General features: G+C 69.4%; 104 protein-coding genes (2 of these 104 running past the window's edge). 47 read left to right on the forward strand and 57 right to left on the reverse strand.

What is annotated here, in order from left to right; translation table 11 throughout:
• Positions 1-528, reverse strand: partial view of an AGE family epimerase/isomerase gene (locus HNR23_RS03070; protein ID WP_184073265.1) — the 5' end (the start) only. The gene continues 744 nt to the left of window position 1, outside the view; the window shows 528 of its 1,272 coding nt (coding positions 1-528); its start codon is at positions 526-528; the stop codon falls past the left edge of the window.
• Between the two features lie 60 nt (positions 529-588).
• On the reverse strand, positions 589-1,611 hold the full coding sequence (locus HNR23_RS03075) for a substrate-binding domain-containing protein (protein WP_184073267.1): 1,023 nt from the start codon (positions 1,609-1,611) through the stop codon (positions 589-591).
• Positions 1,612-1,991: 380 nt separating this feature from the next.
• On the opposite strand from HNR23_RS03075, the gene HNR23_RS03080 reads away from it, so the two are divergent.
• The 6 genes from HNR23_RS03080 (at position 1,992) to HNR23_RS03105 (ending at position 11,740) form a co-directional block, all read left to right on the forward strand.
• Complete coding sequence (locus HNR23_RS03080; RefSeq protein ID WP_184073269.1) at positions 1,992-3,293, forward strand: extracellular solute-binding protein; 1,302 nt, start codon at positions 1,992-1,994, stop codon at positions 3,291-3,293.
• 109 nt (positions 3,294-3,402) lie between these two features.
• Entirely contained in the window at positions 3,403-4,278 is an 876-nt protein-coding gene (locus tag HNR23_RS03085) for a carbohydrate ABC transporter permease (RefSeq protein WP_184073271.1), read from the forward strand.
• Positions 4,275-5,183: a carbohydrate ABC transporter permease gene (locus tag HNR23_RS03090; protein ID WP_184073273.1), complete on the forward strand. Its 909-nt coding sequence runs from the start codon at positions 4,275-4,277 to the stop codon at positions 5,181-5,183. The genes HNR23_RS03085 and HNR23_RS03090 overlap by 4 nt, the downstream gene beginning before the upstream one ends.
• Positions 5,180-6,484: a glycoside hydrolase 5 family protein gene (locus HNR23_RS03095; protein WP_246421550.1), complete on the forward strand. Its 1,305-nt coding sequence runs from the start codon at positions 5,180-5,182 to the stop codon at positions 6,482-6,484. The genes HNR23_RS03090 and HNR23_RS03095 overlap by 4 nt, the downstream gene beginning before the upstream one ends.
• A 26-nt stretch (positions 6,485-6,510) precedes the next feature.
• Positions 6,511-8,631, forward strand: a complete 2,121-nt coding sequence (locus tag HNR23_RS03100) for an endo-beta-N-acetylglucosaminidase (RefSeq protein ID WP_221308013.1) — start codon at positions 6,511-6,513, stop codon at positions 8,629-8,631.
• A 46-nt stretch (positions 8,632-8,677) separates the two neighbouring features.
• Positions 8,678-11,740, forward strand: a complete 3,063-nt coding sequence (locus HNR23_RS03105; RefSeq protein WP_184079791.1) for an alpha-mannosidase — start codon at positions 8,678-8,680, stop codon at positions 11,738-11,740.
• A gap of 99 nt (positions 11,741-11,839) precedes the next feature.
• Here the strand turns inward: HNR23_RS03105 and HNR23_RS03110 are convergent, their stop codons facing one another.
• The gene (locus HNR23_RS03110) at positions 11,840-13,459 is read right to left on the reverse strand and encodes an alpha/beta fold hydrolase (protein ID WP_246421927.1); all 1,620 of its coding nucleotides are present in this window, start codon (positions 13,457-13,459) and stop codon (positions 11,840-11,842) included.
• Positions 13,460-13,848: 389 nt separating this feature from the next.
• Here HNR23_RS03110 and HNR23_RS03115 point away from each other — a divergent pair, with 389 nt between their 5' ends.
• The 3 genes from HNR23_RS03115 (at position 13,849) to HNR23_RS03125 (ending at position 17,110) form a co-directional block, all read left to right on the forward strand.
• Complete coding sequence (locus HNR23_RS03115; protein ID WP_221308014.1) at positions 13,849-14,847, forward strand: LCP family protein; 999 nt, start codon at positions 13,849-13,851, stop codon at positions 14,845-14,847.
• Positions 14,848-15,021: 174 nt separating this feature from the next.
• Positions 15,022-16,053 (forward strand): NADP-dependent oxidoreductase, encoded by a 1,032-nt coding sequence (locus HNR23_RS03120; protein WP_184073277.1) that lies wholly within the window; start codon positions 15,022-15,024, stop codon positions 16,051-16,053.
• 175 nt (positions 16,054-16,228) lie between these two features.
• Positions 16,229-17,110 (forward strand): arylamine N-acetyltransferase family protein, encoded by an 882-nt coding sequence (locus HNR23_RS03125; RefSeq protein WP_184073279.1) that lies wholly within the window; start codon positions 16,229-16,231, stop codon positions 17,108-17,110.
• Between the two features lie 25 nt (positions 17,111-17,135).
• On the opposite strand, the gene HNR23_RS03130 is transcribed toward HNR23_RS03125, so the two are convergent.
• Genes HNR23_RS03130 through HNR23_RS03140 form a run of 3 tightly spaced genes read right to left on the reverse strand, consistent with a single transcriptional unit; the run spans position 17,136 to position 20,764 of the window.
• Positions 17,136-19,190, reverse strand: a complete 2,055-nt coding sequence (locus HNR23_RS03130) for a TRAP transporter permease (protein WP_394353737.1) — start codon at positions 19,188-19,190, stop codon at positions 17,136-17,138.
• Complete coding sequence (locus HNR23_RS03135; protein WP_184073281.1) at positions 19,084-19,731, reverse strand: DUF1850 domain-containing protein; 648 nt, start codon at positions 19,729-19,731, stop codon at positions 19,084-19,086. The genes HNR23_RS03130 and HNR23_RS03135 overlap by 107 nt, the downstream gene beginning before the upstream one ends.
• 13 nt (positions 19,732-19,744) lie before the next feature.
• Positions 19,745-20,764 carry a TAXI family TRAP transporter solute-binding subunit gene (locus tag HNR23_RS03140; RefSeq protein ID WP_343070405.1) on the reverse strand — a complete coding sequence of 340 codons (1,020 nt, stop codon included), beginning with the start codon at positions 20,762-20,764 and terminating at the stop codon, positions 19,745-19,747.
• A 168-nt stretch (positions 20,765-20,932) separates the two neighbouring features.
• Here HNR23_RS03140 and hrpA point away from each other — a divergent pair, with 168 nt between their 5' ends.
• From hrpA to HNR23_RS03195, 11 genes are all read left to right on the forward strand, one after another.
• The gene (gene hrpA, locus HNR23_RS03145; protein ID WP_184073285.1) at positions 20,933-24,916 is read left to right on the forward strand and encodes an ATP-dependent RNA helicase HrpA; all 3,984 of its coding nucleotides are present in this window, start codon (positions 20,933-20,935) and stop codon (positions 24,914-24,916) included.
• Positions 24,917-25,325: 409 nt separating this feature from the next.
• Positions 25,326-26,834 (forward strand): ATP-binding protein, encoded by a 1,509-nt coding sequence (locus HNR23_RS27360; RefSeq protein ID WP_184073287.1) that lies wholly within the window; start codon positions 25,326-25,328, stop codon positions 26,832-26,834.
• 152 nt (positions 26,835-26,986) lie between these two features.
• A complete protein-coding gene (locus tag HNR23_RS03155) occupies positions 26,987-27,412 on the forward strand; it encodes a roadblock/LC7 domain-containing protein (protein WP_184073289.1) in 426 nt (141 codons plus the stop codon).
• Positions 27,413-27,476: 64 nt separating this feature from the next.
• Positions 27,477-27,836 (forward strand): DUF742 domain-containing protein, encoded by a 360-nt coding sequence (locus HNR23_RS03160; RefSeq protein WP_184073291.1) that lies wholly within the window; start codon positions 27,477-27,479, stop codon positions 27,834-27,836.
• A 22-nt stretch (positions 27,837-27,858) separates the two neighbouring features.
• Positions 27,859-28,416, forward strand: a complete 558-nt coding sequence (locus HNR23_RS03165) for an ATP/GTP-binding protein (RefSeq protein WP_184079797.1) — start codon at positions 27,859-27,861, stop codon at positions 28,414-28,416.
• Positions 28,417-28,491: 75 nt separating this feature from the next.
• Entirely contained in the window at positions 28,492-29,232 is a 741-nt protein-coding gene (locus tag HNR23_RS03170; protein WP_184073293.1) for an alpha/beta fold hydrolase, read from the forward strand.
• 40 nt (positions 29,233-29,272) lie between these two features.
• Entirely contained in the window at positions 29,273-30,358 is a 1,086-nt protein-coding gene (locus HNR23_RS03175) for a lactonase family protein (RefSeq protein ID WP_184073295.1), read from the forward strand.
• Between the two features lie 137 nt (positions 30,359-30,495).
• Complete coding sequence (locus HNR23_RS03180) at positions 30,496-31,107, forward strand: biotin transporter BioY (protein ID WP_184073297.1); 612 nt, start codon at positions 30,496-30,498, stop codon at positions 31,105-31,107.
• A gap of 18 nt (positions 31,108-31,125) precedes the next feature.
• Positions 31,126-31,848: an energy-coupling factor ABC transporter ATP-binding protein gene (locus HNR23_RS03185; protein ID WP_184073299.1), complete on the forward strand. Its 723-nt coding sequence runs from the start codon at positions 31,126-31,128 to the stop codon at positions 31,846-31,848.
• A complete protein-coding gene (locus HNR23_RS03190) occupies positions 31,845-32,444 on the forward strand; it encodes an energy-coupling factor transporter transmembrane component T family protein (protein ID WP_184073300.1) in 600 nt (199 codons plus the stop codon). Before HNR23_RS03185 ends, HNR23_RS03190 begins: the two co-directional genes overlap by 4 nt.
• 159 nt (positions 32,445-32,603) lie before the next feature.
• The gene (locus tag HNR23_RS03195) at positions 32,604-33,017 is read left to right on the forward strand and encodes a VOC family protein (RefSeq protein ID WP_184073302.1); all 414 of its coding nucleotides are present in this window, start codon (positions 32,604-32,606) and stop codon (positions 33,015-33,017) included.
• 82 nt (positions 33,018-33,099) lie between these two features.
• Here the strand turns inward: HNR23_RS03195 and HNR23_RS03200 are convergent, their stop codons facing one another.
• The 4 genes from HNR23_RS03200 to HNR23_RS03210 form a co-directional block, all read right to left on the reverse strand.
• Positions 33,100-34,236, reverse strand: a complete 1,137-nt coding sequence (locus tag HNR23_RS03200; protein WP_343070406.1) for an acyl-CoA dehydrogenase family protein — start codon at positions 34,234-34,236, stop codon at positions 33,100-33,102.
• Positions 34,233-35,438, reverse strand: coding sequence for an acyl-CoA dehydrogenase family protein (locus HNR23_RS26505; RefSeq protein WP_246421553.1), 1,206 nt, complete (start codon positions 35,436-35,438; stop codon positions 34,233-34,235). Before HNR23_RS26505 ends, HNR23_RS03200 begins: the two co-directional genes overlap by 4 nt.
• A gap of 68 nt (positions 35,439-35,506) precedes the next feature.
• The gene (gene fabG, locus HNR23_RS03205; protein WP_184073306.1) at positions 35,507-36,265 is read right to left on the reverse strand and encodes a 3-oxoacyl-ACP reductase FabG; all 759 of its coding nucleotides are present in this window, start codon (positions 36,263-36,265) and stop codon (positions 35,507-35,509) included.
• Between the two features lie 137 nt (positions 36,266-36,402).
• Positions 36,403-36,906 carry a pyridoxamine 5'-phosphate oxidase family protein gene (locus HNR23_RS03210; RefSeq protein WP_184073308.1) on the reverse strand — a complete coding sequence of 168 codons (504 nt, stop codon included), beginning with the start codon at positions 36,904-36,906 and terminating at the stop codon, positions 36,403-36,405.
• 429 nt (positions 36,907-37,335) lie between these two features.
• On the opposite strand from HNR23_RS03210, the gene HNR23_RS03215 reads away from it, so the two are divergent.
• The 3 genes from HNR23_RS03215 (at position 37,336) to HNR23_RS03225 (ending at position 39,990) form a co-directional block, all read left to right on the forward strand.
• Complete coding sequence (locus HNR23_RS03215; protein WP_343070731.1) at positions 37,336-38,088, forward strand: glycerophosphodiester phosphodiesterase; 753 nt, start codon at positions 37,336-37,338, stop codon at positions 38,086-38,088.
• Between the two features lie 254 nt (positions 38,089-38,342).
• Entirely contained in the window at positions 38,343-38,897 is a 555-nt protein-coding gene (locus HNR23_RS27365; RefSeq protein ID WP_184073312.1) for an ATP-binding protein, read from the forward strand.
• Positions 38,898-39,168: 271 nt separating this feature from the next.
• Positions 39,169-39,990, forward strand: a complete 822-nt coding sequence (locus HNR23_RS03225) for a helix-turn-helix domain-containing protein (RefSeq protein ID WP_184079799.1) — start codon at positions 39,169-39,171, stop codon at positions 39,988-39,990.
• 137 nt (positions 39,991-40,127) lie between these two features.
• Here HNR23_RS03225 and HNR23_RS03230 read toward each other — a convergent pair whose 3' ends face one another.
• From HNR23_RS03230 to HNR23_RS03255, 6 genes are all read right to left on the reverse strand, one after another.
• Positions 40,128-40,361, reverse strand: coding sequence for a DUF397 domain-containing protein (locus HNR23_RS03230; protein ID WP_184073314.1), 234 nt, complete (start codon positions 40,359-40,361; stop codon positions 40,128-40,130).
• Between the two features lie 243 nt (positions 40,362-40,604).
• Positions 40,605-41,636 carry a metal ABC transporter substrate-binding protein gene (locus HNR23_RS03235; protein WP_184073316.1) on the reverse strand — a complete coding sequence of 344 codons (1,032 nt, stop codon included), beginning with the start codon at positions 41,634-41,636 and terminating at the stop codon, positions 40,605-40,607.
• A 117-nt stretch (positions 41,637-41,753) separates the two neighbouring features.
• Entirely contained in the window at positions 41,754-42,422 is a 669-nt protein-coding gene (locus HNR23_RS03240; RefSeq protein WP_184073318.1) for an NAD-binding protein, read from the reverse strand.
• 21 nt (positions 42,423-42,443) lie between these two features.
• Entirely contained in the window at positions 42,444-43,865 is a 1,422-nt protein-coding gene (locus HNR23_RS03245; protein WP_184073320.1) for a TrkH family potassium uptake protein, read from the reverse strand.
• Positions 43,866-43,968: 103 nt separating this feature from the next.
• The gene (nhaA, locus tag HNR23_RS03250) at positions 43,969-45,219 is read right to left on the reverse strand and encodes a Na+/H+ antiporter NhaA (protein WP_184073322.1); all 1,251 of its coding nucleotides are present in this window, start codon (positions 45,217-45,219) and stop codon (positions 43,969-43,971) included.
• A 279-nt stretch (positions 45,220-45,498) separates the two neighbouring features.
• Positions 45,499-46,416: a cation diffusion facilitator family transporter gene (locus HNR23_RS03255; RefSeq protein WP_184073324.1), complete on the reverse strand. Its 918-nt coding sequence runs from the start codon at positions 46,414-46,416 to the stop codon at positions 45,499-45,501.
• Between the two features lie 134 nt (positions 46,417-46,550).
• On the opposite strand from HNR23_RS03255, the gene cmtR reads away from it, so the two are divergent.
• The 3 genes from cmtR (at position 46,551) to HNR23_RS03270 (ending at position 50,886) form a co-directional block, all read left to right on the forward strand.
• On the forward strand, positions 46,551-46,898 hold the full coding sequence (gene cmtR, locus HNR23_RS03260; RefSeq protein ID WP_184073326.1) for a Cd(II)/Pb(II)-sensing metalloregulatory transcriptional regulator CmtR: 348 nt from the start codon (positions 46,551-46,553) through the stop codon (positions 46,896-46,898).
• 437 nt (positions 46,899-47,335) lie between these two features.
• The gene (locus tag HNR23_RS03265; protein WP_184073328.1) at positions 47,336-50,575 is read left to right on the forward strand and encodes an efflux RND transporter permease subunit; all 3,240 of its coding nucleotides are present in this window, start codon (positions 47,336-47,338) and stop codon (positions 50,573-50,575) included.
• Positions 50,576-50,724: 149 nt separating this feature from the next.
• Positions 50,725-50,886, forward strand: a complete 162-nt coding sequence (locus tag HNR23_RS03270; protein ID WP_184073330.1) for a hypothetical protein — start codon at positions 50,725-50,727, stop codon at positions 50,884-50,886.
• A gap of 220 nt (positions 50,887-51,106) precedes the next feature.
• Here HNR23_RS03270 and HNR23_RS03275 read toward each other — a convergent pair whose 3' ends face one another.
• Entirely contained in the window at positions 51,107-51,607 is a 501-nt protein-coding gene (locus HNR23_RS03275; protein WP_184079801.1) for an ATP-binding protein, read from the reverse strand.
• 773 nt (positions 51,608-52,380) lie between these two features.
• Here HNR23_RS03275 and HNR23_RS03280 point away from each other — a divergent pair.
• The 9 genes from HNR23_RS03280 (at position 52,381) to HNR23_RS03320 (ending at position 65,256) form a co-directional block, all read left to right on the forward strand.
• Positions 52,381-54,426 carry an alkaline phosphatase PhoX gene (locus HNR23_RS03280; RefSeq protein ID WP_184073331.1) on the forward strand — a complete coding sequence of 682 codons (2,046 nt, stop codon included), beginning with the start codon at positions 52,381-52,383 and terminating at the stop codon, positions 54,424-54,426.
• Positions 54,427-54,565: 139 nt separating this feature from the next.
• Positions 54,566-55,645: an L-glyceraldehyde 3-phosphate reductase gene (gene mgrA, locus HNR23_RS03285; protein ID WP_184073333.1), complete on the forward strand. Its 1,080-nt coding sequence runs from the start codon at positions 54,566-54,568 to the stop codon at positions 55,643-55,645.
• 108 nt (positions 55,646-55,753) lie between these two features.
• Positions 55,754-56,344 carry a Uma2 family endonuclease gene (locus tag HNR23_RS03290; RefSeq protein WP_184073335.1) on the forward strand — a complete coding sequence of 197 codons (591 nt, stop codon included), beginning with the start codon at positions 55,754-55,756 and terminating at the stop codon, positions 56,342-56,344.
• A gap of 231 nt (positions 56,345-56,575) precedes the next feature.
• Entirely contained in the window at positions 56,576-57,694 is a 1,119-nt protein-coding gene (locus HNR23_RS03295) for an NDMA-dependent alcohol dehydrogenase (RefSeq protein ID WP_246421559.1), read from the forward strand.
• Positions 57,695-58,138: 444 nt separating this feature from the next.
• Positions 58,139-59,122, forward strand: a complete 984-nt coding sequence (locus tag HNR23_RS03300; protein WP_184073337.1) for an ABC transporter permease — start codon at positions 58,139-58,141, stop codon at positions 59,120-59,122.
• 106 nt (positions 59,123-59,228) lie between these two features.
• Entirely contained in the window at positions 59,229-60,140 is a 912-nt protein-coding gene (locus tag HNR23_RS03305; protein ID WP_184073339.1) for an ABC transporter permease, read from the forward strand.
• A 40-nt stretch (positions 60,141-60,180) separates the two neighbouring features.
• Positions 60,181-62,319 (forward strand): dipeptide ABC transporter ATP-binding protein, encoded by a 2,139-nt coding sequence (locus HNR23_RS03310; RefSeq protein ID WP_184073341.1) that lies wholly within the window; start codon positions 60,181-60,183, stop codon positions 62,317-62,319.
• Between the two features lie 69 nt (positions 62,320-62,388).
• Positions 62,389-64,113: an ABC transporter family substrate-binding protein gene (locus HNR23_RS03315; protein WP_184073343.1), complete on the forward strand. Its 1,725-nt coding sequence runs from the start codon at positions 62,389-62,391 to the stop codon at positions 64,111-64,113.
• Positions 64,114-64,344: 231 nt separating this feature from the next.
• Positions 64,345-65,256 (forward strand): RDD family protein, encoded by a 912-nt coding sequence (locus HNR23_RS03320; RefSeq protein ID WP_184073345.1) that lies wholly within the window; start codon positions 64,345-64,347, stop codon positions 65,254-65,256.
• Between the two features lie 10 nt (positions 65,257-65,266).
• Here the strand turns inward: HNR23_RS03320 and HNR23_RS03325 are convergent, their stop codons facing one another.
• From HNR23_RS03325 to HNR23_RS03360, 8 genes are all read right to left on the reverse strand, one after another.
• Positions 65,267-65,923, reverse strand: coding sequence for a hypothetical protein (locus HNR23_RS03325; protein WP_184073347.1), 657 nt, complete (start codon positions 65,921-65,923; stop codon positions 65,267-65,269).
• Between the two features lie 191 nt (positions 65,924-66,114).
• Positions 66,115-67,638, reverse strand: a complete 1,524-nt coding sequence (locus tag HNR23_RS03330; protein WP_184073349.1) for an SDR family NAD(P)-dependent oxidoreductase — start codon at positions 67,636-67,638, stop codon at positions 66,115-66,117.
• A gap of 193 nt (positions 67,639-67,831) precedes the next feature.
• On the reverse strand, positions 67,832-68,302 hold the full coding sequence (locus HNR23_RS03335) for a hypothetical protein (protein WP_184073351.1): 471 nt from the start codon (positions 68,300-68,302) through the stop codon (positions 67,832-67,834).
• Positions 68,303-68,321: 19 nt separating this feature from the next.
• Positions 68,322-69,929 carry an alpha/beta hydrolase gene (locus tag HNR23_RS27370; RefSeq protein WP_184073353.1) on the reverse strand — a complete coding sequence of 536 codons (1,608 nt, stop codon included), beginning with the start codon at positions 69,927-69,929 and terminating at the stop codon, positions 68,322-68,324.
• Between the two features lie 34 nt (positions 69,930-69,963).
• On the reverse strand, positions 69,964-70,293 hold the full coding sequence (locus tag HNR23_RS03345) for a hypothetical protein (protein ID WP_343070407.1): 330 nt from the start codon (positions 70,291-70,293) through the stop codon (positions 69,964-69,966).
• Positions 70,294-70,546: 253 nt separating this feature from the next.
• Entirely contained in the window at positions 70,547-70,756 is a 210-nt protein-coding gene (locus HNR23_RS03350; RefSeq protein WP_343070408.1) for a hypothetical protein, read from the reverse strand.
• Positions 70,753-70,980: a hypothetical protein gene (locus HNR23_RS03355; RefSeq protein ID WP_184073355.1), complete on the reverse strand. Its 228-nt coding sequence runs from the start codon at positions 70,978-70,980 to the stop codon at positions 70,753-70,755. The genes HNR23_RS03350 and HNR23_RS03355 overlap by 4 nt, the downstream gene beginning before the upstream one ends.
• On the reverse strand, positions 70,977-71,117 hold the full coding sequence (locus HNR23_RS03360; protein WP_184073357.1) for a hypothetical protein: 141 nt from the start codon (positions 71,115-71,117) through the stop codon (positions 70,977-70,979). Before HNR23_RS03360 ends, HNR23_RS03355 begins: the two co-directional genes overlap by 4 nt.
• Before the next feature lie 157 nt (positions 71,118-71,274).
• Here HNR23_RS03360 and HNR23_RS03365 point away from each other — a divergent pair, with 157 nt between their 5' ends.
• On the forward strand, positions 71,275-71,532 hold the full coding sequence (locus HNR23_RS03365) for a GntR family transcriptional regulator (protein ID WP_184073359.1): 258 nt from the start codon (positions 71,275-71,277) through the stop codon (positions 71,530-71,532).
• 10 nt (positions 71,533-71,542) lie between these two features.
• Here the strand turns inward: HNR23_RS03365 and HNR23_RS03370 are convergent, their stop codons facing one another.
• The 7 genes from HNR23_RS03370 to HNR23_RS03395 form a co-directional block, all read right to left on the reverse strand.
• The gene (locus HNR23_RS03370) at positions 71,543-72,208 is read right to left on the reverse strand and encodes a class I SAM-dependent methyltransferase (RefSeq protein WP_184073361.1); all 666 of its coding nucleotides are present in this window, start codon (positions 72,206-72,208) and stop codon (positions 71,543-71,545) included.
• An 80-nt stretch (positions 72,209-72,288) separates the two neighbouring features.
• Positions 72,289-72,879 carry a hypothetical protein gene (locus HNR23_RS26270; RefSeq protein WP_221308018.1) on the reverse strand — a complete coding sequence of 197 codons (591 nt, stop codon included), beginning with the start codon at positions 72,877-72,879 and terminating at the stop codon, positions 72,289-72,291.
• Entirely contained in the window at positions 72,869-73,465 is a 597-nt protein-coding gene (locus tag HNR23_RS27120) for a lysophospholipid acyltransferase family protein (RefSeq protein ID WP_221308019.1), read from the reverse strand. The genes HNR23_RS26270 and HNR23_RS27120 overlap by 11 nt, the downstream gene beginning before the upstream one ends.
• A complete protein-coding gene (locus tag HNR23_RS03380) occupies positions 73,462-74,265 on the reverse strand; it encodes a phosphatidate cytidylyltransferase (protein ID WP_184073362.1) in 804 nt (267 codons plus the stop codon). Before HNR23_RS03380 ends, HNR23_RS27120 begins: the two co-directional genes overlap by 4 nt.
• The gene (locus tag HNR23_RS03385) at positions 74,262-74,891 is read right to left on the reverse strand and encodes a CDP-alcohol phosphatidyltransferase family protein (protein ID WP_184073364.1); all 630 of its coding nucleotides are present in this window, start codon (positions 74,889-74,891) and stop codon (positions 74,262-74,264) included. The genes HNR23_RS03380 and HNR23_RS03385 overlap by 4 nt, the downstream gene beginning before the upstream one ends.
• 227 nt (positions 74,892-75,118) lie before the next feature.
• On the reverse strand, positions 75,119-76,042 hold the full coding sequence (locus HNR23_RS27375; protein ID WP_184073366.1) for a DUF3592 domain-containing protein: 924 nt from the start codon (positions 76,040-76,042) through the stop codon (positions 75,119-75,121).
• A 197-nt stretch (positions 76,043-76,239) separates the two neighbouring features.
• Positions 76,240-77,541, reverse strand: a complete 1,302-nt coding sequence (locus HNR23_RS03395) for an MFS transporter (RefSeq protein ID WP_184073367.1) — start codon at positions 77,539-77,541, stop codon at positions 76,240-76,242.
• A gap of 69 nt (positions 77,542-77,610) precedes the next feature.
• Here HNR23_RS03395 and HNR23_RS03400 point away from each other — a divergent pair, with 69 nt between their 5' ends.
• A complete protein-coding gene (locus tag HNR23_RS03400) occupies positions 77,611-78,642 on the forward strand; it encodes an ArsR/SmtB family transcription factor (RefSeq protein ID WP_184073368.1) in 1,032 nt (343 codons plus the stop codon).
• Positions 78,643-78,695: 53 nt separating this feature from the next.
• Here the strand turns inward: HNR23_RS03400 and HNR23_RS03405 are convergent, their stop codons facing one another.
• A complete protein-coding gene (locus HNR23_RS03405) occupies positions 78,696-78,917 on the reverse strand; it encodes a hypothetical protein (RefSeq protein ID WP_184073369.1) in 222 nt (73 codons plus the stop codon).
• A 796-nt stretch (positions 78,918-79,713) separates the two neighbouring features.
• On the opposite strand from HNR23_RS03405, the gene HNR23_RS03410 reads away from it, so the two are divergent.
• From HNR23_RS03410 to HNR23_RS03435, 6 genes are all read left to right on the forward strand, one after another.
• Entirely contained in the window at positions 79,714-80,340 is a 627-nt protein-coding gene (locus HNR23_RS03410; protein ID WP_343070409.1) for a hypothetical protein, read from the forward strand.
• A 352-nt stretch (positions 80,341-80,692) separates the two neighbouring features.
• Positions 80,693-82,492, forward strand: a complete 1,800-nt coding sequence (locus tag HNR23_RS03415) for a serine/threonine-protein kinase (protein WP_184073370.1) — start codon at positions 80,693-80,695, stop codon at positions 82,490-82,492.
• Positions 82,493-82,556: 64 nt separating this feature from the next.
• Positions 82,557-84,251, forward strand: coding sequence for a serine/threonine-protein kinase (locus HNR23_RS03420; protein WP_184073371.1), 1,695 nt, complete (start codon positions 82,557-82,559; stop codon positions 84,249-84,251).
• Between the two features lie 93 nt (positions 84,252-84,344).
• Positions 84,345-85,394: an OmpA family protein gene (locus tag HNR23_RS26530; protein WP_246421567.1), complete on the forward strand. Its 1,050-nt coding sequence runs from the start codon at positions 84,345-84,347 to the stop codon at positions 85,392-85,394.
• 23 nt (positions 85,395-85,417) lie between these two features.
• Positions 85,418-85,939: a hypothetical protein gene (locus HNR23_RS03430; RefSeq protein WP_184073372.1), complete on the forward strand. Its 522-nt coding sequence runs from the start codon at positions 85,418-85,420 to the stop codon at positions 85,937-85,939.
• Between the two features lie 78 nt (positions 85,940-86,017).
• A complete protein-coding gene (locus HNR23_RS03435) occupies positions 86,018-86,611 on the forward strand; it encodes a hypothetical protein (RefSeq protein WP_184073374.1) in 594 nt (197 codons plus the stop codon).
• On the opposite strand, the gene HNR23_RS03440 is transcribed toward HNR23_RS03435, so the two are convergent.
• Together HNR23_RS03440 and HNR23_RS03445 are read right to left on the reverse strand one after the other, a co-directional pair.
• Positions 86,586-87,227, reverse strand: a complete 642-nt coding sequence (locus HNR23_RS03440; RefSeq protein ID WP_184073376.1) for an MBL fold metallo-hydrolase — start codon at positions 87,225-87,227, stop codon at positions 86,586-86,588. The genes HNR23_RS03435 and HNR23_RS03440 overlap by 26 nt on opposite strands.
• Positions 87,228-87,376: 149 nt before the next feature.
• Positions 87,377-88,561, reverse strand: a complete 1,185-nt coding sequence (locus HNR23_RS03445) for an alpha/beta hydrolase (RefSeq protein ID WP_221308022.1) — start codon at positions 88,559-88,561, stop codon at positions 87,377-87,379.
• A gap of 177 nt (positions 88,562-88,738) precedes the next feature.
• Here HNR23_RS03445 and HNR23_RS03450 point away from each other — a divergent pair, with 177 nt between their 5' ends.
• Entirely contained in the window at positions 88,739-89,131 is a 393-nt protein-coding gene (locus HNR23_RS03450; RefSeq protein ID WP_184073378.1) for an MmcQ/YjbR family DNA-binding protein, read from the forward strand.
• Positions 89,132-89,208: 77 nt separating this feature from the next.
• Here HNR23_RS03450 and HNR23_RS03455 read toward each other — a convergent pair whose 3' ends face one another.
• The 6 genes from HNR23_RS03455 to HNR23_RS03480 form a co-directional block, all read right to left on the reverse strand.
• Positions 89,209-91,686 carry a PEP/pyruvate-binding domain-containing protein gene (locus HNR23_RS03455; RefSeq protein ID WP_184073380.1) on the reverse strand — a complete coding sequence of 826 codons (2,478 nt, stop codon included), beginning with the start codon at positions 91,684-91,686 and terminating at the stop codon, positions 89,209-89,211.
• A complete protein-coding gene (locus tag HNR23_RS03460) occupies positions 91,592-92,134 on the reverse strand; it encodes a MarR family winged helix-turn-helix transcriptional regulator (RefSeq protein ID WP_184073382.1) in 543 nt (180 codons plus the stop codon). Before HNR23_RS03460 ends, HNR23_RS03455 begins: the two co-directional genes overlap by 95 nt.
• 121 nt (positions 92,135-92,255) lie before the next feature.
• The gene (locus HNR23_RS03465; protein WP_184073384.1) at positions 92,256-93,005 is read right to left on the reverse strand and encodes an ABC transporter; all 750 of its coding nucleotides are present in this window, start codon (positions 93,003-93,005) and stop codon (positions 92,256-92,258) included.
• Positions 93,002-93,814 (reverse strand): ABC transporter permease, encoded by an 813-nt coding sequence (locus tag HNR23_RS03470; protein WP_184073386.1) that lies wholly within the window; start codon positions 93,812-93,814, stop codon positions 93,002-93,004. Before HNR23_RS03470 ends, HNR23_RS03465 begins: the two co-directional genes overlap by 4 nt.
• Positions 93,811-94,524, reverse strand: coding sequence for an ABC transporter ATP-binding protein (locus HNR23_RS03475; RefSeq protein ID WP_184073388.1), 714 nt, complete (start codon positions 94,522-94,524; stop codon positions 93,811-93,813). The genes HNR23_RS03470 and HNR23_RS03475 overlap by 4 nt, the downstream gene beginning before the upstream one ends.
• A 192-nt stretch (positions 94,525-94,716) precedes the next feature.
• Positions 94,717-95,352 carry a response regulator transcription factor gene (locus tag HNR23_RS03480; RefSeq protein ID WP_184073390.1) on the reverse strand — a complete coding sequence of 212 codons (636 nt, stop codon included), beginning with the start codon at positions 95,350-95,352 and terminating at the stop codon, positions 94,717-94,719.
• Positions 95,353-95,615: 263 nt separating this feature from the next.
• Here HNR23_RS03480 and HNR23_RS03485 point away from each other — a divergent pair, with 263 nt between their 5' ends.
• Positions 95,616-96,749 carry a sensor histidine kinase gene (locus HNR23_RS03485; RefSeq protein WP_184073392.1) on the forward strand — a complete coding sequence of 378 codons (1,134 nt, stop codon included), beginning with the start codon at positions 95,616-95,618 and terminating at the stop codon, positions 96,747-96,749.
• Positions 96,750-97,514: 765 nt separating this feature from the next.
• Here the strand turns inward: HNR23_RS03485 and HNR23_RS03490 are convergent.
• The 12 genes from HNR23_RS03490 to HNR23_RS03545 all read right to left on the reverse strand — a co-directional run bounded on the left by HNR23_RS03490 (position 97,515) and on the right by HNR23_RS03545 (position 108,363).
• Positions 97,515-98,531, reverse strand: a complete 1,017-nt coding sequence (locus tag HNR23_RS03490) for a Yip1 family protein (protein WP_184073394.1) — start codon at positions 98,529-98,531, stop codon at positions 97,515-97,517.
• 113 nt (positions 98,532-98,644) lie between these two features.
• Entirely contained in the window at positions 98,645-99,118 is a 474-nt protein-coding gene (locus HNR23_RS03495; protein WP_184073397.1) for a hypothetical protein, read from the reverse strand.
• Between the two features lie 14 nt (positions 99,119-99,132).
• A complete protein-coding gene (locus HNR23_RS27380) occupies positions 99,133-100,764 on the reverse strand; it encodes an alpha/beta hydrolase (protein WP_184073399.1) in 1,632 nt (543 codons plus the stop codon).
• A 58-nt stretch (positions 100,765-100,822) separates the two neighbouring features.
• The gene (locus HNR23_RS03505) at positions 100,823-101,152 is read right to left on the reverse strand and encodes a hypothetical protein (protein WP_221308023.1); all 330 of its coding nucleotides are present in this window, start codon (positions 101,150-101,152) and stop codon (positions 100,823-100,825) included.
• Between the two features lie 193 nt (positions 101,153-101,345).
• Complete coding sequence (locus tag HNR23_RS27385; protein WP_184073401.1) at positions 101,346-102,269, reverse strand: DUF3592 domain-containing protein; 924 nt, start codon at positions 102,267-102,269, stop codon at positions 101,346-101,348.
• A gap of 196 nt (positions 102,270-102,465) precedes the next feature.
• Positions 102,466-102,864: a hypothetical protein gene (locus HNR23_RS03515; RefSeq protein WP_184073403.1), complete on the reverse strand. Its 399-nt coding sequence runs from the start codon at positions 102,862-102,864 to the stop codon at positions 102,466-102,468.
• Positions 102,865-102,920: 56 nt separating this feature from the next.
• Positions 102,921-103,427 (reverse strand): hypothetical protein, encoded by a 507-nt coding sequence (locus HNR23_RS03520; RefSeq protein ID WP_184073405.1) that lies wholly within the window; start codon positions 103,425-103,427, stop codon positions 102,921-102,923.
• Entirely contained in the window at positions 103,402-104,817 is a 1,416-nt protein-coding gene (locus HNR23_RS03525; protein ID WP_184073407.1) for a hypothetical protein, read from the reverse strand. Before HNR23_RS03525 ends, HNR23_RS03520 begins: the two co-directional genes overlap by 26 nt.
• 244 nt (positions 104,818-105,061) lie before the next feature.
• A complete protein-coding gene (locus HNR23_RS03530) occupies positions 105,062-105,685 on the reverse strand; it encodes a hypothetical protein (RefSeq protein WP_184073409.1) in 624 nt (207 codons plus the stop codon).
• A 74-nt stretch (positions 105,686-105,759) separates the two neighbouring features.
• Entirely contained in the window at positions 105,760-106,179 is a 420-nt protein-coding gene (locus HNR23_RS03535) for a hypothetical protein (RefSeq protein ID WP_184073411.1), read from the reverse strand.
• Positions 106,179-106,766: a hypothetical protein gene (locus HNR23_RS03540; protein ID WP_184073413.1), complete on the reverse strand. Its 588-nt coding sequence runs from the start codon at positions 106,764-106,766 to the stop codon at positions 106,179-106,181. Before HNR23_RS03540 ends, HNR23_RS03535 begins: the two co-directional genes overlap by 1 nt.
• 70 nt (positions 106,767-106,836) lie before the next feature.
• Positions 106,837-108,363 (reverse strand): hypothetical protein, encoded by a 1,527-nt coding sequence (locus tag HNR23_RS03545; protein ID WP_184073415.1) that lies wholly within the window; start codon positions 108,361-108,363, stop codon positions 106,837-106,839.
• 474 nt (positions 108,364-108,837) lie between these two features.
• Between HNR23_RS03545 and HNR23_RS03550 the strand changes: the two genes are divergently transcribed.
• Together HNR23_RS03550 and HNR23_RS03555 are read left to right on the forward strand one after the other, a co-directional pair.
• Complete coding sequence (locus HNR23_RS03550) at positions 108,838-110,511, forward strand: OmpA family protein (RefSeq protein ID WP_184073417.1); 1,674 nt, start codon at positions 108,838-108,840, stop codon at positions 110,509-110,511.
• Complete coding sequence (locus HNR23_RS03555; protein WP_184073419.1) at positions 110,508-110,666, forward strand: DUF397 domain-containing protein; 159 nt, start codon at positions 110,508-110,510, stop codon at positions 110,664-110,666. The genes HNR23_RS03550 and HNR23_RS03555 overlap by 4 nt, the downstream gene beginning before the upstream one ends.
• Before the next feature lie 75 nt (positions 110,667-110,741).
• Here HNR23_RS03555 and HNR23_RS03560 read toward each other — a convergent pair whose 3' ends face one another.
• The 4 genes from HNR23_RS03560 to HNR23_RS03575 all read right to left on the reverse strand — a co-directional run.
• Positions 110,742-111,224, reverse strand: a complete 483-nt coding sequence (locus tag HNR23_RS03560; protein WP_184073421.1) for a hypothetical protein — start codon at positions 111,222-111,224, stop codon at positions 110,742-110,744.
• A 107-nt stretch (positions 111,225-111,331) separates the two neighbouring features.
• On the reverse strand, positions 111,332-112,717 hold the full coding sequence (locus HNR23_RS03565; protein WP_246421569.1) for an OmpA family protein: 1,386 nt from the start codon (positions 112,715-112,717) through the stop codon (positions 111,332-111,334).
• 594 nt (positions 112,718-113,311) lie between these two features.
• Positions 113,312-113,611, reverse strand: coding sequence for a hypothetical protein (locus tag HNR23_RS03570; protein WP_184073425.1), 300 nt, complete (start codon positions 113,609-113,611; stop codon positions 113,312-113,314).
• On the reverse strand, positions 113,608-113,657 hold the 3' portion of the coding sequence (locus tag HNR23_RS03575; protein ID WP_184073427.1) for a hypothetical protein. It continues 403 nt past the right edge of the window; 50 of the gene's 453 nt are visible here — the last part of the coding sequence; its start codon lies off the right edge, out of view — the gene reads right to left on this strand; its stop codon occupies positions 113,608-113,610. Before HNR23_RS03575 ends, HNR23_RS03570 begins: the two co-directional genes overlap by 4 nt.

Raw genomic sequence — 113,657 nt, forward strand, 5'->3', positions numbered from 1 at the left:
GTTGGCGCCCCGGTAGTCCTCCGGGGCGGCCCAGGCGCGGTCCCAGCTCTCCTGGTAGCGGCCGGTGGAGCCGTCGCCGAACCGTTCTTCGATGACGGCGGCCGCCTCCTCCAGCAGCTCCCGACCGCCCTCGCGCCCGGCGGCGGCCGCCGATGCCGCGGAGAGCAGGACGAAGGCGTGGTCGTAGGCGGATTTGGCGGTTCCTTCGGGCCGCCCGTCGGTGCCCAGTCCGGCGTACCAGCCGCCGTGCTCGGCGTCGCGCAGCGGGCCGCGCAGCGCCCGGACGCCGTGGTCGGCGAGAGGGCCGGTGCCGGGCACCCCCATCAGGTCGGCCAGCGCGAAGACGTGCGTCATCCGGCAGGTGATCCAGGTGGGGGTGCCGTGGGCGGGCAGGAGCGCGCCGCGGTCGTCGAGCCAGCCGAAGCCGTCGGCCGGGCGCTGGGCGTGGGCGGCGAACGACAGCAGGCGCAGCGCCTCGGAACGCAGCCACTCCCGGTGGAACGGCAGGTCGGGCCAGGGATGCCGCATGGTCGGTGAACTCCTTCGTTCGGCGTGGGCCGGCAGGGCGGTGGGGTCGGCGGGTAGCGGTCAGGCGGGCGGCGGGGCGGTGCTCTCGCGGATGGTCAGCTCGGGCACGCTGAACTCGACGTCACCGGGCGGTTCACCGTCGATCAGGGCGAGCAGTCGCTCCGCGGCGGTGGCGCCGAACCCGGACGCGTCCCGGGAGAGCGTGGTGAGGGTCGGGTGGGTCACCCGGCACAGGGTGGAGTCCTCCCAGGCCACGATCGACACGTCGGTGGGCACTGCCAGCCCGGACTGGCGCGCGACCGACATCCCGGCCACGGCCATGACGTCGTTGTCGTAGACGATCGCGGTGGGGCGCTCGGGCGACGACAGCAGGGAGCGGGTGGCGCGCGCCCCCTCGGTGTCGCTGAAGTCGGTGGTGACCGCGGCCGGGCCGGTGCGGGAGCCCGCGGAGGTGCGGGTGGCCGCACGGAAGGCGGCGGATCGCCGCTCGGTGTGCAGCAGGCCGGACGGGCCGGACACGTGCCCGATGCGCTCGTGGCCCAGGCCGCGCAGGTGGGTGACGATGCGGGTCATGGCGCGCGCGTCGTCGATCCAGACCCCGGGCAGGATGCCCGCGGGGTCGGGGCCTCCGGCGAGCAGGGCGGGCATGCCCAGCGCGCGCAGGGCGGCCGGGCGGGGGTCGGCGGTGCGCGGATCGACCAGCAGTACGCCGTCGACCCGGCGCTCGGCCCACCACCGCCGGTACAGGCCGATCTCCGCCTCGACGTCTTCGACCAGGTGGAGGAGGAGCGCGTTGGCGCGCTCGGACAGCGCGGCCTGGATACCCGAGATCAGCTGCATGAAGAACGGTTCCACACCCAGGGTGCGGGCGGGGCGGGCGACGACCAGGCCGACGGCTCCGGCGCGCTGGGCCGACAGTGCGCGGGCGGCGGTGTTGGGCTGCCAGCCCAGCGCGTCGGCGGCGGCGAGGATGCGCTGCCGCGTGGGTTCGGAGACACCCGGTCGGCCGTTGAGCGCGAACGAGACGGCGGCCGAGGAGACGCCGGCGCGCCGCGCGATGTCGGCGATCGTGGGGCGTCGCACTGCTGCCGTCTCCTTCGCGGTGGTGGGGCGGTTGGCGCTTCCGGGGGCGGTGGAGGGGGCGGCGAAACGCGTTTATTAACCGGTTCAGTGGGCGGCCGCTCCCGCGCCTTCTCCGCCAGGGAAGTGTACCCCCGGTGCTCCGCGGGCGGGGGCGCGGACGGCCTTCGGACGCCTGGCCAGGCGCTCGTGGGAAATGTCGGATACCCGTATTGACGCATCGCCGACGATGGTTCATGTTCGTCGTTGAGCGTGGATACTTAAGCGGTTTACCACCCCCACCGCCGCATGCGGGAACCGCTTTTCGGGTGCACGGCGGTCCCGCGGGGGCGGCGCACCGTCCGCCGACACCGCGCTCCCTGACCGAGGAGGCTGTGCCTGCCATGCGCATCCGCGACCTTGCGAGCACCGGCGCCCTGGCCCTCGCCGCCCTCCTGGCGGCGTCCGGCTGCGGGATCGGCGGCGCCGGGGACGACACCCCCGCCCTCCAGGGCGAGGTCACCGGCGAGGCCGACGGTGAGATCACCTTCCAGACCTGGAACCTGAAGGCCGACTACGACGACTACTTCACCGCTCTCATCGCGGCGTTCGAGGAGGAGCACCCCGGGGCCGCGGTGAGGTGGCTGGACCAGCCGGCCGAGGGGTATGCGGAGAAGCTCAGCGTCGACGCGGCCGCCGGCGAGCTGCCCGACGTCGTCAACGTCGCGCCCGACCTGGTGCACCCGCTGGCCGAGGCCGGGCTGGTCCTCGACCTCGACCGGGCGCGGCCCGGTGCGGCCGGGGCCTACCTGCCCGACGCCTGGGCCGGGTTCACCATGCCGGGCGGTTCCGGCACCTACGCCTACCCGTGGTACCTCAACACCGGCCCGATCTTCTACAACCGCGCGCTGTTCGAGCGCGCCGGGCTCGACCCCGACGCCCCTCCGGCCACCTACGACGAGCTGTTCGAGCAGGCCGTCGCGATGGCGGAGGCCACCGACGGCGAGGTCGCCATGCTCGGCCAGACCCCCGGCATCGTCGACCTGGGACTGTACGGATCGGAGCCGATGAACCCCGAGGGCACCGAGTTCACCTTCAACGACGCGGCCGCGGTGGAGCTCGTCGGGCACTACAAGGACATGTACGACGCCGGGGCGCTGGTCCCCGAAGCACTCACCCAGGACTACACCGGAAGCGGTGAGCAGTTCATGAGCGGGGCCATCGCCTGGGCCCCGGGCAGCGCCTACGACCTGGCCAACTTCCGGACCAACGCGCCCACCCTCTACGAGAACGTCGGCATCACCGGCGTCCTCACCAACACCGGCCAGGCTCACATGTACCTGCAGGGCCTGGCGGTCTCCGCCCGCACGGCCGAGCCCGCGACCGCCGCCGCCTTCGCCGAGTTCGTGACCGACGCGGCCAACCAGGAGGCGTTCGCCCGCGAAGTGCAGATCTTCCCGAGCACGGCCGGTTCGCTCGACGACCCCTACTTCACCGAGGACGACGGCACCGACGAGTCCCGGGTCCGTGTGGCGGCGGCCGAGCAACTGGCCACCGCCACCAGCTACACGCCGGTGCGGTTCAGCGACCAGATGCAGAACATCCTGCGCAACGAGATCGCCCTGGCGATGCTGGGCGACAAGACGCCGCAGGAGGCGCTCGACGCGGCCGTCGAGGAGAGCAACGCCCTCCTCGGCACGGACTGAGTGGGCGGCGATGGCGGTTCTGCGCGCCTCAGCGGCAGCCCGGTCGGCTGCGGGGACCGCGGCCGGGACGTCGGGACGTCGGACGTCGGCGCGGCGCCGGGGGCCGCGGATGCAGGCGGCCCCCACGCCGTGGCTGTTCCTGCTGCCCGGGCTCGCCGCCTGCGTCGTCTTCAGCCTCTACCCGTTCCTCAACACCGTCGCCCTGGCGTTCACCGACGCCCGCACCATCAGCCCCGGCGGCTTCACCGGCCTGGACAACTTCGCCCGCATGGCCGACGACCCGCGGTTCTGGCTGGCGCTGCGCAACGGCACGCTCTATGTCATCGGCGTCGTGCCGCCGCTGGTGCTCCTTCCGCTGCTGCTGGCACTGCTGGTGCGCGACAAGGGACCGGGCATCGGGTTCTTCCGCACCGCCTTCTACACCCCGGTGATCGCCTCGGCCGTGGTGGTCGGGCTGATCTGGACCTGGCTGCTGGACAGCCGCGGCCTGGTCAACGGCACCCTGCAGGCGCTGGGTGTGCTGAGCCGCCCCATCCCCTTCCTCACCGACGAGTGGCTGCTGCTGGCCAGTGCCATGGCCGTCACCATCTGGAAGGGGCTCGGCTACTACATGATCATCTACCTGGCCACCCTCGGCCGCGTCCCCCAAGAGCTGCACGAGGCCGCCCAGGTCGACGGCGCCGGAGCCGTCCGCCGCTTCCTGGTCGTCACCCTGCCTGCGATGCGCACCACCATGACGCTCATCGCGGCGCTCAGCGCCGTCTCGGCGTTCCGCGTCTTCACCGAGATCTTCATCCTCTCCGGCGACACCGCCGGTCCCGGCGGCCGCGACATCACCCTGGTGATGCTGATCCGCGAGGTCAGCTCCGGCCTCGACGGCCACGTCGGCTACGGCGCGGCGCTCAGCCTGGTGCTGTTCGGCCTCACCCTGGGCCTGCTGCTGTCCGTGCTGCGCCTGCAGGCCGGGCGGAAGGGCCCCCGATGAGCACGACCGCAACCCGCCGCGCGGCCACCTCCCCGGCCGGGTCCGCACCGCCGCCGCGGCGCCGCGTGGCCCGGCGCCGCCTGGGGCGCCGCACCCGCGTCGCCCTGCGCTACGGGCTGCTCGTGCTCATCATGGCGATCAGCATCGGCCCCTTCCTGTGGCAGCTGTCCACCGCGCTCAAGGGCATCGGCGAGGACATCTACGCCAGCCCGCCCCGGTTCCTGCCCGACGACCCCACGCTGGGCAACTTCGTGCGCGTCGGCGAGGTCCTGCCGGTGTGGGGGTACGTGTGGAACTCCGTGCGCGTCGCGCTGGCCACCGTCGTCCTCAACGTCGTCGGCGCCTCGCTGGCCGGGTACGCGCTGGCCCGGCTGCGGTTCCGCGGCCGCAAGGCCGCCCTGGCCGTGTTCGTGCTGGCGCTGCTGGTGCCCGGCGAGGCCATCATGGTCGCGCTGTTCCTGATGATGCGGTCGGTCAGCCTCAACGACTCCCTGGTCGCGGTCGTCCTGCCCGGCATGGTGGGCGCCCTCAACGTGCTGCTGATGTACAACGCCTTCCTCGCCCAGGCCGCCCAGATCGACGAGGCCGCGATGATCGACGGCGCCAACGCCTGGCAGCGCTTCACCCTGGTGGCGCTGCCGTCGGTCAAGGGCACGATCGCGGTCGTGGCGATCTTCGCGTTCATGGGGGCCTGGGACGACTTCCTGTGGCCGCTGATCGTGCTCAGCGACCCCGCCAACTACACCCTCACCATCGGCCTCAACTACCTCAAGGGGACCTTCGTCGGCGACCAGCGGCTGATCGCCGCCGGCACCGTCATCGCCGTCGCCCCGCTGATCCTGCTCTTCCTCACCCTGCAGCGCTACTTCTTCCGCGGCGTCAACGAAGGGGCCATCAAAGGATGACGGACGCGAACGCACGCGCCACCACCGCCCGCGCTCTGCCGGGGGCCGCCTCCGGGCGGCCGCGGTTCGGGGCGAACTACACGCCCACCCGCGGCTGGTTCCACCACTGGCTGGACTTCGACGCCGGCGAGGTCCGCGCCGACCTCGAATCGATCGCCGCACTGGGCCTCGACCACGTCCGGGTCTTCCCGGTGTGGCCGGTGTTCCAGCCCCACCGCACCCTCATCCGGCCCCGCGCCGTCGAGCAGCTGCTGTGCCTGGCCGACACCGCCGCCGAGTGCGGGCTCGACGTCGCCGTCGACGGCATCCAGGGGCACCTGTCCGGGTTCGACTTCCTGCCCGCGTGGGTGCGCACCTGGCGGCGCCGCAACCTCTTCACCGACCCCGAGGCGGTCGGCGGCGCCGAGTCCTACCTGCGCACGCTGGCCGCCGCCCTGGCCGATCGGCCCAACTTCCTCGGCATGACCGTCGGCAACGAGGTCAACCAGTTCTCCGACGAGGAGCACCCCGACCCCGACCGCGTCGACGCCGCGGGCGCGGCGGTGTGGCTGGACCGCATGCTGGCGGCGTGCGAGGACGCCGCCCCCGGCCGCTTCCACGTGCACGCCGCCGACGACAAGGCCTGGTACCGCGACGGCCACCCCTTCACCCCCGGGCACGCCGCGGGGCTCGGCGCCGCCACCGCCGTGCACTCCTGGGTGTTCAACGGGACGGCGCAGCGCTACGGCCCCGACCACTCCGCCACCCTCCACCACGCCGAGTACCTGGTGGAGCTGGCCGCGGCGTGGTCACCCGAGCCGGGGCGGCCTGTGTGGCTGCAGGAAGTGGGCGCGCCCCGGCCGCACATCCCGCCCGCCGCGGCCGCCGACTTCGCCGAGGCCACCGTCGGCAACGCCGCGACGTGCGCGGACCTGTGCGCGGTGACGTGGTGGTGCTCGCACGACGTCGACCGCGCCCTCGCCGACTTCGCCGAGCTGGAGTACGACCTCGGCCTGCTCACCGTGGACCGCGAGGTCAAACCGGCCGGGCGGCGGCTCGCCCGCCTCGTCGGGGAGCTGCGCGCCCACCCGCCGGCCCCCGCCCCGCGCACGCTCGCCGTGGCGTTCGACCCCGGTGACCCGGCCACCGCGCCGCGCCGCTCCACCGGTGCACCCGGCGGTACGGCGTTCGACGCCTGGGTGCGCCTGGCCGCGTCGGGTACCCGCGCCGCACTGGTCCGCGCCGACCGCGCCGCCGATGCCGCCCACCTCACGGCCCGCGGCATCGGCGAGGTCGTCACCCCCGAGCAGGTCATGACCTGACCGAGCAGGAGAAGGAGGAACCGGACGTGGACATCCCCCGCCACCCCGCCCGCCCGACCCGTGCGCAGCCCCGGCCCACGCGCCGCGGCGTGCTCGCCGCCGGAGCACTCACCGCGCTCGCCGCCGCTTCCGGCCCGCCCCTCGGCGCCCGCCCGGCGGCGGGTGCCGAGGGCTCGCCCGCGCCGGCGGCCCGTCCCGAGGCCGCCTACTGGTTCCCCGACTCCCTGCCCGACGGGCGGCCCGGCGAGGGCGTCGTGTGGCGCAGCCTCCTCGACTACTCCCCGCCGGACGACCCCGACCTGCCCTACAACACCGCCACCGTCCCCCGGGCCGAGCGCATCACCCCGGTCGCACCGCACCCCGGCGCCCCCGCCGGGGGAGCGCGGGTGCAGTCGCTGGTCTCCTTCGCTCCGACCTCCGCCAACCCCAGCCAGGGCGGGCCGGGAGCCCGCTACTACGCCTTCACCCACTGGGCCTACCTGGAGGAGCTGGTGTTCTGGGGCGGCTCCTCCTACGAGGGGCTGATCCTGGCGCCCAACGCCCCCGTCGTCGACGCGGCGCACCGCAACGGCGTCCCGGTCCTGGGCACCGTGTTCCTCCCGCCCGTCGCCTACGGCGGCGACCTGCGCTGGACCCGCGACCTCGTGCGGTGGGACGCGGCCGCCGAGACCTATCCCGTCGCCGACAAGCTCATCGAGGTCGCCGAGGCCTACGGCTTCGACGGCTGGTTCGTCAACGCCGAGACCGGCGGCGGCGACACCGCCCTGGCCGACGCGGTGCGCGGCTTCCTGCGCCACCTGCGCGCCACCTCGGACCTGCGCATCACCTGGTACGACGCCATGACCACCAGCGGCGCCGTCGTCTGGCAGAACCGGCTCAGCGACGCCAATGAGCCCTTCTTCCACGACGCCGGGCAGCCGGTCGCCCACACCATGTTCCTCAACTTCGGCTGGACCGCCGCCGGGCTCGCCGACTCCGCCGCGCGGGCCACCGCACTCGGCCGCGACCCGCACGAGCTATGGGCCGGGATCGACGTCGAGGCGCGCGGCCACCACACCCCCGTCGACTGGGACGCGCTGTTCGGCGCCGACCCCGCCGGGGCCACGTCGATCGGGTTCTACCGGCCCGAGTGGACGCACACCTCCACACCCGAGGACGCGGGGCCGGGGGAGTTCCACCGCCGCGACGACCGCTTCTGGACCGGCCCCACCGGCGACCCGGGCGCCCCCGACCACGCCGACCCCTGGCCTGGGGTCGCCTCCCGCGTGGCCGACCGGTGCGCCGTCGTGGCCGCGCCCTTCGCCACCGCGTTCTGCACCGGCCACGGGACGTGCTACGCGGTGGAGGGCCGCGTCGCCTCGGAGCGGCCCTGGCACCACCTGGGCGTGCAGGACGTCCTTCCGCCCCGGCGCTGGAGCCGTCGCGGCGGTGGCGCCGCGGTGTCCTTCGACTTCGATACGCCCTTCCACGGCGGGAACTCCCTGCTCGTCGAGCCGGTCACCGCGACGCCGGTGGAAATCGACCTGTATCCGGTCCGGTCGGTGGTCGAGGAGGGTACGGACACTGTTGTGGAACTCGTGCACGGCGGTGATCCCGGGGTGGCCGTGGAACTGGCCGCCGCCTGGGCCGGTCCCGAGCGGCCGGGCGAACCGCCGCCCTATGAGTACCTGACGGCCCCGGCCGAGCCCATCGACGGCACCGCGTGGTTCCGCAGCGTCTTCCCCCTGGCCACGGACCCACGGCGGACGCTGCGCGCGCTCGGCGTCCGCCTCCGGGCGCAGAGCGTGGGGGAGCCCGCCGGGGGAGCGCGGCCACGGTGGCGGCTGGGGAGGCTCCGGCTCGGCCCGCGCACCGGGCACCCGCCCGGTCGGCCGCGCGCCCCGCGCGCGGAGGCGGCGCACACCGGCCCCGACGGCTCCGCCGCGCTGCGGCTCCGGTGGTCGGCCGTCGACGGAGCCCGGCACTACGAGATCTTCCAGGCAGCGCCGGACGGCCCCAGGGAGCTCCTCGGTGCCACCGCGAGCACCGCCTTCCACGTGACCGGGGTGCGCCGCCACCCGGGGGAGCGCTCGGCACGGCTGGAGATCCGCGCGGTCGGCCGCGACCACCGCCGATCCGCCCCCGCCGTCCTCCACCACCCCTGGTGACCGCGGTGCCCGGCCCGGAAGCGAGCGACGATCGAAAGAGGTGGACATGCACGACGACCGCAGGCTCGTCGAGGACCGAGTCACCCGGGTCCTCGACGAGCGCATCCGCCCCGCCGTCTACCCCGAGACGACCCCCCTGGAGATCGGCCGCTGGGACGCCCCCGGGGAGCCGGTGCCGGTGGCGACCGGGCTGTCGGCCCCCTACACGGCCGCGTCGGTCGGCGAGCTGTGGGGGCCGCCCTGGGCCACCACCTGGTTCCGGCTGCGCGGCGAAGTCCCCGCCCCGTGGGCGGGGCACACGGTCGAGGCCGTGATCGACCTCGGCTTCGACGAGCGCATGCCCGGCTTCCAGTGCGAGGGCCTGGCCTACACGGCCGACGGCGCCGCGGTGAAAGGGCTCAGCCCGCGCAACCGGTGGCTGCGGGTCGGCTCCCCGGCCCGCGCCGGGCAGTGGGTGGAGTACTACGTGGAGGCGGCGGCCAACCCCGTCGTCCTGGGAGTCCCGCCGTTCCGGCCCACCGAGCTCGGCGACCGCGGCACCGCCCACGACCGCCCGCTGTACGCGGTGCGCGGCGCCGAACTGGCGGTGTTCGACGCCACTGTGTGGGAGCTCGTCCAGGACATGGAAGTCCTCGACCAGCTCATGCGCGAGCTGCCGGTGGACTCCCCGCGCCGCTGGGAGCTGCTGCGCGCACTGGAGCGCGCGCTCGACGCGGTCGACCTGCAGGACGTCAACGCGACGGCCGCCCGCGCCCGGCAGGAGCTGGCCCCCGCCCTGGCCGCGCCCGCGCACGACAGCGCGCACCGCGTCTCGGCCGTCGGGCACGCCCACATCGACTCCGCCTGGCTGTGGCCACTGCGCGAAACCGTCCGCAAGGTCGCCCGCACCACCGCCAACGTCACCGCGCTGATGGACGACCACCCCGGGTTCCTGTTCGCGATGTCCCAGGCCCAGCAGCTGGACTGGATCAAGGAGCACCGCCCCGAGGTCTACGGGCGGGTCACCGAGCAGGTGTCACGGGGCCGCTTCCTGCCGGTCGGCGGCATGTGGGTGGAAGCCGACACCAACATGCCCGGCTCCGAGGCGCTGGCCCGGCAGTTCGTCCTGGGCAAGCGGTTCTTCGCCGACGAGTTCGGGATCGACACCCGCGAGGTGTGGCTACCCGACAGCTTCGGCTACTCCGCCGCGCTGCCGCAGATCGTGAAGCTGTCGGGGTCGGAGTTCTTCCTCACCCAGAAGATCTCGTGGAACCAGCAGAACCCCTTCCCGCACCACACCTTCTGGTGGGAGGGCATCGACGGCACCCGCGTCTTCACCCACTTCCCACCCGCCGACACCTACAACTCCGAGCTGTCGGGCCGGGAGATGGCACACGCCCAGCGCAACTACCGGGAGAAGGGAGCGGGCAGGAGCTCGCTGGTCCCCTTCGGCTGGGGCGACGGCGGGGGCGGTCCGACCCGCGAGATGCTGGCCCGCGCCGAGCGCCTGCGCGACCTGGAGGGGTCGCCGCGGGTCGAGATCGAGCGCCCGGCCGACTTCTTCGCCCGGGCGCGCGAGGAGTACCCCGACGCGCCGGTGTGGTGCGGCGAGCTCTACCTGGAGCTGCACCGCGCCACCTACACCAGCCAGGCCCTCACCAAGCAGGGCAACCGGCGCAGCGAGCACCTCCTGCGCGAGGCCGAGCTGTGGGCGTCGACGGCGGCGGTGCGCACCGGGGCGGACTACCCCTACCAGCGTCTGGAGCGGGTGTGGCGCACCGTCCTGCTGCACCAGTTCCACGACATCCTGCCGGGCACCTCGATCGCGTGGGTGCACCGGGAGGCCGCGCGGACCTACGCCGCCGTCGCCACCGAGCTCACCGAGATCATCGACGGTGCGCAGCGCGCCCTCCTCGCTCCGCCGCCGACCGGTGCGGGCGGCGACGGTGCGGAACCCGCGCCCCGCACCGTTTTCAACGCCGCTCCGCACGAGCGCAACGGGGTCCCCGCGCTCGGCGCCGGGCCTGCGGCCCCGGCCGCGGGGCGGGTGCACCACACCCGCGAGGACGGCGGCCACGTCCTGGACAACGGGCTGATCCGGGTCGCCGTCGACGCCGACGGTCTGCTGGCCTCGGTGCTGGACCTGCGGGAGGGGCGGGAGGCGCTGGCCCCGGGCACGCGCGGCAACCTGCTCCAGCTCCACCCGGACTTCCCCAACATGTGGGACGCCTGGGACGTCGACTCCTTCTACCGCAACACCGTGGTGGACCTGGTCGACGCCGAGGAGGTCGCGGTCGAGACCGCGCCGGACGGCGGTGCGGCGGTGCGCGTCCGGCGCGGCTGCGGCCGCTCCTCGGTCACCCAGACGCTCACCGTCCGGCCGGGCACGCGGCGGCTCGACATCGTCACCGAGGTGGACTGGCGGGAGACCGAGAAGTTCCTCAAGGCCGCCTTCCCGCTGGACGTGCGCGCCGCCGACGCCGCCTCGGAGATCCAGTTCGGGCACGTGCGCCGCCCGACGCACACCAACACCTCGTGGGACGCCGCGAAGTTCGAGACGTGCGCGCACCGCTGGATCCACGTGGGTGAACCCGGCTACGGGCACGCGGTGGTCAACGACTCCACCTACGGCCACGACGTGACGCGCGACGTCCGGCCCGACGGCGGGACGACCACGACCGTCCGGCTGTCCCTGCTGCGCGCACCGCGGTTCCCCGACCCCCGCACCGACCATGGGGTCCACCGCTTCGCCTACGCGCTGGTACCCGGCGCGGAGGTGGGCGACGCGGTGCGCGAGGGGTACCGGATCAACCTGCCCGAGCGGGCGCTTCCGGGGGCCGCCGAGGTTCGGCCGCTGGTCGCCGTGGACCATCCGGGTGTCGTCGTGGAGGCGGTGAAGCTGGCCGAGGACCGCTCCGGCGACGTGGTGGTCCGGATGTACGAGTCGCGGGGGAGCCGGGCCCGCGCCGAGGTCGGGTTCGGTTTCCCCGCCGGCCGCGCCACCCGCGTCGACCTCCTGGAGCGGCCTCTGCCGGACGCCCCCGAACCGGAGGACACCGGAGGCGGGGTCCGGCTCGCGCTGCGCCCCTTCGAGATCGCCACCCTGCGCATACCGCGCACCGTCCCCTGACCTCGTCCCTTCCCCTGCTCCTCCGAGATCATCGGAGGAGCAGGGCGGTCGGGGTGGGTGGAGGGGACGGGCTCCCCACCACCCGTCGGCGGTGTCGGGTCAGGAGACGGGCAGGGGAGCGGGGAGCGGAACGGGGTGTTCCTCCTCCTCGTCGATCTGCTCCTGCACCTTCTCGGTGAGGTTCTCCTCATCGGCGGTGTCCGGGGCGTCCAGGTCCGGGAAGGGCGCACCGGGGCAGGTCGTCGCGCTTCCGGGCAGGATGCCGTCGATCAGGTAGTCGTCGATCTGCTCGGTGACGCAGTCGTAGCCCGGAATGCCGTAGTAGCCGTGGTTGCTGTCGTCCTCCACGATGATGAGGCTGTCGCGCAGGCGCTGGGCCATGGCCGGCCCGCCCTCATAGGCGGTCTGGGTGTCGTAGTGGCTCTGGACCACGACACCCGTCGGGTAGCCGTCGCGCTTCAGCTCCACCGGCTTCTCGGCCGGGGTGTAGGAGCGGAACGTGCACGGGTCGGGAGCGGAGAGCATCGCCCCCATCCCGTAGGGGTGCTCGGCGGCGTACTCGCGCATGTCGGCGTAGTACGCGCCGAGCCCCGTGGGCCAGTCGGCCTCGCACCGGACGGTGGCGAAGGTGGACGGGGAGAACGCGGAGTCGTCGGCGAATCGGTCGCGGCTCGCGGCGAGGCGCAGCGCACCCGCGTCGGCCGCCTCCCGGACCTGGGCGTCGTCGCCGTCGCGCAGGCCGCCGATGAACGCGGCGAGGACGTCCCATTCCCCCTGGTCGCGGTTGAGCAGTGCCACGGCCATGTCGAAGGACGATCGGTCGAAGTCGTCGATCGGGTCGTCGTGCAACCGCTGGGCGACGTCCTCCATCGACCGGAACACCGCCTCGGAGGTGTCGCCCAGACCGAGCTTGTCGTCGTTCTCCGCGGCCCACCGGGTGAAGCGTTCCACGTTCTCCGTGTGCGCGCGGGACATGGCCAGCCAGGTGTCGCGCCAGATGCGGTCGGGGTGGATCGAGGAGTCCAGGACGCTGCGGTCGAGTTTCTCCGGGAAGAGGCTGCCGTAGACGGCGCCGAGGTAGGTGCCGTAGGAGTAGCCGAGGTAGTTGGCCTTGTCCTCGCCGAGTACGCCGCGGATCACGTCCATGTCGCGGGCGGTGTTGGCGGTGGTGATGTGCGGCCGTAGGGAACCGCCCGTGCGGTCGCAGCCCGCCTCCGTTCGGCGTGCGGCCTCGGTGAAGTTGTGCAGCTGCCCGGCGGTCGGCCGGGTGGGCAGTTCCAGGTCGTCGAGGTCGGGAACGGAGCACTGGATCCGGGTGGACTCGCCGATTCCGCGCGGGTCGAAGCCGATGAGGTCGTAGACCTCGCCGATCTTCTGCCCGCGGAGGAACGCGGCCATGCCTAGGCCGGATCCGCCCGGTCCGCCGGGGTTGGCCAGCAGGATGCCGCGTCGGCCGTCCTCATCGGTGGCGCGGTGCCGGGAGACGGCGATCCGGATCCGCTCGCCCCTGGGGTTCGCGTAGTCCATGGGGACGGTGATCCTGGCGCATTCCAGGTCGTCGAGCCCCTCGCCGGTGCACGGCTTCCAAGCGGGTTCCTGGTCGTAGAAGCGCTGCAGTTCGGGGGAGACGGTGCCGGCCGTGTCAGCGGTGCCGGCGGTGTCGGCCGCGGCGGGCGGCACGGCGACGAGGACGCCGGTCAGGGCGGCCACTCCGACCATGCTCACGGCGGTGCGCATCCGTCCGCCGGTCCATGTGTGGGGGTTCACAGCCTGCCTTTCGGAGGTGGGGGCGGCCCGGTGCCGGTGTGCGGCGGCAGCGGGCCGGAGTCGGCATGACGGCGAAGACCCTAGAAATCGGGGCGACGGTTACGGAACTGACAAAAGTCATAGATCAATCAACTGGCCAAATGTGGACAACTTTCCCTGTTGCCCCATGGGTGCCGTGGCGGGTGGGGTGCGCGGGCGTGATGGGGGGGTAGATGGGCGGGTATAGACGTTAGGTGGCGAAATGCCTACGTTGGGTAGCTGTTCGGGCTTCGGAGCGGATGTGAGAAAAGCACCGTGACCGGGAAGGGCAACCGCACGTCGCACGGATCGGGGATCGGCGGATGGAGAGGCTGCGGAAGCGCGGGCTGCGGGTCGTCGTGGCGGTCCTGGCCGCCGTGGCCGTCGTGGGCGGTGCGGTGGCGGCGGTGGGGCTCTGGCGGCTGGCCGCCTACGACGGCAATATCGACCGGATCCAGGGGGCGCTGCCCGACGGCGGGGTGGGCGGGACCGCCGACCCCGGGGACACCTGGCTGCTGGTGGGGTCCGACCTGCGCGGCGCGTCCACGCCCACCAAGTGGCGGCCCGGCGAGGCGAACGCCGACACCGTCATCGTGCTGCACGCCCCCGAGGGAGCCGAGCGCGCCCACCTGATCTCCATCCCCCGCGACGCCTGGGTGTACGTCCCCGGCCACGGGCCCGACCGGCTCTCCCGCGCTTTCCGCGAGGGCGGCCCCCGGCTGCTCGTGGAGGTCGTCCAGCGGGAGACCGGGGTGACCATCGACCACTTCGCCGCGGTGGACTTCGAGGGGTTCGAGCGGATGACCGACGCTCTCGGCGGTGTCGAGGTGAGCATCACCGACCCGGTCTACGACCCGAGCAACGGCTGGTACTGGCCTGCCGGGGCCAACCGGATGGACGGCGCGCAGGCGCTGCGCTTCGTCCGCGAGCGCAAGGGGCTGCCCGAGGGCGACCAGGACCGGATCAAGCGCCAGCAGGCCTTCCTCAAGGCGATGGCCGCCGAGGCGACCAGCGCGGACCTGCTCGCCGACCCGGTGCGCCTCGACGCCTTCCTGGACGCGGCCAGCGCTTCCCTGGCCGTGGACGAGCGCGTGGGCATGACCACGCTGCGCGCCATGGGCGCGCGCCTCGCCGGTGTCGGCCCCGAGGGGCTCGTTTTCGTCAGCCTGCCCATCGGGTCCACCGGCTGGATCGACGGAAAGAACGTCGCCTTTCTCGACCAGGAGGTGAAGCGGGGGGTGTTCGCCGCGCTGCGCGAGGGGACCCTGGAGGCTTACGTCGCCGAGTTCGGCCTGGAGAACGCCGTGGACGAGGTGCGCTGAGGCCGCTGGTGCACGGATACCGGAACAGATAGATCCGAATCACATTCGGGAATGGCCCTCCGGCCCCCGGTGTTGGTGCGGGGGTGATGCCGTCCGGTCGGTGCCGACCACGGCGCCGGCGCCCGCGCGTCCGGCGGTCCGGGTCCGCCGTCCCACCGCGAAGCTGGAGGACCCATGTCCACGAACGCCGCCTCGACCCCCTCGACCACCCGCGAGTGGCAGCTCGCCGCCCGCCCGGCAGGGTGGCCCACGGACGACGACTTCCGACTCGTCGAGCGCGAGCTTCCCGAACTCGCGCCCGGCGAGGTGCGGGTGCGCAACACCTACATGTCCGTCGACCCCTACATGCGCGGCCGGATGAACGACGTCAAGTCCTACACGCCCCCGTTCCGGCTGGACGAGGCGATGACCGGCGGCGCCGTCGGCGAGGTCGTCGCCTCACGATCCGATGACCTGGCGGTCGGCGACACCGTGCTGCACTTCCAGGGATGGCGCACGCTGGCCCAGGGCAAGGCCGCCGACTTCCACCGGGTGCCCGACGTCCCGGGCGTGCCCGAGTCGGTCTTCCTGCACGCGCTGGGAATGACCGGGCTGACCGCCTACGTCGGCCTGCTCGACATCGCCGAGTTCCGGGAAGGCGACACCGTCTTCGTCTCCGGTGCGGCCGGGGCCGTGGGCACCATGGTCGGGCAGATCGCCCGGCTCAAGGGGGCCGGGCGGGTCATCGGCTCGGCCGGGTCGCCGGCCAAGGTCGAGCTGCTCACCGAGCGCTACGGCTACGACGCCGCGTTCGACTACAAGGACGGCGATGTCGCCGAGCAGCTGGCCCAGGCCGCTCCCGAGGGCATCGACGTGTACTTCGACAACGTCGGCGGCGACCACCTGGAGGCCGCGCTGCGGTCGTTCAACAAGGGCGGGCGCGCCGCGCTGTGCGGGATGATCTCGATGTACAACGCCACCGAGCCGGAGCCGGCGCCGCACAACCTCTTCATGGCCATCGGCAAGGGCCTCACCCTGCGCGGTTTCATCGTCGGCAACCACTACGACCGCTTCGACGCGTTCGCCGCCGAGGTCGGCGCGTGGCTGGCCACGGGCGAGCTGGTCTACGACGAGACCGTCGTCGACGGCATCGAGCAGGCGCGCGACGCCTTCCTGGACATGCTGCGCGGCGCCAACGTCGGCAAGATGCTGGTCCGCGTCGGCTGACCCGGTCTCCGGTCGCGGCCCCGGCGCCCGCCCCCGGCGGGGCCGGGGCCGTCGGCTCTTGACCTCCAGCGAAGTCGAGGTTTTAGCCTCCCCATCGTCGGCACGCGCGAAGAGCCGACCCGCGGCCGCCTCCGGTGGCCGACGGAGAACAGCGGACACACGTGAGGACGGACCCATGACCGCACAGACGCCCGGGCACACCGCGGCCGGCACCACCACCGCGGACCCGGCCCGCGCCTGGCAGGGTGATGCCCTGGATCTCGACGCCTACCTGGCCCGCGTCGGATACGACGGCGACCGCGGCCCCACCCTCGATACGCTGCGCGCCCTGCACCGCGCCCACCTCGCGGCGTTCCCCTTCGAGAACCTCGACATCGTGCTGGGTCGGCCGATCCGCCTGGACATCGGCCACCTGGTGGAGAAGCTCGTGCACGGGCGGCGGGGCGGCTACTGCTACGAGCACAACCACCTGTTCGCCGCCGTTCTCGAACGCCTCGGCTTCACGTTCACCGGCGTCGCCGCGCGCGTCCAGATGGGAACGGACAAGCTGCGCCCGGCCACCCACATGGCGCTCATCGTCACCATCGACGGCACCGACCACCTCGCGGACGTCGGCTTCGGCGACGAGGGTCTGCTGGAGCCGCTGCCCTTCGCCGACGGCTCCCAGGCCCGCCAGTCCGGCGCGACCTTCCGTATCGAGCGCCGGGGCGGGGAGTGGGTGCTGCGCTCCCTGCACACCGACGGCTGGTTCGACATCTACCGGTTCACCACCGCACCCCAGCACACCCTCGACTACGAGATCTACAACCACTACCTGCAGACCCACGAGCGCTCGCCGTTCATGGGCCGGATCATCGCGCAGAAGACCTCGCCCGAGCTCCGCCACTCCCTGATCGACACCACCCTGACCACCACCCGCCACGGCGGCACCGCCCACGAGCGCCTCCTGGACCCCGAGGAGGTCCCGCCGACCCTGCGCACCGTCTTCGGCATCGGCCTGGCCCCGGAGGAGTCATCGACCGTCACCACCCGGGTCCGCGCCTTCATCGCAGAGTGAGGTGCCGCCCTGTCGACCGGCGGCCTCAGCGGCCCGGCGTCGACAGCACGGGGCGCTCCTCCCGGCGGAGGAGGAGCTGGGTGGCGAGGACGGCTGCGGCCAGGGCGGTTCCGGCCAGGTCGGTCGGCAGGCCGGGCACCAGGACCAGGACGCAGGCGGCGACCAGGGCGAGGCGTTCGGCCGGCAGGGTGCGGCGGACGCCGAAGCCCTCCAGGGCGACGGCGGCCGCGGCCAGGGCCACCGAGCCGGTCGCCACCGCCAGCGCGATCTCGGTCGGCGTTCCGTTGAGCAGCAGCGGGGAGTAGGCCATCAGCAGGGGGATGAGGTAGATCCCCTTGGCGAACTTCCACGCCGCCAGGCCGGTGCGCATCGGGTCGGACCCGGCGATGCCCGCGGCCGAGAACGCCGCCAGCGCCACCGGCGGGGTGACGTTGGAGTCCTGGCTGTACCAGTACACGATCATGTGCGCCACGATCAGCGGGAGCCCCAGCTCGATCAGGGCCGGGCCGGCCAGCACGATCAGCACGATGTAGGACGCCGTCACGGGCAGCCCCAGGCCCAGCACCAGCGACGCCACCGCCACCATCACCAGCGTCAGCAGCAGCCGACCGTCGGCCGCGCCCAGCATGAGCGCCGACAGCTTCAGCCCCAGCCCGGTCAGCCCCACGACCCCGACGATGATCCCCGCGACCGCCGTGGCCACCGACACCCCGAGGGTGTTGCGCGCCGCGATCACGAACACCTCGGCCAGGTCGCGCACCCCCAGTCGGCTGCCCGCACGCACCATCGCCACCAGGAACAGCGCGGCGGTCGCATACAGCCCCGCCCGCAGCGGGGTGACGTACATCAGCAGCAGGGTGACGAGCAGCAGTAGCGGGGCCAGGAAGTGGAAGCCGTCCACCAGCACCGCGCGCAGCCGCGGCAGGCGGTCCGGCGGCAGCCCGCCGATCCCGTGCTTGCGGGCGAGGATGTGCACGAACAGGAACAGCACCCCGAAGTACATCAGCGCGGGGATGATCGCGACCTTCAGAATCTCCACGTAGGGCACCTGGGCCAGCTCCGCCATCACGAACGCCCCGGCGCCCATGATCGGCGGCAGCAGCTGCCCGCCCGTCGACGCCGCCGCCTCCACACCCGCCGCCTCGTGCCGCCGGTAGCCGGCACGGCGCATCAGCGGGATGGTGAACGCGCCCGTCGTCACCGTGTTGGCGATCGCGCTGCCCGACACCGACCCCATCATCGCGCTGCCGACCACGGCCCCCTTGGCCGGGCCGCCCGCGTACCGGCCGGTCACACAGTAGGCCAGGCCGATGAAGAAGTCCCCGCCGCCTGTCTTCAGCAGCATCGCGCCGAACAGGATGAAGATGAACACGAACGTCGCGGCGACCCCCAGCGCCAGCCCGTAGACACCCTCCTGGAACAGGTAGGTGTGGTAGACGATGCGCTGGTAGGTGTAGCCGCGGTGGGCGACCGCCTCCGGCAGCAGCGGCCCCAGCCACGCATAGGCCAGGAACGCCACCGCCAGCACCGACATGAACAGGCCGATCACCCGGCGGCACGCCTCCAGCAGCAGCAGGATCGCCACGACCCCCATGAGCAGGTCGGTGCCGCTCGGCGCGCCGGTGCGGGACACGATGTCGTCGTAGAACAGCACCGGGTAGAGGCCGACCACCACCGCCAGCACGGCGCACAGCAGGTCGGCGGCGGCCATCGGCAGTGACCGCCCCCAGAGGCCCTTCGCCGCCGGGTACACCAGGAAGACCAGGACCAGCACGAACATCAGGTGCAGCACGCGCTGCAGGTAGGCGTCCAGGCCCGCGGCCAGCGCCGTGTAGATCTGGTAGCCGCCGAGCAGGAGCGCCAGTCCCAGCACCACCGCCCCCATGGCGCCCGCGGCCGCGCCCTGCCCCCATCGCCGCTCCGCCAGGCTGCGCCACAGCGGCGGTCCGCCGTGGGCGCGCGTCTCCGCCGGGTCACCGGCCACCGACCACAGGGGGCGGTCCGCGCCGCCCGGCGGAGCGGTGCCGCCGGTCCCGTCCGTTCTGTTCGCGGGGCCGCCCCCGGTGTGCTCGTCGTTCATGTGCGGTCTGGGCTCCTTCTGTCCGCGGGGATGGGCAGTGGGTCGGAGCGATCGCCGCCATCAGGCGTCGCACGGTCGAGATCCGGGCCGGGCGGACCACCACGGCATCCCCGGCCCAGCAGCCGGACAGGGTGAGCTCGCCGCCGGGGTGGTGCAGCCGGTGGTCGGCGGGCGGCGCGCCGACGCGGATCCGCAGTTCGCCGATGTCCCGGTCGAGCCCGCTCACCTCCCACCGCTCGCCGACCGCGCGGCCGGTTCCGTTCCCCGGAATGTGTCCCGTCCCGGCGCCGAACTGCATCAGCAGTGTCGACTCCTGCACGATGCGCCCGTCGCGGACCTGGTAGCGGTCCTCGATCGGCAGCCCGTCGACGGAGTGCACGAAGGTCAGGCCGAACCGGCCGTACCCGTCGAGCGGAAGGTCCCCGATGGGCCCGGACGGCCCGTCCAACTCCAGCACCGGCCAGGCCGGCCACAGCAGGACGGCCAGGAGTGCCGCCCCGGCGGCGGCGCCGATGCCGCGGCCGGGTCTTCGGCGGCGCATGGCGGCGGCCCCGTCAGCCGCGCAGCTTCATCGGGATCTCGACACCGATCTCGTCGGCGTAGCGCAGCGCCCCCGGGTGCAGCGGCACCGGGCTCTTGGCCAGAGTCTCGGGTACCAGGTACTCGGCGCCCGGCGCGTACACCTGGTTCACCGAGTCGGCGTTCTCGTAGACCGCCTTCACCAGGTCGTAGGCGAGCGGTTCGGGGAAGTCGGGCCCGACGATGAGGAGGTTCCACACGGCCAGGGTCCGCACGTCCTCGGGGACCGTGGCATAGGTGCCGCCCTCGATGGTGTGCTCCGTGTAGAAGGGGTGGTCGTCGATGACGGCGCCCGCCTCCTCGTCGCACAGCGGGATCAGGTGCAGCGGCTCGGTGGCCTCCAGCTCACGCAGGCTGCCGTGCCCCTCGCCGACCACCCACGACCCGGCGTCCAGCTGGTTCTCGCGCAGCGCGCGGGCCGTCTCGGCGTAGGCGTAGCGCTGCACGGCGATGTCGTCGAAGTCCATGCCGAGCTTGCCGAACACCAGGCCGGTGGTCAGCTCGTTGCCGCTGCCCGGCGCCCCGACGGAGAAGCGGTGTCCCTTCACGTCGGTGAAGCAGTCCAGGTCGAGCCGGTCGTGGATCGAGCCGAGCGACACGTTGTGGTAGACGTTCGGGTACAGGACCAGCAGGGCGCGGTTCTCCACCGGGTCGGCGGTGAACTCGCCCTCCCCGTGTTCGGCCTGGTAGGCGGAGTCGCCCTGCACGACCGCGAGTTCGCTCGCTCCGGCGTCGATGAGGCGCAGGTTCTCCACCGACGCCGCGGTGGCCTCGGCCGTGGCGCCGACACCCTCGATCTCCGAACCGACGATCTGTGAGATCGCTCCGGCGATGGGGTAGTAGACGCCGCCGGTGGTGCCGCTCGCGATGGACAGGCTGTCGAAGTCGGTGCGCTCCGCCGGCTGGGTGCAGGCGGCCGCCAGCAGCAGACTCAGGGGGAGCGCGGTCAAACCGAGCCAGGGTCGTCGCATTCTCGCTGGTCCTCTCAGGGCCATGGTCCGGGGGGTGAGTGTTCGGGGAGATGCTTACTCGGTCACATGTGCCGCGTGTGACCGTACCCAACTCAGAGTGACATGGAACACGTTGCAGGGGTCCCGATCTCCCGACCGGTAGGTCGACTCGGGCGAAAACCTGTTGCGGGCGCTCATATCCTTGGGTTCGGTATGAGAACCTCGCCCGCCAGATCCCCGCGTTCCCGGAACTCCACGGGGTCACCCGCGCCCTACCCGGAACTCCGCGCCCGCCTCGGTGGGCTGATGCCCGCCGACCGGCACCGGCTCCGCCGCCGCATCGACGGCCTGGCCAAGGTGCGCGACGAACGCAAGCGCGCCGCCATCGCCGCCGAGCTCGCCGGGGAGATCGACCTCGCCGAGCTGCGGCTGGAGCAGCGCCGGGCCGCGGCCCCGCGCGTCGACTACCCCGAGGCCCTGCCGGTCAGCCAGAAGAAGGACGACATCGCCGCGGCGATCCGCGACCACCAGGTCGTCATCGTCGCCGGCGAGACCGGCTCCGGGAAGACCACCCAGCTGCCCAAGATCTGCCTGGAGCTGGGCCGCGGCGTGCTCGGGAGCATCGGCCACACCCAGCCGCGCCGGATCGCCGCGCGCACCGTGGCCGAGCGCATCGCCGAGGAGCTCGACAGCCCCATCGGCCAGACGGTCGGTTACAAGGTCCGGTTCACCGACCACTCCAGCGAGGACACCCTCGTCAAGGTCATGACCGACGGCATCCTGCTGGCCGAGATCCAGCAGGACCGGATGCTGCGCCGGTACGACACCCTCATCATCGACGAGGCCCACGAGCGCAGCCTCAACATCGACTTCCTGCTCGGCTACGTCAAGCAGCTGCTGCCGCGTCGCCCCGACCTCAAGGTCGTCATCACCTCGGCCACCATCGACCCCGAGCGGTTCTCCCGCCACTTCGACGGGGCGCCCATCGTCGAGGTCTCCGGCCGCACCTACCCCGTCGAGGTCCGCTACCGGCCGATCGGCGAGGACACCGACGGTGCCGACGGTGCCGACGGTGCCGCCGATGCCGCCGACTCCGGCGACACCGAACGCGACCAGGTCCAGGCCATCTGCGACGCCGTCGAGGAGCTGCGCGGCGAGGCCCCCGGCGACGTGCTGGTCTTCCTCAGCGGTGAGCGGGAGATCCGCGACACCGCCGACGCCCTGGAGAAGCTCCGCCTCCGCGACACCGAGATCCTGCCGCTGTACGCGCGCCTCTCCTCGGCCGAGCAGCACCGCGTGTTCACCCCGCACCGGGGGCGGCGCATCGTGCTGGCCACCAACGTCGCCGAGACGTCGCTGACCGTGCCGGGCATCAAGTACGTGGTCGACCCGGGCACCGCCCGCATCTCCCGCTACAGCCACCGCACCAAGGTGCAGCGCCTCCCGATCGAAGCGGTCTCCCAGGCGTCGGCCAACCAGCGCAAGGGCCGCTGCGGCCGGGTGTCGGAGGGCATCTGCATCCGCCTCTACTCCGAGGAGGACTTCCTCTCCCGCCCCGAGTTCACCGACCCGGAGATCCTGCGCACCAATCTCGCCTCGGTCATCCTCCGGATGGCCGCGCTGGGGCTGGGCGACATCGCCGCGTTCCCGTTCGTCGAGGGCCCCGACCATCGGCAGATCAAGGACGGTGTCCACCTGCTGCAGGAGCTGGGCGCGCTGGACCCCGACGCGGCCGACGACCGCAAGCGCCTCACCCCGCTGGGCCGCAAGCTCGCCCAGCTCCCGGTCGACCCGCGCCTGGGCCGCATGGTGCTGGAGGCCGAGCGCAACGGGTGCGTCCGCGAGGTGATGATCATCGCGGCCGCGCTGTCCATCCAGGACCCGCGCGAGCGCCCCGCCGACAAGCAGCAGGCCGCCGACGAGTCGCACGCCCGGTTCGCCGACAAGGAGTCGGACTTCCTCGCCTACCTCAACCTGTGGGACCACCTGCAGGAGCGGCAGCGGGCGCTGTCGGGCAACCGGTTCCGCAGGCTGTGCCGCACCGAGTTCCTCAACTACCTGCGCGTCCGCGAGTGGCAGGACATCTACAGCCAGCTCAAGCAGGTCGCCAAGGGCATGGACATCACCCTCAACTCCGCCCGGCCCGACCCCAAGCAGGTGCACGTCTCCCTGCTGGCCGGACTTCTCTCCCACATCGGCCTCAAGGACCCCGAGAAGCACGAGTACCTCGGCGGGCGCGGCGCCCGCTTCGCGATCTTCCCCGGCTCCTCGCTGTTCAAGAAGCAGCCCCGCTTCGTCATGTCCGCCGAACTGGTGGAGACCTCCCGGCTGTGGGCCCGCATGAACGCCCGCATCGAACCCGAGTGGGCCGAAGAGCTCGGCGCGCACCTGGTCAAGCGCACCTACAGCGAGCCGCACTGGGAGAAGAACCGCGGCGGGGTCGTGGCCTACGAGCGCGTCACCCTCTACGGCGTGCCGATCGTCGTGCAGCGCAAGGTCGACTACGGCCGCATCGACCCGGAGCTGTCGCGCGAGCTGTTCATCCGCCACGCCCTGGTCGAGGGCGACTGGGTGACCCACCACCGCTTCTTCCACGACAACCGGAAGCTGCTGGAGGAGGTCGAGGACCTCGAACACCGCGCGCGCCGCCGCGACATCCTCGTCGACGACGAGTCGCTGTTCGCGTTCTACGACGAGCGCGTCGGCGCCGAGGCCGTCTCGGCCGCCCACTTCGACTCCTGGTGGAAGAAGGCCCGCCGCGACCGGCCCGACCTGCTCAACTTCGAGAAGTCGATGCTCATCAACGAGCAGGCCGACGAGGTGCGCGAGGAGGACTACCCCGACACCTGGCATCAGGGCGCCCTCACCTTCCCGCTGTCCTACCAGTTCGAGCCGGGGGCCGACGCCGACGGCGTCACCGTGCACATCCCGCTGAAGGTGCTCAATCAGGTCGAGGAGGACGGTTTCGACTGGCAGATCCCGGGGCTGCGCCGCGACCTGGTCACCGCGCTCATCCGCTCCCTGCCCAAGCCGATCCGGCGCAACTTCGTGCCCGTTCCCGACCACGCCGAGGCGGCGCTGGGGCGGCTGACGCCCTACACCGAGCCGCTGTGCCAGGCGCTGGGGCGCGAGCTCGCCCGCATGGGCGCGGAGCGCGTCGCCGCCGCGGACTTCCAGCTGGACAGGGTCCCCGACCACCTGCGCATCACCTTCCGCGCGGTCGACGGCAAGGGCCGCAAGCTGGCCGAGGACAAGGACCTGGCCGCGCTGCGCGCCCAACTCAAGCCGCGGCTGCAGAAGGCCATCTCCGCCGAGGCCAAGGGCATCGAGAAGACGGGCCTGACCGAGTGGGACTTCGGTCCGCTGAGCCGGACCTTCGAGCGCAAGTCGGCCGGCCCGGCGGTCCGGGGCTACCCGGCCCTGGTCGACTCCGGCGACAGCGTGGCGATCCGGATCTTCGACACCGAGGCCGAGCAGCGCGCCTCCATGTGGGCGGGCGTGCGGCGGCTGCTCCTGCTGCGGGTCCCCTCGCCGGTGGCCGTGGTCCAGCGCGGCCTGGACAATACGGCCAAGCTCGCGCTGAGCCACAACCCCGACGGGAGCGTGCCCGCGCTGTTCGACGACTGCCTGCGGTGCGCCGTCGACGCGCTGATGGCCGAGTCCGGGGGCCCGGTGTGGGACGGCGAGGCCTTCGAACGGTTGCGCGAGCACGTCCGCGCCGAACTCGCCGACACGCTCGCCGCCGTCGTCGCCGACACCGCGCGGGTGCTCGGCAAGGCGCACGAGGTGCGGCGGAAGCTGAAGGGCACCACGAGCCTGGCGGTGCTGCCGTCGCTCAACGACGTCCAGGGGCAGCTGGCCGGGCTGATCCACCCGGGCTTCGTGACCGAGACCGGCCGCGACCGCCTGTCCGACCTGCACCGCTATCTGAGGGCCATCGAGTACCGGCTGGCCAAGCTGCCCGAGAACCCCCGGCGCGACCAGGTCAACATGGCCAAGGTCGAGCAGATGCGCCAGGCACGGGAGAAGCTGCTGGCCGGGCTGGGGCCGGGCCGCGGCGACGACCCCGCGGTGCGGCACATCCGGTGGATGCTGGAGGAACTGCGGGTCAGCTTCTTCGCCCAGGAATTGGGGACCGCCTACCCCGTTTCGGAAAAACGGATTCTCAAGGCGATCGAGGCAGCAAAGGTCGAATAGGGGAGAAAAAGGGTCTGATGATCCGGTGAGTGGTTCTCGTCACATGGCGATCGCTCGCGCGGGTGTAGGCCCAGGTAGCCGGAGAATCACCGAGAGCGGCCGGCGGGATTCGTCAGAAGAACGTCAGAAGGTCGCGAAACCCTGCTGCATAAGGGGTTTGGTCGGTGCTAGCGTGGCCGACGATTCGTTGATCATGAGGAGAAATCCCGGCGGTCCACCAACCGCGGGGCCACGTGTGCGATGCGAGCGGCGCCACCCCTGTCGCGGGTGAACGGCGCCACAGGAACGATGCCGTCGGCGGCCGGGTGATACGGCCGCTCACCTGACACGGGCCACCCGAGCCACACCGGCATCCAGCGCGCGCTCCCCGCACCGCCGTTCGGTTCCCCTGCATACGAGGAGATGTGCCGTGGCACAGCCACCGTCGTCGGCCGGGCCGGGAGACCACGCCCTGCCCCCTCAGCCGTCCCGGAACGGGGACCATCCTCTCTCGCACATGATGCGGGTGGAGGCCGCCGCCCCGCCGCCCTCGGAGAACGGGTGGCGGCGCTTCCTGCGCCGTCTCGGCGTCGGCCGCGACGCGCGGGCGTCCGCTCCGCCCGCCGCAGGCGTGCGGCCGGGCTACCCCCTTCCACCGGACCCCCGACCCCTGCCGGGAGGCGGCGGCCCGCACCCCGTCCCGCCCTACGGCGCCCAGCCCCAGTGGGCCGCCCCGCCGCAACCGGTGGCGCCGCCCCCTGCGGGCCCCGCCGTCGCGACCCCGCCGCCCGCGCCCGCGGAGCCGGCGGCGGCCGCGCCGACCCCCGAACCCGGCACTCCGGCCTCGACCCCGGCCGGCGGCCCCGACCGCCACGACCTGCTGACCGGGACCCTGGCCGGGCTGGCCATGCGCGACCTCGCGCTGGTCGACTCCCTCATCGAGGTCGTGGAGGAGCTGGAGGACAGCAGCGAGGACCCCGTGCTGCTGGAGAAGCTCTTCAAGATCGACAACCTGGCCACCCGGATGCGCCGCAACGGGGAGAACCTGCTGGTCCTCGCCGGACAGGACTCCGGCGACACCTCCACCGAACCGGTCCCGCTGCTCGACGTCGCGCGCGCCGCGATCTCCGAGATCAGCGAGTACCAGCGCGTCCGCCTCGGGTACCTGCCCGACCTGTTCATCTCCGGCGCCGCGGCCGACGACATCAGCCACCTCATCGCCGAGCTGATGGACAACGCGACCGAGAAGTCGCCCGACCACGCCCAGGTCGTCATCAGCGCCCAGGCGATGGGCGACGACCGGCTGCTGATCACCGTCGAGGACGAGGGGATCGGCATCCCCCCGGAGCGCCTGAAGGCGTACAACACCCGGCTGGCCGGCGAGCCCGTTCTGGACGAGGAGGTCATCCGGCACATGGGCTTCTACGTCGTCAGCCGCATCGCGCACAGACACGGTCTGGAGGTCCAGCTCGAAGGCCGGGCCTTCCGGGGGGTCAGCGCCCACGTCGTGGTCCCCTCCGCCCTGTTCGGCACCACCGGCCCCCGCCCGGTGGAGCCGCCCGTGGGACGGAGCGGCGCGCGCTCCGCGGTCCGGCCCCATGTCCTCCCGATGCCGACGGTCGCCCCCGACGGGCGGTCGCCACGCCGCCCGGCACCATCCGTTCCCGGTTCGCAAGCGCAGGAGAAGAACCGCGCCATGGAGTCGTCGGTGACCGCGGCCGGACTGCCGCGCCGCAGCGCCCACAGGAACACCGCCCCCCTGCCGATGCCCGCCGCGGACGGCGAGGAGCACAACGGCTCCGGCGATCCGTCGGCCGGCACCGACCGCGCCGACGGCGGAGCCGAAGTGAGCAAGGCCGAGCGGATCCGCGCGGACCTTGAGGGCTTCATCGAGGGGCAGCAGGCGGCCGAGGGGTCCGACGCGGGCCCCGAGAAATAGCAGTACGTCCGCGCGACCGCCCCCGCTCCGGTGCCGCCAGGGGGACACAGGCGATGCCGGTGGTCGCCCCGGCCGTGGGAAGTCGGCCGGGCCAGCCCCCTCAACCCCCAGCAATCCCGTTTCGGAAAAACCCATCGAGGATCTGGACGCACATGGACAACCGCTTGAGCGAAAGCGCGGAGAATTTCACCTGGCTCATTTCCAACTTCGTCGACGAAATGCCCGGGGTGGAGCATGCCGTGGTCGTCTCCTCCGACGGTCTGCTACTCACCGCCTCCGAGGGTTTTCCCGAGGAACACGCCGAACAGCTCGCGGCCATCGCGAGCGGCATGCAGAGCCTCGCCGACGGCACGGCGCGGCTCTTCGGCAAGGGCACCTCGGAGCAGCTCATCCTGCGGATGGAGCACGGGCACCTGTTCGTGATGTCCATCAGCGACGGATCGACGCTGGCGGTCCTGACAGCGAGCAGCGCCGATATGAAAATCGTCGCCTATAAGATGGCGCTGCTCGTGGAGAGCGCGGGGCACGTCCTGACTCCCCAGCTGCGCTCCCAGTTGCGTGAGGTCATCACACCGTGACCGTGCCGATCCTGCCGACCTCCGACCGGACCGGGCACCGGAATACGAACAGGATGCCAGCACAATGAGCTTTCGCAGGAAGAGGGGCGCCAGGATCCGCCCCTACACCTTCACCGGCGGCAGGACGAGGTCGCGCCACCCGCTGATGGTGCAGACCCTCGTCTCGGTCTCCGACCCGGACGCTCCGGCGCCGACGAACCTGCTGCCGGAATCGCAGAACATCTACCGGCTGTGCCGTGAACCGCGGTCGGTCGCCGAGATCGGCGCCGAACTGCGCATCCCCATCGGCGTGGCCCAGGTCCTTCTCAGCGACCTGGCGGACCAGGGCCACGTCTTCATCCATCCGACCATCACCGGACACAGTCCGTCGGAAAACCAAGTTCTGGAGAGGGCGCTCCGTGGACTCGAACGTCTCTTCCAATGACATGGCGGGCTCCGGCTCGCTCGTGTCCACCAAGATCGTCATCGCCGGAGGGTTCGGCGCCGGAAAGACCACGCTGGTCGGCTCCGTCTCCGAGATTCCACCGGTGACCACCGAGGCCGTGATGACCGAGGCCAGCATGGGCCACGACGATCTGACGGCCATCCCCGGCAAGACGACCACGACCGTCGCGATGGACTTCGGCCGCCTCACCCTTGAGCGCGAGTTGATCATGTACCTGTTCGGCACGCCCGGCCAGGCCCGCTTCTGGTTCATGTGGGACGACATCGTCCGCGGCGCGGTCGGTGCCGTCGTCGTGGTCGACAGCCGCCGCCTGGCCGACTGCTTCGACGCGATCGACTACTTCGAGCGCAACCGGACCATCCCCTACATCGTCGCGCTCAACAGGTTCGACGGGCAACTCGACTACACCATCGAGCAGATCCGCGAGGCACTGGAGATCGACCAGCGGGTGCCGATCATCGACTTCGACGCGCGCGAGCGCCGTTCCGGCGGGGAGGTGCTGCGGCGCCTGCTCGAATACACGCTCTCGCGACCCAAGGAGCCCGAGCTGATCGGGTAGGACAGGTGACACGCGGGTGAGTAACACGGGGGCACCCCCGTCGCCCCACCCACACGTCCATTACGGTGGGGCGCCGTGAGTAGAAGTGTCAACCGTTCCATGTCGGCCGGATCGCTCGTCCCCATCGGCGGTGATGGGGAGGCAGGCGCCCACCTGGTCTGCTTTCCCCACGCCGGCGGGTCGGAGATGACCTACGCCCCCTGGCGGGCCGAGCTCGCCGACCGCTACCGCCTATGGACGGCAGCCCGCCGTTCGCCGGGCGGCGGCGCGGAGGGGGGATCCGGCTGGGATACTCTCGTCTCCGCCCACGCCGCAGCGGTATCCGCCCTCCCCGGGGAGATCACGCTGTACGGTCACAGCATGGGGGCACTGCTCGCCTACGAGACGGCACGGCTGCTGCGCGACGACGGGCGGGCCGTGAGCCGCCTGGTCGTCAGCGGGCGGGAGGCGCCGCACATCGTGCGCCGCCTGGTCGTGCCGGACGACCCCGTCGAACTCGCGAAGACGGCCGCCGACCTGTACGGGGGCATCCCGGACGAGCTGCTCGACGACCCCGACATGCTGCACGTCCTCGGCCAGGCACTGATGCGCGACTACCGGATCTTCACCGAGTACCGGTGGCGGCCCGGCGAACCGCTGGACATCCCCCTCACCGTGTTCGCGGGGGCCGACGACCCCGTGGTCGGCGAGGACGGGGCGCGCGAATGGAAGCGGCACACCACCGGCCCGTTCCAGGCGGTGACCATCCCCGGCGGCCACTTCCCCGGCCCCGAGGGCACCGCCGCGATCCTCGCGACCCTGCGCGAGAGCGCATGAGCGCATAGAGGTGCACGCGGCGCGACGATCGGGAGGACACATGTCGGCGGAACGGCGGGCCCTGTGGATCGGGACCTACACTCCGGGCTCCGATCCGGGCGGCGCGGGTGAGGGGATCCACCTGGTGTGGCTGGATCCGGCGACCGGGGCGCTGACCGGCGGCGGGGTCGCGGCGCGCACCGACGGGCCGTCGTTCCTCGCCCGGCATCCCGGCGGCCACCTCCTGTACGCCGTCAACGAACGCGCCGAGGGCGGCCTCACCGGTTTCGCCGTGGGCGCCGACGGGGCACTGCGGGAGCTGGGTACGGTGCCGACCGGCGGATCGTCCCCATGCCACCTCGCCGTGCACCCGGCGGGGCGCCACGTGATCGTGGCGAACTACGCCGACGGCGGCGTCGCCGTGCACCCCATCGCCGAGAACGGTGCGCCGCGGGTCGCCTGCGCACTGCTGACCCACACCGGCGGCGGCCCCGACGCCGCGCGCCAGGCCGGGCCGCACGCCCACCACGTGTCCGTCGCCCCGGGCGGTCGGCACCTGTTCGTCTGCGATCTCGGCACCGACGAGCTGCGCCGCCACCCGCTGGACGCCGCACCGACCGACTCGCGCATCGTCGGGCCAGGGGGTGGGACACCGGTCGCCGCCCGTCTGCCCGCGGGCACCGGCCCGCGCCACCTCGCCGCCCACCCCACCGGGCACCTGTACATCAGCGGCGAACTGGACTCCCGCGTCCACGTGCTCCGCTGGGACGGTGCCGCTGCCACCGCCGTCCCCCTGGTCGCGGTCCCCGCCACCACGACGCCTGACGCCGCGGCCGGGCCCAACCACCCGGCCGAACTCGCGCTGTCCCCCGACGCCACCCGCCTCTACGTCGCCAACCGGGGCGCCGACACCATCGCCGCCTTCGAGGTGGGGCCGGACGGGGCGGACCTGCGCCCGATCGCCGAGGTGGCGACCGGCGGTGCCCGGCCCCGGCACTTCGCTCTCGTCGACGGCGCCTTCCTGGTGGTCGCCAACCAGGGCTCCGGCGACCTGACCGTGCTGCGCCTCGACCCCGCCACCGGGATTCCGCAGGCCACCGGCCACCGCCTGGAGCTGCCCGACCCCGTGTGCGTCCTGCCGGTATGACCGGGATCTACAAGATCCCGGCGGGAACCCCGGCGCACCCCGACAACCTGCCCTGAAGCGGTCATAGGTGACAATCGACTACGGACGCCCCGCGTTCTGGGACCCGTGACCCGACCATGACCAGGACAGGAACAGCCATGCCCGACGCCCCCGCCCCACGCGCGCGGTACCGCGGCCTCACCGCCCGGGACATCGCCCTCATCGGCATGTTCGCCGCGCTCCTCGCCGTGCTGAGCATGCCGTTCGCCATCCCCGTCGGGCCGGTGCCCATCACCCTGCAGACGCTCGGCGTGATGCTCGCCCCGAGCCTGCTCGGCGCCAAGCGCGGCACGCTGGCCGTCCTCACTTTCCTGGCCCTCACCCTGGCCGGGCTTCCGCTGCTGCCGGGCGGCCGCGGCGGCCTGGCGCCGTTCATCGGCCCCACCGGCGGCTACCTGCTCGCCTGGGTCCTGGGCGCACTGGTCATCGGCCTGCTCGCGCAGCGGATGGTGCCCCGCTACCGCTTCTGGGCGGGGTTCGGCATCAACATCCTCGGCGGCATCGGTGTCGTCTACCTCATCGGGGTGCCATGGAGCGCGGTCGTCCTCGGCGACGACATGATCGCCACGGCGCTGGCCGCCTACGTCTTCCTCCCGGGCGACCTGGTGAAGGCCGCGCTCGCCGCCGCGATCGCCACCGCCGTCTACCGCGCCTACCCCATCCCGCCGGCAGGAACGAAGGTGCCGGCGAGCTCACCCGAGGCCGCCTGACCCGCAGGGAGCCCGAGCATGCCGCAGCTGGAGAACGTGACCCACGCCTACGACGGGCGCGTGGTCCTCCGCGATGTCTCCGTGCGGCTCACCGAGCGGCGCATCGGGCTGATCGGCGCCAACGGATCGGGCAAGTCCACCCTGGCCCGGACCCTGAACGGGCTCGTCGTTCCGGACTCCGGACGGGTCCTCGTCGACGGGCGCGACACCCGGAAGCACGCCCGGGAGATCCGGCGGCGGGTGGGGTTCGTCTTCTCGGACGCCACCACCCAGATCCTCATGCCGACGGTCGCCGAGGACGTGGCCATCGGTCTGCGGGGCAGCGGGCTCTCCGCGGCCGAGATCGACGCCCGGGTCGGGGCCGTCCTGCGCCGCCACGGTCTGGCCGACCACCGCGACCACCCCGCCCACCTGCTCTCCGGCGGCCAGAAGCAGATGCTGGCGCTGGCCTCGGTCCTGGTCACCGAGCCGGAGATCCTGGTCTGCGACGAGCCCACCACACTGCTGGACCTGCACAACGTCAAGGTCATCGAGCAGACCCTGCGCGGTCTCCCGCAGCAGGTCATCCTGCTCACCCACCACCTGGACTCACTCACCGGCTTCGACCGCGTCCTGGTGATGGACGACGGCCGGATCGTCTTCGACGGCGCGCCGGGTGCGGCGGTCGACTTCTACACCGGGCTCATGGCGCGCAGGGCCGACGGGCGGGGCGAGCCGACAGCCCTGGAGCCCGGCCGATGAACGCCATCGGACTCTACGTCCCCGGCGACTCGCCGCTGTACCGGCTCCCGGCCGGGGCGAAGCTGCTCGTGCTGATGGCGGTGGTGACGGTGGTCATCGCCGCCGGGAACGTGTGGGTGGCCGCCGGGGCGGCGGCCGCGGCGGCGTCGGCCTACCCGCTGTGCGGGCTGTCCCCGCGCTACGTGTGGCGCATGCTCCGCCCAGTGCTGCCGTTCCTGGTGGTCATCGCCGCCTTCCAGGGGCTACTCGGCGACTGGCCGACCGCGGCCCGCGTCTGCGCCCAGCTCGCCGCCGCGGTGCTGCTCGCCGCGCTGGTCACCCTCACGACGCGGGTCAGTGAGATGCTCGCCCTCTTCGAGCGCCTGGCGCACCCCCTGCGCCACGCCGGAGTCCGCCCGGACCGGGTCGCCCTGGTCCTCGCGCTCACCATCCGCTCCATCCCCATGGTCGAGGCCGCCATGCGGGCCTCCCGCGAGGCCTACCGGGCCCGCGGGCTGCGCGGCCGCCCCCACCTCATGGTGGTCCCGGTGATCGTCGGCCTGATCCGCTCCGCCGAGGCGACCGGCGAGGCCATGGCCGCCCGCGGGATCGAATGACGCTCATGCGGTCTCCTCGGCCCGCGTGTCGCTGCCACGCGTCCGGCGTCCAGGGCGTGAGGCTCGAAGTGTCACACGCCGGTGGTGTCATGGACCGACTCCCCGGTGGTCCCCGACGAACGCTTCCGGCGGGCCGGGAGGCGGACGGAAGGATAGGCCATGGAATGGAAGCTCGAAGTGATCCCGGTTCCCGTCACCGATGTCGACCGGGCCAAGCGCTTCTACACCGAGGACGTCGGCTTCGCATGCGACGCCGACGAGCGGTTGGGTGACGCCTACCGCATGGTCCAGCTGACGCCGCCCGGTTCGGGGTGTTCGATCGTGATCGGCGACGGGATGACCGAGATGAACCCCGGGACGCTGGACGGCCTCCAGCTGTGCGTGGGCGACATCGAGGCCGCGCGCGCCGAGCTGGTCTCCCGCGGCGTCGAGGTCAGCCCGGTACAGCACTACGACACGGACACCGGAGAACTCCTCGACGGGCCGGCGGAGGAGTGGAACCGCTTCGTCTTCTTCACCGACCCCGACGGCAACAAATGGGTGGTGCAGGAGAGCCCGCGCATCACGGGCTGAGCACGGGCCGGCCCCTGGAACCTCGGAGCGGCGGGTGGCCCGGTCGACATGACCACCCGCCGCTCCCGGTTCGGTGCTCCGGCTACTCCGCGCCTGCGGGCAGGTCGACCATTCCGGCCAGAGCCGACCGGTGCCGGTCGGCTGTGCCCAGGGCGATGGCGTCGCTCTTGGCCCGCTTGAGATAGAGGTGGGCCGGGTGCTCCCAGGTGAAGCCGATGCCGCCGTGCAGCTGCACCGCCTCCTCCGCGGCGGTCACCGCCACACCCGACACGAACGCCTGGGCCAGTGCCGCGGCCATCTCGGCCTCGGTGTCGTCCGCCCCGGCCCCCGCCGTGCTCGCGGCGTTCCGTACCACGGCCCTCGCCTGCGAGACCGACACCCACAGATCGGCCAACCGGTGCTTGGGCGCCTGGAAGGACCCCACCGGGCGGCCGAACTGCGTGCGCGTCTTCAGGTAGTCGACCGTCGTCCCCAGTGCCCACTCCGCCACGCCCAGCTGCTCGGCGGACAGCAGGGCGGCGCCGGTTCGCAGCGCCGTGCGCAGGGCGTGCTCGGCAGCCCGGCCCGTCACCACCGGGCGCGCCGGTGTCCGATCCAGTCCGACGTCGACGAGGGGACGGGTCAGGTCGAGCGTGACCAGCGGGGTCCGCACCGCCTCGGACGCGTCCGCCAGGTACAGGCCGGGGCCGTCCGTGCCGACCGCCGGGACCAGCAGGGCGTCGGCGGTCGTCGCGTCGGCGACCTTGGTGACCGTCCCCGATAGACCGTCGGCGGCCGCGCGGACCGTGTCCGGGAACGCCGCGCCGGGCGGGGCCGACAGCGGGACGGCGAGCGCGACGGTGGCCTCGCCCGAGGCCATCCGGCCGAGCGTCGCGGCGGCGGTGGGGGAGTCGCCGACCGCCAGCAGCGCCGCCGTGGACAGCACCGCGCTACCCAGGAACGGAACCGGGGCCACGGCCCGGCCCAGTTCCTCGGCGACCACGGCGGCCTCCCTCCACCCGGCGCCCGCACCGCCCAGCGCCTCGGGGACGGGCAGTCCGGCGACCCCGAGCCCGCACAGGTCCTGCCACAGGGCGGTGTCGGTGAGGGGTCCGGCCTCGCCGTCGACCCGGGCGAGGACGCCCGCGGGGGCGCACTTGTCGGCCAGCAGCGCGCGGACGCTCGCCCGCAGCTCCTCCTCGACCTCGCTGTAGAGCAGGTCGGCTTCGCTCGTGCTCACTTCGGCAGGTCCTTCCACGCGACGTCCTTGTCCACCCGGATGTCCCCCGGCAGGCCCAGGACCCGCTCGGCGATGATGTTGCGCAGGATCTCCGACGTCCCGCCCTCGATCGAGTTGCCCCTGCTGCGCAGGTAGCGGTAGCCCGCACCGCGCGCCTCCATGCCGACGCGCTCGGGGCGGCGCAGCGTCCAGTCGTCGTAGGTGAGCCCCTCGGCGCCCAGCAGCTCCACCTCCAACCCGGCGATCTCCTGGTTGAGCCGGGCGAAGGCGAGCTTCGCCGCGGACCCCTCCGGTCCGGGCTGGCCGATGGCGAGCTGCTGGCGCAGCCGCTCCTTGGTCAGCCGCGCCGCCTCGGCCTCCACCCACAGCCGCATGAGGGCGTCGTGCAGGCCGGGGGTGCGCGCCTCGGGGCGCGACCGCCAGATGCCGGCGGCGATGCCGATGAGCCCGCCCTCCCGGGGCTCGGCCGTACCGCCGATGGAGACCCGTTCGTTCATCAGCGTGGTCTGGGCGACCCGCCATCCCTCGCCGACCGCCCCCAGCCGCTGGGAGTCGGGGATGCGGACGTCGGTCAGGTAGACCTCGTTGAACTCCGCCTCGCCGGTGAGCTGGCGCAGCGGGCGCACTTCCACGCCCGGCGCGCGCATGTCGCAGATGAAGTAGGTCATCCCCTGGTGCTTGGGCACGTCGGGGTCGGTGCGGGTGACCAGGATCGCCCAGCGGGCGCGGTGCGCGAGGGAGGTCCACACCTTCTGCCCGTCGACGACCCACTCCTCGCCGTCGCGCACCGCGCGGGTGCCCAGCGCCGCGAGGTCGGACCCGGCACCCGGCTCGCTGAACAGCTGGCACCACACCTCCTCACCCACATACAGCGGCTTGAGGTAGCGGCGGCGCTGCTCGGGGGTGCCGAACGCGAGGATGGTCGGCGCGGCCATGCCCAGGCCGATGATGAGCTTCTCGCGCCCGGCGGGGGTGGCGCCCAGGCGCTCGAACTCCGCGTCGACGACGCTCTGGAGGGCGCGCGGGGCGCCCAGCCCGCCCTCGCCCTCGGGGAAGTGCACCCACGCCAGCCCCGCGTCGAAGCGGGCGGCGAGGAGTTCGGCGGGATCGGTGGTGGCGGGGTCATGCGCGGCGACGACGTCCGCGACGCGCTGCCGGAGCCCGGCCGCGTCGATCGTCGCCCCCGCGGGGGCCGTTGTCATGTCAACCTCCGGTGGACGGGAGAGGTGGGGCGGTGAGGGGACGGGGCGGCGGGCCGGGCGGGGACGGGTCAGTCCAGGGGGCCACCGGCGACGTAGATGACCTGGCCGGAGACGTATCCGGCGGACTCGGCGGTGAGGAAGGAGATGGTGTTGGCGATGTCCTCGGGCACGCCGACACGGCGGACCGGGATGCTTTCGGCCGCGGCCTTCTTGAAGTCGTCGTAGTCCATGCCGACGCGCGCGGCGGTGGCCTTGGTCATGTCGGTGACGATGAAGCCGGGAGCCACGGCGTTGCAGGTCACTCCGAACTTCCCGAGCTCGATGGCGAGTGTCTTGGTGAAGCCCTGCAGCCCGGCCTTGGCGGTGGAGTAGTTGGCCTGGCCCCGGTTGCCCTGCGCGGAGCTGCTGGAGAGGTTGACGATGCGCCCCCAGTTCTGCGCCACCATGTGCTGCTGAGCGGCCCGGGACATCAGGAACGCGCCGCGCAGGTGCACGTTCATGACGGTGTCCCAGTCGTCCTCGGACATCTTGAACAGCAGATTGTCGCGGAGGACGCCGGCGTTGTTGACGAGGATCGCGGGCGGGCCGAGCCGTTCGGCGACCTGGCCGACCGCGGTCGCCACCTGGTCGGCGTCGCCGACGTCGGCGCCGACGGCGATGGCGGTGCCGCCATCGGCGGTGATCTCGTCGGCGGTCCGCTGCGCGTCGGATTCCTTGAGGTCGAGGACGGCGACGGAGCGGCCGTCGGCGGCCAGTCGGCGGGCGGTGGCCGCTCCGATACCGCGGGCGGCACCGGTCACGATCGCGACGCGCGCTGCTTCTGACATGCTTCTACCTCCGATGAGTGGTCCGGTGCGGAGCCCACGGCCGTGGGCGGCGTGGTCCAGGGCACACTGCGGCCGATCCTATCCACCCCATACCGACCAGGTGGTATGTGGGGTCCTCGCCGGGGTCCGGGAGGGCATCAGTCGGTGTCGAACCGCCAGCGGGTGGGTGAGCCGTCGAAGTCGTCGACGTCGAGCGCGAACACCCGGTGCGGCCGCACCCGGACGGTCGAGCAGACGGCAGGGTCCGGGAAGTCCGCGCCGCGGCGCGTCCGGTACTTGGCGTGGAACAGTTCGGTGAGGTAGTCGAGCACGCCCTCTTCGGTGACGAACCCCGCGCGCCCCTCCAGCACGACCGGGCGGCGGGCGTCGCAGGTGGAGACGGAGATCCGCGGGTCGAGGCGCAGGTTGCGGACTTTGCGGGAGCGTCGGCCGCTGCGGAACCACAGCTCCTGGGCGTCCCAGACCGCCCACACCGGCATGGTGTGCGGGCGGCCGTCCGGCCACACGCTGCACACCCAGTAGTCGTGGGACTCGCGCAGCCGCTCCTCGGCCCATGACCAGGGCAGCAGGCCACCGCCTTCGTCCGGCCCCTGGATTCCGTATCCGGGCATGAACGGGCGCCCTGCGCGTGGCTCGGTCATCGTGACTCCCCAGGCCATCCGATGATGTCCCCAGGATCCCATTCGAGGCGGGTTCGGGCCAGGGGGCATGCGGTGGGCCCGCCGCGGTGGTGAAGGCACCACACCGGGCGGTGGGGCGGGCTGGCCACTACCCGCAGTGACGAGAATTCGGCGTTCGCGCGGGTATCGTTACGCCACGAGAGCAGCCTGCGGGCCGGACGGGTACGGGGAACCAGCGGGCGGCAGCGGTTCGATGATCTCCACAGAGTGCTCACCCGCTCGCCACCCGCCGGTGGCCGGGACCGGTGAGGATGGGCGGAGCGGTTCCGCCGGATCAGACCGAGAAAGGCCGTGGTCATGTCGGGCTTGAGCGGTTCGAGGGGCCTGGTGCGCGTCGAGGGGCGCGCTACTCGCGCGCGGGCCGTTCCACCTCGCCGGCCCGTGATCATCGTGGCGCACCGCGGTGCCTCCGCCTACGCGCCCGAGAACACGCTGCCCGCTCTTCGGCTGGCACGCATCCACCATGCCGACATGGCCGAAATCGACGTGCGCCGGACCGCCGACGGCCACTTCGTCGTCATCCACGACCTGGATCTGCGCCGCACCACCGACGTCGCCGAGCTGTTCCCCGAGCGCCGGTCCTGGCGGGTCTCCGACTTCACGCTCGCCGAGATCCGCCGCCTGGACGCCGGCTCCTGGTTCGGCGAGCGCTTCGCCGGAGAGCGGGTCCCCACGCTGGCCGAGGCGCTCGACCTGCTGCGCGCCGACGGCCTGGGTGCGCTGGTCGAGCTGAAGGTGCACCGTCGCGATTCCGAGATGTGCCGGGACCTCGCCGACTTCCTGCGCGCCGAGCGGTACTGGCGCGCGGCCGGCAGCGAGGGGCGGTTGATCCTGCAGAGCTTCGACCGGGTCACCCTGCGCCGGGTCGCCGAGGCCGTCCCCGGGCTGCACGCCGCGGTTCTGGGCAAGACGTACGGGCGATTCGGCCTGCGCCGGATCGCGCGCTACGCGCGCCAGGTCAACCCCCACCACCTGCGGGTCACCGCGCCGTACGTGCGCCGCGCGCACGCCCAGGGCCTGACCCTTTTCGGGTGGACCGTCAACAATGACCATGAGATCCGGCGGATGATCCGTGACGGTGTCGACGGGATCATCACCGATTATCCCGACCGTGTGGCCGGGTACCGGACGCTGGCGGCCTGATCGTCGCGGGGACGTATTCATCGCAGGATCCGCAGGTCGGGGCGGTGTCGGGTGTTTCGGGGCGCCTGCGGGCGGCAAGTCTCCTGAACGAACTCTCAGCTTTTCCGGCGACCTCGGCGCGCTTGTCCTAGGATTCGTGCAAGAGGAGGATGCACGTGCATCTGGGCCTTGCGCATGCGCAGTCCTTCAGGAGTGCCGGTCATTCCCCACAGGTCGGTACTGGTGGCGATCGAGACGAGTGCAAGGGGACCGCGGTGACCGGACAGCCAGCCCAGGAATCGCTGGGGAGGACCGCCGACGGTGACGCCACGTCGGAGTTCGGCGACCCGAACGGACCGTGGTGGGTGCCGATCCTGCGGAACGGCGTACGTGGACGGGTCGACGGCCGCTCCGACCGCGGCGGCCTCGACGTTCTGTGCTGGAGTCTGGTGGCACAGACGGGGGCCCCGGCCATCGGGCGCGAGATCTGCGGGGGGGTACTGCGCGAGTGGGGGATGGCGGGCCTGACCGGCGACGTCCAGCTCGTGGTGTCGGAGCTCATCACCAACGCGCTGCGGCACGGGTGCCGCTGCTCGCCCGTCCAGGCGGCCGTCGGCTGCGCCGCGGACGTCCAACTCGGCATGGTGCGCTGGGGAGGCGAGCTCATCTGCGCGGTCCGGGACGAGGCCGACCGGCTGCCGGCCCGGCGCGAGCCCGAGTTCATGCGGGAGAGCGGCCGCGGGCTGCACCTCGTGGCGTCGTTCGCCCGGCGCTGGGGCGTCTTGCCCACCTTCCCGAGTGGAAAGTACGTCTGGGCGCTGTTCGCCTGAAACGGGTTCCCGAGTGCGGCCCCGACCCGTGTCCCCCGAACAAGCGTCCGCCGCGTCCCACATATAACCTGACACCTGTGCCACCGCCGGATCGTTCAGAGGCGCGTGGTCGTCAGCGATATCGTGTAACGACGATGCGCAGGGGATTCACAGCCGCGGGTTGACGGCCCCGGCGGAAAGGGAAGGGCCTGGCTTGGCGCCGACGGGTAGGAAGACGGCGGCCGCGGACATCGCTCGCCTGAAGAAGGGCAGCGGACCGACGGTGCGGCGCATGCTGCTCGGATCGGAACTGCGGAAGTACCGGGAGGCGCGCGATATCACGCGTGCGGCCGCCGGGCACCACATCCGGGGCTCGGAGTCCAAGATCAGCCGGATGGAGCTGGGACGCGTCGGCTTCAAGGAGCGCGACGTCGAGGACCTGCTCAAGCTGTACGGCGTCACCGACAAGCACGTCATCCGTACCCTGACCGACCTGGCCCGGGACACCAAGAAGCCGGGGTGGTGGCAGGAGTACGGCGAGTCCCTGCCCAACTGGTTCCAGGTCTACGTCGGCTTGGAGGAGGCGGCCAGCCGGATCCGGGCCTATGAGTCGCAGTTCGTCCACGGCCTCCTGCAGACCGAGGAATACGCCCGCTCCGTGATCTCGTCGGGGGTGCTGACGCCCACCATCGAGGTCGAACACCGCGTCGAGGTGCGTTTGCGGCGGCAGCGGCACGTCTACGACAGCACGGACGTGCGCCTGTGGGCGATCCTGGACGAGGCCGCGCTGCGCCGCCCGATCGGTCCCGTGGACCTCATGCGAAGACAGCTCGAACACCTGCTCAAGGCGTGCGACCACCCCAACATCACGTTGCAGGTCGTGCCGTTCGCAGCGGGTGCCCTCGCAGCCGAGGCAGGGACCTTCACGATCCTGCGCTACCCCGACTTCGAGCTGTCCGACATCGTCTACCTCGAACAGCTCACCGGCTCGATCTGCCTTGACCGGCGCAGTGAGATCGACGCCTACACCATGGCGATGGAGCGGTTGAGTGTCATCGCCGAGCAGCCCTCCCAGACGCCCGACATCCTCAAGGAGATGCTCAGCGACCTCTGAGCGTGCTCCCGACCGGTCGTACACGCGAACGCGCCAATGGCGGGAGGGGCCCACCCCCGACTCATGGGGAGAAGCCCCTCCCTCGCGCCGTGACCGGTTCGGCGCGATCACCCGACCCGCTGCGACTCCGCAGGTCCTCAGCTCAGGAAGTTGTCGAAGTCCCCGTCCTTGGCGCCCAGGATCAGCGCGTCGATCTCGGGCTGCGTGTAGACCAGGGCAGGGCCCTCGGGGAAGTTGGAGTTGCGCATCGCGATCCGACCGTCGGCCAGCCGGGCCATCTCCACGCACGAGCCGCGCGAGTTGCTGCGCTGGCTCTTCTGCCAGGAGATGTTCTGGAGTTCGGACGCCTTGATGCCGTTGTAAGCAGTCACGGGGGTAAAGCTCCTTCGCTCTTCATGTGTGCGGTAGACGTGATGCCTGCGGATGCATTGGATTATGCACGTGCATTAGCACCGTACTTTGAACATGATAGCGAACGTGCACCCGCTGTGGCGGGCTCTTTCGCGGTTTGTAGGCATGATGCAAGTGGCGGCAATTGCGCAGATGGGATTGCACGAAAGAGGCCCCGCCGCGGATGCGGCGGGGCCGGGGAGCGGCCGAGTGGCCGAGGGGGCTCAGGAGCAGCCGAGCCCCTCCTGGATGGCCGCCAGGTTGGCGCGCATGACCGAGGGGTAGTCGGTTCCGGGCGACTCATCGGTGATGCCCTCGACGGGGTCGAGCACCGCCGTCTTCGCGCCGGTCTCGTCGGCGATCGTCTCGGCGACCACCGGGCTGGCCAGGGTCTCGGTGAAGACCGTGGTGATCTCCTTGTCCTTGACCAGGCGGGCGACCTCCGCGATGCGGGCCGGGGACGGCTCGGACTCGGGGTCGAGCCCGCTGATGCCGACCTGGTTCAGGTCGTAGCGGTGCGCGAGGTAGCCGAAGGCGCTGTGGTTGGTCAGCAGCTCGCGGCTCTTGCACTCCTTCAGGCCCGAGGAGAACTCGTCGTCGATGGCGTCCAGCTCGGTGCCGACCCGCTCGGCGTTGGCGGTGTAGTCGTCGGCGTGGTCGGGGTCGGCCTCGGCCAGCCGCTCGGCCAGGCCGGTGGCGGCCTCGGCCATCAGCTCGGGGTCCTGCCACATGTGCGGGTCCTCGTCGCCGTGGTCGTGGCCGTCGCCCGCCCCCTCGTCGTGGCCGTGGTCGTCGCCCTCGTCCTCGTGCGCGTGGTCATGGCCGTGGTCGTGGCCGTCGTCGGTCGCGTCGTGGTCGTGGTCGGTCGCGTCGTGGTCGTGCGCCGCCTCGTCGAAGGGGAGCAGGTCGACCAGGTCGGCGACGTCCAGCGCGCGCTCGCCGCCCTCCTTGGCGATGGCGTCGTCCACGGCCGGCTGGAGGCCCGTGATGAAGAAGTTGACGTCGGCGTTGTGGATCGTGCGGATCTGGGGCGGGCTCAGCTCCAGGTCGTGCGGCTCGGCGCCGGGCTCGGTCAGGTTGGTGACCTCGACGTGGTCGCCGCCGACCTGGACGGCCAGCCACTCCAGGGGGTAGATGCCGGTGACGACAGTGAGCTTGCCGTCGCTTCCCTCGTCGGACGCGGTGCCGCATCCGGAGGCGGCCGCACCGACCGCCACACCCGCCGCGATGAGCGCGGCCACTCTTCCAGATCGCATGTCCCTCATCATGAGGAAAATGAAAATGATTGTCAATTTATCCGGACGTAACGGACATCTCACGTATGTCCAGGTGGCCGGGTCGCCGTCCGGCGATCCGGCGGGTGCGCGGTGGGTTCAGCTGATCTCGGCGAACCGCTCCACGTCGTCGGTCTTGCCCGCGACGACGATGACATCGCCCTTCTGCGGCACGGTCTCGGCGGTCGCGTAGGTGAACTGCTCGCCGTGCCGCTTGATGCAGACCACGGTGATGCCGTGCTTCGCGCGGATGCCCGACTCGCCCAGCTTGCGCCCGATCAGCTCGCGCGGCGCGCGGGTCTTGCCGAGCGCGAAGTCCTCCTCCAGCTCCACGAAGTCCAGCATCCGGCCCGACACGAGGTGCGCCACGCGCTCACCCATGTCGTGCTCGGGCAGCACCACGTGGTGGGCGCCGATCTGCTGCAGGATCCGGCCGTGCCGGCGGCTGACCGCCTTGGCCCAGATGTGCGGCACCCCCATGTCGACCAGGAGCGAGGTGGCCAGGATGCTCTCCTCCAGGTGGGTGCCGATCGCGACCACGGCCCGGGTGAACTCCTGTGCGCCGATCTGGCGCAGCGCCTCGTCGTCGGTCGCGTCGGCGACCACCGTGTGGGTCAGCGCGTCGGCATAGGCCTGCACCAGCCGTGGGCTGGAGTCCATGCCGAGGACCTCCCAGCCGTGCGCGACCAGTTCCAGGGCCAGCGAACTGCCGAACCGGCCCAGCCCGATGACGAGCACCCGCTTGTCATTGGTCTTGCTCCGCTGCACTGCTTACTCCTCAGGGTCTTCTCAACCGATGATCGGTCGCGATTCGGCCAGGTCGAAACGGCGGGTCCGCTCGCGCAGGGCCAGCGCCGAGGCGAACGTGACGGGTCCGATCCGGCCGGCGATCATCAGCACGATCAGCAGCGACTGCGCCGCCGGATGCAGGTCGGGGGTGATTCCGGTGGACAGGCCGACCACCCCGGATGCGGACACTACCTCGAACAGGATGGCGGTGAGATCGTACGGCGTGGTCACGAGCAGAACGACGGTGGAGACGACCACCACGGTCATCGACAGGAAGGTCAGGCTCAGCGCCTCGCGGATCGCCCGGGCGGAGATACGGCGGCCGAAGACATGGACCTGGGCGTGGCCGCGGATCTCCGTCCAGACCACCAGGAAGAGCACCGCCAGTGTGGCGACCTTGATGCCGCCGGCCGTTCCGGCGCTGCCGCCGCCCACGAACATCAGCATGATGATGGCCAGCAGCGTCGACTGGTCCATCGCGCCCACGTCGGTGACGTTGAACCCGCCGCTGCGCGGCATGATCCCGTGGAAAGTGCCGTCGATGAGCTTGGCCTGCCAGTTCAGGGGGCCCAGAGTCGCGGGGTTGGTCCACTCCAGGATGATCACGGTGACGGCGCCGGCGGCGATCAGCAGCACCGTGGTGGTGACGGTGAGCTTGGCGTGCAGCGTCCAGCTGCGCGGGGTGCGGAAGTGGCGCCGCAGCTCCAGCAGGACGGGGAAGCCGATCCCGCCCAGCACGGTCGCCAGGGCGATCGGGAGCAGGATGACCGGGTCACCGGAGAAGCGGGTGAGGCTGTCGTCGTACAGCGACAGGCCGGCGTTGTTGAAGGCCGACACCGCGTGGAAGACGCCGTGGTACACCGCCCCGGCCACGGAAAGCTCCTGGGTGGCCCACATCCGCGGGATGAGGATCATCGCGACGATGCCCTCGATGATGAAGCTGGCGGCGGCGATCCGGGTGACTACGCCGCGCACGTCGCCGACGGCGAGGCTGCGGGTCTCGGCCTGTGCGCTGAGCTGCATGCGCAGCCCGAACCGGCGGATCACCACGGCACCCAGCACCGAGGCCAGCACCATGATGCCGATACCGCCGATCTGGACCAGTCCCAGGACCACGAGCTGGCCGAAGACGGAGAGCTCCGACCCGATGCCGATGACGGCGAGCCCGCAGACCGCCAGTGCCGAGGTGGCGGTGAACAGCGCCTCGACGACGGTCAGCCCCTCGCCGTCGGCGTGCGAGACGGGTAACAGGAGCAGCCCGGCACCGGTGAGGTCGACGATGATGAACAGCGTCACGAAGACCTGGGCCGGACGCCCCCAGACGGAGGCCCGGGGGATGTCCTGGGCCGGGTCCTCCCGGCGGAGCCGTGGACGCAGCCGCCGGAGCAGGCGGCTGAGAGTGTCCCGGAGGCTCATTCGCATGGTTCGTCCGCTATGTGGTCGTCGACGGTGATCAATGGCGATGCTCCCACGAGTGGGCGCATTCGGCGGCACTGCGGCGCGCCGGTGGGGGTGGTGCGGCGTGTCACGCGGTGGTGTGACTCCCGGGCTGCGGCTCGGCCACCGGCTGGGGGCCGAGCTTGCGGTAGTGCGCGTTGCGCACCGAGAGCACGACCGAGGCCAGCACGGTGGCGGTGAGCGAGGCGAAGAGCACACCGGCCTTGGCGTCGCTGAGCATCTGCGGGTCGGCGGGGAACGACAGCTCGCTGATCAGCAGCGACACCGTGAACCCGATCCCGGCGAGGTGCGACATGCCGACGATGTCGATCCAGCTCAGCGACGGGTTGAGCTCGGCGCTGGTGAGCTTGGTGGTGACCCAGGCGCCGCCGGAGATCCCCACGAGCTTGCCCACGACCAGGCCGCAGATGACGCCCAGCGCGGCGGAGTCGGCGAACATCGTGCCCAGGCCGGTGAAGTCCACCCCGGCCGACATCAGCGCGAAGACGGGCAGGACCAGGCTGGAGGACCAGGGGCGGATGAGGTGTTCCATGCGCTCGCTGGGCGAGGACGACTCGTGCGGCAGCGGGGTGGTCCGCATGAGCATGCCCATGGCGACCCCGGCGATGGTGGCGTGGACACCGCTGGCGTGGACGAGCGCCCAGATCGCGATCGCGAGGGGGACGTAGACCACCCAGTTCGGGATGGGCGATCGGTCCAGCGCCAGGGCCAGGCCTCGGCCCTTCTGCAGGTAGCCGAAGACGGCCAGCAGGGCGATCGCGCCGGCCAGCGGAACGTAGGCGATGCCGGCGGTGTAGAAGACGGCGATGACGATGATGGCGCCGAGGTCGTCGACGATCGCCAGCGTCAGCAGGAAGGTGCGCAGTGCCGGCGGCAGGTAGCGGCCGACCACGGCGAGGATCGCGACGGCGAAGGCGATGTCCGTGGCCATCGGTATGCCCCAGCCCTGCAGGGCCGGTCCCTCGCGGAAGTTGATGGCCGCGTAGATCAGCGCGGGGACCACCATGCCGCAGACGGCCGCGACGATGGGCAGCATCGCACGCCGGGGATTGCGCAGTTCGCCGTGGACGAACTCGCGCTTGAGCTCGTTGCCGACGACGAAGAAGAAGACGGCCAGCAGCCCGTCGGAGGCCCACTGCTCGACCGACAGGTCCAGGTGCAGGGACTTCGGGCCGAAGGTGAAGGCGCGGACGGCCTCGTAGGCATCGTGCAGGCCGGTGTTGGCCAGGATGAGGGCGATGACCGCTCCCGCGATGAGCAGGAAGCCGCTGACGACATCGGATCGAAGCAGATCGACGAATCGGCGGCGCTCGGTCATGCGCGTTCCCCCAGGCAGCGGTCAGGGCCGGGCGTCCCGGCCGACGTGCCGACACGCTGCGGCGCACCGGCGAGAAGTGAAGGGGGGCCACGTCGCAGGCTCGAACGAGCCCGAACCAAGACTATGCCACCCGACCGTGCGGTATGTCGACCTGCTGGCTGTTCGTGCCGGGATGTGCCGCTCCCGCCGGGTCCGTCGGGCCTGATCCGTACCTCCCGATCCGTACCGCCTGATCCGTCTCGGTGGGTCGGCGCGGGCACCGCGCCGACCCACCGGCGCTCAGGCGTGGCGCGCCCCCTCGTGCTCGAAGTGGCCCTCGGGTTCCAACTGGAGGGTCGAGTGCTCCACATCGAAGTGGCCGGACAGGCACCGGTGGAGGTCGTCGAGGATCCGCCCGGAGTCGGCGAGCCGGTCCTCCTCGACCACGACGTGGGCCGACATCACCGGGATACCGGAGGTGATGGTCCAGGCGTGCAGGTCGTGGACGTCGATCACACCGGGCTGGCGCAGCAGGTGTTCGCGGACCTCGTTGAGGTCCATGTCGCGCGGTGTGGCCTCAAGCAGGACGTGCACGGCCTCCCGCATCAGGTTCCACGCGCGGGGGATGATGACCATGGCGATCAGCAGCGACACGATCGAGTCGGTGCGCTCCCACCCGGTGAACCAGATGATGGCGCCCGCGGCGAGGACCCCGACCGACGCCATGGCGTCGCCCATGACCTCCAGGTAGGCGCCGCGGACGTTCAGGCTCTCCTTCTGCCCCGACCGCAGCATGAACAGTGCGATGATGTTCATGACCAGGCCGAACGCCGCGACAGCCATGACGCCGAGTCCGGCCACGGGGCGGGGGTTGGCCAGCCGGTCGATGGCCTCGATGATGATGAACGCGCACAGGCCCATCAGCACCAGGGCGTTGATGGCGGCGGCCAGGACTTCGGCTCGTTGGAAGCCGAAGGTGCGCTTCAGCGACGGCGGCCGTGCGGCGATCCACACCGCCACGAGCGCGAGCGCGACGCCGAAGGAGTCGGCGACGGTGTGCCCGGCATCGGCGAGCAGTGCCAGGCTTCCGGTCGCGATCGCGCCGATGACCTGGATGACGGCGACGGTCATCATCATCGCCAGCACGATGGCCAGCCGTCCGCGGTTGGCGGCGCCGGCCGTCATCTGCCCGTGGCCGTGCCCGTGCCCGTGGCCCATGCGGAACTCTCCTTATGCCTGGGTCTCATGCCTGGGGGGCCGCGCCAGCGCAATCCGGGCGGCGCGGCCATAAGGAACGATTCACTCGAAACTGTTTATACAGCCTCGACTGTCAATACAGCAAGTGCTGTAAAATGGTTTTCATGTTGACCCCTGAGCAGCGACTCGCCGCGATCCAGCGCCTGGGCCGCGCCCTCGCCGATCCCACCCGCTGCCGACTCCTCCTGGCCCTGCTGGACGGACCCGGATACCCCGCACAGCTCGCCGAGCACCTGGGTCTTACCCGGCAGAACGTCTCCAACCACCTCGCCTGCCTGCGGGAATGCGGGCTGGTGTCGACCACCGCCCGGGGCCGTCAGGTGAGCTACGAACTCGTCGACGCCTCGCTCGCGCACGCGCTCAACGACCTACTCGACGTCGTCTGGGGCGTCGCGGAAGAACACGTGCCCCCGGGCGAGGAGGTCCCCGTCAAGGTCGGCTGAGGCCGACGGCTCGACCCGCTCCACTCTCCACCCGACTCCTCGCTTCTCCAGGCTGTCCGCGGGCGCCGGGGCCCCGCAAGCCCCGCCCCGCGCCTGTGGACGACCCGCGCCCTCAGGGGTACGCCAGGGGGAACCCCTGAGCCTCCACTGACAAATCCCTGAGATGTGCCTGATGTCGTGCTTTGCGTCATGTTGCGGCCCGCCGACGCGAAGTAACGTGTGACTCGCGTGCCCGGCATGTCCCCTTTCGGTCGATCACCGTCGACGGCCGCGGGGACCCACCCACTTTCCATCGCTCGTCGCAGCGATGCCGTACGCCATGCGAGAACCCTTCGAGGAGCGTCTGCACCCATGTCACCGAAGTCCCCGCGCCGTTCCGGCGAGCGCGCGCCGACCCCGCACCCGGTCGTCGCGCGGCTGATGATCGGGGGTCGCTCATGAACCGCCTAGCGAAGCTTTCCCTCGGCAACCGGGCGCTCATCCTGCTCATCACGCTCTCGGCGATGGTGTTCGGGGCGATCGCCACGGTGTCCACCAAGCGCGAGCTGATGCCGTCCATGGAACTGCCCATGGTCGTCGTCAGCGCCCAGTACGAGGGCGCCTCGCCGCAGGTGGTGGAGAACGAGGTCGCCACCCCGCTGGAACAGGCCGTCAAGGGCGTCAGCGGCATCACCAAGTACACCTCGACCTCCAGCAACGGCTCCGCCCAGGTCGTCGCCGAGTTCGACTACGGCGACGAGACCCAGGACGTCATCCGCGCCACCCAGCAGGCCGTCGACCAGGCCAAGCCGATGCTGCCGGACGGTGTCGACCCCGCCGTCCGCTCGTTCAGCTTCGACGACTTCCCCGTCGTGATGCTGGCGGCCGGTGCGGGCGACGGCGACGAGCAGGCGCTCGCCGAACCGCTCAAGGAGCAGGTCGTCCCCGAGCTGGAGTCGATCAAGGGAGTGCGCGCCGCCACCGTCACCGGTGTGCGCGAGTCCTCGGTCACCATCACGCCGGACGAGGACGAGCTCGCCGGCGCCGGACTGTCGGCCACCGACCTCACCGGCGCCCTGCAGACCAGCGGCCTGCTCACACCCGGCGGCAACATCACCGAGGGTGACCGGACGCTGACCGTCACCACCGGCGGCAAGCTGGAGTCCCTGAAGGACGTCGAGAACATCTGGCTGATGCCGGGAAGCGGCGGCGCGGCCGCCTCGGCATCGGCCGCGGCACCCGCTGCCGCCGGAGCGGCGGGCGCCGCCGCGGCGCAGCCCGAGCCGGTACGGCTCAAGGACGTCGCCGACGTCGAGCTCGTGCCCGACGACGCCACGAGCATCACCCGCACCGACGGCAAGCCCAGCCTCGGCGTCATGATCACCAAGACGCCCGAGGGCAACACCGTCGAGATCTCCGACGCCGTCAAGGCCAAGCTCGACGACCTCAAGCCCCTGCTCGGTTCCGACGCCGACATCAGCGTCGTGTGGGACCAGGCGCCCTACATCAACGATTCGATCGTGGCGATGGCCGAGGAGGGCATGCTCGGCCTGGCCTTCGCGATCGTGATCATCCTGGCGTTCCTGCTTTCGGTCCGCTCCACCCTGGTGTCGGCGGTGTCCATCCCGGTCTCGCTGCTCATCGCGATGATCGGCATGCAGGTGTTCGGCTTCTCCCTGAACATCCTCACGCTGGGCGCGCTGACGGTGTCCATCGGCCGCGTCGTCGACGACTCCATCGTGGTGCTGGAGAACATCAAGCGGCACATCGGCTACGGGGAGGAGAAGAGCACCGCGGTGTTCAGCGGCGTGCGCGAGGTCGCCACCGCCATCACCTCCTCGACCCTCACCACCATCGCCGTGTTCCTGCCCATCGGCTTCGTCGGCGGCATGGTCGGCGAGCTGTTCCGGCCGTTCGCCGTCACCGTCAGCATCGCGCTCGCCGCGTCGCTGCTGGTGTCGCTCACGATCGTCCCGGTGCTCGCCTACTGGTTCATGAAGCCGCGCACCGTGCCTCCGGAGGACCTGGAGCGCATCAAGGCCGAGGAGCACCGGCGTGAGCTGCGCTCCCCGCTGCAGCGCGCCTACCTGCCGGTCATCCGCTGGTCGACCCGGCACCGCATCCTCACCCTGGCCGCCTCGCTGCTCATCCTCGTGGGCACGCTGGGCCTGGCCTTCAGCCCGCTGCTGAAGACCGACTTCCTCGGCGACGACGGCCAGAACACCTACAACGCCACCCAGCAGCTGCCGGAGGGCACCTCGCTGTCCGCCGCCGACAAGGAGGCGGAAAAGGTCGAGGCGAAGCTCAAGGGCCTGTCGTACGTGGAGTCCTACCAGGTGTCGGTCGGCGGCGGTGGCGCCTTCGGCCCGATGATGGGCGGCGGCGCCGGGAGCACGCAGTACACCATCACCACCGATCCGGACGGCGACCAGGCCGACTACAAGGAGAAGCTGCGCACCGCGCTGTCCGAGGTCGACACCGACTCCGACGTCGTGCTCGCCGACGGCAACGGCTCCGGATCGGCGCTGGAGGTCCAGGTCAAGGCCGAGGACACCGAGACCCTGGAGAAGGCCGCGGGAATGGTCACCGACGCCGTCCGCGACATCCCCGGCGCCGCCGACGTGGAGAACAGCATCGCCGCCGCCCAGCCCGCGCTGGAGGTGCACGTCGACGGGGAGAAGGCCGCCGACAAGGGCCTGACCGAGGGTCAGGTGGGCCAGGCCGTCTCGGATGCCTTCCGGGGCGCCAAGGTCGGCACCGCCACCATCGACGACGTGCAGCGCGACATGGTCGTGCGCGTCGAGAAGGCGCCCGACAGCGTCGGCGACCTGGAGAAGCTGGAGGTCGCCACGCCCACCGGAGGCACGGTCGAACTGGCCGATGTGGCCAAGGTCGAGGAGGTCAAGCAGGCGCCGGAGCTGTCCCGAGCCGACGGCGTGCGCAGCGCGACCATCTCCGCCTCGCCGACCGCGGACGACCTCGGCAAGGTCACCCAGGAGCTCACCACGGCCGTGAACGACCTGGACCTGCCCGACGGCGCCACCGCCACCATCGGCGGTGTCAGCGCCGACCAGGCGGAGGCGTTCGCCCAGCTGGGCATCGCCATGCTGGCCGCCATCGTGATCGTCTTCCTGATCATGGTCGCGACCTTCAAGAGCCTGATCCAGCCGGTCATCCTGCTGGTGTCGATCCCGTTCGCGGCGACCGGCTCCCTGGGCCTGCTGGTGCTCACCGGTACCCCGATGGGGCTGCCCTCGCTGATCGGGCTGCTGATGCTGATCGGTGTCGTGGTCACCAACGCGATCGTGCTCATCGACCTGATCAACCAGTACCGCACCGACGGCATGGAGCTGCGCGAGGCGGTCGTCGAGGGCTCCCGGCACCGGCTGCGCCCGATTCTGATGACGGCGCTGGCCACCATCGGTGCGCTCACCCCGATGGCCCTCGGTATCACCGGCGGCGGGGCGTTCGTCTCGCAGCCGCTGGCGATCGTGGTCATCGGCGGTCTGGTCACCTCCACGCTGCTCACGCTGATCCTCGTCCCGGTGCTCTACACCATGGCCGAGGGCCGCAAGGAGCGGCGGGCCCGGCGCAGGCAGGCCAAGCTGGAGGCGGAACTGGCCGCCCAGCGGGCCGAGGCCGCCGAGCGGGAGAAGCAGGCCGCCTCCGCGTCGGCCGACACGACCGGAAAGGGCTGAGCACGGCAGTCGGGGCGGGCGCGGGGGACACCCGTGCCCGCCCCCGATTTTTTCCGTTTCTTGGCCCCCGCGAAGACTTCCCGTTGCGCGACACGCAACGTGGTAGCGGAGATTTGTGGTCGGGGCCGCACAGGCGGCAAGCTGCCCTTATGCAGAGCCAGGACCCTGAACTCGACGACCTCTTGCGCGATGAACTCGGCGGCGAGGAGCCGTCCGACGACGCCAAGGACTACGCGCGGCAGCTGTACGAGAAGTACCGGTTGCCGGAACCGGCCCAGCCGGCCGAGCCGGCCCCGGAGGAGGAGCCGTAGTGCCAAGGCCAGGGCGCCCGCCCGGCACCACCGTCACACGACCACAGCGACGGTCGGCGCCGCAGCCGCGACCACGGCCGTCGGCAGCGCCCTGCCGAAGACGCCGGTCACCCTGAGCGGGGCCGTCCCCACCCGGGAGGCCCCGTTCCGTCCGCCCCGCGGCGGACCCCCGTCGGACCGTCCGCCCCGCCGCGCTCGCCCGCTGGCGGCGGGGCGCACCTCAGGGGACCGGCGCGTCGTCGGTCTCCCACACCAGCTCGAACCAGACCATGCGCCCCAGTCCGTCGCGGCGGGGCTCGGTCCCCCACTTCGCGGACAGCGCCTCCACCAGGTCCAGGCCGCGCCCGTTCTCACTGGTGTCATACGGGTCGCAGTGCTGCGCGCGGGGCTGTTCGGCGCTGCCGAGGTCACGCACCTCGACCCGCGCCCAGCCCGGCGCCTGGTGGACGGTGACCTCGAACTTGCCCCCGGCGGCGCCGGACGCGCTGTGCGTCAGCGCGTTGGTGGCGAGCTCGCTGGTGAGCAGGGTGGCGGTGGTGAGTTCCGGGCAGGTGTACAGCAGCCGTGCGACGAAGCGGCGGGCGTGCTTGATCTGGTTGGCCAGGCCGGGGAACCGGCGCCGAGTGAGGAAGGCCGCGCCGGTCGACGCCTCCGGAGCGGGCGTCGGGGTGCAGGCGGTGGGAGGGGCCGTGGCCTCGGGTGGAATGGGGCGCTCTTCCATGGATTTCGCCGGACGTTCGAGAACGGATGGGTGGGACGCCGCCCGTGGGAGGTGGCGGCGGTCGGGCACGTCGGGCCTGACGTCGGCCCGCCGCGCGGGAGCCGTCACGTATCCGCTCCACAGCATGCGCTGCGATGTCAGGCCGGGGACGTACCACGATCACATGTTGTCGGTGCGGTCCCCCTCCACGTGTCCGGGCCGGTTCGTCCGGTCCCGGCGACAGGGGACCGGGGAAGAGGGTCGCGGTCGAAAAGGCGGTGCGGTGGATGGGCGTGGCGGACCGATTCCGCGAGCGGCGACATCCGGTCCACGGACAGAATACGCGGGTTGGCTTCTGATGAGCCAGGTGGGGGTGGTATGTCCGGCAGGAGACTATCGGGCGCCGTTGCTCTCTGGATATGGTCGGTTGCCGAATGCCGATATACGGTCACCCCCGGCGTGGCCGAATACGGTCGACCGGCCGGATGGGTGATGATCGGCGCGGGGCGCCTCCCCCGGGAGGCGCGGGCCCCGCTTCGGCGACCCGCATCGGGAGGTGGGCGCGAGTGATCCGTCTGCGCGGGGATGCGCGGGGAATTGTCGGCGCATTCACTCCGGATTCACCGCCCCGAGCGACTTGTGCGCCAATGTCGGGATCGGCCCGCGACGGCGTGCACCCTTCGCGGCCCGGACGGCCGGGTGGCCCCCGCCTGTCCGGTGACCGGTCCGGCCGACGGCCCCGCCACCGGTGTCGGCCGGACGAGCTCTCCCCGTACACGTGTCTAGGAGGACCCGTGCCAGAATCCGCGCCCCGTCGCCCGCTGCTGCCGCTCATCGGCCAGGTCGGCGGCGGGAGATCCCGGGCGACCTGTCGATTCCGCTGTGGGGACGCGTGCTTCCACGACGCCCCCAACACCAGTGGCAACGCGTACTTCGGCGACATCTTCACCGCGGTCCTCTCCCGCCGGAACGCGCTGCGGGCGGGCGCGGTCGGCGCCGGAGCCTCGGCACTGGGACTGGGGAGCCTCGGCCCCGCGCTCGCCGAGCCGGAGAACGGCGGCCGCAACCCCCGGCTGCGCTTCAAGAGCGTGGCCCCCAACAGCGAGGACAAGGTCACCGTTCCCGAGGGCTACGACCACAACGTGGTCGTGCGGTGGGGCGATGCGGTGCTTCCCGACGCCCCGGAGTTCGACTTCGAGGACCAGACCGCGGCGGCCCAGGAGAAGCAGTTCGGGTACAACTGCGACTACGTCGACTTCATCCAGCTCGACGACGACCGCGGGCTGCTGTGGGTGAACCATGAGTACACCAACGAGAAGCTGATGTTCGCCGGCTACACCGACGGCACCGACGTCGAGGTCGAGCAGATCCTCGTCTCCATGGCCGCCCACGGCGGGTCGGTCGTCGAGATCGAGCGGATCGGCGGCACCGGCGGCTGGCGGCTCGCAACCGGCGAGCGGCGCTTCAACCGCCGTATCACCGCCACCACCCGGATGGAGCTCACCGGACCGGCCGCCGGACACGAGCTGCTGCGCACCGGCCAGGACCCCACCGGCACCGAGGTCTTCGGCATGCTCAACAACTGCGCGGGCGGCAAGACCCCGTGGGGCACCATCCTCACCTGCGAGGAGAACTTCAACCAGTACTTCGTCGGCGGCGAGGGCGTCGCCGAGGAGGACAAGCCGGCGCTCAAGCGCTACGGCATCAAGGTCGAGGGCGACACCCGCAAGGGCAACCGCCGCTTCGACCGTGCCGAGGAGCGCTTCGACCTGTCCAAGCACCCGCACGAGGCCAACCGGTTCGGCTACGTCGTGGAGGTCGACCCGACCGACCCCGGCTCCACACCGCGCAAGCGCACCATGCTCGGCCGTATCAAGCACGAGGGCGCCACCACCCGCGTCACGAGCGACGGCAGGGTCGCGGTGTACATGGGCGACGACGAGCGCTTCGACTACATGTACAAGTTCGTCACCGCCGGCAAGTACCGGAAGGGATCCCGGCGGCACAACATGACGCTGCTGGACTCCGGCACGCTGTACGTCGCCAGGCTCACCGGCAACAGCCCGCCCGAGGAGATCGACGGCTCCGGGAGGCTCCCCTCCGACGGCGAGTTCGACGGGACCGGCGAGTGGATCCCGCTGTGCAGCGCCACCGAGAGCTTCGTCGACGGGTTCACCGTCGCCGAAGTGCTCATCCACACCCGGCTGGCGGCCGACGCCGCCGGAGCGACCAAGATGGACCGGCCCGAGGACATCGAGCCGAGCCCGGTCACCGGCAAGGTGTACGCGGCGCTGACCAACAACTCCGCCCGCGAACCCGGCCAGGCCGACGAACCCAACCCCCGCGGCCCCAACAAGTTCGGGCACATCCTGGAAATCGTCGAAGACCGCAACGACGCGGGCGCCGAGACGTTCACCTGGAACGTGCCGATCGTCTGCGGCGACCCGGAGGACGAGAGCACCTATTTCGCCGGGTTCGACAAGTCCAAGGTCGCGCACATCTCGGCGCCGGACAACGTCACCTTCGACGACCGCGGCAACCTGTGGATCGCCACCGACGGCCAGCCCGGCTCGCTGGGCACCAACGACCAGCTGTGCGCCGTACCGGTGGAGGGGCGCTTCCGGGGCGAACTCAGGACGTTCGCCACCGTCCCCGTCGGCGCGGAGACCTGCGGGCCGTTCATCACCGAGGACAACCTGACGGTCTTCATGGCGCCGCAGCACCCGGGTGAGGACGGCACCGTGGAGAACCCGCAGAGCACCTGGCCCGACCACCGGGGCTACCCGCGCCCGTCGGTCGTGTCGATCTGGCACACCCGCGGCAAGAAGGTCGGCCGCTAGAACCCGCGGCACCCGCCCCTCCTCCGTCGGTCTCGGCGACGTGCACCGGATTCCGGCGATCTTTCGGTGCACGTCGCCGAGACCGACGGGGGCCGGGGTGGGGTGGGGCGCAGGAGGCCCTGGTGGGAGGATGGGGGCCATGGTGCGAGAAGCAGATGTTCCCCGTTTGGACGTGCCGAGCGCGGGCGTCCACCGGGCCGACCCCGAGCGCTACGACGGCCGGATGCCCTACCGCCGCAGCGGACGCAGCGGGCTGGACCTGCCCGCGATCTCGCTGGGGCTGTGGCAGAACTTCGGCGACAACAAGCCGCTGTCCACGCAGCGCGCCATCCTGCGGCGCGCGTTCGACCTCGGCGTCACCCACTTCGACCTGGCCAACAACTACGGCCCGCCGCCCGGCTCGGCTGAGCTCAACTTCGGCCGGATCCTGCGCGAGGACTTCCGGGCCTACCGCGACGAACTGGTCATCTCCACCAAGGCCGGGTACCAGATGTGGCCCGGCCCGTACGGCAGCGGCGGCGGGTCGCGCAAGTACCTGCTCGCCAGCCTCGACCAGTCGCTGGCCCGCATGGGGCTGGACCACGTCGACATCTTCTACAGCCACTGCGCCGACCCCACCACCCCGCTCGAAGAGACCATGTCGGCCCTGGACGCCGCGGTGAAGTCGGGCAAGGCCCTCCACGTCGGCATCTCCTCCTACTCGGCGGAGCGCACCGCGCGGGCCGCCGCGATCCTGCGCGAGATGGGCACCCCGCTGCTGATCCACCAGCCGTCCTACTCGATGGTCAACCGGTGGATCGAGGAGCAGAACCTGCTCGACGTCCTCGACCACGAGGGCGTCGGCTGCATCGTCTTCTCCCCACTGGCCCAGGGCCTGCTCACCGGCCGCTACCTCGACGGCGTCCCCGAGGACTCCCGCCTGCGCACGGGCAAGGCCTTCCAGCCCGACTGGCTGAACGAGGACACCCTCCGGCGGATCCGCGCCCTGAACGACATCGCGCGCCGCCGCGGCCAGACCCTCGCCCAACTCGCCCTCACCTGGGCCCTGCGCGACGACCGCATCACCTCGGCCCTCATCGGCGCCAGCAGCGTCGAACAGCTGGAGGACAGCCTCACCGCCCTCCGCGGCCCCGCGCTCACCGACGACGAACAGACCGAAATCGACAAGCACGCCGTCGACCTGGGCATCAACATCTGGCAGCGGTCGAGCGAGAGCTGAGAGTCTGAACTAGCGTGGCGTTACGCCGTTGGCGAGGGACTTTTCGTAAACTCCTTCGAAACGCCCCCTCCCCCCTCTAGCATCATCCTTCGTCAGGAGGGAATGCCCATGCTTGTGGAACTGCAAGAGAAGCCGGACACCGACGAATACACCATGCGTGAGGTGGCGGAGCGGCTCGATGTTCCCGAGGGCTTCCGAGTGGAGATCCTCGGAGGAAGCATCATCGTGTCGCCGCCGCCGGTGCCCAAGCACTACGTGATCGCAAACGAGATCTACGATCAGCTGCGACCTGCTCTCACCAGAGACCGTCGTCCGTCGACCAACGGACCGGGGGTCGCCCCCGACGTCGATCAGGGCGACTACGCAATTCCCGACCTCGTCGTGGTCCCCACCGCTCGGTTCTACGAAGATGAGGGGCTCGTGCCCGCAGCCGACGTCGACTTCGTCATGGAGGTCGTGTCTACGGGGAATCCTCGCAAGGACATCCTGCTCCTTCCAGAGATTTACGCGGAGTGGGGCATCCCGGTCTACCTTCTCGTCGATCCGCGGACAGGCCACATCACCCTGTTCACTGAGCCCGAGGAGGGGGTCTACCTGCGGCGGAAGAACTTCCGGTTCGGTGATGAGGTGCGACTGCCGAAGTCGCTCGACTCGATTCTCCTCAGTACGGAGGAGTTCCCCCAGTACAGCAGGCGCTGAGGTTTCCAGAGCGCTGTCCCCGCCGCCGTGCCGCTCGCAGCGAGTGCGGCGGCGGGTTTCTTGTGTGTGCGGCTCCCGAGGTGAGGCGACCGCGGCCGTCCACATCCGCGTCTCGGAGTGTTGACACCCCTGGAGGACGGTGGTGCACTGAGGGCCTGCCTGCTGGGTCGGTCATGTGTCGGGCGCGAAGCCGATCATCTCGTCCTTTCGCATGGAAAGGTGCTCCGCAGGATGATGAAGACGCGAGCCGCCGCCCTTCTGCAGCAGCCGGGACACTGGCAGGTCATCGACGTGGACCTTGCGCCGCCCCAGGTCGGCGAGGTCCTCGTCCGGTTCAAGGTCGCCGGGCTGTGCCACTCCGACGAACATGCCGCCACCGGCGACCTACCCGTCGGCCGGACCCCCTTCATCGGGGGGCACGAGGGCTCCGGGGTCATCGAGGCGGTGGGGCCGGGTGTCACCAGGTTCGAGGTCGGGGACCGCGTGGCCACCAAGTTCGTGCCGAGCTGCGGGTTCTGCGCCTCCTGCTACGCCGGTCGGATGACCATGTGCGACCTGGGCATGTTCGCGCTGGCCGGGTGTATGCCCGACGGCTCCTACCGGGCCTCCTACATGGGCGAGGACGTCGCCCAGATGACCATGATCGGCACGTTCGCCCAGCACGCCGTCGCCTCGGAGTACTCCCTGGTCAAGATCCCCGAGGGGGTCTCCTACGAGGCCGCCGCCATGGTGAGCTGCGGGGTGGCCAGCGGGTGGGGGTCGGTGGAGAACGGAGCCGGGGTCGCCCTCGGCGACACCGTCATCGTCATGGGCGTGGGCGGTGTCGGCATCAACGCGGTGCAGGCCGCGGCGGTGCGCGGCGCGGCCCATGTGATCGCGGTCGACCCCGTGGAGTTCAAGCGGGAGCAGGCGCTGCTGTTCGGCGCGACGCACACCTTCGCCGAGATGGGCGAGGCGGCCGACTTCGCGCGCCTGGTCACCGACGGGCGGGGCGCCGACGCAGCGATCGTGTGCGTGGGGGTCACCACCGGGGAGCACGTCGCGCAGGCCTTCTCCGCGATCGGCGCGCGGTCCACGGTCGTGGTCACCGGCATCGGCGACTCCGGTGCCGTGGGGCTGCCGGTGAACCTCTGGGAGTTGGCGATGACGGAGAAGCGGATCCAGGGCGTCCTGTTCGGTATGGGCAACCCCGGAGCCGATGTGCCGCGGTTGCTGGACATGTACAGGTCAGGGCGGTTGAAGCTGGATGAACTGATCACCCGCCGCTACACGCTCGACGAGATCGACGCCGGATATCGGGACATGCACGACGGAAAGAACATTCGCGGAGTCATCGTGCATGAGGAATAAACGCGATATTTTCCGAAGGCCGTGAGTTTGCCGGAAAGGAGGGTGCGGGCGGCGTCCGTCCGGAGTGGAAAGCGCGGTCGGGTGCGGCGCCGAGGAACGGGTGGGTAAACTCTCGGCGATGGGCGACCTACTCGTTGTTAATTTCCCTTGTGGGGCCGCGTGTGACGTGGTGGAACACGGTTCTCGTTGCGCTTTCTTGATGTCGCGGTGACCGATTGGTGTCTAGAAGTGCCCCAAACTCGGGGGAATTCGGATCACAGACCGTGAGTCCGTTTTGTGCACGTTTCGGTTGCCGTCGGGAGCCTGATCCTTGCCGGTGGCGCGGGACGCAGACCTCGTGCGCGCATGAGGGTGCCGTGCCCAGGGTCGCCGGGGGTCGCCGGTCGGCAATCGAACGCGCTCGACAGGCGAACCGCTCAGGGCGAAACGTGGGGGAGGCCCTAATTGGGGATGTTCCTGGTCAGGCGATTGATCAACTATGTGGTGTTGATCTTTCTCGCATCCTCCTTCGCCTACCTCCTCGCCGCCACCACGCTCGACCCCCGCAGCAACTTCGAGCAGCTGCAGCCCAAGCCGAGCCAGGAGGCCATCGAGCGCGAGCTCGACAAGCTGAACCTGAACGACAACACCCCCCTCGCGCAGCGCTACGCCACCTGGGTCTCCGGTGTGGCCAGGGGCGACTTCGGGCAGACCGTCCAGGGCGGGAGCGTCAACGAGAACGTGGCCCGCAAGGCCGGTGTCACGCTCCGCCTGATCGTGGCCGGAACCATCATCGGCTGCACGGTCGGCGTGGCGATGGGTGCCTACGCGGCGGTGCGGCAGTACCGCGGCTTCGACCGGGTCTCCACCTTTCTCGCCTTCTTCGTGCTGGCGATTCCCACCGTGGTCATCGCGGTCATCCTGCAGGTCCTCGCTGTGCAGGTCAACGAGTGGGTCGGATTCACGTTATTCCAGTACGGCGGCGAATACACGGCCGGTTTCGAGGGCGGATTCTGGGCCACGTTCGGCAACCGCGTGCAGCACGCCATTCTGCCCACCGCGACCCTCGCGCTGTCCCTGTTCGCCGCGTTCAGCCGCTACCAGCGCAATATGATGCTCGACGTGCTCGGTGCCGACTTCGTGCGTACCGCCATGGCCAAGGGGCTCACCCGCCGGGCCGCGCTGTTCAAGCACGCGCTGCGCACCGCGATGATCCCGACGATCACGTATTTCACCTTCACGTTCGGGATTCTCCTGGCCGGCGCGACGTTCACCGAGAAGATCTACGGCTGGCACGGAATGGGCGCCTGGGTGGTCGACTCCATCGTCACCAACGACGTGAACGCCGTCGCCGCGGTCACCTGCTTCATGGCGTTCTGCGTCATGGCGGCCTCCTTCTTCTCCGACATCCTGTACGCGTGGCTGGACCCGCGCGTCCGGGTGAGCTGAGCATGGCCGCCGCCCAGGCCCCCGAACCGCGTGTCCCGGGCACCCCGCGGGGCCCGGACCCGCATCCTCGTTCCCGCCCCCACCGGAAAGCGTTGGAGAAGACCTCATGAGCATGTCCGCCGAGCGCGTCGCCGACCCCTCCGGAGGCGAGGACAAGCCGACGAGGGTCTCCGGCCGCTGGTCGTCGGTGCTCCACGAGGTGCTGCGGACCCGCCGCGTGGTGATCGGCCTCGTGATCCTCCTGGGCCTGGTCGCCCTGGCCTGGCTGGGCCCCCTGATCAGCCCGTGGGAGTTCACCGAGCGCGACTTCGGGGCGTTCCGCAGCCCGCCGTCGCCCGAGCACTGGTTCGGCACCGACAACACGGGCCGCGACGTCTTCACCATCACCATGGTGGGCCTGCAGAAGTCCATCATCATCGGCCTGCTCGCGGCGGTCGTCACCACCGTGGTCGCCGCCGTCGTCGGCGCGTTCGCCGGCTACTTCCTCGGCCTCACCGACAAGGTCCTGATGTGGGTCACCGACCTGTTCCTGGTGCTGCCCAACTTCCTGATCCTGGCGATCCTCTACCCGGCGCTGCGCGGCACCGGCTGGCTGGTCTTCGTCATCCTGCTGGCCGGGCTGATGTGGATGGTCACCGCCAAGATGGTGCGCGGCATGACGATCTCGCTGAAGGAACGCGAGTACGTGCTGGCCGCCCGCTACATGGGCGTGCCGCACTACAAGATCATCTTCCGGCACATCCTCCCCAACATGTCGTCGCTGCTGATCGTCGACGCCACCATCAACGTCAGCGCGGCGATCATCGCCGAGACCGCACTCTCCTACTTCGGCTTCGGCGTGCAGCCGCCGGACGTGTCCCTGGGCTCCCTCATCGCCCTCGGGTCCAAGCAGGCGATCACCTTCCCCTGGACCTTCTGGTTCTGCACCGGCTTCCTCGTCCTCCTCGTGCTGGCGGTCAACCTCATCGGCGACGGCCTGCGCGACGCCCTGGACCCGCAGACCAAGCGCCGGTCATGACCGGCCCGACCAGCCACAGCTACAGCGGGAGTCAGCGGAGATGACCGGAACGACGATCGAGACCGAGACGGACGGCAGCGTGACCAAGCGGCGCGACGACCAGACCCCTGTCCTTGAGGTCGCCGACCTCAAGGTGACCTTCCCCGGCAGCGGGAAGAACCCCGACGTCACGGCGGTGCGCGGAGTGAGCTACCGGGTGCACCGGGGCGAGATCCTCGGCATCGTCGGCGAGTCCGGGTCCGGCAAGTCGGTCTCCTCCATGGCGGCCATGGGCCTGCTGCCCGAGTACGCCCGCGTCAGCGGGTCCATCCGGCTGCACGGCGAGGAACTGCTCGGCCTGGACGACCGCGCCATGTCGACCAAGCGCGGCAAGAGCATCGCCATGGTCTTCCAGGACCCGCTGTCCGGGCTGACCCCCGTCTACACCGTCGGCGACCAGGTGGCCGAGGCGGTGCGCGTGCACAACCCCGGCCTGTCCAAGGCCGCGGCCGCCGCCCGCGCGGTCGACCTGCTCGAACTCGTCGGCATCCCCGAAGCCGAGACCCGCTACCGCGCGTTCCCGCACGAGTTCTCCGGCGGTATGCGCCAGCGCGTCATGATCGCCATCGCCATCGCCAACGACCCCGACGTCATCATCTGCGACGAGCCCACCACGGCCCTCGACGTCACCATCCAGGCGCAGATCCTGGAGGTCCTCAAGACCGCGCAGCGCGAGACCGGCGCCGCCATCGTGATGATCACCCACGACCTGGGTGTCGTCGCCGGGTTCGTCGACCGGGTGCAGGTCATGTACGCGGGGCGGCTGGTGGAGACCGGCGATGTCGACGACGTCTACTACCGCACCCGCATGCCCTACACCATGGGCCTGCTCGGCTCGGTGCCGCGGCTCGACGCCGCGGAGAAGACCCCGCTGATCCCGATCAAGGGCAACCCGCCGTCGCTGTCCGACATGCCGCCGGGCTGCCCGTTCGCGCCGCGCTGCCCGATCGCCGTGGCCGCCTGCCACCAGGAGGAGCCGCCCCTGGTCGCCGTGGGTGGCGAGGGGCACGCCGCGGCGTGCATCAGGGCCGCGGAGATCGAGGACAACGGGTGGGAGGCGCACGACGTCTACCCCGTGCCCGACATCCCGCCGAGCCCGCAGTCGTCGATCCGCCGCGAGGACCGCGAGGCCGTGCTGGAGGTCGACGACCTCATCAAGCACCACCCGCTGATGAAGGGCGCGGTGTTCAAGCGCCGCGTCGGCACCGTGTACGCGGTCGACGGGCTCACCTTCGACATCCGCGAGGGCGAGACGCTGGGCCTGGTCGGCGAGTCCGGCTGCGGCAAGTCGAGCACGCTGATGGAGATCCTCAGCCTGGACAAGCCGCAGCGCGGCCGGGTCGTCGTGCTGGGCAAGGAGTCGGGCCGCCTCGGCGCCAAGGAACGCTTCGCGATCCGCCGCGACATGCAGGTGGTGTTCCAGGACCCGATGAGCTCGCTCGACCCGCGCATGCAGGTCTTCGAGATCATCGCCGAGCCGCTGCGCACCCACGGCCACCCCAAGAACCGGCTGGCCGCGCGCGTGCACGAGCTGCTCGACCTCGTCGGCCTGGACCCGGCGCACGCCGCCCGCTACCCCCAGGAGTTCTCCGGCGGGCAGCGCCAGCGCATCGGCATCGCCCGCGCCCTGGCCCTGGAACCGCGGCTGCTGGTGCTGGACGAGCCGGTGTCCGCGCTGGACGTGTCCATCCAGGCCGGCGTGATCAACCTGCTCGACGAGCTCAAGGCCCGCCTCGGCCTGGCCTACCTGTTCGTCGCGCACGACCTGTCGGTGGTCCGGCACATCGCCGACCGGGTGGCGGTGATGTACCTCGGCAAGATCGTCGAGATCGGCGACGTCGACTCCATCTACGGCGCTCCCACCCACCCCTACACCCAGGCGCTGTTGTCGGCGATCCCGGTGCCCAACCCGGAGAAGGAGCGTGCCCGGACCCACATCGTCCTCAAGGGAGACCTGCCCAACCCCGCCGCCCCGCCGTCGGGATGCAGTTTCCGCACCCGCTGCCAGAAGTTCGCCGTCCTCGGCGAGAGCGAGCGCGAACGCTGCGTGAATCAGGAACCGGCACTCACACCCCAGGGTGGCGACTCCGCCGACCAGGCGTCGGCCTGCCACTACGCGGAGGAGCGCGAGCTGCTGTGACCGCATTCGGGAACGGCGCCCCGCGCCGGCCCGGCTACCCCCACAAAGAATCCAGTAGGGAGTTGTCCCATGACCATCAGACGAGCGGCCTACATGGCCGCACCCGTCATGGCCCTGGCCCTCATGGCAGGAGCGTGCAGCGGCGGAGGCGGCGGTGACGAAGCCGGTGGGAACGAGGAGAAGCTCACCGACATCCCCGCCTCCGACATGAACGCGACCGATCGCGACGACCTGGAGGACGGCGGCACGTTCCACTGGGGGATCAACGAGTTCCCCACGCAGTACCAGCGCTTCCACACCCAGGGCAACCTGGCCAACGCCGAGCGGATCGCGGCGGCCGTCCTGCCCCGCGCCCACTACTACGACGACTCCGGCGACCCGCACCCCGACCAGGACTTCGTCCTGAGCAGCGAGATCAGCGACGACGGCACGACGCTGACCTTCGAGCTCAACCCCGACGCCACGTGGTCCAACGGCGACCCGATCACCTGGGAGGACTACGCCGCGCAGGCCGAGACCGTGGGCGGCCACCGCGACGACGACGCCAAGTTCGAGATCGGCGACAAGACCGGCTACGAGCGCATCGAGAAGACCGAGGAGGGTGAGAACGAGTTCGAGGCCGTCTTCACCTTCAGTACACCCTTCGGCGAGTGGCCCCGACTCTTCGCCCACCTGTACCCCAAGGAGTACATGGAGGACCCGGAGAAGTTCAACAAGGACTACGAGCACGACTTCCCGGTCACCGCGGGTCCCTTCGGCGACGTCGAGTTCGACAAGACCAAGGAGACCGTCACCGTCAACAAGAGCGAGGACTGGTGGGGTGAGCCGGCGAAGCTGGACCGGATCATCTACCACCACTACGGCAACGACGCCCTGCCGAACGTGATGAACAACGGTGAGATCGACGGCTTCTACCTCGGCTACGACGCCAACGCCTACGACACCCTGAAGGACAGGGACGGGGTCCGCCTCACCAAGGCGGTCGACAATGGCTACCGCCACCTCACCATGAACGGCGGCGAGGGCCGGATCCTGGAGGACACCAAGGTCCGCAACGCCATCGTGCACGGCATCGACCGCGCCCAGATCGCCTCGGCGACCCTGGATGGGGTCGAGTGGACCACCGACCCGACGGTGAACCGGCTGATCAAGTCCTCGCAGACCGGTTTCCAGGACAACAGCGAGGGCTACGGCGAGTACGATCCCGAGCTGGCGGGCCAGATGCTCGACGAGGCCGGGTGGACCCAGGAGTCCGAGGGGGCGACCCGCACGAAGGACGGCGAGGAGCTCGAACTCCACTGGGTGATCCCCTCGGACATCCGGAACACCGCTGACGAGGCCGAGATCGCCCAGGCGCAGCTGGAGGAGATCGGCGTCAAGGTCGACGTGGACACCGTCCCGAACAACAAGTTCTTCGAGGAGTACATCGTCCCCGGCAACTACGACGCCACCACCTTCGTCTACACCAGCACCAACCCGTACGCCGGCTACTCCCAGGAGAACTTCGCCGGACCGGTGGGCGAGGACGAGGACGGCAACGTCAACTGGGGCAACAACCTGCACTTCTTCACCACCGACGAGATCCGCGACGGCTTCGACGCGCTGACCGAGGAGACCGACCCGGAGAAGTACACCGAGCTCACCAACGAGCTCGACCGGATGCTGTGGGAGCAGAGCATGGCGGTGCCGCTCTTCCAGCGCCCGGGCCTCTTCGCGGTCAACGACGAGATCGCCAACTGGGGCGCCAACGGGCTCGGCAGTATCCACTACGAGGACATCGGCTTTGTGAAGTAATCGCGCCGCTGTGACCTGAAGGTGCGTGCCCCCACCGGGCCACCCGGTGGGGGCACGCCCGTTCGCCGAGGTGCTCGCGCGCTCCCGGCGCCTGCGCTCCCGTTCTGTCACTTTCCGTGGTGGATCCTGTGTGTATCGGCGTGTCCGGCGTGGTGCGGTCGCGTGCGCGGTGGTCCAATGGAAGGCAGGCGTCGTCCGACGCGAACGAGACCTTCAGGGGTGCGACTCACGATGAACTACCCACCGCCTGACCAGCCGAACGATGACGGGAAATCGCCGTCCGACCGAGAGCCGCAGGAGCCGCAGGAGCCCGGCGGCGGTGACGAGCGGCAGGGCGGCGGAACCGGCGCCCCCTACAGCGAGCCGCAGCAACCCTACGGACAACCGCCCCACGGGCCGCCCCCCGAGGGCGGGCCGGGCTACCCCGGACAGCAGCAGCCCGGCTATGGCCAACCCGGTTACGGCCAACCCGCCTACGGCCAGCCCCCTCCGGGCCAGCAGCCCTACGGACAACCGCCCTACGGCGACGCCCGACAGGACCCCTACGCCCCCGGCGGCTACGGGGCGCCCCCGCCGCCACCGCCCGGCCAGCAGCCCTACGGCCCGGCGACCCAGGCGCCGCTCGTCCACGGCCTCCCGCTCGCCGAGTGGTGGCAGCGGCTGGTGGCGCGCATCATCGACACCATCATCGTCGTGGTGCCGTTCTTCATCATCGCCTTCATCATCGGCATCTTCTACGCCATCACCCTCATCGGTGAGGGAGCCACCGACTTCGAGGTCGGAACCGGCGACGACCTGGGGCTCACCATCGTCCTCTCGCTGATCTTCCTCGCGATCGCCCTCGCCTACGAAGGGACCATGCTGCGGTACTACGGCCGCACGCTGGGCAAGATGGCGCTGTCCCTGCGCGTGGTCCCCCTGGACACCCCGCGGGACCCGGGCGGAAGCCTCCCACCCGGCACCGCCGTCGTCCGCGCCCTGGTCTGGTACGGACCCAGTTCGCTCCTGGGCTGGATCCCCTTCCTGGGCGTGCTCGCCAACCTCTTCCCGATCGTCAACGGCCTGTGGCCGCTGTGGGACCGCCCCAACCGGCAGTCGATCAACGACAAGGTCGCCAAGACCGTGGTCGTCGTCGACCGCTGAAACCGGGCACTCAGCCCATCACGTACAGCGTGCCGATGATCCGGTCGGCCAGGGCGTCGTCGAGGTAGCGGTCGGCCGCGGTGATCCGGAAGGTGACCCCGGTGCCGTCGTCCAGCAGCATCGCCACGTCGACGCCCCGGACCGTGTCGTCCGTGTCGTCCGTGCCGTCCGTTGGTTCCGGGTCGCCGTCCCCGTCTCCGACCGTCGGGGACGGGGTACCGTCCGCCTCCGAGGGGTCGGCGGTCGCGCCCTCGCCGTCAGGACGCCGGATCAGGTCGGGCGCGTACTCGCCGGAGAACTCGTAGTCGGACCGCTGCGCGTCCTCGGCACCGGGGACGGGGTACTCGTACTCGCGGTCGGTGTAGGTGAGCCGGGTGTCCCGCTGGAAGACGGCCAGGGCGTCCCGGGCCACCTCGTCGACGCTGTCCGCGGTGTCGTCGGCGACGAGGATCTCCACCTGCGCGGGCCGGTCTCCGAAGTCGTCGGGGAGCGCGTAGCCGATGCCGTCCGAGTCGTGCGCGACGAACCCGTCGGGCACCGGCGGGGGCGAGGCCTCGGCGTCACCCCGCGTCTGCTGGCCGCCGCCGCAGGCCGTTCCCACGGCCAGCAGCACCACACCGGCCGCGAGCCCGCTCGACGGGCGTCTTCGGTGCGGAACGGATCTCATCAGGTTCGGCCTCCCACGTGCCGGATGGGGACATGAGCCCATTGTCCTTATCTCCCCGCCTTTCCACGCGCACGCCCACCGGGTGTCGCCGCCCCTCTCTCCGTTGATCTCGGAGATATCGGGGTAAAAATCGTGCGTGACACCCCGATATCTCCGAGATCAACGGAGAGAGGGGCCTGGTGGGGGCACGGTCACCAGGCGGCCGGGCGGTAGTCCTTCAGGAAGCAGCCGTAGAGGTCCTCGCCCTGCTCGCCGCGGACGATGGGGTCGTAGACCCGCGCGGCGCCGTCGACGAGGTCGAGCGGGGCGTGGAAGCCGGCCTCGGCCAGGCGCACCTTGTCGGGGTGCGGGCGCTCGTCGGTGATCCAGCCGGTGTCCACGCTGGTCATGAGGACGCCGTCGGACTCCCACATCTCCTGGGCGCTCGTGCGCGTCAGCATGTTCAGCGAAGCCTTCGCCATGTTGGTGTGCGGGTGGCCCGGGGCCTTGTAGCCGCGCTCGAACACGCCCTCCATGGCGGACACGTTCACCACGTACTTGCGCCGCGCGGGAGAGGCGGCCATGGCCGGGCGCAACCGGCTCACCAGCAGGAACGGTGCGGTGACGTTGCACAGCTGGACTTCGAGCATCTCCAGCGCACCGACCTCGTGTACCTGCTGGGTCCAGCTGTTCTCCGCCGCGAGGTCGGGCACCAGGCCGCCGGCATCGATCGCGTTCCCGGCGGCGATGCGCTCGGGGGCGGCCGAACCGCTGGTGAGGGCCAGGGCCGTCAGCGCGTGCGGAGTCAGCGGAGCCGCAGCCGCCGCCAGGTCCCCGGCCACCTCGGCCAGCTCCCGCCGGTCCGCACCGCTGATGGCGTCGACGCCGCTGCGCCCGCCGGGGGAACCGAAGGTGACCATGTCCGGCAGCGGCCCGGAGGGCAGCTCGGCCGACTCCGCCTCGACGAGGCGGGAGTAGGAGCCGGGGGAGCGGCGCACGGTCTGCGCGGCGTTGTTGATGAGGATGTCCAGTGGCCCCTGCTCGGCGACGGAGTCGGCGAGCGCGATCACCTGGGCAGGGTCGCGCAGATCCAGCCCGACCACGCGCAGCCGGTGCAGCCAGTCGGCGCTGTCGGGCATCGCGGAGAAGCGGCGGACGGCGTCCTTGGGGAAGCGGGTGGTGATGGTGGTGTGCGCGCCGTCGCGCAGGAGACGCAGCGCGATGTACATACCGATCTTCGCCCTGCCGCCGGTGAGCAGCGCCCGCCGCCCGGTCAGGTCGGCGCGGGCCTCGCGGCGCGCCCAGTTCTCTGCCGCGCAGGTGGGGCAGAGCTGGTGGTAGAAGGCGTCGACGACCTCGTACTTCTGCTTGCAGATGTAGCAGGGGCGCGGGCGCCGGAAGACGCCGACGGTCCGGTCGGTGGTGGAGGTGGTGAGGGGGATGCCCTGCGTCTCGTCGTCGATCCGGTCGGGCGCCCCGGTCGCGGTCTTGGCGATGAGCGCCCGGTCGGCGGCGGTCTCCGCCGCCCGCCGCTCCCTGCGGCGCCGGACCTTCACGGCCTTGAAGAGCTTCGCGGTCGCGCGCTGCACCTTGAGAGAGTCGGGGTGCTCGGGCGGCAGCTCCTCCGCTTCTGCGAGCACACGCAGGCAGGACTCCAGCCGCTCGGGGTCGATGCCCGAGACCTCGGCGCCGTGATCGCCCGGCTTCTCCGCAGCCGCCTGCCCGTTCTGCCCCATCGCCATCCCTGTGTGACCGGTTCCGGATACTCCGCAGGAACTCTATGCGCGCCCCGCCGCTGGTCCGGCCAGCCTCCATGACTCGGTGCGAGCGCAGCAGGCCCGTGATCCAGGGCGGCAGCGACCCGAGAAGTTGGCTGCTGGCCCGTTATCGGACATGTCACCGCGCGAACATGGGAAAACAGCGGAGAATCTACCCGCCGTCGTACGGCGAGAAACAGGGGGAAAGGGCGCCGATGCTCAGTTCATCGCTCCTGTCGCCACGCACTGCAAGAGTGAATGAATCGGGGGTCTCCACTTGGATCACCAACTCTTCTGGGCGAGCGTCCTCGATGACAGAGTAGCCGTTCTTATTCCAATGTTCGAACATTCTTTCAATATTCTGTTCCTTGTCCTTGGGGTGCAGGTTCAAAACTCGGTATTCCTTGGTTACCATGACGCGCCCGGTGTTATCGCTCTCCGCGTCACCACACGAGGTGTCCCACATATCTTCCTTTGCTTCCAGCTTCGCTTCCTTGGGGAGTGTGGAAAATGATTCTGCGATGTACTTCTCAAGTGTCTCACCAGCCTGACTTCGATCGAGGTCTGCCCCGGGGTCAGTCCACCCGCAGGCGGACAGTGAAAATATGATCAGTGCGACGGAGGATTGCGGAATCCATGACATCGGATCTCTTCGTTTCACGTTAGTGCTGACCGGCAACAATTTCTCCCATGTGACGCGCCGACTTGCTGTTCCTTTTAAAGTAGTCGCTGTGCGCCTGGCCGAATGGAAACTTCCCGAGCATTGACCCGTCGGCGGAATCAAATACAGATGCTCCGAAGTCCTCGCTCGTCGGATCGGCGCCGTGGACAAAGTCCGGGGTGAAGGCGTTGATTGTGTCGTTCTTCGCTGTCGAGACGTGGACCTTGCTTCCAGGGACGCCCAGATCACTCACATGTTCTGCATTGAGTCCGGGGCTGCCAACGAACACGTAGTTATCCGCGTCAAGCCCCGTCCCCTGCATCGCGTGCCCAGCAAGCGTAGACCCATAACTGTGGCCGATGATTGTGTTGTTGGAGGGCTTTCCTTCGTGTGTGGATCGCAATCCGATCTGGAAATCTCGCAAACCCTGGGAAGCTGCCACAGCGTAATCCTCGCTAATCGCCTCTGCATCGTCCGGAGTGTTATATCCAATCCAGGAGATCACTGCATGAGTTGCATCAGGGTCTACTTCTTGGGCCTCCTTCTTAATGACCTCGGCTCGGCCCAGCTGCCCGTTGATGGCTTGCCACTTGATTCCAGTCCCAGGTACCAATGTCGCAACGTTGTCCGCCGTGTCCGGGTTTCCATCGGCGAGAATCGCTCGCCCCTTGCCATCAGTGGTGTCCAACGCCAACAGATAGCGTTCGGTTCCCTCGGCATCCAGGGTCTCGTTTTTGAGTTTTTTCAGTTCCCTATATTCAGCGCTGTCGTCGCCGTACTGCTCCTTGACCCTGGGAAGTACTTCGTCGAGATGGTCACGATTGAGTTCGTCCCGCACCTCGGCGGGGATGCCGTCCATCATCCGTAGCGTGTCAGGGTGCTTCGCCATTAGCGCTTCTCGCTGTGAGGGGGACAGACTTTCCCACCAGGCATTGACCTGATTGGGATCACTGCCTTCCTTCGGGACGCCGCCCTTCAGCGGTGGAAATTCAGGTTTGTCGTACTTTGGCCCCATGATGTTGAATGGAGCCCAACTCAAGTATCCCGAGTCCTGAAGCTTGCGGACGTTCTCCTCCGTTGCGCCCTTCTTCAGCATGTCGGATATTACTTGGGCCTTTTCTTGGAATTCATCCCAATGTGTCTCCGCCTTGTGTCTTTGTGCTTCAAAGTCAAGGCGCATTGCACTGACCGCGTCAGCCCTTGCCCCGGTCCACGCTATGGCATCCCTCGTTTCGGCATTCTTTATCTTCTTGAGGTGAAGCTTCTCTGAGTGTTTCCACCGTTCGACGTTTGCCTCGCGGGCGTATTTGTAGTCTTCGACGTCATCTGCCCATTTTTGAGTAGTTGAAATGAGGAAAGAAATGGACAAAACGGCTTGCTGCCACTTGGTTTGGTCGTAATCTGCTTCGTCTTTGATTTTCCAGGCGATCAGGTCGCTGAACTCGAAAGAAGAGCCGTTGAACTCGTCGTGCAAACTGCCAGAGCGGCCGGTGATGCGGCCCATGAAGATCTCGAAGTCGTCAGCGAAATCCCTGAGTCGTCCCTCGCTTGCGATTGTCATGTCCGGAATGAAGGTGCATCCGGCTTCATTGAATTCAAACTTTGCCACGGACTTCTCCTGGGGTGGGGGTCAAGAAGAACGTTCAGCCATTGACTTCGCGGCTGAGGCCGGGCCAGGGACTATCAAAGTCCTCGGAGCTGTCGTAGTCATTCTTCGCGGCTGCGGATGCACCGGACTGGATGTTCTCGCTGAGCTGGAGTCCGTGGTTCTGCAGCTCTCCCAGGAAGACTGAAGTGTCCTCGCGGAACTTGTCGTACCCCAGGCGAACGGGGACTTCGGCTGCGGGGCTCCGAATGTCCTCAAGCATCGACTCGAAGGTGTCCGTCAGGCCGACCATGGCCTCGGCCAGCATCTCGGCGGCTTCACCCTTGCTCTTGCCCTTGACGACGTTGACGCCGACCTCGTCGCTCACAGCTCACCTGTTCTGATATCTGGCCACGTGCGGTGCGGACGTTACCGTACAAAGGGGGAAATTGAGGTAACACATGGTGTGACGTGAGGGCTCTCACCCAAGATTGTCCGGATCAGGCCAAGAACGCCGATGGCTCCCAAACGAGTCGAGGCGGGGTTTCGTCGTCACTCCGGCGGCAGGGGATGCGCCCGTACCGGACAGCAGACTGCGGTCCCCGCCGCAGGTGGTGCGGCGGGGACCGGTCGCTGGCCGGTCAGCCGGTGCTGGGCTTGGCGGCCCGTGCGGGTGGGTTGTCCAGGTCGTAGAGGAATTCGTTGATGTCGGGCTGGATGATCGTGGGCGCGTGGTCGGCGCCGGGGTCGTTGGCGGTGGCGACCCACAGGTTGTCGGTGCGCCGGATCGTCCACCGGTGTCCGTAGTGCTCGCGGAGCAGCCGCAGCAGCGGGTCTCGGCTGGTGTTCACCAGTGCACCTGCCCGCCGTCCAGTCGGTTGAGGATCCGGGCGGCGGCGGACCGGGAGAGCCCGCACTCACGAACGAGTGCCCTGTGGGCCTCGCCGCGCGGAGCACGCAGCCGCACGATACGGCCGCCGCGCTCGCGGATGGTGAACCGCTGAAGGAAGGGGAGGCGGGGGTCGTAGGTCACGGTGATGAACCCGTGCACGACCCGGCTGACGGGGGAGGTCATCGCACGACCTCCAGGGCGCGCAGGGCCACCACACCGGCGAACTGCCGGAACCGGCGCTCCTCGACGGCCCGATGCCGTTCCAGAGCTGTGATGTAGGGCCGGACACGGCGGCTTCGCCGCGATGGCAGGATGGACATGTCTCACTCCTCGCGTGAGTGGGGCCACGCCCCGGGCCTGTTGCAGTCAGGCGCCGGGGTCTTGTCATGTCAATAGAGGGTAAGGCAACTCCTCTACCCTCGTCTACCAACGTAGGGATGCGTGGACATTTGTTCGCCGTCATCTAGCGTCTGGCACATGTCCGAGGATGAGATCGACTACGATTCGCCGACGCCGCCCTACCGCCAGATAGCGGCTGTGATCATCGACGAGATCAAGCGCGGAGAGCTGCGACCTGACCGGCCGATCCCCTCGGAAGCGACGATGATTCAGCGCTGGGGCGTGGCACGGGACACTGCACGTCGTGCGGTCCGGTACCTCCGTGAAGAGGGATACGTCTACACCGTCCCTCAAAGGGGAACGTTCGTTTCGCCCCCGTCCGCCGACAGCGAGTAGGAAAGGCCTTTCACTCGGGCAGAGTCTGAGTGACCCGCCAGAGGCGGCGTGGGAGGTCGCCTTCCTCGAACTCGTGGACCTCGTTCAGGTGCCAGCTCCCTGCCAGGGTGTCGACGAGGGTGCGGGGGAAGAAGTGGACGGCGAAGCCGCCGTGTTCGAAGATGTCGTCGCCGTGGGGGATTCCGGCGCCGTAGTGGGCGTCGCCGGTGTGGCGGACCGTGTAGACGAAGGTCCCGCCGGGGCGGAGGACGCGGGCGACTTCGGAGACCAGGGTCGTGATCTCCTCCGTTGACAGGGCCATGCACAGCAGCATGTGCGCGAACACCGCGTCGACGCTGTCGTCCGGCAGCCCCAGCGGCTCGCGGACGTCCTGGACCAGGGTGGTGACGTGCTCGCCCAGCCCCTCGGCGGCGGCCGCCTCCGCCAGCTGCTTCAGGCCGGTCGGGCTGAAGTCGGATGCCTGGACGGTGAAACCCGAGCGGGCGAAGTGCAGCGCGTCGCGGCCGTGCCCCGCTCCGAGTTCCAGGACGTCGCGGGCGCCCGCCGACCGGAAGACCTCGGTGGCGTGCAGCGCGGGATCCGACGGCTGTTCGCCGTACATCCCCGGGTGGTCGGCGTAGGTCCGCTGCCAGTGTGAGAGCTGGGCGCCGCCGAGGTCGTCGTGAGGTGTGCTCATCCGTGCGTCCCGCCCCGGGCCGAAAGCCGATCGTGCGACTACGAGCATAGGGCGGGACAGGTCATCGGTGTTCGGCCGGGTCAGCGCCAGGCGCGCACGATCAGGGTGAGCGCCGCCGCGAACCCCGTCCCCGCCGCCGCCAGGTAGGGGCCGTAGCGGTGCCGCTGCGACCGCGCCGCCGCACCGAACGCCGTCAGGGCGAGCCCCGCGGTCACGATCCGGGTGCCCCGCGCGCGGGCGCTCGCGCACGCGAAGGGGAGGGCACCCACCCCTTCCTCCCCAGCACGCGCCGCATACACCTTGTAGGGGATTCCGGCCAGCGGCTGGTGCCGGACGGCTCGCGCGCCCTCCTCCCGAGTCTGCCGGGCGACGGTCTCGCGCATCCGGCGGGTGGTCAGCGGCTGCGGCGGCACCACGCCCTTCGACGCGAGGGCGTAGGTGACCAGCCCTCCAGCGACGCTCCCCGCCGCTGCGGCGACCGACAGCCGCGGGCCCGAGCGCGGGTCGGCCACGCACAGCCCGGCCAGCGCCACCTCCGGCAGCACCGGCCAGGACAGCGCCTCGGCGAATCCCCACGCCGCCGCCAGCGCCGTACCCTGCGGCGATCGGGCGAGCCGGGCGGCGCGGCGGCGCAGGCGGGAGTCGCGCGGCGAGGCGTCCTCAGTGGTCATGGGTGGCTCCAACCTTCGTCGTCGGCGTCTGCAGCATGGTCGCGACCTGCTCCTGGGCCGCGTGGATGTCGTGGACCGGGGTGCCGAACCGAACGGTCACCGGGGCGCGGCGCAGCCGCCCGTCGCGGGGGAGGAGCCGCCGCGTGCCGTGGATGGCCGCCGGGACCAGCGGCACCCCGGCCCGCTCGGCCAGCTGTGCCGCCCCGGACCGGAACCGTGCGAGCGCGCCGTCGCGCGAGCGCGTGCCCTCCGGGTAGACGACCACGATGTGCCCGCGCCGCAGCAGCGGCGCGGCGGCGAGCAGGTCGTCGCGTCCGCCGCCGTTGCGCCGTACGGGAAACGCCCCGGCGACCGTCCGGGCCGTCCAGGCCCGCCCCCGGTGGCCGAACCAGTAGTCGTCGGCGGCCGCGACCGCCGGTCGGCGCCGGGCCGGAAGCGCCGCGAGGAGGGCGGCGGTGTCGGCGTGCGAGGAGTGGTTGGCGACCACGACGCACGGGCCGTCCGGGCGCTCGCCCTGGACGCTGAAACCGCCCACCTGAGCGAGCGCCGCGCGCCACAGCCCGGCGCGCAGCAGAGATCCGATCATGACAGCACCACCGCCACCGGAACAGCGAGAAGCAGGGAGTCGATGCGGTCGAGCAGCCCGCCCATGCCGGGCAGCCACCCGCCGGTGTCCTTGACGCCGGACCCGCGCTTGACCATCGATTCGAGCAGGTCGCCCAGGGGCGCGGCGACGGCGACGGCGATCACCAGGCCGGGTGTGAGCGCCCCGAACAGGGCCAGCACCGCCACCCCGGCGGCCGCGCCGCCGAGCACCCCGCCCCACCGCTTGGCCGGGGAGAGCGGCGACAGCGCCGGCCCGCCCAACAGCCGCCCGCCGCACCAGGCGCCGACGTCGGCCACCGCCACCGCCACACACAGGGCGAACGCGGCGGGGCCGAGCAGCACCAGCCCGCTCAGCGCCGCCAGCCAGGCCGTGCCGAAGAGCGCGAACGCGGTGCGGCGCGCGCCATCGTGGCCGTCACCTGTCCAGACCGGAACCAGCGCGACCGCGAGGCCGCCCAGGAGCAGGAACCGCCAGAACACGTCGGGAGCGAGCCACTCGATGAGGGGTGCCCCAGCGGCCACGACCGCGGCGACGACCGTCTCGGGAAGGCGGAGGCGCACCGTCCGGGCGTACTCGACCATGGCGACCAGGGCGATCGCCGCAACCAGGGTGGCGATGCCGGGCGTCCCGAGGTAGTGGGCGCCGACGACGACGGGAGCGATCACCGCCCACGAGCACCAGCGCCGGACCAGTTCCCGCTGGCCGGAGGCCCACACGGCGACCCCGCCGACGCCGAGCGCGCCCGCGATGTAGGGGGCGGCCTGCGCGGCGCCGATCATGGCCGCGCTCCCGCCACCGCGTAGGTGCCGGGTACGGTCGCGCTCTCGGGTCGGCGCAGCGCCCCGGCGACCCGGGCCAGCCGCACGGCGGCCGTCACCAGCGAACCGGCGGCCAGCAGGGCGAGAACCGGGATGGCGGCGCCGGTGGCGGCGAGGAGGGCGAGCAGCGCGCACCGCTCGGTCTTTCCGACCGGGCCGCCCTGCAGGCGCGGCGCCCCGGCGGCGGCTCCGGCCAGGGACACCCACGAGGGCAGCGTCGCCGCGAGCGCCGCGCCCGCTACCGCGGCAGGTGGCGCCACGAACAGGCACCCGGCGAGCACCGCGAACTCGGCGAGCCGGTCACCCAGCTCGTTGACGACGAAGCCGAACCGCGTCGAGCGGCCGCTCTCCCGCGCGACCCCGCCGTCCAGGTTGGCGCAGGCCAACCGGGCGACGAGCAGCACCGCGACCGCAACCCCGGCGACCGGCCCCGCCGGAAGCAGCGCGACCGCCGCCCCAGCGGCGGCCGCGAACCCGACACCGGCCCACGTCAGCAACGCGGGGGAGACCTCCCGCTCCACGAGCACCCGCCGCACCGCCGCGAGCCGCCCCGCGAACCAGGGCTTGAGGGCATACAGACCGTTCATGGGAACCACGGTCCCGTGGACCTGCATGCGGCGGCATCGTCCGGCCTACCTATCCCCCTGAGTACGCGTACCTAGGCGGCCCTCCCCGCGCAACACCGCTCACGCGCAAGGCCCCGCCTGTCCGTCGAGCCCGGGGGCGCCGTCGCCAAGGGCGCCCCCGGGTGTGTAGCCGATGGCGGCCGGATTGCCGTCGGGGAGGGCGCGGCGATTCGGCGGGGCGGTGCCGCTCATGGCAGCAGGTTCGTCGCGATCGCCAGCCCGAGCACGATGAGCAGGATCCCGGAGCCGGTACCGAGCGCCGGAGCAACCGTGCTCGACCAGCCGGACGCGATGGTGATCGAGGTCGGATCCGACGGGTCGTAGGCCACGTCGACCTCGTCGCCCGGCTCATAGCGCGTGAGGGCCGTCGTCATCGGCGCTCTGCGGTGCACCTGGCGTCCGTCGGGCAGGTCGAACAGCACGGTGAAGGCGTTCACCCGCCCCCGTGAGGACACGGTGATGTCGCCGGGGGAAGAGGACCGCCGGGCACGCGCCGACTCCTTCCAGGAATGGGTGACGGTGGCGACAGTGTGTCCAGGCGAACGCCTCAGCGCCGCGCTCTCTCCGGCGGACCAGACGGCGGTGGTGAGAACCCGCACGCCGGCCAGCACGACGATTCCGCCGATCACCACCGATCGGGCGTCCGGGAAGGACTCGTTGACCAGGACCAGCGCCAGCATCGCGGCGGTGATCGCGACGTCGAGGCCGTGCTGGACGGCCTTTTGGGAGGCCGTCCTTCGGCGCGGTTGCGGGGCTCCGGGAATCGGACGCAGGTAGGGGTTGTGGGTGATCTCCACGTTGGATGGCCAGCGCGGATCGAAACGGACCGGGAGCCGCCACCCCACGACTGGGACGATCCCGCCGAAACCCTTCTTGAGCTCGGTGGTGTGCTCGGCGCCGGAAGGAGTCCGGAAGCGCAGGCCGAAAGGGTGTTCCAGGTGCTGGGGCGGGTCGAGTGGCGCGACCCCCACGATGACGGCCTCCGCATGGACGCCCCGCCGATCCAGCCACTGCCGACGCAGCCAGGCGAACAGTGACTTCACCACGTTGTAGGCGACGTACACGGCGATGGCGCCCACGAGCAGGACTGCACCGGAATCGAGATCGAACACTGCCGTCACCGGTCCTCGGGTCGGGGGGTCGCGGGCGATCGTATCGTGACTCCGAGATGTCGGACATGCCCGCCTCGCCCAGAGCGCGGTAGCGCTCGGCCCAGCGTTCGGTGGGGGTCGGGCTGACCTGGAAGCGTTGTGTCCGGCTTGCTTTTCTGCGGTCAGCCGCCGCGGTCGCTACACCTGGATGCGCGTACTCAGCTGCGATTCGGATGGCCAGGGTGGGGGTCCGGCTCGGGCAGGTGGCGCATACCGCGCAGTGGGGAGAAGTACATCGGCAGCCAGGACACCGCGATGCCGACCGCGCCGACCCACAGTGCCGTGCGCACGTCGGTGACCTCGGCCAGCGCGCCCGACGCCGCCGCTCCGAGAGCAAGCACCCCGGTGAACAGGAAGCGCATGGTGGCGTTCATCCGGCCCAGCAGCGGACCCGGTGTGACGTGCTGCCGGAAGCTCACCTGCACCACGTTGTGTACGCCCAGCCGGTAGGCGGCCACCAGCCAGCCCCCGCACGCCGCCCACAGCAGCACTCCCTCGTCGACCAGCGGCACCAGGACGACGAAGGGGGCGGTGACCGCGCTGGAGATCCACAGGCTGCGCCCGTGCCCCAGCACGGCGGCGACCCGTTCCGCGGTCAGAGAACCGAGCAGGATCCCCACGCCCCCGGCCGCGAAGAACAGGCCGACGACGCCCTCGCCCATCCCCAGCTCGTTGATGACCATCACCGGCATCATGATCAGCACGAACTGGATCGAGAAGTTCATCGCCGTGGCCGAGAACGCGATGGGGCGCAGCAGCCGGTGCCCGAACACGAACCGCACCCCTTCGCGGATCTGCGGGAGCAGGCCGACCCCGGAGCGGGGTTGGGGCGCGGGCTCGCGCCTGCGGATCAGGGCGATCCACAGCGCCGACCAGAAATAGCAGACCGAATTGACCAGCACCACCAGCGGGCCGCCGAGGTACTGGACGAGGAAACCGCCGACGCCGCGGCCCCCGATACTGCCGACCGCGTCGACGCCGACCACCAGTGCGTTCGCCCGCACCAGGTCGTCGCGTCCGACGATGAACGGCAGGTAGCTCTGCGCCCCGACGTCGAAGAAGACGGTCGCCATACCGTTGAGCAGCACGCAGACGTAGAGCTGCTCGATGGTGAGGACGCCCAGCGCCCACGCCACCGGGATGGACGCCAGCACCAGGGCGCGGACCAGGTCGGCGGCGATCAGCACGGTCCGCCGGCGCATCGCGTCCACCCAGACCCCCGCCGGCAGGCCGATCAGCAGGAAGGCGGCCGTGGCGAGGGCCGCTAAGAGCCCCACCTGCCCGGGGGACGCGTCGAGTTGGGAGAGCGCGAGGAGCGGAATCGCCAGGTGGCCGACCTCGGTGCCGACCATGCTGGCGGCCTTGCCGGTGAACAGCCTGCGGAAGTCCTTTTCGGCGAGAAGGGAGAACAGCGACCGTGTAGGGCGTGTCCCTGTAGGGGGCGTCGGGGTCGTAGGCATGGCCCCACCGTGGAGCCGCGACGAGAGAAAGGCGATAAATTCAGCCGGAACTAAATCATGGGGGCGGAGATGCTCGAACTTTCCTTCTCCGCGGCGGACGTCGCCCGCCTGCGTTTCGCGTTCTCCCCGCTGTGGGAGATCGTGGCCAGTATCAGGGTGCTGAAGCGGGAGGAGGAGCACGCCATCCACCGGCCGTGGGCAGCGCGGGCGAAGGCGGGCCTGAAAGCGGCCGGGGTCGAATTCCCGCTGCTCTCCGCGCTGGTTCCGGCGTCCCCACAGGTGATCCCGGGTTTCGTCTGCCCGCCGCCGAGGGCGGCGGCGCCCGAGCTGTCCGTCGAGCTCGCTGCCCTCCGCGCACAGCCGCCCGACCAGGTCAGGCGAACCCTGGACGAGCTGCCCGAGCTGTCCGGACCGCACCTGCGGGAACTGTACGAAGACCCGGGAACCGGTCTGTCGCGGCTGGCCGGGGAAATGCAGCGCTACTGGGACGCGGCACTCGCCCCGTACTGGCCCCGGATGCTTGAGCTGCTGGAGGGCGATGTGCTGCACCGCTCCCGCAGACTCGCCGAGGGAGGGGTCGCCGCGCTGTTCGGGGACCTCGACGACTCACTGGCGTGGAAGGACGAGACCCTGCGCGCCGTCACCGGCCACACCCCGGCCCTGCAGTCGCTGGACGGGCGGGGGCTGCTGCTCTCACCCTCGGTGTTCGCGTGGCCGCGGACGTACCACATCGTGGACCGGGACTTCCTCCCCACGCTGCGCTACCCGCCGCGCGGGGTCGGCACCCTGTGGGAACGGCGGCCCCTGAGCGCGCCGCGGCACCTGGTGCCCGTCATCGGCCGCACCCGCGCGCTGATCCTGGCGGAGTTGCGCGCACCGATGTCCGGCTCGGCCCTCGCCGACCGGACCGGGCTCACCACCGGGGCGATCTCCCAACACCTGTCGGCCCTGCGCGGGGCCGGGCTGACCCGGGCCCACCGCCACGGCCGCTTCGTCCTGCACACCCGGACCCGCCTGGGGGAGGCCCTCCTCAACGAGCCGCCCCAGCTGGGAGAGAGCGGCCCAGCGGAATCGGCGGGGGGATCCGACGGCGATCCCTAGCCCCTGCGTTCACGGTCGGAGCTCCTGCCACCTGATCGGGGGCCGCATACTCGTCAAGCCTCCTTGTCTCCAGAAGAATTCCTCCATTTGCGGATGGTGCTGACCGCATACAGTGCGTACCCCAGGCCAGCCACCACGAGTAACACGGTAACCTCCGGCAGGGCGAGGCCCCCGAAGGGCACGGAGGCGAGGAACAGCGCGAACACGCAGATAAGGGTGAAAACAGCGCCGAGAAGTAGGCGTACCAGTACCATCCGGACCTCCGAAAGCGACATCGACAGGTGCGGATCCTACTTTTTGGGGTGGCGGTAGGAGCCGTCAAGTCACAGCTTTCGGTTGATTCCGAACGTCGCCCCCACAGTTCCCCCACGTCATCCGACTGGTCCGACCTCCGAAGGTGAATCCTCCTTCGACGTCAAATTCGATGTGGCTGCGGGGGTGGTAATCGAGTACACCGAGGTCGGGGATCCCGCATGGACGTGCACGATCCGGCCGGCCCTCCACATCTCCTGGTCGGAGGCCCGTGTCTGCTTCACCAGGTCATCGGAGCTCCTAACTCTGGAGCTCCTAACTCTGCGCACTCCGCAGAGGAGCAATGTGGCGGAGATGCCGGTCATTCGCCTTCGGGGCATGGTGAACATGTGTGCCTCCGCGTCGGGTATCGAATAGCCGACAGGAATGTCCCCGTGGAAAGAGAGTCGGAGAGAGCGCGTCCACAATGGGACACCTGATGGCAGGCAGGGTTCGGTCGCCTGCGACCTTCAACCGAAGGCTGGGGAATGGGCGAAATCCCCCCGAACGGTCGCGCACCGCCCCCTGCGGCGTCTGCGATAATCCCGACACGCGCGGGCGGCGTCGCTGATCGTCGCGCTACCCCCCGACTCCGAAGGCCTGGAGATCATGACGATGACGAGGCGAGCGACTGCGGCGCTGGTCGCGGCCCTGCTGTTCGCAGCGACCGGGTGCGTGAATGATGCGGGGGACGGAGAGCCGGGAGGGGACGGGAAGGGCGTGACGTCCGCCGGAAGTGGCACCCAGGGGCCGACCGGTCGCGGGGATCGCGGAGGGCCCGTGGATGCCGAGGCCGACGGAAAGCCAATCCTGGACGTCGCCGGCGTGAAGACCGAGGCCACCGCGAACGACACCGTCGAGCTCGCCACCCGGCCGCCGCTGCCCGATGGCGCTGCCGAACCGTCCGACGAGACCGGAGACACGGACGAGCCCGAATGGACCTCCCGGCTGCGGCTGACCTTCAGCTCGGCTCAGCGCGACGGTGGCGACCTGACCTTCCACGGGGCCGCCACCTACCTGCACGATGATGGCGGCTACCTCCTGCACAGCGCGGACTTCACGGTGCTCGTGGCGGAAGAGCAGGCGGAGGGGCGCGGCGGCGACGGAGCCGGGGACGGATTCCGGACCTTCGCCGCCGAGGAAGCGGAGCCGCTGGTCACACTGACACCCGATGAGCCCACGCAGAAGTTCGCGGTGACCATCGCGGGCGTGCCGGAAGAGGACGATTCCATGATCGCCGCCGGCGGCCCCACCGGTCGCTACATCACCTACGAGACCCCCGAGACGCTCTGGGGCCACGAGGTGGCTCCGCCCGACGACTTCATCCCCGGTCGCCTCTGCTACGCGGAGGGCGACGAGTGGCATGACCTGGAACTGTTCGAATACGGCGAGGTTCCCTGCGGCTGACGGGTATTCGAGCAGCGGTGGCCCGTGGCCGGTCAGTGCTCTGTCTGTCCGAACCGCGCTATGGCGGCCAGGGCCGTGTCGCGCAGCGCGGGCCTCTATTTTCGGGGTGGCCGCTATCGGCCGTTTCAGGTCCTCGTTTACCGGCGGGATTCGAGGACCTGCGCCCCGCCGCCGCTCGCGGCATTTCCCCTGGTCATCAAGGGGAACGCCAACGCGTGGCCTCTTGTCGGGCATGGAGCCGAGGCGGAAGCGGCCCGCACCGCCCGCCCCCGCGCAGTTTCCCCCCGTCCACCCCCGCGGTCTACACTCGTCCGCTGGATATCCCCCCAATCCGGAGCAGAACGTGCCAACCATGCCCGAAGGATTCGCGGCCTCCGGCCTCACCCCCCGAACGGAGAAGGACCCCACCCACGTGGGCGCCTACCGGATCGTGGGGCGCTTGGGAGCCGGTGGGATGGGTGCCGTGTACGCGGCCGTCGACGACAAGGACGCTCCGCTCGCGCTCAAGGTCGTCCACCGCGAATTCGCCGCCGAGCCGGAGTTCCGTGCCCGATTCGCCCGCGAAGTCGACCTGATGCGACGGGTCTCCGGCACCTGTATCCCCGCCTTCGTCGACGCCGATACGCGCTCCCAGCGCCCATGGCTGGGAATCGAGTACGTTCCGGGGCCGACGCTGAACGGCCGGGTCCGTGACAGCGGGCCGCTGTCCGGAGACATGCTCCACGGCCTCGCCGCCGGTCTGGCCGAAGCGCTGCAGGCGATCCACGCGGCCGGGATCGTGCACCGCGACCTCAAGCCCGGCAACATCATCCTCTCCCCGTCGGGTCCCAAGGTGCTGGACTTCGGTATCGCCCGCGCGATCGAGGAATCCGCGATCACCCGCACCGGCGGACTCTTCGGCACCCCGGGCTGGCTGGCGCCGGAGCAGTACGCGGGCGCGTCGCCTGCGGCCACGTCGGACATGTTCGCCTGGGGCGGCCTCGTGGCCTTCGCCGCGACCGGCCGACGCCCCTTCGGCAGCGGAACCGTGGAGGAACTCGCCGTCCGCACGATGGAGAGAGCCCCCGACCTCGACGGGGTTCCCGACCAGCTGCGGCCGGTCGTCGCGGCCGCGCTGTCGAAGAATCCCGCGCAACGGCCGACGGCCGCCCAGGCGCTGGACGCCGTCACCGCCGCGTGGATCGGCTCGGCCCCCACGGAGGTCGACGAGGCCACGCGGGTCCTGCCCGGACTGCTCCACGAGCGGTGGACCGAAATCGACACCCCCGCCGCCGACACCACCACGTGGACGACGCTGGCTCCCCCCAAGCGCCCCCGCTGGCGCAGCCCGCGGGTGCTCGTCCCGGCGGCGGCCGCCCTCGCCGTCGTGCTGGTCGGCTCCGCCGGCGCGGTTGCGTGGCGGGCTATGGACACGGGGTCGAACGCCGGTGATGGCTCCAGTGCCGGCGGGCAAGGCGGGTCGGCCGACGGCGGCAACGGAGGAGCCGACGCAGAGGGCGGCGCCGCAGGCAGCGGTGGTGGTGGCGCCGACGACGCCGTGGACCCGGCGAGCCTGGAACACGGCGGCCCCAACCTCGTCGGAGGAACCCCGGGGGAGGACCTCGGCATTGGTGCGGTGAGGTTTGAGGCCGTTACATCGAACACGCTCGAACTGGCCACGAAACAGGCGCTTCCCGGCACTGACGCCGTGACGGGGGAGTGGGACCCGAAGCTACGGTTCATCTTCGAGTCCGCCATCCGCGAGGGCGACGACGTTGTCTTCACCGGCAGTGCCGAGTACCTGCGGAACGAAGGCAGCTACACGCTGCATACCAAGGACTTTATGGCGATGGAGTTCCGCCTCACCGAACAGGACATCGCGAATCTCTACAACCCCGACTGGGAGGGATTCTACTTCCCGAAGGAGTCAAGGGTCCTCGCCACGCTTGACACGGACAATCCCACCAGCGATTTCACCTTCGCGATCGCCGATGTTCCACCCGAGGAAGACGACGGCGCACCGAGCTTCCAGCGCTACCTTCGCTACATCCCACCCGAGGAGTTGTGGGGTTACCGGCTCAACGAGATCGAGCGCAATGCGTACGGGGTTTGCTATCAGGAGGGGCTGGAGTGGCACGACATGCCGCCGATCCCGGGTCTTCCCTGCGGCTGACGTGCCGGTTCGGCACCATGCTCCGTTCTCGACGCTCATTTACTGGCCAGGAGAATCCAACCGGATGACCGACACACCCCCCACCCACTTCGCCCCCCTTCTCGATGACGACCCCCGGCAGATCGGCCCCTACCAGCCCGTCGGCCGGATCGGCGCCGGTGGCATGGGAGCGGTGTTCGCGGCCCGCGCCGTCGCCCCCGCCTCTGCCGATGAGTACGTCGCGGTGAAGGTCGTGCGCGACGAGCTCGCCACGAACCCCGAGTTCCGCGCCCGCTTCGCGCGCGAGGTGGACCTCGTCAGCCGGGTGCACAGCCCCTGCGTCCCGCGGTTTCTCGGCGCCGACACCGCGGCACCGACCCCGTGGCTGGCTACGGCCTTCGTGCCCGGCCCGACCCTGCGCGACTACGTGCGGCGCAACGGACCGCTCACCGGCGGAAAGCTGCTCGGACTCGCCGCCGGTCTCGCTGAGGCTCTCCAGGCGGTCCACGCGGCCGGGATCGTGCACCGCGACCTCAAGCCCGGCAACATCATCCTCTCGCCGTCGGGCCCCAAGGTGCTGGACTTCGGCATCGCCCGCGCCTTGGAGGAGACCGCGCTCACGCGCACGGGCGGGGTCGTGGGCACAGCAGGGTGGATGAGCCCGGAGCAGTACAGCGGTGGGGAGGCGGCGCTCACCGACCGCTCCGACATGTTCTCCTGGGGCGCGCTGGTCGCCTACGCGGCGACCGGCCGCGAGCCGTTCGGCACCGGCCCCACCGATGCCCTCGCCTACCGGGTCCGGCAGGCAGCACCCGACGTCGACGGGTTGCCCGGAGAGCTGCGCCCGCTCGTGCAGGCGGCGCTGGCCAAGGATCCGGGTGCCCGTCCGTCGGCCGTCGACGCGGTGCGCGCCGTCGAAGCGCTGTGGGGTGCCTCCCGCGACCCGAACTTCGCTCCCGCCTCTGACTCGGCCGACGCCGTCACGCGCCTGCTGAGCTCCGAATGGACCGGAATGGAGGCAGCGCCCCCGAAGCCGCCGCGCGCGTCCCGCCGCGTACCGCTGCTCATCGGGGCAGCGGCCGGGGCGCTCCTGCTGGTGGCGAGCGCAGCGGGCGCTGCCCACGTCGCGGGTGTCGCTCCGTGGACGGCGGCGTCCGGCGAACCGGGAGCCGATCCGGGGACGGCCGCGCCCAGCCCCGGCGGTGACGCCGACGGGGCTGAAGGCAGCGCTGGAGGGGAAGGCGGAGGTGGCGGCGACGCCGAGGACGGCGGCGCAGGGGCCGCAGACGGAGACGATGCAGGCCCGCCACCGGAGGCGGTCGACAGCGTAGAAGCCAATGGTCAGTCGGCGCGGGCCGAGGTGGGGTCGGCGCACGGAAAGCTGGCGATTTTCACCACCCATGTCCAGATCACGACCACGGTCGTCTCGGCCTATGACATGACGCCCGGCGACGCTGGCATGAGTTTCACCTTCAGCGCGCAGTCGGAGGGCGTCCGCCAGCAGGCGCCTCCGGTTGACCAAGACGCCTTCTATGTCGTGGCGAACGGGGAGAAGATCCTGCCGGAAGGTGAGTACTCCTACACCCCGGACCCCAACGTGCCGCAGGGGCAGGAGCAGAACGCATCGACCCTCACTTTCCCCGGCGCACCGGAGACCGGGCTGCTGGTCTACCAGAGCCCGGAAACCGCCTACGGCACCCTCCCTGCGGTCGCCCTCTGCTACGACCTGAGCCTGGGCCAGGGCGGCTACTTCACGCCCAACTACGACATCTGCACCTGACGTCATCGCCTGAGGCCGAGAAGCGCACCCCGGCCAGGTCCTGAACGGTGATCTCCGGGTGCTGACCCGCGGCTGAGGAAAAGGATGTGCCCGATGTTCGAATCCGCAGGACGTCAGAAGTCCTGGAGTCGACTGTTTCCCGCGTTTTCGGCCGCAACTGCGGCCGTCTTCCTTGCATCGTGCGCCGGCGCCGACAGCGGCGGCGATGACACACCATCGGAAGAGTCATCTCCCAGCCGCCAGGGTGCGCAGGAGGAAGACGGTCCTCTCGCTACGAGCACGATAACTGCAATGGACGAAAAGGGCGGCCTCGAGGTGACCGTCAACTCCCTGGACAGGGTTGGTGCGGGCCGCGTCGTCGTCAAGATGTCGGTGACCAATGAAAGCGACACCCGGCACTACACCAACCATATGTTCGCCACCGCTGGAAAAGAGCGTGCCATGTCGAACACCGGCAGGGGTGTGACGCTCATCGACACGTCCAACGGCAGGCGGCATTTCGCGTTCATGAGATCCGATGAGGACACCTGCCTGTGCTCGAACTGGGGTGGAGGAGCGCTGGACAAAGGAGAATCGCAGGATTTCTGGGTTGCCTTTCCCGAGCCTCCTGGCGACGTTACCCGAATGACGGTGACGACGCCCGTGACTCCCGACTTCGTTGACCTGCCTCTTGGCGAGAGTGAGCCAAGGGGCAAGAAGTTCCTTGATATTCCAGTGGAGGACCCGGAGATTCTGGACCTCACCGCCTATCAGGAGAGCCTCGACGGCGACTCATCCCGCGCCGACACGGGAAACGAAGCCAGCATCAGTCTGTCGTCGGACGTGCTGTTCGAGCTCAACGAGTCCGATCTGACTCCGGCCGCAGGGCGAGAGCTGAAGAAAGTGGCCAAGGAGATAGACGACAGCTCTGCTGAGGTGGTGAGGATCGACGGCCACACCGATAACTCTGGAAACGACTCCATCAACAGCCCCCTGTCCAAGGCGCGAGCAGAGTCCGTCGAGAAGGAGCTGGAATCCCTCATCACTCGCAACGGCGTCACTTTCGAGACCGATGGCCACGGATCCAGCGACCCCATTGCCGATAACAGCACCGAAGAGGGGCGAAAGAAGAATCGGCGTGTCACCGTAACCTTCGAGAAGTAGGTCCGAGTATGCCCAGCAAACGAATGATCAAGGCGCTCCCGATCGGCATGGTCACCCTGGCGACGACGCTCAGCGTCCCCCAGGCCTCGTTCGCCGACCAGGGAGAAGATGTCGAGCTCCCTGTGGTCGGACAAGCCGACGCCGAATCCGGAACTGCCTTCGAAGGCTCGACGGTCGAGATCCATCCCCCTGTGACGTCCGAGGATGGCGGGTACGTCAATGTGGCATGGACGGTGAACGCCGAGGGCGGAAGATACAACAGTAGCGTCTTCGCGAAGAATGACGTATTCAGGTACTACCGCGGCGGTGGAGTTTCCGGTGTAACTCTGACGGACGAAGCCTCAAGGGTTCGCTATCACCCTCTCCAAGACTCCGAGCAACAATGCGTCTGCGCGGCGACCCACCGCCCGCGCAACTACAAGGACGTCGTCTACGATGGGAGCTCTGCCACATTCTGGAATTCCTACATTGTCGCTGATGACGTCACAGCCGTTACGGTCAAGGTCCCCGGGTTCGACCCCGTCGAAGACGTCCCCATCGAGTGACCGGCAGCGAGGCCCGCCATTCCAACGACGCGGGCCCGATGGTCGGGCGAGATCCGAGAAGAAGAGTGAACCATCGCCATGAATTCGGGATCTGTTGGCGATGTCATCGGCTGGCTGGCTGCGCGGCGTGTGGAGGGCGTCGTCATGCCCGGATACGTGGACCGCACGCTGTGCGAGGAAGAGCCGTTCTTCAGCCTCGATAACACGAGCCTTTACCTCGAGACCGACGCCGGGCTGCTGTGCATCGACGACAGGCGGTTCCACGGCCGACTCCGCCTGTCCGTCACCGACTCACTCGCCGGAGCCAGAGAGAAGATCGACGCCGTCATCGACCACGATGAGGGCGAGGAGTTCCTACCCATCAGCCTGGCAGCACAGTTCCTTACCGATGGCCGTGACTTCAACACCCTGACCCGGGCTCGATACGTCCTCAGCGAGTCCTCCCGCCCTGAGGATGCCGTCGTCGACTGCCTGGAGCTGGTCTTCGACGACTGCTGCTGCCTGTTCGTCGAACCGACCTGGGACGGCCTGGTGACCGGCTCCCATGGCTCCTATGAGCACTGGGCCGGTCATCTGCGCAGCCGAACCATGGACCAGCGCCGCGAAACGGTGTGGGCGGCGCCGGCGAGGAGGCCGCTCTCGGCAGCTACCGGCTTTCCGTCAACGACGTGAGCGCCTCGTCCACGCAGTGGGCCCAGGATCGCTCGCCGAGTTCGGTGACGCCCGTATCGCCGAGGAACCCGCTGGAGATCACGATGTCCGGAGCGAGGTCGGCGAGGCCGGACAGGCTGGCGGCGAGAGCGTCGCGGTCGCTGAAGCCGGGGATGTAGCCGGCGATCCACTGACCCTCCGCGTCGCGCAGGATGGAGTCGCCGGTGAACAGGTACGTCGAGCCGTGCGCGGACGGAACCAGAAAGCTCGCGCTGCCCGGGGTGTGCCCCGGCGTCGGGATCACCTCGACCCCGTCCAGCTCCACACGGCGCTCGTCGAACACACCGTCGACGGGGCAGGTCTTCGCCACGAGGTCCGCCTCGACCGCGCTGCCGTGCAGCGCCGAGCCGAACCGCTGCTTGATGGTGCGCAACGAAGGGGCGATCTCGTCCTGGTGGCTCAGGTACTGGCGAGCGACCCCGCCGAGCTCGGCCATGGCGTCGATCTCGTGCCCCAGTGTCGTGTTGTAGAACAGCACATTGCCGCTGGGTGCGGTCCAAAGATAGGCGTGGGTGCTCAGTCCCGGAGCCGGGAACTCCGTCTCGGTCTCCCACAGGTCAGGCTGGATCCGTTTCATGCCGCTCCTCTCCTGATGGCCTTGCAGGAGAGGCTAAAACCTCTAGTTAAGTCGAGGTCAACTCCTCGCCCGGGCCGCCATGCCGGTGGGTCGCACCGCGGCGACCCCCTCGTCGGCCCGCAGCGGTGGCGGCATTGCAGTCGCCGTGTTCAACTGGGGAAATGCTCCTCTAGGAACTCGGCGAAGGTGTGCCGGGAGATCTGCGATCCCCAGTCGCCCCAGACGAAGTCGTAGACGTGGTCGGTGTAGGGCAGCGTGACGAGCCGGTTGGGCACGCCCAGCTGGTCGAGCCTGTCGGCGAGCGCGGCCGACATGTCGTGGGGCGCGATGTGGTCGCGGGCGCCGTGCATGATCAGGGTGGGCGGCAACCCCGGCCGCACATAGGTGTAGGGCGATGCCGCCTCGTAGCGGTCGGGCACCTCGTCCGGGCTCCCGCCGGTGTACCTCTCCACCCACGGCCGGACCTGGCCGGGGCTGCCGGTCTCGCGCCAGACGGTGGCGGGGTCGATGGCGGGGTAGAAGGCGGCGACCGCCGCGACGCCGGTGTCGGTCACGTCGCAGCTCGGTTCGACTCGGTCGTCGGCGTAGGCGCCCATGAGCGCGAGGTTTCCACCGGCCGACCCGCCCGCGACCATGACGCGTGACGGGTCGACGGCGTACTCCTCCGCGTGCTGTTTGACCCATCCCACCGCGCACTTGACGTCCGCCGGCGCCTGGTTCCAGCGGGGTGGCGGGGCCAGCCGGTAGTCGATGGGGAAGACGGCGTAGCCCCTGTCGTTGAGCCACTTGTGCCACTTGGGCACCTCGCCGCGGTCACCGATGTTCCACCCGCCGCCGTGCACCCACACCACGGCGGGGCGGGGCTCTTCGGCCTCGCCGGGCGGCAGCTTCACGTCGAGTTCGAGCTCCTCGCCGTCGACGCGGTTGTAGACCGTGGACAGTGACTCCACCGGGCGGCCGACGTTGGGGCCGTAGGCGAGGTAGTCGGGGAGGGAGAGCGAGGCGCCGTGGTCGCGGGCGGTCTCCCAGGAGGACGCGACCGGGACGAGCGCGAAGACCAGGGCCACGGCGGCGACCACCGCCACCGCTCCCCCGGTCTTCCTGGCCCCGCTCCAGAAGGTGAGTCCCGCGAGCACGAGACCGACCAGGGCCGCGGCGACGAGGTACAGTCCGTACCCGCTGACCAGGACCGACAGCGGCACCATCTGCTCCGGGACCCGCGGCACGGCGATCACGTAGACGAAGACCGCGAGGACGACCGCGACGAGCACGCTCAGGACCATCAGCAGGGCGCTGAGAACCCGGCGCCATGGCTTCTTCCGGTGACGCTCCATGGCGGTGACGCTAACACCTCGACTCCCCAGACACCCGTGTTGACCAGCCCGAACACACGACGTGTCGCCTCGGGCGCAACGCCCTGTCTGCCGCCGGGCCGCACCTCGACGAAAACCTCGGCCGGTGAGGGCGCCGGTGCGGCCTTCCCCCGATGTCCACGGGTTAGGCTGCTGCCCATGGCGACATGGGAGGACGTGGCGCGCATCGCGTTGGGGCTGCCGGAGACCTCTGAGGAGGCCTCCTATGATGGCGCGACGGCGTGGAAGGTGAAGGGCAGGCTGTTCACCTGGGAACGACCCCTGCGCAAGAGCGACGTTGAGGCCCTGGGCGACGCCGCCCCCGAGGGGCCGGTCCTGGCGGCGCGCGTGCCCGACGTCGGGGTGAAGGGGGCGCTCCTGGCCGACCGGCCCGACGTGTACTTCACGACGCCGCACTTCGACGGGTACCCGATCGTCCTGGTCCGATTGGACCGCGTTCCCCTACCCGACCTGGAGGAGCTGCTGGTCGAGGCCTGGCTGGACCGGGCGCCCAAGCGGGTGGCCCAGGCGTACCTGCACGACTCCCCCTGAGCACGGCCGGCCGCTTCCACGGGCCGGGACAGCCAGCCCGCCTCGGGGACGAGGCGCGGCCCCGGCCGCCGACCGCCTCAGGCCCGCGCCTCCACCGCCTCGGACTCCTTCTCCTTTCCCATCTCCGTGACGACGGTGCCGTCCGACCCGTCGATCGTGATCAGCTGCCCGGTCTCGATCTCCCGGGTGGCGTCCGGGACGCAGATGACCGCGGGGATGCCGTACTCGCGGGCCACCGTCGGGCCGTGGGCGATGGGTGAGCCGGTCTCCGTCACCAGGCCGCCCGCCGTCATGAACAGCGGGGTCCATCCGGGGTCGGTCGTGGGGGCCACCAGGATCTCGCCCGGTTCGATGTGCGCCCCGGCCGGGTCGCGGACCACCCGTGCCCTGCCGGTCACCGTTCCGGGCGCCGCGCCCATCCCGACCAGCGTCCCCTCCTCCACGGGCGGCCGCGGCACCAGCGTCTCGACATCGGTCCCGTCCGACAGCAGGGCCGAGGGGACGGTGTGGCGCCGGAGTTCGCGCTCGTGTACCGCCCGCCGTTCGGCGACCAGGCTCCGGTAGTCGGTGCCGCCGTGCACGGCGGCCCGGGCCTCGCGCAGGTCGAGGAACATGATGTCGTCGGCGCGGTCGAGCCGGCCCTCGGCTGCGAGGTCCTCGCCGATCAGCAGCAGTTCCTTGCGCATCCGCAGGAACGGGATCATCCAGGCGAACTTTCCGAGCTCGCGCAGCCCGGCGAGTTCGCGCGAGCGCCGCATGAGGAACGCGGCGATGCGGCCGCGCACCGGCCGCTCGCGGCGCGCCCGCTCCGACAGTTCGGCGATCATGGTCTCGGCCTTGGCCACCGCCCGCGCGAAGCGCCGGTCGGGTGCCTGCGCGGGGTCGTCGACGCGCAGGTAGTTCGCGATCGTCGCGAAGAGCGGCGCGGGGTCCTCGGCCCAGCGGGGCACACCGATGTCGATCTCGGCGGCGGTGCGGTGGCCGTAGGTCTCCAGGAAGTCGGCGAGGCCGATGTCGGGCAGTGTGCCCGCCCGGTACCGTGCGGCGAGGTCGCCGGGCGGGGTGGTCAGCAGCAGCTCGCGGTGCTCGACCGCGCGCTCGGCCATCCGCCACAGGGCCAGGTCCATCTCCGTGGTGACGTTGTGCGGCATGCCGCCGAGGGTGGTCTCGATCTCGGCGTCGGTGGCGATGCCCTTGAGCAGCCCCGAGGGTGCGACGGACAGGAGTATCCCGGCCATCACCGGCCAGATGCACGTCATCAGGTCGCGCCCGACCGCGTCGTCGGAGCGCTCGACGAAGAAGTCGATCCGCTCGGCGGGCGTCGCGGATGCGGGCAGGCCCCGGGTGGTGCGCCGGATGCCCTCGACACCGCGGTGCGCGCGGGCACGCGCCGCCTGGGGGCGGGCGATCGAGTACGCGATGCCGACGATCGCCGGCGGCCCGAGCCGGGCCGTCATCCTCAGTGCGCTGCCCAGGCGGAAGGGCAGGGCGTGCCGCGGGGCGAAGCGCGGGTCGTCGAGCATGTGCTCGATGGCCGCCCGAACCCGCGGGCCGTAGACGTCCAGCCCCTCGGCCAGCCCATCGCGCAGCACGCTGCTGCGCAGGATGTCGGTCAGGTCGCCGTACAGGCGTCCGCCGATGGGGACCATCATCGAGGACTCGCCGAAGGGGTCGGCCGTGACCCCGTTCCGGCGGCACCACTGCGCCCAGACGAGCTTCAGCGTCGAGAACCCCATGGGGGTGAACGGGCGGAGCATGCCCTGGAGGTGGCCGACCTCCAGGTAGAGGCGGGGTTGCGGGCGGTCGGTGGCCGGAGGCAGCGGGAAGAGGGTGGTGATCGGGCGCGACTGCAGCAGCCAGAGAGTGCCCTCGGCGTCGTAGGCCCACTCGATGTCCTGAGGGGAGCCGAAGTGCCGCTGGAGGCGTTCGCCGGCGGCTCGGAGCTCGTCGAGCCGGTCCCGGGTCAGGCAGCCGTCGGCGGGGCCGGCCGGCTCCCCGGCGCCCAGGACGTAGTGGTCGGCGTCGACGGAGCCGTCGACCACCGCGGTCCCCAGGCCGGGGGCGGCGTCGACGACCATCTCGGAGCGGCTGCCGGTCAGCGGGTTGGCGGTGAACAGCACCCCGGCCTCGCGGGCGTCGACCATGCGCTGCACGACGACGGCCATGTGCACGCTTTCGTGCGCGATCTCGTTGGCGTCGCGGTAGGCGACGGCGCGGGCGGAGAACAGCGAGTCCCAGCAGTGGCGCACGGCGGCGGTCAGGGCGTCGGCGCCCTCGACGTCGAGGACGGTGTCCTGCTGGCCGGCGAAGCTGGCGCCGGGCAGGTCCTCGGCGGTGGCGCTGGACCGCACGGCGACGCGGCCGCCGCCCATGCGCTCGTAGGCGTCGCGGAGTTCGGCTTCGGACAGTGCGCCGGACCGGTAGGCGTCGGTGGTCAGGCAGAAGCCCGGTGGCACCCGTTCACCCAGCGCGATCATCTCGCCGAGCCCGGTGGCCTTGCCGCCGACCTGCGAGATCATGCTCGCGTCGATCTCGGTCAGAGCGATCACGTTCATCCCGGAGCCTCCTTGCCGCTTCGGCGAAAACCTCCATGCAGCGGATCACCGTCCGCTGCTCGTCACGGGTCATGTGGCCCCACAGCGCCATCTGCGCCTCGACGCGGGCGACGCTGATCCGGTGCAGGGCCGCGGCCCCGCCCTCGGAGAGGCGCACGCGGCGGGCGCGGCGGTCGGCGTCGTCCTCGTAGCGCTCGACCAGGCCGCGCCGCACCATGCGGTCCACCAGTCGGCTGGTGCGCGACTCGGAGCGGCCGATGAGCGCGGCCAGTTCTTTGACGGTCGGGTCGGTGTGCTCGTCCAGCAGCCCGCGGTCGCGGTCGAGGACCTGGAGGAGCGCGATGTGGACGATCGACAGGTCGTCGTCCTCCTGCACCCGCAGGAGGCTGGGCATGCTGTCCCGCTGCATCGACCGGACCAGCTCGATCAGGCGCTCGCGATCATCCATCTGCTATCCCGCATCTATTGCCTTACAGCAGCCAAATTACGCCGCGGGGAAGCCCGGGGTCCATGGACGGAAGGTAAGGGAGAGGAAAAACTGGCCCCCGGGTAAGTCGTCCTGGGATGGTTCAGGCGTCGCGACGCATCAGGGACAGCGCGTACGCGGCGAGGGAAGCGAGAGCCCAAACCGCGAGGGTGAGGGCGGCGGTCGCAGGTGCGATCTCGGTGACCTCGAAGGCGGGTGTTCCCAGGAGGCTCATGCTGGCCTGGTCCGGTAGGAAACGGACCCCCTCCGGCCATTGCACGAACCCACCCCCCGCGAAGACGGCGACCACGACGAAAACGGCCAGGGGCGCGACGGTACTGCGCAGGACGGCCGCGAGTCCGAAAGCGATGACCGACATGGCGGTGTAAGCGAGAACCCAGCGTCCGAGGTCAAGGGCGACTGCGCCCGTACTCAGCCCGTCCGAGAGGCCGATGACCACGCGGCCCGGGGCGAGTACGGCGGCCGCCACGGGGATGACCACCGCGGTCATGGCCAGGAACTTGCCGCACGCGAGTCGGCCTCGATCCGGCACTGCGGCGAGGGTGATCCGGAACTGTCCGCCGTGGTACTCACTGCCGGTGGCGGAGACGGGAATGAGGAGGAACGCGTAGACGGGAGCGAACATCACCAGGGCGAACGCGGAGAGCGGTGCGAGGTCATCGCCTGCGCCGAAGCGCACGACCTCGCTTGCGGCTACAGCAGCGAAAAGCGTGTTCGCCGCCGCCGCGAGTGCCAGTGCGACCAAGGTGGTCGGGTGGGTCAGGATTTTGCTCACCTCTGCGGACACGATGTCCCGCAGACGGATGGCGGGCAGCTCGCTCGCGGTGCTCACCGGGCGTCCCTCCGCTGAATGGCGACCATGGCACAGAGAGTGGTCAGGACAACCCAGGCGACCAAGACGATCGCGCCCACCGCGGGAGTGGAGGTGAAGGGCGGACCGCCAAGATCCAGACCGTTGTTCTGCAGCAGCATGTTCCGTGCCGCGCTGAAGGGGGTGAGAGCGTCCAGGGCCGGTGCGATTGCGGCGAACGCCTGCGTCAAGGTCAGGGCGAGGAACGCCCCCATCAGAAGAATGCCCATGAGAACGCGTCGGGTGAGGAGGGTGACGGCGAACGACATCAGCGTGATCGCGACAATGAACAGCACCGAACCCGCGATCGAACTGAGTGCCTCTGGCCTCCAGATCAGGTCGGGTTGCCAGTCTCTGACCGCGACGTAGGTGAAGCTCATGGTGAGCGCTGCGAAAAGCAGACCGAAGCCGAACACGTAAAGAGCTGTGGCGACGCTCTTGGCTAGGAGAAGGCGGGGACGAGAAGGCACGGCGAGCACACTGAGACCCAGTTGGCCGGTGCGGTACTCGGCACCGGCGATCACCGCGCCGAGTACCGGGAAGAAGATCCCCGGGTTGAACACACCGCTGGCCATCGAGGCGAGGATGTCGAGGTCTGCGGGGACCGGCCTGCCGTACCACCAGTGCATGCCGTCGTCATCCAAGGTGGACAGTGCTTCTCGTGCCGATGCCAGGCCTTGGAACTGGAAGAAGACGCTCAAAGCGATAAGGATTCCGCTGACAATCCCGACACTGGGAAGCGTGCGGATTTTGGTCAGCTCTGAACGGATGATGCCCTGCATGCCGCTCACCAGCTCAGACCGGACTGGGTGCCGGTGAGCGCGAAGAACGCCTCTTCGAGCGAAGGGTGTCCAGCAGTGACTTCCTCCAGGGGGCCACTGGCGATGATGCGGCCTCTATTGATGATCACCACGTCATCTGCTGTCTCCTCCGTCTCGCCCATCAGGTGGCTGGAGAGCAGCACGGTGTTGCCCTTCGCGGCATAGCTGCGCAGGAACGTGCGAATGGTGCGGATGCCCTCCGGGTCGAGGCCGTTGACCGGCTCGTCGAGAACCAGGATGCGAGGTTCGCCGAGCAGCGCGGCAGCCAGTCCCAGACGCTGCTGCATCCCGAGGGAGTACTTCCGTACCCGTACTTTGGCCGCGTCCGTGAGGCCTACGGTCTCCAGCACTTCGCCGATACGCTGGGCCGGAATCCGATTGGACTGTGCGATCCAGCGCAGGTGGTCGATCCCGCGACGCTCGGGCAGCGCCGAAGCCCCGTCGAGCATCGCCCCTACCGTGCGCAACGGCTGCTGGAGAGAGGGGTACGGTTGGCCGTCGATCAACGCGGTGCCGGATGTAGCCCGGTCCACCCCTAGGAGAATCCGCAGTGTGCTGGACTTCCCGGCGCCGTTGGGCCCGAGAAACCCGGTGACTCGTCCGGGGACGGCGCTGAAGCTCACCCCGTCCACAGCGAGCTTGGGCCCGTACTGCTTCGAAACGTTGGTCAGTTCGATCATCGACACCGGATCCCTGGGGCTCATCTCCTCCTGCTGGCGGCTCCAGCGTCACACCCATGGATCCGCCGCGCTGACACCCGAATGGGGACACTTCTCAGACCGGAGACGGCCGATCTGCTCCCCAGGTGTCCCGTGGAACCCTGCACCGAACCCTCCCGGACACCACGACGGCGGCCCGAGGGGCGAACGGCCTCAGCGAAGGACACCCGATTTGTACGCCAGGGCGACGAGCTGGGTCCGGTTCTTCACTCCGAACTTCTCGAACATTCGCCGGACATACGTGCGCACGGTCTCGTTGCTCAAATGAAGTTCGCCCGCGATGTCCTGGCTCTTGTAGCCCGCCGCCAGGAGCCGGCAGATGTTGATCTGCTGCTCTGTGAAGGCCGGATGATCTCCACGTGGTCCGGTGCGGTCGCCGTCCTTGCTGGCAGGAAAGTGCTCGACCAACCGCGAGGTCACGTCCAACGCCAATGATGCGTGTCCTGCGTGGACGGCTCTGATCGCGCTCAGGATCTGAACGGGCGAGGCGTTCTTCAGGAGAAAACCCGACGCACCGTAACGCAAGGCCTCATGCACATACTCTTCGCGGTCGAACGCAGTGAGCATCACGATCCGTGTTGGAAGGGAAAGCCGGTGCAGGGCGCGGGCGACCTCGATGCCGGTCGGTCCTGGCATTTCGACATCGAGCAGGAGGACGTCTGGTTCCAGTGTGGCCAAGCGCTCGACCAGCCCTCTTCCGCTGTCGGAGACGCCGACCAGGTTCATGTCCGGGACCTTCGCGAAGAACTTCCCATAGGCGCGCAGAAACCCGGCATCATCGTCGGCCATGAAAACATCTATGGAGGACCCGGGAGCCACCTCGTCCCCGCCTCCGCTGACACGGGCAGCGTCCACCTGAACAGGGGAGGACGATTCAGGTGCCTGCCAGTTCATTCGTCCTCCGCTGGCCCCGACAGGAACTTGTGCCTAGCTTGCAGGATCATCGTACAACTCACAGTTCTGGTCAACTCATGGTGTGCGCAGGCGTCGCATCGGTCCGCGCTGGTGGCACGGCAGTCGAGCATTCCAGATAACGATGGTGGAATCGGCGCATGAAGAGAGATGCCAAGGACACGTCTAGTCGGCGCTCCGCCGTCTCGCTGCTCGTCGATATCGCCGCCGCGGCGGCCGTCGTCCTGGTGTTCTGGATCCCCTCGATGCTCGCGCCGGGCGGGGATCGGTGGCTCGGCGCCGGCTTGGCGGTACTCGTGAGTGGCGCCATGGTGCTCCGCTGGAAAGCGCCGAGTGCGGCGGTCTCCGTGGCACTCGTGTCCACAGCGGTCGGCTGGTTCGTCTCTGCCACGACTGACCCCATGGTCTCAGTGGCCTGGTGTCTGTACCCGCTGGCGTTGCAGCGCAAGTTCCCGACACGTGGCGCCGGTTCGGTCGTCGTGGGAGTCCTCGTCTTGGCCACACTTGTGCTGGGAGTCAGCGGATCGACGCAGGATCTCATGCAGAGGGTCGTCTTCGGTTTCGGCGCGATCGGTGTCGCCTGGCTGCTCGGGCACGTCGAAGGGGAGCGGCTCAGTGCGGTCCGTCGCGCGGAACGCCAGCAGGCCGAGTTCGAACACGTGCAGCGAGAGGCCGCAATGGCCCGTGAGGTCCATGACATCGTGGGGCACGCGTTGAGCACCATCAGCGCACAAGCCGGCATCGCGCGCGCCGTGTCGTCCTCGGACAAGGAAGAGATGCTCGAAGCCCTGGAAGACATCGAGAATCGTTCGCGTGACGCACTGGGGCAGGTGCAGTCCCTGGTGCGGGCCATGCGTCGGCGCGACCACTCATGGGTCGGCGCCAACGGCGGTCGCAGCCCTGCCGCCGCGTTACGCGAAACGGTGACGGCGGCGACGGTGAGCGGGTTGACCGTGGATGCCCACATCGACCTCCCTGAGTGCGGAAGAGACGTCACGTTCGTGGCCACCCGGGTCGTTCAGGAAGCACTGAGCAACATCATTCGGCATGCGGCGGCCGAACGATGCGAACTCATGGTGGCGCCTGTCGAGGGGAAGCTCGTCGTGCGGGTCAACGACGATGGCACGGGGCTCCTCGCCAGGGAGGGGGCAGGTTCGGGAATCTCTGGGATGCGCGAACGGGTCGAATCTGTCGGCGGACGCCTGACCGTGGCCAACCGTCTCGGCGGAGGGACGAGCGTCCTGGCCGAGCTCCCGCTGGTAGTGGAGAACTGAGCGCTTCCCAACATGCGCCTCGGAGTTGACGTACGGGGGCAGCGCGCCACCCGTGTGCTCTGGGAGAGGGGCGGTGCCTTGGGGCCCAGAGGAAGCCCTGCCTTCCGCTTCGCGTGCAGCCGCTTCCGCGATCCGAAAGCTTCGGCGCCTCCCTGACGATGACCATGGGATTACATCCGAGGCTGTCCGTTTCGCCCGATGATTCCCCAGGATCATTCGGGGAGAGGGTCGGGCCAGGGCATCCGTCATACGATTTATTCAGAGGGACAGGACTCGCTTGCCCAGCCCCGCCGACGACACTATCCCGCTGAGCCCTGCTACATGATTCCTCCGGATGTGCTGGCGCACCAGAACACGTTAGAATCACCTTGTGCGTACAAACAAGAACAATGCCGAACTGTACTGGAAGATATGCTTCACTGTGTGCTTTGCCCTGCTTGCCCTGATGTTGTTGCAACCAAACTTTTCCGTGGGGGTAGCTGCTGTTGTAGCTGCGATCCTGGGGGTCGGTTTCCGGCTAGAGTCCGTAATCGTTGAGAACGGGACGTGTGGAGCTGAATCTGAGTCGGGAGGTTCTGAGACTGATTCGGTGAAGAAGTAGGTTGGAGTGCAAGGGTGATCCTGGGACTCGAACATCCCGATGGCGGGAGCTGGTCTGATGTCGGTCATGCGGAGCCTGCACCTAACGTTTCAACACTGCTTCGGATTCGGATTGGAGCGCCTACGAATAAGTCTCATGACCCACCTATCGGAGCGCTGAAATCCTTACGAGAAACGCTCTTCAGCAAGATCCTCGGCCACAGACTTGATGAGATCCTCACGCTCTTCCGGAGTAGCCATCCGCAGTTGCCCTAGGATCTCCTGTACCTGCTTCTCGCTCAACTCGGATCCCCGTATACGCACAAGCATGTCCTCATTCATCTGGACTCTCGCCTCTTCAAATTTGCTCTCCTTCCCCCAGACGAGAAGATAATCTTCCTTCTCGTCGCAGATGTAATAATCGCAATCCGCATCATAGTCCCCCTCATTTCGATCCGAGTAAATACTCACACGCTCATACTGGGGGTTCTGGTAATCGCCTCCCGCCCGGTAATCAACTCCCACGCAGCCCCTGAGCGAATCCGTGGACGCCCCTACCCAGTTCCATTTATCCCCATCAATGACTGCAAACTTATCGCCGCACTTCTTGAGATCACTCCGTATCGCCTTCGATTGCTGTTGAGTCTCTTCTTGAATAAGGCTCCTCTCTTCCCAGGCGTCTATCGCCATTACCACCATTCCCACGATGCCAACGAAAATTGCAAAAACAACAAGAACCAGTGGTCCAGGTCCGATTCCATTTTTGTCGCGGGTTGCGAAGTATGCTCCAGAGCCACATGCTAAGGCGCCACCAATGCTCATTGCAATGAATGGAAGTATCCAAAAATCAGCGAAAGCGACAATGGAAATGGCCGTCATCAATGATGCCGTGACTTGTGCCCCAGTCGCCATACCTGAGATCGCGGCCGGTCGGGGGACCCTCATCAGCCGCAGAGCCAGCCACACGACCCCCCATACCAATACCGATACTGCAATGTTAATAAGGAAAAACGGTGGGGCCAGGAAGCCAAGCATCATTGCGACACCTATCCAGGCGGTCTGGCCGAGCTCAGCGCTTGCCATGGCGAACCAAAGCCAGGGAAGTAGCGCGCCGAAAATGGTGGAAATTACTATTGGGCGCCAGCCGGTGATTGCGACGCTATTTGGATGTTTGGGGCTGTCTGTAGCCTCAATGCTGTCCATCTGGAGGTTCCTTCCTGTTCGTGTTTAAGGGCAACGAAAGTGTGCTCGCCAGTGGGAAATCCTGACCAGGAAGGAGTGTTCTCTAATGTTGAGGAACGATCTGATCCGTGTCCCTATCTTTGCCGGGGGGTTCCTTCTGTCCAGATGCACGGCGAAACCGCCCCAATGGAAATATCTCCGGATCTGTTCTCGCTTGCGAACATCTTGAAGTCATCGGCATCGTTCTCGAAGTGGAATCGAACATCACGAGGTCGCTCATCTGACACAAGATCGTAACCACTGTCGATCCAATGATCATAGATCATTTGCATGGTTTGCTCGTTTTCTTCCTCGGGGAGGTCTTTTACCCAGAACTGTCTGTCGACGGTGACTCGGTCGACGCGATTTTCATCGCAGGATGCGCTGGTGGAACTGCCGAATGGTTCAAGTCGGGCCTGTTCTGGGAGAGCGCCCATGGCTTCCTCAACGTATAGATCTACCCGCTCAGCTGCCTCATCTTCGTCGATTGTGCTCCTATAGAGAATTCCGCACCCACTGAGAAGACCAATGAGAAGGCCTAGCGCCGCAGCTGATAGGGCACGCATCATCTGTGTCTCCATTTCTATCTAGTGCCCGCGATGACTTCACCCATGTAGACCATGGGGCCACTTCGGGGGGTGTTGAAGTAATCCGAATGTCCGTATCCAGGAGAATCGAACACCGTGGCCCCGAACTCATCCGAGCTGGGGTCGCTGCCATGTGCCCAGTCCGGAGTGCTGGAGATCCAGTCGTCGTCCCCCTGCGAGACGTGTACATTGCTCGATGGAATGTTCAATTCGCTGACGTGCTGGACATCCATTCCCGGACTTCCCACAGCGATGACGTTATCCACCTCCAGCAGGGGTCCTGAGTTCTGGTCGTCGTCGCTTGAAGCTCTCTCCGACTTTTGGAGAGCGTGCCCCACTACTGTTGATCCATAGCTATGGCCGATAAGTGTTGTGTTTGGTGGATTGCCCTGCTGGGTGGCGCTCAACCCGGCCTGAAAATCAATGAGTTCGTCTGCGCCGGATTTCACATTAAAGGGGAACGGTGCTTCAACCTTTGTCGGTGCATCATATCCGATCCAGCTGATCACTGCGTTGTTCACCCCTGAGTCTTCGCCGAGTACCGCATCTGCATCTGACTTCAGGCGTTGGGCCCGACCGTGCTGACCGTTTACGCTCATCCAGTCGGTGTCGGTTCCGGGAACGAGAGTCGCGACGTTATCGGCAGTATCTGGATTCCCCTCGGATACGATGGCGCGTCCCACTCCACCGCTGGTGTCCAGGGCCAGTAGGTATGCATTATTGTCCTCCTCGTTCAGATTTTTCATGAGTTGTTCGAGCTCCTCGAACTCGGTGCTCTTCTCGCCATGCTCAGCCTTGGCTCGTTCAACCTCCTTTTCTAGGAAAGCTTGATTAAGCTCGTCGCGCACGATAACAGGTATCCCATTCATCATGCGCAACTCGTCGGGGTAATCCGCCTTCAACTCTTTTTGCTTTGCGGGGCTCAGGTTCTCCCACCACAGGTTCACATCTTCGGGGTCACTTCCCGGCTTTGGTACGCCGTGGCCAAAGTCGGGGATCTCTGGGATCTCTGGCTTGTCGTACTGCGATCCCATGATGTTGTATGGAGCCCAACTGAGATACCCCGCATCCTGCAGTTGTCGAATGTTGTCTTCGGTGGCTCCTTTCTTTAGTTTGTCGCCTATTTCCTCGGCGTCTTCCTCGAATTTTTCCCAGTCCTTCTGTGCTTTCTTTCTCTGTTCTTTGAAGTCCTTCTTCATGGCATCAATGGCACGGTCCTTGGCGCCAGTCCAGACCGTGCTATCATTTCTCTCTGCGTTCTGAATTTTCTTCAGGTGTAGCCTCTCGGAGTTCTTCCACCTGTCTATGTTCATCTGGCGAGTGTCTTTGTAGTCTTCGACGATGTCGGCCCATTCGCTCGTGACCGCGATCAGGTAGGAGATGGAGAGGACTGCTTCCTGCCACTTGGACTGGTCGTAGTCGGCTTCGTCGGTGATCTTCCACGCGATCAGGTCGCTGAACTCGACGGATGAGCTGTTGAACTCGTCGTAGAGGTTTCCTGAGCGGCCGGTGATGCGACCCATGAACGTCTCGAAGTCTTCAACGAAGTCCCGGAGTCTTCCCTCGCGGGCGATTGTCAGGTCCGGTATGAAGGTGCAGCCGGATTCGCTGAACTCGAACTTCGCCACAGGTGTCTCCTGGAGTTGGGGGTTGGGGGGTCGGGGGAGTGTGGGAATGGGGAAAGAATCAGCCGTTGACGCTGCGGCTGAGGCCGGGCCAGGCGCCTTGGAAGTCTTCGGAGGCGTCGTAGTCGTTCTTGGCGGCTGCGGATGCGCCGGACTTGATGTTCTCGCTGAGTCGCAGTCCGTGGATCTGGAGCTCGCCGAGGAAGACGGAGGTGTCTTCTCGGAACTTGTCGTAGCCCTGGCGCACGGGGAACTCGGCGGCAGGGCTACGGATGTCTTCGAGCATTGTTTCGAAGGTGTCGGTCAGGCCGACCATGGCCTCGGCGAGCGTCTCGGCGGCCTCGCCTTTGCTCTTGCCCGCGACGACATTGACACCGATTTCTTCGCTCAAGACTCACTCATTCCATCATTGAAGTACGTGCGGGGCGGACAATATCGTCATTATGAGGGAATTGCGGCAAGGGGGAGCGGCGGGGAGCCGGGCGGCACGTGGCCGGATCAGGCCAATTGTGTAGGCGCATCGCCGGAGGTGTCCGGCGGTCGATCGGTTCGCCGACTCGTGGGATCGCCTCGGCAGCCGTAGGTCATGCCGGGAAGAAGAGGGCGATCACCAGGCCGACGAGGATGAACAGAGTGCCGAGCCCGATTCCGGCCACTGGGGCGACCGTGCTCGACTGCCAGGAGCCGACGGCGATCACCGTCGGGTCCGACTGGTCGTAAAGGACCTCCAGCCGCTGCCCCGGCTCGTAGCGGGTGGCGCTCGACGCGACGGGCGCACGGCGGTGGACCTGCCGGCCGTCGGGCAGGTCGAACAGCACCGTGAACGCGTTCACCCACGTCGTCATGGCCGACGTGGTGATGTGGGACCTGTTGCGGGAACGGCGCTGGGACGGCTCCTCCCACGAGTGGGTGACCGTGGCGAAAGCACGCCCGGACGAACGGCGCAGCGTGGAGCTCTCGACCCCGGACCAGATCCCGCGCAGCAGGGCCAGGAGTCCGCTGAAGACGAAGATCGCGCCGAACGCCACGGGCCCGGCGTCCCCAAGGGCCTCGTAGAACAGCAGAACGGTCAGCATCGACGCGATGGTCGCGACGAAGAGGAAGTTGTGGACGTACGTGTCCACGGCCGACGATTTCTTCGGCTCGGGAGCGCCGGGAAGCGGGTGCAGGTAGGGATTGTGCGCGATCTCCACGTTGGAGGGGTTGTGCGGGTCGAACCGGATGGGGACCCGCCACCCCACCACGGGCACGATGCCGCCGAAGCCGCCCGACAGCTCGCTCACGTGCTCAGCGCCGGACGGGGAGCGGAAACGCAGCGTGAAGGGGTGCTCGGTGCGCTGGGGAGGAGCCAGCGGTCCGACCGACGCGACAACGGCCTCCGCGTCCACGCCCCGGCGTTGCAGGGTCCGCTTCCGGAGCCGCTCGAAGGTCGGTTTCGCCACGTTGTAGACGAGGAACAGACCGATGGCGACGGCGAACAGGATCGTACTGGGGTCGAGATCGGACACTACTGACACCGCTTCTCGGATCGGGAGGAAAACGCAGCGTGCATCGTACCTTCACGCCGATCGGTGCGTCATGACCGGATGGGGTGGGAACCTCCCGGTCGGGCGGCGTGAGTGCCGGGAACGCGGTCGCGCTCCCGGCACCCGGCAGACCGGCGGTCCGGCGCCGGCCGGACGAGTCGCGAGTCGGCCCCTGGTGTCAGGCACGCATGGTCCGGATGAGCTGCCACCCGACGATGGCGCCGGCGACGGCTGTGGCGTTCCACGCCAGCAGACCGCCCATCACCGCTCCACTGCTCACCCCGGTGACGAGGAGACCGTCGATCAGGTAGAGCAGCGTTCCCGTCACCGGAATGGCGAGACAGGCCACCGCGCTGCGCCGGGTACCGCGCCGCCCCTCCTGGGGGCGGTGGACGATCGCCGACATCGACGCGGCGAGGAAGTAGACCACGAAGCTGACCGCGGCCTGCCAGACCACCGCGCTCCAGAGGACTTCCAGCTGTTCCACCGTGGCGTACTCAAGCATGATTCTGATGCCGAGCACAGTGGTGACGGCATAGACCACGAGCCCGATCGCCCATGGCTTGATCAAGTCCATGCGGACTCGGAACTCCTTTCATCCGGCTTCAAACAGGTGCGCGACAGACCGGGGGTTCAGTCTTCGGGTGAGTGGACCGTGCCGGTGATCTGGTCGACCAGTTCGTCGTCCAGATAGGTGTGGTCTCCGGTCAGCCGGAACAGCACTCCCCGGCCATCCTCGAGCTTCATCGCGATGTCGACCCCGCGGATGGTGTCGATGTCCTCGTCGCCGTCGAACTCGTAGGTGTAGTCGTAGCGCTCGGAGTCGGGGACACCCGCAACCTCGTAGTCCCAGTCCTTGTCCAGGTACTCGAATTTCGGCTCGAACTTGATCTCGGCCTGCGCGGTCCCGCCGACGGCCGCCGCGCTGTCGACCTCGTCGCCGGCCAGCATCACGTCCACCTGCGCACGGTCCTCATCGAAGTCGGACGGCAGGGCGTAGGAGATCCCCTCCGCCGACTCGTCGGTGAAGCCGTCCGGCGCCTCCGCGGGTCCTCCGCCGTCCGCCCCGCAGCCCGCAAGGGCCGTGAGGAGGGCGGCGCCGAAGACGGCCGCGCTAGTCGTCCTTGCTGCACGCTTCATAGGGCACATACTCCCGACTTCCGTTGTTGGGGGCTCCGAGGTACTCGGCTTCACTGATGTCCTGGGACGTCCCGCCCCAGGTCCCGCCGAAGCCGAACTTCAATCCGAGCTTGACCTCGGCGCCGACCTTGTGGGTGTTGTCCTCACCGTCGTAGCTGGCCCTGGTGGTCTTCCCGTTCTCGAACACCCACTCCTCGAACGGGGTGGGGTTCTCGCTGAGCTCGGTGGGGTCGGCGGCATCCCAGGTCAGGGGAATGACGTTGTCATCGGCGAACATGCCCATCCATTCCTTGACCATCTCCCCCTCCTCGGCGCTCTCGACGTCGATCTCGGTGGTGGTGATCACCGGTGCCATACCGACACCATCGTCCTTCACCTGCGTGAGCTCCAGCTTGGTGATGTTGCCCTTCTCGTCCTCGGTGATCTTGATGGCGCCGGTCCGGTCGATACCGGCCGTCCCCTTCTTGACCTGGCCGTCGGCGGCGATACTGGCGGACCCGCCGATCTCGTAGATCGTCGTGGTCTCGCCGGTCTTGCGGTTGCGCTCCTCACCCATCGCCGCCTGGACCTGGATGGCGCCGTCCAGCCCGAGGTTGGGGTTCAGCCCCCAGCCGTTGTCCTTGTCGCCGTCCTGGCCCCCGCGGTCCGGCTTCTTCGAACCGAACTTCAGACCGAGGTAGCCGTCGACGCCCGCCTCGGTGCCGAGCGTGGTGCGGGTGATGTCGGGGTCGGGGATGTCCGGCCCGATGAGGTTGTTGGTCTGCTCGCGGGCCCAGCCGCCGATCAGCGGGATCTGACCGACGGTGTTCTTGGAGAGGGCGTCGACCTTCTGGAACTTGGCGAGTTCGTCCTCCATGGCCTTGGCCTCCGCAGGGGAGTCGAACACCCACGAGCTGCCGTTCTCCAGCGTCATGCCGGCTCCGACATCGACCTCGGCGCCGATCTTGGAGGACCCGCCGAGGTCCACCGAGACACCGGCACCGGTGCTGACGCCGACCATGTCGCCGTCGACCAGCGTGATCTTGGTGGTGCCGTCGGAGAACTCCTCCTTGATGAAGGCGTAGTCCTGGCCGACGTCGACGAAAAGCACGCTGATGCTTCCGCCGCCGATGTCGGTGTTCTTCGACACCAGGCACTTGTCCGGCTCGTACTCCTCATCGGCGAGCCGCTGCCGGTTGTTGCACTCGCTCTCCAGGCCGACGAAGTTGAACGCCTCGCACACGGAGTCCTTGATCGAGGCGACGATCTGGTTCGAGCTCTGGGTGAAGCCGGTCGCGAGGAGCGCGACGACGATCACGCCGATGGTGAGGACGACGCCGGCGTACTCGACGAATCCTGCGCCCCTGTCGGAGCGTGTTAACGCCCCGCGGCTTCTACTCCCGATCATCATCTACCGTCCGCTCGAGGCCACCACCGGGAGAGTCGAGACACGAGGTCGGGGAGAGCATCGCACTCTCGCTCGGGTGGCCGATTCAGCTCAATGGCAGATGACAGTAGAGCCGGAGTAGTCGGGCGAGGAAGAGTTCAAAGACCCAATCAAGTACCCAACCTCAGTGGGCAATAGGCCCACGGGCACGGGCAGCCCCGTCCACGGGACTGCAGTAGGTGGTTGGGGGACGATCCGGCGTCCCGGCTCAGCCTTCCTCGCCGACGCGGGCGGAGGCCACCATGGCCTTCGCGGCCTGCTCGTCGAACTCGTCGACATGGGCTCCGTACCGCAAGACGAAGTGCTCGTCCTCCTTCTCTCCACCGATGAGCAGGTCCCATTGGACAGTGGGGTAGCCGTCTACGTCCTTGTAGTGGCTCTTCATCAAGGAGGCGTTGATCGAGCCGGGGACCTCGATGTCGTCTTCGCTGGTGATCTCCGCATCAGGGTCCCACGCTTTGATCTTCCCGCTGATCATGATGGGGGCGCCAAAAATGGGATTGCTGTCTTCTTCGAAGACGAGGATCGCGGGCGGCTCCCAGTCGTGGGGGTAGGACTCTACGGTGTCCTCCGGGGTGAGGGTGAGCGAGGCGAGTGTGTCGTTCTCAGGTTCGTACTTGACCATGTCGGCCGGAGGAGTGAAGGTCAGCGCGCCGACGGTCACGGTGTCGCCCGAGGCTTCCCGCCCCTCCGTGTCACTGCTGTCCTGTTCCTGTTGGGGGGTCGCATCCGGGGCTACCTCGTCGACCCCGCCACCGCACCCTGCGGCGAACAGGACCGTCCCTGTGAGTGCGAAACCAGCTGCGGCGATTCTCGTCATGTCGAACGTCATCCGTTCCTTCGGTGGACGAGCGAGGCCCGGAACTCTGTGGTCCGGGCCTCGCGTGTCAGTGGCTTATGGGTGGGTCATCCGTACCGCCGCCGGGGCCGGAGCAGCCAGGCGATGAGTCCGCCCAGGGCTCCAGTGGCGCTCCACGCCAGCGGCGTGAGGAGGTCGCCCGCACTCATGGCCTGTGCTCCGGCGCCGATGTTGGTGATCACGCCGATCCCGATGAGGACGATGCTGCCGGCCAGCCCTGCGGCTGCGCCGGCGCCGATGACCCAGGCTGCGCTGCGCGTCCGCCAGGCCATCATCCCGGCGACGATTCCCCCGGCGATCCGTGCGAGGCTCATGTACCCCTCGACCAGGAAGAAGGCGCCGACGCCGGGCTCGGAGGCGGGGGCGCCTCCCGCCACGGACACCAGGATCGAGGTCCCGGCGATGATGAGCAGTGCGGTGCCCAGGAGCGAGACGAGAGCGCCGACGGCGATGCCCGCGTACCGCATCAGCCTCCCTCTCCGACGCGGGCGGACGCCATCATCGTCTCGGCTACCTGCTCGTCGAATTCGTCATCGTGGCCTCCGTACCGCAGCACGAAGTGCTGGCCTTCCTCCTCGCCGCCGATCATCAGGTCCCACTGCACGGTGGCGTGGCCGTCGTCGGCGGTGTAGGCGCTCTTCATGAGGGCGGCGTTGACCGCCCCGGGGACCTCGACGTCTTCGTCGGTGGTGAACTCCGCGTCGGGGTCGAACGCCTTGATCTGTCCGCTGATCATGATGTGGCCGCCGAACACGGGATCGGTGTCCTCTTCGAACACGTGGATCGCGGGCGGGTTCCCGTCGTAGGTGTCGGGGTCGTAGTCCTCCGTGGTGAGGGTGAGCGACGCCGGTGTGTCGTTCTTCGGCTCGTAGGTGACCATGCCGGGCGGGGGAGTGAAGGTCAGGGCGCCAACGGTGATCTCGTCACCGGAGGCCTCCCGGTTCTCCGTGTCACCGGCGTCCTCCCGTTGGGTGGTCGTTCCGGAGTCTGCCTCGTCGGCCCCACCGCCGCATCCGGAGGCGAACAGCAGGGCCGCCATCAACGCGGAAGCCACTGCGCCAGTCCTCGTGATTTCCATTTTGTTCTGCTCCGTCGGTCGGTTGATTGAGGGCCTTCGCGCGATCCTAGACACCGCAGTCGACCTCCTCCCACCTGGCCCCGGGCTGGCGGTTGTCCCGGTGGTGCATGCTCAGCAGTTCGCTCTCCTCGGTCGACTCCGTGTTGAGGGATCCGCCGAATCCGCCGCGACTGGCTCCGTAGCCGTCGCCGTCGTCCTTGTCCACGTTGTAGACAGTCTGGGTTTGGGTCCCGTCTTCGGCGAAGCGCTCGCCGAGGCCCCGAGCGTTGTCGAGGTCGGCCATGGCGACAGGGTTGGGGATGGCGGCGAACCCCGTGTCGGTGTTGAAGGCTTGCTCGTACGCTTCCCGGTTGGCGTCGTCGGTCAGGTCGAGCGACAGGGTCTGCCTCACCCTCACATGTTCTCCGGCCAGTTCGATGTCGTCGGAGAGCGGGTTCTCGATCTCCACGCCTTCGGGTAGGTCGAGTTCGATCTCGCCGCTCATGCCCACCGAGTAGCCGAGTTCGTATTCGATCTCGATCTCGGCCTGCACGGGGTTGCCGTCGGAGTCGAACTGGGTTCGCTGGGTGAGTCCGGCGCCGCCCGCGGCCTCGGCCGCGGCGCTGACCGAGGCGGGTAGCGCGCCGGAGTAATCGGCGGTCCCTTCGAGCTTCAGCTCGGCATCGAGGGACATGGACATCGTGTGGGTGCGGTTCATGTCGCGGTCGATCTTGACCTGGTTGGACGCGTTGGCCTCCAGGCCGGCACTCACCTCGGCGCCGAGCCCGCCCCCTTCGAGCCCGAGGCCGCCCTGCGCTCCGGCGCTCATGTTGAGGTCGACTGTCACCGAATCGGGGAGAAGCTGTTCGTACTTCCGGTCGACGGCGTCGGTGTCTCCGCCGAAGAAGTCTGTCAGTCCCCGTTCGATGCCTCTCGCCAGCTCACCGGCCCCGGCCTCGGCGGCGACCCCCTGGGTCCCCATTGCCACTGCCGCCCAGTCCTGGAAGGCATTGCCGCGTCTGAGCTCCTGCATCGCCTCGGCCTGCTGATGTGCGTCGGCGCCTTCGAACTCGTAGTTCAGGTGCATGCCCAGCCCGCCCTGGATAAAGGCTTCGTAGCTGCTCTTCTCCTGGCCGAGGAGCCGGTCGAGGTCACCGATTTCGGTCTTCTCCGACGCCTCGACGCCGACAGAGCTGTTGCCCGTCGTCGTGTAGACGGCTCTGGGCTCCCCGGTGACGGGGTCGGTCTGGTAGACAATCTGGTCACCTGCGGCGACCTCGACACGGACGTTGCGGAAGGAGCCGTCGAGTGATCGGTCGCGGGACGCGGTTCGTACGTCGCAGATGGGTGGTGGTTGCGGAGGCGGGGCGGCCTGCTCGGACAGCTCGCAGTCACCCAGTCCGAGGCCGGTGAAGGCGCGGCAGATGGAGTCGTTGATCCCGTTGCGGATCGTCTCACCCAGACCGCCGGCCCCACCGACGGAGAAGAGGACGAACGCGCACAGAGTGCCGATGAGCAGGGTGGCACCAGCGAATTCGATGAAGCTGGAGCCACGGTCCGAGGCAGACGGGGGATGGGGGATAGGAACGGTCACCCGGTCTACACCTTCGTCGTTCGAAAGGCCGGCCCGAGGCGGCTCAGGGATTCGCTGGTTGCACGGTGTGAGCGAATCGGGCGCACGTGGGCACGGCGAATGGAATGGAGGTCGGTGGAGACTATTGGAACCAGACGAATGGGGCATAGGGCCCATGGGCCCCACGGGAGGCCCAAAAAGGCGCTGACGTGCGGAGGCGAGTCCTCGGCTGTGCTGCTGTCGCCGCCAGAGCTGGCAAGGCCGGTTCCGGACAGGCCCCGGTCGCCCAAAAGTGCTCGCTACCTGGCAGAAAAGCGCTCAACCGAGACGGGCGAGGCCACGACGGGGCAGCACGCAAGCCATCGGAGGCCAAGGGAGCAGGGACGTTCCGGGTATCGTTGACCGGCCGGTGCGTGAAACGCCCCGATGTGAACCGATTGCCGTTTCCCTGAAGGTGGAAGCCCCCGCATGCTGAACCGAACGTCCATCGCTGCGATGAGCATCGTAACGAGCGGGATCATGCTCCTCACAGGGTGCAGCGGCGGCGGGGGCAAGGAAGAACCGGACGATACCCCTGCGGCCGAGGAACAGACCACGGTGACGGCCCCCGACGGCCCCTTCGTTCGCGAGGGAGTCCTCGGAGGTCCCGCCGGGTTCCGGGCGCGTCTTGAGGTCAAGGCGATCGAACGCCGCTCCGACCGGACCGTTGTGCGTTTCCTGACCACCCCACTGGAAAGCGGCGAGCAGACCGTGCGGGGCGCCTTCGGCGGCAAGTCGTCGACACCGGTCGGCTTCCGGCTGCTCGACCCGGCCGGCCACCGCCTCTACTACCCGCTGGTCAACGGCAACGGGGGAGGGGCTCTGGGGACGGAGCTGCCGACCTGGGTCGTGGGCGAAGTCGAGTACGTGATGGAGGCGCACTTCCCGCGGCTGCCCGAGGACATCGAGGCCATCACCGTCATCACGCCGGGAAGCACGGCCGAGATGACGGGAATCCCCGTCGAAGACGCAGACGAGCCCGAGGACGTCCCCAGCGAGGACCCGCCCGGCTACCTCGACCTGTCCCCCGGGGACGAGGTGGAGCTTCCAGTGGTGTCGGGCCCGGTGAAGGGCAAGCCGGAAGACAGGGTGAAGACCCTCTACTCGGTCGTCCAGTCGCCGAAGGAGGAGCGGGACCACTCCGGTGACCGTGAGCGGATCACCATCCCCGCGGGCGACCTCTTCATCGACGACGAGGCGGAGCTGAAGCGGGGGGCGGACCCTGTCCTCCACGGCCTCGTCAAGGAGTTCCACGACCGGGCTGACCCCGAGAAGCCCATCGAGATCACGGTCCATACGGCTGCCGGGGGAGACGCCGGCGACAACAAGAAGCTGTCGCAATCCAGAGCGAAAGCAGCCAAGGAGTTCCTGGAAGAAGGGGCCGGGGACGACTACGAGATCAAGGCCACGGGTGTGGGCGGCGCCGAGCCGGTCGCTGATGAGGGAGGACTGAACGTCGAGGAGGCGCGTGCGCGCAACCACCGGCTGGAAGTGTCCTTCCGCATCAAGGAGGAGGAAGAGGAAGAAGAGGCCGACCAAGAGGCCGACGACGAGGCCCCGTCCGGGGAGGACGGCGGCGACTCCGCTTCCGAAGAGTCCGACGGGGATGAGGCGAACGCGGAGGACGGCGACAAGGGGGAGGACGAGGCGAAGCCCGTCGGGCCAGCCCTCGCGCCGTTCCGTGCGAAGGACGCCGAGCCGGTGCGGACCGCCACCGGGTGGACGCGCGACCACGACTACGAGATGGACGTCCTCCCCTTCTACCGCGACGGTGACTTTCTCGTCGCCAACATGGTGATCAGGAACGTCAGCGACCCGGAGGACTCGGCGGAGGACGCTGAGGTCTCATCCCCGTTCTCCGGGGAGTATGAAGGGTCGCAGTTCGGCGAGTTCAGCGTGATCGATCCCGAGACGCAGACGGTGTACCGGGAGCTCCGCGTCGGCGCCACGCGCGCGCACGAGAAGAAGGGCGGGGTCGACTTCGTCGAGCCCCCGGGCGACGCGTTCTACCCGGAGCCAGGCTGGGAGGGACGCGTCTTCTTCTACGTTCCAGCGCCGCCGGAAGGCGTCACCACGATCACGTTCGACGCGGGTCTGTTCGGTGAAATCAAGGACGTTCCGATCGAGTGAGTCCCGTTTCTCGTGTCGAGGTCGCTGTCCTGCTCGGCGGCACAGCCGTGCACGACTCCAAGCATCCGGAGAAGGGCCGTCTTTCTCTCTCCAGGCCCGAGTGGGCCGCGCTCCTCGGCAGGGTCAAGCCCCACTCGCGGTGGAGAACCGGGTAGCGAGGGGGCACCTTCACGCCCACCTGCCCACCGGACATGCGGGCCCCTCATCCGGCGGTTCATCAGGCCGTTCGGTCATCTGCCGAGTTCGTAGGCACGGAGATAGACGTGCGCTGCCGCACCATCCGGGTAGAGCACAATTCCTTCGACTTGGCGGCCGGTCTGCTGATTCAGCGCTGTGCAGCCGTAAGCGCTGTCCTCGAACTCCCTGGCCGTATCGGGAGTGATGCCATACAGCCCTTGGTCGTGTTTCGGTATTCCCTGAGATCGGGGGAGGTAGTTCCCGATCTCGCGGCATATATCCTCCGCCTCCTCATGGGTGGTGGTGAAATGGGCTCGGTAGATCAAGCTGTCTAGCTCGTTCGCGAGCGTATTGGTAGTCACGTCCTCCGCACTATCTGGAAGATCTAGCTGGGCAAATTCTTCAAAGCTGATGACGGAGATGTCTGATTCCTCCAGAATCTCCTCTTCGCTCGCCCAGCTGCAAGACGATACGAGGAAGAACAACCCGCACACGGTTGCAAGCGTGGAAACAAGGGACCCGCGGCTTCCGTTCATCTCCTACCACCCTTGCTTGTGCTCTCCTCTGGTCGTCCGCACTCGGTGTGTTGTTGGGTCGTTCCGACCCAGCCGAGGTACGGGGCGCAGAGCAGTGCAACCAGGGTTCAGGTCACTGGGACTCCGGTGACGGCCTCGAACTTGGGGACCTGGACGGTCACCTCGGTCACGGACGGGTCCAGCCAGAAGTCGATCCACAGCGTGCGCGACTCGTGTGCCGGAACCGTCTCCCCTGCGCCTCGCGGCGCCAGGCAGTGGCTGTCGGATCGTTGGAGCACGGGGTATTGGACCTGAGCCTGCTCGTCGATGAGCATCACACCGTTGAGCCGGGCGTCGGGAAGACTGCCGCAGATGGCCGGCGAACCGAAGGAGCCGCCAAGAACGGTCGACTCGTCATCGGCGTGGTTGACGACCCGGTAGCGCAGACTCGCCAGGCCGCCGTGGGACGACCGCCGTACGGCCTCCACCTCAACGCTGAGCTCCTTGAAGTAGCGGTTCTCCTTACCGGGAACGATCTGCGCCGGTCCGGAACCCGCGGGGCGCGAGGCGTCGGGCGAGGCCGATTCCTGCTCTCTGGAGGCCGGTTCGGGCATCTCCTCGGCCGCCGGGGCCGCGTCGTATGTGATGGTGACGCGTCGGTTCTTCTGCTTCCCCTCGTCGGTGCGGTTGTCCGCGACGGGCTCATCCGAGCCGTGACCGGCCGTCTCGTAGCTGATACCGGATCGGGTGATGAGCGTATCCAGCTCGTCCTTGACGGCCTCGGCCCGGTCCTCGGAGAGGGGCTGGTTGATGGTGTCGGTGCCGCTGTTGTCGGTGTGCCCGTCGATCTGGACGGTCTCGGCGTCCGACTCCGCGATTTCCTCGGCGACCTCGCGCAGGGCCTGTTCCGCGTCGGGACGCAGCGTTGATTCGTCGACGTCGAAGAGCACGTCGGCGGAGAGCGATACGCTCACCTGCTCTCCCGTCTCCTCGCGGGTGCTGCCCTCTTCGAGGTCCTCGCGGGCGGCGACCAGGTCGACGACGATCGGGTCGTCGTGGTCGTCGGGGAGCGGTTCCGGTGGCGCACCGCCGCCGGTGATCGGGATGTCATGCACGGTACCGGTGACGGGTGTGTGCACGGAGACCGTGTCCACGCCGTCAGGCAGCGCTGGGTATCCGGCCCAGAACTCCTGGGTCTCGCCTGGTTTGATTCTCCTCTTGTCGCCGAACTCAGCGAATGTCGAGCAGTAGCAGGGCTGGGGTTGACCTGGCGACTCCGATTCGCCGTAGCGGAGGGGGAAGTACTGCTTCCTGGCCCCGACATCGATGAGTGACACCCCCTCCACCGTTTGGCTCGTCGGCGTTCCGTCGGCCAGGGCGAAGTAGGTGCTGATTTCCTCATCGCGGTTGTTGGTGAGCTGGAATTTCAGGACGGTGGTGTCGTTGTCCGCTCTTTCCAGCGAGAGGATCTCCAGGCTGGTGTCCTCACCGAACCACGTGGGTTCGATCGTCAACGGCAGGGGGGTGTTCGCAGCACTGCCGCTTCCGCCGCCGCTCTTCCCTTCTTCTGCCTTCTCCCCGGACCCATTCGCGCCTGAGTCTTGCAGCAGACCGCATCCGCTCAGTACCAGGGCACAGGCGGCCGCTACAGCGATGCGGGATCGGCGTCGGTATCTGGCGGGTGGGGAAGAGGGGGTTGCCACCAGGTTTCCTCTCTCACTTCTCATTTGTCGAATCGCGCACATGAGCCGCGAGACGGCACGACGGCCGTGGCGGGCGGCACTGCTGAGGTTTGGCGCGATGAGTCTAGCCACCGCCTCGGACGCGCCTTCGGGCCGCCGGTGCGTCTCCGCGGATGACGCGGAGACGGGCGTGGCCGGGGTTACTACCGGCCAGGGGAGCCCCATGAGGTCGAATGGGAGAGCGGGGTGGCCGGTCCTATATCCGCCGTCCCATCGGTGATGGACGTTGAGGGCCGTGCCCGGAGGACCGGTCATGGAAATTCCTCCGGGCACGGTGTGGGCGCGGCTCTTGTCCCCTCTGGCAAGGCGCGCCCTGAGGTGGCCGGGCAGGGCGCGGGGGCGCGGCGTCCCTGTCCCCGGCGTGGATTACGGGGTGGCTGTGTCGCTTCCGGCCGGTAGGAGTGTGCGTGGCCGGATGTGGCCGTCTCCCTGGTGGCGGGCGGCGAGGATTTCGTCGCGGACGTGGCGCAGCAGGGCGATCAGGTCCTCGACCGCCTCCAGGTCGGCGTTGGTTCCCAGGGTCTGGAGGTAGAGACGGACCTGGGGACTCAGGTGCAGCACCCACTCGCCCGCATACAGGCCTTCTTCGAGCTCGAGCTCGGAGGCGTCCAGCTTCTCCAGCTCGACGAGGCGGACCGTGCTGGTCACCTTGACAGCGGTGGTCATCGGTGTGCCCGGTGGTTGAGTGCGGCGGCGGTACGGCCCGCGACCT

It is taken from the genome of Nocardiopsis mwathae (genome assembly GCF_014201195.1).
GTDB lineage: Bacteria > Actinomycetota > Actinomycetes > Streptosporangiales > Streptosporangiaceae > Nocardiopsis_C > Nocardiopsis_C mwathae.

Excerpts from the sequence above, each read along its gene's own strand:
- HNR23_RS03080 (WP_184073269.1), top strand. The coding sequence starts at position 1,992 with ATGCGCATCCGCGACCTTGCGAGCACCGGCGCCCTGGCCCTCGCCGCC.
- HNR23_RS03085 (WP_184073271.1), top strand. The coding sequence starts at position 3,403 with ATGCAGGCGGCCCCCACGCCGTGGCTGTTCCTGCTGCCCGGGCTCGCC.
- HNR23_RS03090 (WP_184073273.1), top strand. The coding sequence starts at position 4,275 with ATGAGCACGACCGCAACCCGCCGCGCGGCCACCTCCCCGGCCGGGTCC.
- HNR23_RS03095 (WP_246421550.1), top strand. The coding sequence starts at position 5,180 with ATGACGGACGCGAACGCACGCGCCACCACCGCCCGCGCTCTGCCGGGG.
- HNR23_RS03105 (WP_184079791.1), top strand. The coding sequence starts at position 8,678 with ATGCACGACGACCGCAGGCTCGTCGAGGACCGAGTCACCCGGGTCCTC.
- HNR23_RS03110 (WP_246421927.1), bottom strand. The coding sequence starts at position 13,459 with ATGGTCGGAGTGGCCGCCCTGACCGGCGTCCTCGTCGCCGTGCCGCCC.
- HNR23_RS03115 (WP_221308014.1), top strand. The coding sequence starts at position 13,849 with ATGGAGAGGCTGCGGAAGCGCGGGCTGCGGGTCGTCGTGGCGGTCCTG.
- HNR23_RS03120 (WP_184073277.1), top strand. The coding sequence starts at position 15,022 with ATGTCCACGAACGCCGCCTCGACCCCCTCGACCACCCGCGAGTGGCAG.
- HNR23_RS03125 (WP_184073279.1), top strand. The coding sequence starts at position 16,229 with ATGACCGCACAGACGCCCGGGCACACCGCGGCCGGCACCACCACCGCG.
- HNR23_RS03130 (WP_394353737.1), bottom strand. The coding sequence starts at position 19,190 with ATGAACGACGAGCACACCGGGGGCGGCCCCGCGAACAGAACGGACGGG.
- HNR23_RS03135 (WP_184073281.1), bottom strand. The coding sequence starts at position 19,731 with ATGCGCCGCCGAAGACCCGGCCGCGGCATCGGCGCCGCCGCCGGGGCG.
- HNR23_RS03140 (WP_343070405.1), bottom strand. The coding sequence starts at position 20,764 with ATGGCCCTGAGAGGACCAGCGAGAATGCGACGACCCTGGCTCGGTTTG.
- hrpA (WP_184073285.1), top strand. The coding sequence starts at position 20,933 with ATGAGAACCTCGCCCGCCAGATCCCCGCGTTCCCGGAACTCCACGGGG.
- HNR23_RS03155 (WP_184073289.1), top strand. The coding sequence starts at position 26,987 with ATGGACAACCGCTTGAGCGAAAGCGCGGAGAATTTCACCTGGCTCATT.
- HNR23_RS03160 (WP_184073291.1), top strand. The coding sequence starts at position 27,477 with ATGAGCTTTCGCAGGAAGAGGGGCGCCAGGATCCGCCCCTACACCTTC.
- HNR23_RS03175 (WP_184073295.1), top strand. The coding sequence starts at position 29,273 with ATGTCGGCGGAACGGCGGGCCCTGTGGATCGGGACCTACACTCCGGGC.
- HNR23_RS03180 (WP_184073297.1), top strand. The coding sequence starts at position 30,496 with ATGCCCGACGCCCCCGCCCCACGCGCGCGGTACCGCGGCCTCACCGCC.
- HNR23_RS03185 (WP_184073299.1), top strand. The coding sequence starts at position 31,126 with ATGCCGCAGCTGGAGAACGTGACCCACGCCTACGACGGGCGCGTGGTC.
- HNR23_RS03190 (WP_184073300.1), top strand. The coding sequence starts at position 31,845 with ATGAACGCCATCGGACTCTACGTCCCCGGCGACTCGCCGCTGTACCGG.
- HNR23_RS03195 (WP_184073302.1), top strand. The coding sequence starts at position 32,604 with ATGGAATGGAAGCTCGAAGTGATCCCGGTTCCCGTCACCGATGTCGAC.
- HNR23_RS26505 (WP_246421553.1), bottom strand. The coding sequence starts at position 35,438 with ATGACAACGGCCCCCGCGGGGGCGACGATCGACGCGGCCGGGCTCCGG.
- fabG (WP_184073306.1), bottom strand. The coding sequence starts at position 36,265 with ATGTCAGAAGCAGCGCGCGTCGCGATCGTGACCGGTGCCGCCCGCGGT.
- HNR23_RS03210 (WP_184073308.1), bottom strand. The coding sequence starts at position 36,906 with ATGACCGAGCCACGCGCAGGGCGCCCGTTCATGCCCGGATACGGAATC.
- HNR23_RS03225 (WP_184079799.1), top strand. The coding sequence starts at position 39,169 with ATGCTGCTCGGATCGGAACTGCGGAAGTACCGGGAGGCGCGCGATATC.
- HNR23_RS03235 (WP_184073316.1), bottom strand. The coding sequence starts at position 41,636 with ATGCGATCTGGAAGAGTGGCCGCGCTCATCGCGGCGGGTGTGGCGGTC.
- HNR23_RS03245 (WP_184073320.1), bottom strand. The coding sequence starts at position 43,865 with ATGCGAATGAGCCTCCGGGACACTCTCAGCCGCCTGCTCCGGCGGCTG.
- nhaA (WP_184073322.1), bottom strand. The coding sequence starts at position 45,219 with ATGACCGAGCGCCGCCGATTCGTCGATCTGCTTCGATCCGATGTCGTC.
- HNR23_RS03255 (WP_184073324.1), bottom strand. The coding sequence starts at position 46,416 with ATGGGCCACGGGCACGGGCACGGCCACGGGCAGATGACGGCCGGCGCC.
- cmtR (WP_184073326.1), top strand. The coding sequence starts at position 46,551 with ATGGTTTTCATGTTGACCCCTGAGCAGCGACTCGCCGCGATCCAGCGC.
- HNR23_RS03265 (WP_184073328.1), top strand. The coding sequence starts at position 47,336 with ATGAACCGCCTAGCGAAGCTTTCCCTCGGCAACCGGGCGCTCATCCTG.
- HNR23_RS03270 (WP_184073330.1), top strand. The coding sequence starts at position 50,725 with ATGCAGAGCCAGGACCCTGAACTCGACGACCTCTTGCGCGATGAACTC.
- HNR23_RS03275 (WP_184079801.1), bottom strand. The coding sequence starts at position 51,607 with ATGGAAGAGCGCCCCATTCCACCCGAGGCCACGGCCCCTCCCACCGCC.
- mgrA (WP_184073333.1), top strand. The coding sequence starts at position 54,566 with ATGGTGCGAGAAGCAGATGTTCCCCGTTTGGACGTGCCGAGCGCGGGC.
- HNR23_RS03290 (WP_184073335.1), top strand. The coding sequence starts at position 55,754 with ATGCTTGTGGAACTGCAAGAGAAGCCGGACACCGACGAATACACCATG.
- HNR23_RS03295 (WP_246421559.1), top strand. The coding sequence starts at position 56,576 with ATGATGAAGACGCGAGCCGCCGCCCTTCTGCAGCAGCCGGGACACTGG.
- HNR23_RS03305 (WP_184073339.1), top strand. The coding sequence starts at position 59,229 with ATGAGCATGTCCGCCGAGCGCGTCGCCGACCCCTCCGGAGGCGAGGAC.
- HNR23_RS03310 (WP_184073341.1), top strand. The coding sequence starts at position 60,181 with ATGACCGGAACGACGATCGAGACCGAGACGGACGGCAGCGTGACCAAG.
- HNR23_RS03315 (WP_184073343.1), top strand. The coding sequence starts at position 62,389 with ATGACCATCAGACGAGCGGCCTACATGGCCGCACCCGTCATGGCCCTG.
- HNR23_RS03320 (WP_184073345.1), top strand. The coding sequence starts at position 64,345 with ATGAACTACCCACCGCCTGACCAGCCGAACGATGACGGGAAATCGCCG.
- HNR23_RS03325 (WP_184073347.1), bottom strand. The coding sequence starts at position 65,923 with ATGAGATCCGTTCCGCACCGAAGACGCCCGTCGAGCGGGCTCGCGGCC.
- HNR23_RS03330 (WP_184073349.1), bottom strand. The coding sequence starts at position 67,638 with ATGGGGCAGAACGGGCAGGCGGCTGCGGAGAAGCCGGGCGATCACGGC.
- HNR23_RS03335 (WP_184073351.1), bottom strand. The coding sequence starts at position 68,302 with ATGTCATGGATTCCGCAATCCTCCGTCGCACTGATCATATTTTCACTG.
- HNR23_RS03355 (WP_184073355.1), bottom strand. The coding sequence starts at position 70,980 with ATGACCTCCCCCGTCAGCCGGGTCGTGCACGGGTTCATCACCGTGACC.
- HNR23_RS03360 (WP_184073357.1), bottom strand. The coding sequence starts at position 71,117 with ATGTCCATCCTGCCATCGCGGCGAAGCCGCCGTGTCCGGCCCTACATC.
- HNR23_RS03365 (WP_184073359.1), top strand. The coding sequence starts at position 71,275 with ATGTCCGAGGATGAGATCGACTACGATTCGCCGACGCCGCCCTACCGC.
- HNR23_RS03370 (WP_184073361.1), bottom strand. The coding sequence starts at position 72,208 with ATGAGCACACCTCACGACGACCTCGGCGGCGCCCAGCTCTCACACTGG.
- HNR23_RS26270 (WP_221308018.1), bottom strand. The coding sequence starts at position 72,879 with ATGACCACTGAGGACGCCTCGCCGCGCGACTCCCGCCTGCGCCGCCGC.
- HNR23_RS27120 (WP_221308019.1), bottom strand. The coding sequence starts at position 73,465 with ATGATCGGATCTCTGCTGCGCGCCGGGCTGTGGCGCGCGGCGCTCGCT.
- HNR23_RS03380 (WP_184073362.1), bottom strand. The coding sequence starts at position 74,265 with ATGATCGGCGCCGCGCAGGCCGCCCCCTACATCGCGGGCGCGCTCGGC.
- HNR23_RS03385 (WP_184073364.1), bottom strand. The coding sequence starts at position 74,891 with ATGAACGGTCTGTATGCCCTCAAGCCCTGGTTCGCGGGGCGGCTCGCG.
- HNR23_RS03395 (WP_184073367.1), bottom strand. The coding sequence starts at position 77,541 with ATGCCTACGACCCCGACGCCCCCTACAGGGACACGCCCTACACGGTCG.
- HNR23_RS03400 (WP_184073368.1), top strand. The coding sequence starts at position 77,611 with ATGCTCGAACTTTCCTTCTCCGCGGCGGACGTCGCCCGCCTGCGTTTC.
- HNR23_RS03405 (WP_184073369.1), bottom strand. The coding sequence starts at position 78,917 with ATGTCGCTTTCGGAGGTCCGGATGGTACTGGTACGCCTACTTCTCGGC.
- HNR23_RS03415 (WP_184073370.1), top strand. The coding sequence starts at position 80,693 with ATGCCCGAAGGATTCGCGGCCTCCGGCCTCACCCCCCGAACGGAGAAG.
- HNR23_RS03420 (WP_184073371.1), top strand. The coding sequence starts at position 82,557 with ATGACCGACACACCCCCCACCCACTTCGCCCCCCTTCTCGATGACGAC.
- HNR23_RS26530 (WP_246421567.1), top strand. The coding sequence starts at position 84,345 with ATGTTCGAATCCGCAGGACGTCAGAAGTCCTGGAGTCGACTGTTTCCC.
- HNR23_RS03430 (WP_184073372.1), top strand. The coding sequence starts at position 85,418 with ATGATCAAGGCGCTCCCGATCGGCATGGTCACCCTGGCGACGACGCTC.
- HNR23_RS03435 (WP_184073374.1), top strand. The coding sequence starts at position 86,018 with ATGAATTCGGGATCTGTTGGCGATGTCATCGGCTGGCTGGCTGCGCGG.
- HNR23_RS03440 (WP_184073376.1), bottom strand. The coding sequence starts at position 87,227 with ATGAAACGGATCCAGCCTGACCTGTGGGAGACCGAGACGGAGTTCCCG.
- HNR23_RS03445 (WP_221308022.1), bottom strand. The coding sequence starts at position 88,561 with ATGGAGCGTCACCGGAAGAAGCCATGGCGCCGGGTTCTCAGCGCCCTG.
- HNR23_RS03450 (WP_184073378.1), top strand. The coding sequence starts at position 88,739 with ATGGCGACATGGGAGGACGTGGCGCGCATCGCGTTGGGGCTGCCGGAG.
- HNR23_RS03455 (WP_184073380.1), bottom strand. The coding sequence starts at position 91,686 with ATGAACGTGATCGCTCTGACCGAGATCGACGCGAGCATGATCTCGCAG.
- HNR23_RS03460 (WP_184073382.1), bottom strand. The coding sequence starts at position 92,134 with ATGGATGATCGCGAGCGCCTGATCGAGCTGGTCCGGTCGATGCAGCGG.
- HNR23_RS03475 (WP_184073388.1), bottom strand. The coding sequence starts at position 94,524 with ATGATCGAACTGACCAACGTTTCGAAGCAGTACGGGCCCAAGCTCGCT.
- HNR23_RS03480 (WP_184073390.1), bottom strand. The coding sequence starts at position 95,352 with ATGGCCGACGATGATGCCGGGTTTCTGCGCGCCTATGGGAAGTTCTTC.
- HNR23_RS03485 (WP_184073392.1), top strand. The coding sequence starts at position 95,616 with ATGAAGAGAGATGCCAAGGACACGTCTAGTCGGCGCTCCGCCGTCTCG.
- HNR23_RS03490 (WP_184073394.1), bottom strand. The coding sequence starts at position 98,531 with ATGGACAGCATTGAGGCTACAGACAGCCCCAAACATCCAAATAGCGTC.
- HNR23_RS03495 (WP_184073397.1), bottom strand. The coding sequence starts at position 99,118 with ATGATGCGTGCCCTATCAGCTGCGGCGCTAGGCCTTCTCATTGGTCTT.
- HNR23_RS03515 (WP_184073403.1), bottom strand. The coding sequence starts at position 102,864 with ATGGACTTGATCAAGCCATGGGCGATCGGGCTCGTGGTCTATGCCGTC.
- HNR23_RS03520 (WP_184073405.1), bottom strand. The coding sequence starts at position 103,427 with ATGAAGCGTGCAGCAAGGACGACTAGCGCGGCCGTCTTCGGCGCCGCC.
- HNR23_RS03525 (WP_184073407.1), bottom strand. The coding sequence starts at position 104,817 with ATGATGATCGGGAGTAGAAGCCGCGGGGCGTTAACACGCTCCGACAGG.
- HNR23_RS03530 (WP_184073409.1), bottom strand. The coding sequence starts at position 105,685 with ATGACGTTCGACATGACGAGAATCGCCGCAGCTGGTTTCGCACTCACA.
- HNR23_RS03535 (WP_184073411.1), bottom strand. The coding sequence starts at position 106,179 with ATGCGGTACGCGGGCATCGCCGTCGGCGCTCTCGTCTCGCTCCTGGGC.
- HNR23_RS03550 (WP_184073417.1), top strand. The coding sequence starts at position 108,838 with ATGAGCATCGTAACGAGCGGGATCATGCTCCTCACAGGGTGCAGCGGC.
- HNR23_RS03560 (WP_184073421.1), bottom strand. The coding sequence starts at position 111,224 with ATGAACGGAAGCCGCGGGTCCCTTGTTTCCACGCTTGCAACCGTGTGC.
- HNR23_RS03570 (WP_184073425.1), bottom strand. The coding sequence starts at position 113,611 with ATGACCACCGCTGTCAAGGTGACCAGCACGGTCCGCCTCGTCGAGCTG.